At 71.9% G+C, this 113,650-nt stretch carries 103 protein-coding genes, 3 tRNA genes and 1 pseudogene (1 of these 107 running past the window's edge); 49 read left to right on the plus strand and 58 right to left on the minus strand.

What is annotated here, in order from left to right; translation table 11 throughout:
• The first annotated feature begins 653 nt into the window (after positions 1–653).
• Entirely contained in the window at positions 654–1,058 is a 405-nt protein-coding gene (locus ACO03V_RS01625) for a dehydrogenase (RefSeq protein WP_367732140.1), read from the plus strand.
• Between the two features lie 470 nt (positions 1,059–1,528).
• Here ACO03V_RS01625 and ACO03V_RS01630 read toward each other — a convergent pair whose 3' ends face one another.
• From ACO03V_RS01630 to ACO03V_RS01655, 6 genes are all read right to left on the minus strand, one after another.
• On the minus strand, positions 1,529–2,191 hold the full coding sequence (locus tag ACO03V_RS01630; RefSeq protein WP_423136367.1) for a hypothetical protein: 663 nt from the start codon (positions 2,189–2,191) through the stop codon (positions 1,529–1,531).
• Positions 2,192–2,237: 46 nt separating this feature from the next.
• On the minus strand, positions 2,238–2,747 hold the full coding sequence (locus ACO03V_RS01635) for an amino-acid N-acetyltransferase (protein ID WP_423136368.1): 510 nt from the start codon (positions 2,745–2,747) through the stop codon (positions 2,238–2,240).
• A 71-nt stretch (positions 2,748–2,818) separates the two neighbouring features.
• Entirely contained in the window at positions 2,819–5,344 is a 2,526-nt protein-coding gene (locus ACO03V_RS01640; RefSeq protein WP_367732134.1) for an ATP-dependent Clp protease ATP-binding subunit, read from the minus strand.
• 178 nt (positions 5,345–5,522) lie between these two features.
• Positions 5,523–6,233, minus strand: a complete 711-nt coding sequence (locus ACO03V_RS01645) for a hypothetical protein (RefSeq protein ID WP_423136369.1) — start codon at positions 6,231–6,233, stop codon at positions 5,523–5,525.
• Positions 6,234–6,305: 72 nt separating this feature from the next.
• On the minus strand, positions 6,306–7,772 hold the full coding sequence (gene cls / locus ACO03V_RS01650; protein WP_423136370.1) for a cardiolipin synthase: 1,467 nt from the start codon (positions 7,770–7,772) through the stop codon (positions 6,306–6,308).
• 63 nt (positions 7,773–7,835) lie between these two features.
• Positions 7,836–8,033 carry a hypothetical protein gene (locus tag ACO03V_RS01655; RefSeq protein ID WP_367732127.1) on the minus strand — a complete coding sequence of 66 codons (198 nt, stop codon included), beginning with the start codon at positions 8,031–8,033 and terminating at the stop codon, positions 7,836–7,838.
• 131 nt (positions 8,034–8,164) lie between these two features.
• On the opposite strand from ACO03V_RS01655, the gene ACO03V_RS01660 reads away from it, so the two are divergent.
• Entirely contained in the window at positions 8,165–8,713 is a 549-nt protein-coding gene (locus ACO03V_RS01660) for a DUF4192 family protein (protein ID WP_423136371.1), read from the plus strand.
• A gap of 44 nt (positions 8,714–8,757) precedes the next feature.
• The gene (locus ACO03V_RS01665; protein ID WP_423136372.1) at positions 8,758–9,297 is read left to right on the plus strand and encodes a hypothetical protein; all 540 of its coding nucleotides are present in this window, start codon (positions 8,758–8,760) and stop codon (positions 9,295–9,297) included.
• On the opposite strand, the gene lysS is transcribed toward ACO03V_RS01665, so the two are convergent.
• The 13 genes from lysS to tilS form a co-directional block, all read right to left on the minus strand.
• Complete coding sequence (gene lysS, locus ACO03V_RS01670; protein ID WP_423136373.1) at positions 9,248–10,768, minus strand: lysine--tRNA ligase; 1,521 nt, start codon at positions 10,766–10,768, stop codon at positions 9,248–9,250. The genes ACO03V_RS01665 and lysS overlap by 50 nt on opposite strands.
• Before the next feature lie 114 nt (positions 10,769–10,882).
• Entirely contained in the window at positions 10,883–11,737 is an 855-nt protein-coding gene (panC, locus tag ACO03V_RS01675; RefSeq protein WP_423136374.1) for a pantoate--beta-alanine ligase, read from the minus strand.
• Positions 11,734–12,453, minus strand: a complete 720-nt coding sequence (locus tag ACO03V_RS01680) for a DUF2520 domain-containing protein (RefSeq protein WP_367732066.1) — start codon at positions 12,451–12,453, stop codon at positions 11,734–11,736. The genes panC and ACO03V_RS01680 overlap by 4 nt, the downstream gene beginning before the upstream one ends.
• Complete coding sequence (locus tag ACO03V_RS01685) at positions 12,450–14,096, minus strand: PH domain-containing protein (protein ID WP_423136375.1); 1,647 nt, start codon at positions 14,094–14,096, stop codon at positions 12,450–12,452. Before ACO03V_RS01685 ends, ACO03V_RS01680 begins: the two co-directional genes overlap by 4 nt.
• Positions 14,097–14,185: 89 nt before the next feature.
• On the minus strand, positions 14,186–14,770 hold the full coding sequence (locus ACO03V_RS01690; RefSeq protein WP_367732062.1) for a PH domain-containing protein: 585 nt from the start codon (positions 14,768–14,770) through the stop codon (positions 14,186–14,188).
• Positions 14,771–14,849: 79 nt separating this feature from the next.
• Positions 14,850–15,347, minus strand: a complete 498-nt coding sequence (locus ACO03V_RS01695) for a DUF3180 domain-containing protein (RefSeq protein ID WP_387056206.1) — start codon at positions 15,345–15,347, stop codon at positions 14,850–14,852.
• Positions 15,344–15,871: a 2-amino-4-hydroxy-6-hydroxymethyldihydropteridine diphosphokinase gene (folK, locus tag ACO03V_RS01700; protein ID WP_423136376.1), complete on the minus strand. Its 528-nt coding sequence runs from the start codon at positions 15,869–15,871 to the stop codon at positions 15,344–15,346. Before folK ends, ACO03V_RS01695 begins: the two co-directional genes overlap by 4 nt.
• Positions 15,868–16,236, minus strand: a complete 369-nt coding sequence (gene folB, locus ACO03V_RS01705; RefSeq protein ID WP_367732055.1) for a dihydroneopterin aldolase — start codon at positions 16,234–16,236, stop codon at positions 15,868–15,870. Before folB ends, folK begins: the two co-directional genes overlap by 4 nt.
• Positions 16,236–17,036, minus strand: a complete 801-nt coding sequence (gene folP, locus ACO03V_RS01710) for a dihydropteroate synthase (RefSeq protein WP_423136377.1) — start codon at positions 17,034–17,036, stop codon at positions 16,236–16,238. The genes folB and folP overlap by 1 nt, the downstream gene beginning before the upstream one ends.
• Positions 17,033–17,620: a GTP cyclohydrolase I gene (gene folE / locus ACO03V_RS01715; protein ID WP_367732050.1), complete on the minus strand. Its 588-nt coding sequence runs from the start codon at positions 17,618–17,620 to the stop codon at positions 17,033–17,035. The genes folP and folE overlap by 4 nt, the downstream gene beginning before the upstream one ends.
• Before the next feature lie 6 nt (positions 17,621–17,626).
• The gene (gene ftsH, locus ACO03V_RS01720; protein WP_367732048.1) at positions 17,627–19,630 is read right to left on the minus strand and encodes an ATP-dependent zinc metalloprotease FtsH; all 2,004 of its coding nucleotides are present in this window, start codon (positions 19,628–19,630) and stop codon (positions 17,627–17,629) included.
• A 187-nt stretch (positions 19,631–19,817) separates the two neighbouring features.
• Positions 19,818–20,369 carry a hypoxanthine phosphoribosyltransferase gene (gene hpt / locus ACO03V_RS01725; protein ID WP_367732046.1) on the minus strand — a complete coding sequence of 184 codons (552 nt, stop codon included), beginning with the start codon at positions 20,367–20,369 and terminating at the stop codon, positions 19,818–19,820.
• A 9-nt stretch (positions 20,370–20,378) separates the two neighbouring features.
• Positions 20,379–21,401 carry a tRNA lysidine(34) synthetase TilS gene (gene tilS / locus ACO03V_RS01730; RefSeq protein ID WP_423136378.1) on the minus strand — a complete coding sequence of 341 codons (1,023 nt, stop codon included), beginning with the start codon at positions 21,399–21,401 and terminating at the stop codon, positions 20,379–20,381.
• A gap of 77 nt (positions 21,402–21,478) precedes the next feature.
• Here tilS and ACO03V_RS01735 point away from each other — a divergent pair, with 77 nt between their 5' ends.
• Positions 21,479–22,012, plus strand: a complete 534-nt coding sequence (locus ACO03V_RS01735) for an inorganic diphosphatase (protein WP_387056200.1) — start codon at positions 21,479–21,481, stop codon at positions 22,010–22,012.
• Positions 22,013–22,073: 61 nt separating this feature from the next.
• On the opposite strand, the gene ACO03V_RS01740 is transcribed toward ACO03V_RS01735, so the two are convergent.
• The gene (locus ACO03V_RS01740; RefSeq protein WP_423136379.1) at positions 22,074–23,552 is read right to left on the minus strand and encodes a M23 family metallopeptidase; all 1,479 of its coding nucleotides are present in this window, start codon (positions 23,550–23,552) and stop codon (positions 22,074–22,076) included.
• Positions 23,553–23,765: 213 nt separating this feature from the next.
• Between ACO03V_RS01740 and ACO03V_RS01745 the strand changes: the two genes are divergently transcribed.
• The 3 genes from ACO03V_RS01745 (at position 23,766) to ACO03V_RS01755 (ending at position 24,076) form a co-directional block, all read left to right on the plus strand.
• Positions 23,766–23,838: transfer RNA gene (locus ACO03V_RS01745), tRNA-Glu, on the plus strand.
• A 27-nt stretch (positions 23,839–23,865) separates the two neighbouring features.
• A tRNA-Asp gene (locus tag ACO03V_RS01750) sits at positions 23,866–23,939 on the plus strand.
• 64 nt (positions 23,940–24,003) lie between these two features.
• A tRNA-Phe gene (locus ACO03V_RS01755) sits at positions 24,004–24,076 on the plus strand.
• A gap of 165 nt (positions 24,077–24,241) precedes the next feature.
• Here the strand turns inward: ACO03V_RS01755 and ACO03V_RS01760 are convergent.
• From ACO03V_RS01760 to ACO03V_RS01770, 3 genes are all read right to left on the minus strand, one after another.
• The gene (locus ACO03V_RS01760; protein ID WP_423136380.1) at positions 24,242–25,828 is read right to left on the minus strand and encodes an AMP-binding protein; all 1,587 of its coding nucleotides are present in this window, start codon (positions 25,826–25,828) and stop codon (positions 24,242–24,244) included.
• Positions 25,829–25,978: 150 nt separating this feature from the next.
• Positions 25,979–27,163 (minus strand): chromate efflux transporter, encoded by a 1,185-nt coding sequence (chrA, locus tag ACO03V_RS01765; RefSeq protein ID WP_423136667.1) that lies wholly within the window; start codon positions 27,161–27,163, stop codon positions 25,979–25,981.
• Between the two features lie 51 nt (positions 27,164–27,214).
• Positions 27,215–28,171 (minus strand): Gfo/Idh/MocA family protein, encoded by a 957-nt coding sequence (locus ACO03V_RS01770; protein WP_423136381.1) that lies wholly within the window; start codon positions 28,169–28,171, stop codon positions 27,215–27,217.
• Between the two features lie 185 nt (positions 28,172–28,356).
• Between ACO03V_RS01770 and ACO03V_RS01775 the strand changes: the two genes are divergently transcribed.
• The 5 genes from ACO03V_RS01775 (at position 28,357) to ACO03V_RS01795 (ending at position 33,308) form a co-directional block, all read left to right on the plus strand.
• Positions 28,357–29,499 (plus strand): xylanase, encoded by a 1,143-nt coding sequence (locus ACO03V_RS01775; protein WP_423136382.1) that lies wholly within the window; start codon positions 28,357–28,359, stop codon positions 29,497–29,499.
• A 163-nt stretch (positions 29,500–29,662) separates the two neighbouring features.
• Positions 29,663–30,790, plus strand: coding sequence for a glycosyltransferase (locus ACO03V_RS01780; RefSeq protein ID WP_423136383.1), 1,128 nt, complete (start codon positions 29,663–29,665; stop codon positions 30,788–30,790).
• Between the two features lie 74 nt (positions 30,791–30,864).
• A complete protein-coding gene (locus tag ACO03V_RS01785; RefSeq protein ID WP_367731956.1) occupies positions 30,865–31,122 on the plus strand; it encodes a glutaredoxin family protein in 258 nt (85 codons plus the stop codon).
• Between the two features lie 13 nt (positions 31,123–31,135).
• Positions 31,136–32,071, plus strand: coding sequence for a hypothetical protein (locus tag ACO03V_RS01790; RefSeq protein ID WP_423136384.1), 936 nt, complete (start codon positions 31,136–31,138; stop codon positions 32,069–32,071).
• Positions 32,061–33,308, plus strand: a complete 1,248-nt coding sequence (locus ACO03V_RS01795) for a kynureninase (RefSeq protein ID WP_423136385.1) — start codon at positions 32,061–32,063, stop codon at positions 33,306–33,308. The genes ACO03V_RS01790 and ACO03V_RS01795 overlap by 11 nt, the downstream gene beginning before the upstream one ends.
• 27 nt (positions 33,309–33,335) lie before the next feature.
• On the opposite strand, the gene pip is transcribed toward ACO03V_RS01795, so the two are convergent.
• A complete protein-coding gene (gene pip, locus ACO03V_RS01800; RefSeq protein WP_367731950.1) occupies positions 33,336–34,316 on the minus strand; it encodes a prolyl aminopeptidase in 981 nt (326 codons plus the stop codon).
• Between the two features lie 110 nt (positions 34,317–34,426).
• Between pip and ACO03V_RS01805 the strand changes: the two genes are divergently transcribed.
• From ACO03V_RS01805 to ACO03V_RS01815, 3 genes are all read left to right on the plus strand, one after another.
• Positions 34,427–36,172 (plus strand): cation:proton antiporter, encoded by a 1,746-nt coding sequence (locus tag ACO03V_RS01805; protein ID WP_367731947.1) that lies wholly within the window; start codon positions 34,427–34,429, stop codon positions 36,170–36,172.
• Between the two features lie 213 nt (positions 36,173–36,385).
• Positions 36,386–37,138, plus strand: coding sequence for an SDR family NAD(P)-dependent oxidoreductase (locus ACO03V_RS01810; protein ID WP_367731944.1), 753 nt, complete (start codon positions 36,386–36,388; stop codon positions 37,136–37,138).
• 218 nt (positions 37,139–37,356) lie between these two features.
• Positions 37,357–37,827, plus strand: a complete 471-nt coding sequence (locus tag ACO03V_RS01815) for a dehydrogenase (protein WP_387056339.1) — start codon at positions 37,357–37,359, stop codon at positions 37,825–37,827.
• Positions 37,828–37,878: 51 nt separating this feature from the next.
• On the opposite strand, the gene ACO03V_RS01820 is transcribed toward ACO03V_RS01815, so the two are convergent.
• Positions 37,879–40,230, minus strand: coding sequence for an ATP-binding cassette domain-containing protein (locus ACO03V_RS01820; RefSeq protein WP_423136386.1), 2,352 nt, complete (start codon positions 40,228–40,230; stop codon positions 37,879–37,881).
• A 321-nt stretch (positions 40,231–40,551) separates the two neighbouring features.
• Positions 40,552–42,120: a DEAD/DEAH box helicase gene (locus ACO03V_RS01825; protein ID WP_423136387.1), complete on the minus strand. Its 1,569-nt coding sequence runs from the start codon at positions 42,118–42,120 to the stop codon at positions 40,552–40,554.
• 239 nt (positions 42,121–42,359) lie between these two features.
• Between ACO03V_RS01825 and ACO03V_RS01830 the strand changes: the two genes are divergently transcribed.
• Positions 42,360–42,485, plus strand: a complete 126-nt coding sequence (locus ACO03V_RS01830; protein ID WP_367731832.1) for a hypothetical protein — start codon at positions 42,360–42,362, stop codon at positions 42,483–42,485.
• Positions 42,486–42,505: 20 nt separating this feature from the next.
• Here ACO03V_RS01830 and ACO03V_RS01835 read toward each other — a convergent pair whose 3' ends face one another.
• The 3 genes from ACO03V_RS01835 to recQ all read right to left on the minus strand — a co-directional run bounded on the left by ACO03V_RS01835 (position 42,506) and on the right by recQ (position 47,530).
• A complete protein-coding gene (locus ACO03V_RS01835) occupies positions 42,506–43,078 on the minus strand; it encodes a DNA-3-methyladenine glycosylase I (protein WP_423136388.1) in 573 nt (190 codons plus the stop codon).
• Positions 43,079–43,200: 122 nt separating this feature from the next.
• Positions 43,201–45,303 carry an acyl-CoA dehydrogenase gene (locus tag ACO03V_RS01840; protein WP_423136389.1) on the minus strand — a complete coding sequence of 701 codons (2,103 nt, stop codon included), beginning with the start codon at positions 45,301–45,303 and terminating at the stop codon, positions 43,201–43,203.
• Positions 45,304–45,487: 184 nt separating this feature from the next.
• Positions 45,488–47,530 carry a DNA helicase RecQ gene (gene recQ / locus ACO03V_RS01845; protein ID WP_423136391.1) on the minus strand — a complete coding sequence of 681 codons (2,043 nt, stop codon included), beginning with the start codon at positions 47,528–47,530 and terminating at the stop codon, positions 45,488–45,490.
• 256 nt (positions 47,531–47,786) lie between these two features.
• Between recQ and ACO03V_RS01850 the strand changes: the two genes are divergently transcribed.
• The 6 genes from ACO03V_RS01850 (at position 47,787) to add (ACO03V_RS01875) (ending at position 53,575) form a co-directional block, all read left to right on the plus strand.
• Positions 47,787–48,860, plus strand: coding sequence for an ABC transporter substrate-binding protein (locus tag ACO03V_RS01850; RefSeq protein WP_367731824.1), 1,074 nt, complete (start codon positions 47,787–47,789; stop codon positions 48,858–48,860).
• Between the two features lie 22 nt (positions 48,861–48,882).
• Positions 48,883–49,707, plus strand: a complete 825-nt coding sequence (locus ACO03V_RS01855; RefSeq protein ID WP_423136392.1) for an ABC transporter ATP-binding protein — start codon at positions 48,883–48,885, stop codon at positions 49,705–49,707.
• Positions 49,697–50,530 (plus strand): ABC transporter permease, encoded by an 834-nt coding sequence (locus tag ACO03V_RS01860; RefSeq protein WP_423136393.1) that lies wholly within the window; start codon positions 49,697–49,699, stop codon positions 50,528–50,530. Before ACO03V_RS01855 ends, ACO03V_RS01860 begins: the two co-directional genes overlap by 11 nt.
• On the plus strand, positions 50,530–51,417 hold the full coding sequence (locus ACO03V_RS01865) for an ABC transporter permease (protein WP_423136394.1): 888 nt from the start codon (positions 50,530–50,532) through the stop codon (positions 51,415–51,417). The genes ACO03V_RS01860 and ACO03V_RS01865 overlap by 1 nt, the downstream gene beginning before the upstream one ends.
• A 69-nt stretch (positions 51,418–51,486) precedes the next feature.
• Positions 51,487–52,518: an adenosine deaminase gene (add, locus tag ACO03V_RS01870; RefSeq protein WP_423136395.1), complete on the plus strand. Its 1,032-nt coding sequence runs from the start codon at positions 51,487–51,489 to the stop codon at positions 52,516–52,518.
• A 10-nt stretch (positions 52,519–52,528) separates the two neighbouring features.
• Positions 52,529–53,575, plus strand: coding sequence for an adenosine deaminase (gene add / locus ACO03V_RS01875; protein ID WP_423136396.1), 1,047 nt, complete (start codon positions 52,529–52,531; stop codon positions 53,573–53,575).
• Positions 53,576–53,680: 105 nt separating this feature from the next.
• Here the strand turns inward: add (ACO03V_RS01875) and ACO03V_RS01880 are convergent, their stop codons facing one another.
• The 10 genes from ACO03V_RS01880 to ACO03V_RS01925 all read right to left on the minus strand — a co-directional run bounded on the left by ACO03V_RS01880 (position 53,681) and on the right by ACO03V_RS01925 (position 63,655).
• Positions 53,681–55,294 (minus strand): GMC family oxidoreductase, encoded by a 1,614-nt coding sequence (locus tag ACO03V_RS01880; RefSeq protein ID WP_423136397.1) that lies wholly within the window; start codon positions 55,292–55,294, stop codon positions 53,681–53,683.
• The gene (locus ACO03V_RS01885; protein ID WP_423136398.1) at positions 55,294–55,908 is read right to left on the minus strand and encodes a thiamine pyrophosphate-dependent enzyme; all 615 of its coding nucleotides are present in this window, start codon (positions 55,906–55,908) and stop codon (positions 55,294–55,296) included. The genes ACO03V_RS01880 and ACO03V_RS01885 overlap by 1 nt, the downstream gene beginning before the upstream one ends.
• Positions 55,905–56,405 carry a thiamine pyrophosphate-binding protein gene (locus tag ACO03V_RS01890; protein WP_367731807.1) on the minus strand — a complete coding sequence of 167 codons (501 nt, stop codon included), beginning with the start codon at positions 56,403–56,405 and terminating at the stop codon, positions 55,905–55,907. The genes ACO03V_RS01885 and ACO03V_RS01890 overlap by 4 nt, the downstream gene beginning before the upstream one ends.
• Positions 56,406–56,501: 96 nt before the next feature.
• A complete protein-coding gene (locus ACO03V_RS01895) occupies positions 56,502–57,878 on the minus strand; it encodes an NtaA/DmoA family FMN-dependent monooxygenase (protein ID WP_423136399.1) in 1,377 nt (458 codons plus the stop codon).
• A complete protein-coding gene (locus ACO03V_RS01900; RefSeq protein ID WP_423136400.1) occupies positions 57,878–59,386 on the minus strand; it encodes an aldehyde dehydrogenase family protein in 1,509 nt (502 codons plus the stop codon). The genes ACO03V_RS01895 and ACO03V_RS01900 overlap by 1 nt, the downstream gene beginning before the upstream one ends.
• Positions 59,387–59,396: 10 nt before the next feature.
• On the minus strand, positions 59,397–60,770 hold the full coding sequence (locus ACO03V_RS01905) for an amidohydrolase (RefSeq protein ID WP_423136401.1): 1,374 nt from the start codon (positions 60,768–60,770) through the stop codon (positions 59,397–59,399).
• A gap of 51 nt (positions 60,771–60,821) precedes the next feature.
• On the minus strand, positions 60,822–61,412 hold the full coding sequence (locus ACO03V_RS01910) for a helix-turn-helix domain-containing protein (protein ID WP_367731794.1): 591 nt from the start codon (positions 61,410–61,412) through the stop codon (positions 60,822–60,824).
• A 102-nt stretch (positions 61,413–61,514) separates the two neighbouring features.
• Complete coding sequence (locus tag ACO03V_RS01915; RefSeq protein WP_423136402.1) at positions 61,515–63,002, minus strand: cation acetate symporter; 1,488 nt, start codon at positions 63,000–63,002, stop codon at positions 61,515–61,517.
• Complete coding sequence (locus ACO03V_RS01920) at positions 62,999–63,391, minus strand: heavy metal transporter (protein WP_423136403.1); 393 nt, start codon at positions 63,389–63,391, stop codon at positions 62,999–63,001. The genes ACO03V_RS01915 and ACO03V_RS01920 overlap by 4 nt, the downstream gene beginning before the upstream one ends.
• A 63-nt stretch (positions 63,392–63,454) precedes the next feature.
• Positions 63,455–63,655, minus strand: a complete 201-nt coding sequence (locus ACO03V_RS01925) for a hypothetical protein (RefSeq protein ID WP_367731782.1) — start codon at positions 63,653–63,655, stop codon at positions 63,455–63,457.
• Positions 63,656–63,680: 25 nt separating this feature from the next.
• Between ACO03V_RS01925 and ACO03V_RS01930 the strand changes: the two genes are divergently transcribed.
• Positions 63,681–64,220, plus strand: coding sequence for a CGNR zinc finger domain-containing protein (locus ACO03V_RS01930; protein WP_423136404.1), 540 nt, complete (start codon positions 63,681–63,683; stop codon positions 64,218–64,220).
• A 221-nt stretch (positions 64,221–64,441) separates the two neighbouring features.
• On the opposite strand, the gene ACO03V_RS01935 is transcribed toward ACO03V_RS01930, so the two are convergent.
• From ACO03V_RS01935 to ACO03V_RS01950, 4 genes are all read right to left on the minus strand, one after another.
• Positions 64,442–65,143 (minus strand): LytR/AlgR family response regulator transcription factor, encoded by a 702-nt coding sequence (locus ACO03V_RS01935; protein ID WP_423136405.1) that lies wholly within the window; start codon positions 65,141–65,143, stop codon positions 64,442–64,444.
• A 94-nt stretch (positions 65,144–65,237) separates the two neighbouring features.
• Positions 65,238–66,410: a sensor histidine kinase gene (locus tag ACO03V_RS01940; RefSeq protein ID WP_367731764.1), complete on the minus strand. Its 1,173-nt coding sequence runs from the start codon at positions 66,408–66,410 to the stop codon at positions 65,238–65,240.
• A gap of 13 nt (positions 66,411–66,423) precedes the next feature.
• Entirely contained in the window at positions 66,424–66,660 is a 237-nt protein-coding gene (locus ACO03V_RS01945; RefSeq protein WP_367731762.1) for a YbdD/YjiX family protein, read from the minus strand.
• 10 nt (positions 66,661–66,670) lie between these two features.
• Entirely contained in the window at positions 66,671–68,935 is a 2,265-nt protein-coding gene (locus ACO03V_RS01950; RefSeq protein ID WP_423136406.1) for a carbon starvation CstA family protein, read from the minus strand.
• A gap of 493 nt (positions 68,936–69,428) precedes the next feature.
• Between ACO03V_RS01950 and ACO03V_RS01955 the strand changes: the two genes are divergently transcribed.
• Both ACO03V_RS01955 and ACO03V_RS01960 read left to right on the plus strand, forming a co-directional pair.
• Positions 69,429–69,737, plus strand: a complete 309-nt coding sequence (locus ACO03V_RS01955; RefSeq protein ID WP_423136407.1) for a GNAT family N-acetyltransferase — start codon at positions 69,429–69,431, stop codon at positions 69,735–69,737.
• Positions 69,734–70,759 carry a pirin family protein gene (locus ACO03V_RS01960; RefSeq protein ID WP_423136408.1) on the plus strand — a complete coding sequence of 342 codons (1,026 nt, stop codon included), beginning with the start codon at positions 69,734–69,736 and terminating at the stop codon, positions 70,757–70,759. Before ACO03V_RS01955 ends, ACO03V_RS01960 begins: the two co-directional genes overlap by 4 nt.
• A 227-nt stretch (positions 70,760–70,986) precedes the next feature.
• On the opposite strand, the gene ACO03V_RS01965 is transcribed toward ACO03V_RS01960, so the two are convergent.
• On the minus strand, positions 70,987–74,556 hold the full coding sequence (locus ACO03V_RS01965) for a S8 family serine peptidase (RefSeq protein WP_423136409.1): 3,570 nt from the start codon (positions 74,554–74,556) through the stop codon (positions 70,987–70,989).
• 319 nt (positions 74,557–74,875) lie between these two features.
• Here ACO03V_RS01965 and ACO03V_RS01970 point away from each other — a divergent pair, with 319 nt between their 5' ends.
• The 5 genes from ACO03V_RS01970 (at position 74,876) to ACO03V_RS01990 (ending at position 80,113) form a co-directional block, all read left to right on the plus strand.
• Entirely contained in the window at positions 74,876–75,451 is a 576-nt protein-coding gene (locus ACO03V_RS01970; protein WP_423136410.1) for a dihydrofolate reductase family protein, read from the plus strand.
• Between the two features lie 129 nt (positions 75,452–75,580).
• A complete protein-coding gene (locus ACO03V_RS01975; protein WP_367731742.1) occupies positions 75,581–76,138 on the plus strand; it encodes an ECF transporter S component in 558 nt (185 codons plus the stop codon).
• Positions 76,139–76,251: 113 nt separating this feature from the next.
• Positions 76,252–78,006 carry an ABC transporter ATP-binding protein gene (locus ACO03V_RS01980; RefSeq protein ID WP_423136411.1) on the plus strand — a complete coding sequence of 585 codons (1,755 nt, stop codon included), beginning with the start codon at positions 76,252–76,254 and terminating at the stop codon, positions 78,004–78,006.
• The gene (locus ACO03V_RS01985) at positions 78,003–78,773 is read left to right on the plus strand and encodes an energy-coupling factor transporter transmembrane component T family protein (RefSeq protein WP_423136412.1); all 771 of its coding nucleotides are present in this window, start codon (positions 78,003–78,005) and stop codon (positions 78,771–78,773) included. The genes ACO03V_RS01980 and ACO03V_RS01985 overlap by 4 nt, the downstream gene beginning before the upstream one ends.
• Before the next feature lie 68 nt (positions 78,774–78,841).
• Complete coding sequence (locus ACO03V_RS01990; RefSeq protein ID WP_423136413.1) at positions 78,842–80,113, plus strand: LCP family protein; 1,272 nt, start codon at positions 78,842–78,844, stop codon at positions 80,111–80,113.
• 164 nt (positions 80,114–80,277) lie between these two features.
• Here the strand turns inward: ACO03V_RS01990 and ACO03V_RS01995 are convergent, their stop codons facing one another.
• Together ACO03V_RS01995 and ACO03V_RS02000 are read right to left on the minus strand one after the other, a co-directional pair.
• A complete protein-coding gene (locus ACO03V_RS01995) occupies positions 80,278–80,712 on the minus strand; it encodes a hypothetical protein (protein ID WP_423136414.1) in 435 nt (144 codons plus the stop codon).
• 104 nt (positions 80,713–80,816) lie between these two features.
• Positions 80,817–81,968: a M15 family metallopeptidase gene (locus ACO03V_RS02000; RefSeq protein WP_423136415.1), complete on the minus strand. Its 1,152-nt coding sequence runs from the start codon at positions 81,966–81,968 to the stop codon at positions 80,817–80,819.
• Between the two features lie 106 nt (positions 81,969–82,074).
• Here ACO03V_RS02000 and ACO03V_RS02005 point away from each other — a divergent pair, with 106 nt between their 5' ends.
• Positions 82,075–83,187, plus strand: coding sequence for an Rv2578c family radical SAM protein (locus ACO03V_RS02005; protein WP_423136416.1), 1,113 nt, complete (start codon positions 82,075–82,077; stop codon positions 83,185–83,187).
• Positions 83,188–83,236: 49 nt separating this feature from the next.
• Here ACO03V_RS02005 and ACO03V_RS02010 read toward each other — a convergent pair whose 3' ends face one another.
• Positions 83,237–85,582, minus strand: coding sequence for a DEAD/DEAH box helicase (locus ACO03V_RS02010; protein WP_423136417.1), 2,346 nt, complete (start codon positions 85,580–85,582; stop codon positions 83,237–83,239).
• A gap of 334 nt (positions 85,583–85,916) precedes the next feature.
• Between ACO03V_RS02010 and ACO03V_RS02015 the strand changes: the two genes are divergently transcribed.
• Both ACO03V_RS02015 and ACO03V_RS02020 read left to right on the plus strand, forming a co-directional pair.
• Positions 85,917–86,540, plus strand: a complete 624-nt coding sequence (locus ACO03V_RS02015) for an antibiotic biosynthesis monooxygenase (protein ID WP_423136418.1) — start codon at positions 85,917–85,919, stop codon at positions 86,538–86,540.
• Positions 86,537–87,442 (plus strand): aldose 1-epimerase family protein, encoded by a 906-nt coding sequence (locus tag ACO03V_RS02020; RefSeq protein ID WP_367731695.1) that lies wholly within the window; start codon positions 86,537–86,539, stop codon positions 87,440–87,442. Before ACO03V_RS02015 ends, ACO03V_RS02020 begins: the two co-directional genes overlap by 4 nt.
• Before the next feature lie 89 nt (positions 87,443–87,531).
• Here the strand turns inward: ACO03V_RS02020 and ACO03V_RS02025 are convergent, their stop codons facing one another.
• Both ACO03V_RS02025 and kduI (ACO03V_RS02030) read right to left on the minus strand, forming a co-directional pair.
• On the minus strand, positions 87,532–88,314 hold the full coding sequence (locus ACO03V_RS02025; protein WP_423136419.1) for an SDR family oxidoreductase: 783 nt from the start codon (positions 88,312–88,314) through the stop codon (positions 87,532–87,534).
• The gene (kduI, locus tag ACO03V_RS02030) at positions 88,311–89,129 is read right to left on the minus strand and encodes a 5-dehydro-4-deoxy-D-glucuronate isomerase (protein WP_423136420.1); all 819 of its coding nucleotides are present in this window, start codon (positions 89,127–89,129) and stop codon (positions 88,311–88,313) included. The genes ACO03V_RS02025 and kduI (ACO03V_RS02030) overlap by 4 nt, the downstream gene beginning before the upstream one ends.
• A 133-nt stretch (positions 89,130–89,262) precedes the next feature.
• On the opposite strand from kduI (ACO03V_RS02030), the gene ACO03V_RS02035 reads away from it, so the two are divergent.
• The 10 genes and pseudogenes from ACO03V_RS02035 to ACO03V_RS02080 all read left to right on the plus strand — a co-directional run.
• Entirely contained in the window at positions 89,263–90,561 is a 1,299-nt protein-coding gene (locus tag ACO03V_RS02035; RefSeq protein ID WP_423136668.1) for an ABC transporter substrate-binding protein, read from the plus strand.
• Positions 90,558–91,481 (plus strand): carbohydrate ABC transporter permease, encoded by a 924-nt coding sequence (locus ACO03V_RS02040; RefSeq protein ID WP_367731689.1) that lies wholly within the window; start codon positions 90,558–90,560, stop codon positions 91,479–91,481. Before ACO03V_RS02035 ends, ACO03V_RS02040 begins: the two co-directional genes overlap by 4 nt.
• Positions 91,478–92,362: a carbohydrate ABC transporter permease gene (locus ACO03V_RS02045; RefSeq protein ID WP_423136421.1), complete on the plus strand. Its 885-nt coding sequence runs from the start codon at positions 91,478–91,480 to the stop codon at positions 92,360–92,362. Before ACO03V_RS02040 ends, ACO03V_RS02045 begins: the two co-directional genes overlap by 4 nt.
• Before the next feature lie 16 nt (positions 92,363–92,378).
• Complete coding sequence (locus tag ACO03V_RS02050) at positions 92,379–95,144, plus strand: hypothetical protein (protein WP_423136422.1); 2,766 nt, start codon at positions 92,379–92,381, stop codon at positions 95,142–95,144.
• Complete coding sequence (locus ACO03V_RS02055; protein ID WP_367731633.1) at positions 95,134–96,231, plus strand: glycoside hydrolase family 88 protein; 1,098 nt, start codon at positions 95,134–95,136, stop codon at positions 96,229–96,231. Before ACO03V_RS02050 ends, ACO03V_RS02055 begins: the two co-directional genes overlap by 11 nt.
• Positions 96,228–97,061: a 5-dehydro-4-deoxy-D-glucuronate isomerase gene (gene kduI / locus ACO03V_RS02060; protein WP_423136423.1), complete on the plus strand. Its 834-nt coding sequence runs from the start codon at positions 96,228–96,230 to the stop codon at positions 97,059–97,061. Before ACO03V_RS02055 ends, kduI (ACO03V_RS02060) begins: the two co-directional genes overlap by 4 nt.
• Before the next feature lie 16 nt (positions 97,062–97,077).
• Positions 97,078–97,845, plus strand: a complete 768-nt coding sequence (locus tag ACO03V_RS02065) for an IclR family transcriptional regulator (protein WP_367731629.1) — start codon at positions 97,078–97,080, stop codon at positions 97,843–97,845.
• Entirely contained in the window at positions 97,842–98,765 is a 924-nt protein-coding gene (locus ACO03V_RS02070) for a sugar kinase (RefSeq protein WP_423136424.1), read from the plus strand. The genes ACO03V_RS02065 and ACO03V_RS02070 overlap by 4 nt, the downstream gene beginning before the upstream one ends.
• A 10-nt stretch (positions 98,766–98,775) precedes the next feature.
• A complete protein-coding gene (locus ACO03V_RS02075) occupies positions 98,776–99,381 on the plus strand; it encodes a bifunctional 4-hydroxy-2-oxoglutarate aldolase/2-dehydro-3-deoxy-phosphogluconate aldolase (RefSeq protein WP_423136425.1) in 606 nt (201 codons plus the stop codon).
• A 421-nt stretch (positions 99,382–99,802) separates the two neighbouring features.
• A pseudogene (locus tag ACO03V_RS02080) lies at positions 99,803–100,336 on the plus strand (DUF998 domain-containing protein); the annotation flags it as partial.
• Positions 100,337–100,781: 445 nt separating this feature from the next.
• Here ACO03V_RS02080 and ACO03V_RS02085 read toward each other — a convergent pair.
• The 3 genes from ACO03V_RS02085 to ACO03V_RS02095 all read right to left on the minus strand — a co-directional run bounded on the left by ACO03V_RS02085 (position 100,782) and on the right by ACO03V_RS02095 (position 104,924).
• A complete protein-coding gene (locus ACO03V_RS02085; protein WP_423136426.1) occupies positions 100,782–103,961 on the minus strand; it encodes an efflux RND transporter permease subunit in 3,180 nt (1,059 codons plus the stop codon).
• Between the two features lie 223 nt (positions 103,962–104,184).
• Entirely contained in the window at positions 104,185–104,559 is a 375-nt protein-coding gene (locus tag ACO03V_RS02090; RefSeq protein WP_423136427.1) for a fluoride efflux transporter FluC, read from the minus strand.
• Positions 104,556–104,924 carry a fluoride efflux transporter FluC gene (locus ACO03V_RS02095; protein ID WP_423136428.1) on the minus strand — a complete coding sequence of 123 codons (369 nt, stop codon included), beginning with the start codon at positions 104,922–104,924 and terminating at the stop codon, positions 104,556–104,558. The genes ACO03V_RS02090 and ACO03V_RS02095 overlap by 4 nt, the downstream gene beginning before the upstream one ends.
• A 188-nt stretch (positions 104,925–105,112) precedes the next feature.
• On the opposite strand from ACO03V_RS02095, the gene ACO03V_RS02100 reads away from it, so the two are divergent.
• From ACO03V_RS02100 to ACO03V_RS02110, 3 genes are read left to right on the plus strand one after another with little or no spacing between them, the layout of a single operon-like run.
• On the plus strand, positions 105,113–105,235 hold the full coding sequence (locus ACO03V_RS02100; RefSeq protein ID WP_423136429.1) for a hypothetical protein: 123 nt from the start codon (positions 105,113–105,115) through the stop codon (positions 105,233–105,235).
• Positions 105,236–105,592 (plus strand): transporter substrate-binding domain-containing protein, encoded by a 357-nt coding sequence (locus tag ACO03V_RS02105; protein ID WP_423136669.1) that lies wholly within the window; start codon positions 105,236–105,238, stop codon positions 105,590–105,592.
• Positions 105,589–106,569 (plus strand): cation diffusion facilitator family transporter, encoded by a 981-nt coding sequence (locus ACO03V_RS02110; RefSeq protein ID WP_423136430.1) that lies wholly within the window; start codon positions 105,589–105,591, stop codon positions 106,567–106,569. Before ACO03V_RS02105 ends, ACO03V_RS02110 begins: the two co-directional genes overlap by 4 nt.
• Positions 106,570–106,682: 113 nt before the next feature.
• Here ACO03V_RS02110 and ACO03V_RS02115 read toward each other — a convergent pair whose 3' ends face one another.
• Positions 106,683–107,648 (minus strand): DNA topoisomerase IB, encoded by a 966-nt coding sequence (locus ACO03V_RS02115; protein WP_367731610.1) that lies wholly within the window; start codon positions 107,646–107,648, stop codon positions 106,683–106,685.
• A 2-nt stretch (positions 107,649–107,650) separates the two neighbouring features.
• Positions 107,651–107,920 carry a DUF7218 family protein gene (locus ACO03V_RS02120; RefSeq protein WP_387056440.1) on the minus strand — a complete coding sequence of 90 codons (270 nt, stop codon included), beginning with the start codon at positions 107,918–107,920 and terminating at the stop codon, positions 107,651–107,653.
• Positions 107,921–108,087: 167 nt separating this feature from the next.
• Between ACO03V_RS02120 and ACO03V_RS02125 the strand changes: the two genes are divergently transcribed.
• On the plus strand, positions 108,088–108,939 hold the full coding sequence (locus ACO03V_RS02125) for a DUF4097 family beta strand repeat-containing protein (protein WP_387056439.1): 852 nt from the start codon (positions 108,088–108,090) through the stop codon (positions 108,937–108,939).
• Positions 108,939–109,541: a PadR family transcriptional regulator gene (locus ACO03V_RS02130; protein WP_423136431.1), complete on the plus strand. Its 603-nt coding sequence runs from the start codon at positions 108,939–108,941 to the stop codon at positions 109,539–109,541. Before ACO03V_RS02125 ends, ACO03V_RS02130 begins: the two co-directional genes overlap by 1 nt.
• 34 nt (positions 109,542–109,575) lie before the next feature.
• Here the strand turns inward: ACO03V_RS02130 and ACO03V_RS02135 are convergent, their stop codons facing one another.
• A complete protein-coding gene (locus tag ACO03V_RS02135; RefSeq protein WP_423136432.1) occupies positions 109,576–110,079 on the minus strand; it encodes a universal stress protein in 504 nt (167 codons plus the stop codon).
• A 141-nt stretch (positions 110,080–110,220) separates the two neighbouring features.
• Here ACO03V_RS02135 and ACO03V_RS02140 point away from each other — a divergent pair, with 141 nt between their 5' ends.
• Entirely contained in the window at positions 110,221–110,403 is a 183-nt protein-coding gene (locus tag ACO03V_RS02140) for a DUF3073 domain-containing protein (protein ID WP_367731564.1), read from the plus strand.
• Positions 110,404–110,512: 109 nt separating this feature from the next.
• Here ACO03V_RS02140 and ACO03V_RS02145 read toward each other — a convergent pair whose 3' ends face one another.
• The 3 genes in view from ACO03V_RS02145 to purM are tightly spaced (at most 6 nt apart) and all read right to left on the minus strand, a layout consistent with a single transcriptional unit that may run on beyond the window.
• Positions 110,513–111,730, minus strand: coding sequence for a CynX/NimT family MFS transporter (locus tag ACO03V_RS02145; RefSeq protein ID WP_423136433.1), 1,218 nt, complete (start codon positions 111,728–111,730; stop codon positions 110,513–110,515).
• Positions 111,727–113,202, minus strand: coding sequence for an amidophosphoribosyltransferase (gene purF, locus ACO03V_RS02150; protein ID WP_367731486.1), 1,476 nt, complete (start codon positions 113,200–113,202; stop codon positions 111,727–111,729). The genes ACO03V_RS02145 and purF overlap by 4 nt, the downstream gene beginning before the upstream one ends.
• Positions 113,203–113,208: 6 nt before the next feature.
• Positions 113,209–113,650, minus strand: the final stretch of a protein-coding gene (gene purM / locus ACO03V_RS02155; protein ID WP_423136434.1) for a phosphoribosylformylglycinamidine cyclo-ligase. 701 nt of this gene lie beyond the right edge of the window; 442 of the gene's 1,143 nt are visible here — the last part of the coding sequence; its start codon lies off the right edge, out of view — the gene reads right to left on this strand; the stop codon is at positions 113,209–113,211.

Consider the following 113,650-nt stretch of genomic DNA (forward strand, 5'->3'; position numbering starts at 1 on the left):
CGGCGAAGAGATGGCAGCGAAGGGAGGAGATGTCGCGAAGGGAGGACCCCTGCGGCATCCATCCCCCTCCGCCGCCCGCATCTCCTCCGCTCCCCGCGAGACGTCGCGGCGGGACGCGGCGCCGGCGGCGCCGGCGAAGTGATGGCGGCGACGGGAGGAGATGTTGCGAAGGGAGGACCCCTGCGGCATCCATCCCCCTCCGCCGCCCACATCTCCTCCGCTCCCCGTGGACGTCGCGGCGGGACGCGGCGCCCGCGAGCTCTACCGGCGAAGAGATGGCAGCGAAAGGAGGGGATGTCGCGAAGGGAGGACCCCCGAGGCATGAATCGACCTCGGCGAGTCTCCTCCGCTCGGCGACGGTCAGCGCCCGGGCGGGGCGGTCCGACGACGGCGGTGAGGCGAGGTGTAGCCGAGCACCGCGGGGATCACGAGTCCGGCGGCGCACACGGCGCCGGCGATCAGGAACTCCATGCCGTCGAGTCTGTCACGCGACCATCGTGGGCGCGAGTCGCCCCCGCGCCCCGCCCGAGCCGCGCGGCTCGCGCCCTCCCGACGGCCGTGGGCCGTGGCATCCCTTCGCCGAGATCGCGCCATCTCGCGCGAGCGGGACGCTCCGCGCGGGGCGGCCGCGGCGACCCGGCTAGGCTCGGAGGATGGCCGGCGGAAAGAAGCGCAAGGGACCGAGCGTGGAGTTCAAGAACACCGCCCTCACGGACGCCCTCCAGACGCAGGACATGGCCGCGATCGCGTTCGCGCTGCGTCACGGCCCGACCGTCGTGCCGCTCATGCGGGCCGGCGACCCGGACAACCCGCTCGACACCGGCGAGGTGTGGACCTACCGCGACCCGAACACGGGCCAGGTCGCCCTGCTGCTCTTCAGCGACGCCGCGCACAAGCCCGAGACCCTTCCGCCGCACGTCGCCCTGCAGTCCCCGCAGTGGCTGCGCGCGTTCCTCGGTGCGCACGAGGCCGAGATCACGACGGTGTTCATCGACATCGCCGGGCCGCACCCCATCCAGGCCTCGCCGACCGACGTCATCGCCGCGCTCGACGCCTGACCGGCGGCGCACCCAAGCGCTCCAGGCCCGCCCGCCCGGCGCACCCGCCCGGCGCACCCGCGGCGACCGCACCGCGGCGGTCACCGCGATAGGCAGTGCGCCCGCACCATGCGGAATGGCCGCGAGACAGCCTGTCCTCACACCGTCGCCTGCCCCGACGTCGCCCACCCCGCACCGCCCCACGCCCGGACATGACAAAGGCCCTCTCGAGAACTCCAGTTGGGGGCTGGGGATCTCGAGAGGGCCCACATCCTCGAGGCCGCATGCCTTCTGTGCTTGGGGAACACTCCGGCACGTCGCTGGGGACGACGCTTGCGACCTTTCTTCGAGGACATCTCCAGGCTACGTGCCCGCCCTCGAACCGTCTGTCCTCTCTTCGGGGGACATTCTCCCGGTCACAGCCGATTCCTTGGACATGTCCGACGGCGCGGAGGACTCGCGGAGCGTCCGCATCGCGCGGACACGGACCCTCACTGCAGGATGAACGTCGCCGTTCCGGCCGACGGGATGCCGCCGATCGAGACGCTCAGGTGGTACGTCGCTCCCCCACCGGGCGCGAACGGACGCTCGCCGTCGCAGGAGTCGACCGAGGAACGCGTCCGGTCCCACGTCAGCGGCGCCGCACTCGTGACCTCCTGCCCCGCGGTCAGGACGACCTCCATGTCGCTCGGCTCGGTCTGGCAGTCGGTCGACCGCCACCACACGTCGGACCCGCTCGTGACGGTGAAGGACTGGGCGCTCGTGCCGACGTTCATCCGGCAGTCGCTGGTCCCGGTGTTGGCGAGACGGATGGACAGCTGCGGGTTCTGCCCCTGCGCGTACTCTGCCTGGTCGGACAGCGCCTCGACGCGGATGTCCGCGGGCGAGCACTCGACGGGCCCGGCGTCGGCGGCGGCGGAGGGCGTCTCGGACGGTACGGGTGCCGAAGTGGACGCGGACGGCGACGGGGCGCCGGGGGTGCTCGAGGAGGCGGGGGCCGGCGTCGTCGCATCGGCGGTCGGGGCGGCACGCCACGGCGGCGCGGCCACGAGCCAGACGACGAGGCCGATCACCGCGAGCGCGAGCAGCACGGCGACGAGGCGGCGCCGGCGGTAGACCGCCGGAGAGTGCCGCCTGCGGGGGGCATCGGTCATACGTCCAGGGTAGGCGGCGCGCCTGTGCACGCCCTCCGCGGCGCGCTCAGAGGTGCTTGAGCATGCGGGTGTTGCCCAGGGTGTTGGGCTTCACGTGCGCGAGGTCCAGGAACTCGGCGACGCCCTCGTCGGGACTGCGCAGCAGCTGCGAGTAGACGTCGGGGTCGACCACCTGCTCGCCGATCGGCGCGAAGCCGCGGCGCGTGAAGAACTCGACCTCGAACGTCAGGCAGAACAGACGATGGATGCCGAGATCTCGCGCCTGCTGCTCCAGTACCTCGACGATGGCGCGACCGATGCCATGGTGCAGCCATTCATCGTGGACGATGAGCGTCCGGATCTCGCCGAGGTCCTCCCACATCACATGCAGGGCACCGCATCCGATGATCTGGCCGTCCACCTCGGCCACGACGAACTGCTGGACCGACCCGAACAGCACGGCGAGATCCTTGCCGAGCAGGATGCGCTTCTGCACGTACGGCTCCAGCAGCGCGTGGATGCGTCGCACGTCCGCGGTGGTCGCGGGTCGGACGACGAACGGCGCGGGATCGGTCATCGTCCCAGCGTACGCCGGGGACGCGGAAGGGCCCGGATGCCGTAGCATCCGGGCCCCTCAGGCGTCGGCGGTCAGTTGCCGGCGACGATGTCCGGCGTCGCGGTGATCTCCCCCGCGGTGCCGACACCGATCGCGACCTTCTCACCGCGCGGGCTGGTCTCGAACGAGAACTGGCCGTTCTCGACGCCGACCTTGACGTGGTCGCCCGACTCGAGCTCGCCGTGCAGGATCTTCTCGCTGAGACGGTCCTCCACCTCGCGCTGCATGGCGCGACGCAGGGGGCGAGCACCGAGCGTCGGGTCGAAGCCGATCTCGATGAGCTTGTCCTTCGCGTCGTCCGAGAGCTCCACCGTCATGTCGCGGTCGAGCAGGCGGTCGGCGAGGCGCTTCACGAAGAGGCCCACGATCTGGCGGAGCTCCTCCTTGTTCAGCTGCGGGAAGACGATGACGTCGTCGACGCGGTTGAGGAACTCGGGCTTGAAGTGACGCTTGAGCTCCTCGTCGACCTTGCCCTTCATCCGCTCGTACGAGGTCTGCGCGCTGCCCTCGACCTGGAAGCCGACCGGACCACCGGCGATCGCCGACGAACCGAGGTTCGTCGTCATGATGATCACGGTGTTCTTGAAGTCGATGACACGACCCTGACCGTCGGTCAGGCGGCCTTCCTCGAGGATCTGCAGCAGCGAGTTGAAGATGTCGGGGTGGGCCTTCTCGATCTCGTCGAAGAGCACGACCGAGAACGGCTTGCGGCGCACCTTCTCGGTGAGCTGGCCGCCCTCTTCGAACCCGACGAACCCGGGAGGGGCACCGAACAGACGCGAGACGGTGTGCTTCTCACCGAACTCCGACATGTCGAGGGAGATCAGCGCACCCTCGTCGTCGAAGAGGAACTCGGCGAGAGCCTTGGCCAGCTCGGTCTTTCCGACACCGGTGGGACCGGCGAAGATGAACGAGCCCGAGGGGCGCTTGGGGTCCTTCAGGCCCGCGCGCTGACGACGGATCGTGCGCGACAGGGCGGCGATCGCCTCTTCCTGGCCGATGACCCGCTGGTGCAGGGCCTTCTCCATGAACATGAGGCGGCTGGACTCCTCCTCGGTGAGCTTGAACACCGGGATGCCGGTCGCCTGGGCGAGCACCTCGGCGATCAGGCCCTCGTCCACGACCGCGTGCGACGCGACGTCACCCGAGCGCCACTGCTTCTCGAGGCGCAGACGCTCGGCGAGCAGGGACTTCTCCTCGTCGCGGAGCGACGCGGCCTTCTCGAAGTCCTGCTCCTCGGAGGCCTGCTCCTTCTGCTCGCGGACCTTGGCGATCTTCTCGTCGAACTCGCGCAGCTCCGGCGGGCTCGACAGGATCGACAGGCGCAGGCGGGCGCCGGCCTCGTCGATCAGGTCGATGGCCTTGTCCGGCAGGAAGCGATCGCTGATGTAGCGGTCGGCGAGGTTGGCCGCGGCCACGATGGCGCCGTCGGTGATCTGCACCTTGTGGTGCGCCTCGTAACGGTCGCGCAGCCCCTTCAGGATGTTGATCGCGTGGGGCAGGCTCGGCTCGGCCACCTGGATCGGCTGGAAGCGGCGCTCGAGCGCGGCGTCCTTCTCGAAGTGCTTGCGGTACTCGTCCAGCGTGGTGGCGCCGATGGTCTGGAGCTCGCCACGCGCGAGGAGGGGCTTGAGGATGGATGCCGCGTCGATCGCACCCTCGGCGGCACCCGCACCCACGAGGGTGTGGATCTCGTCGATGAAGACGATGATGTCGCCGCGCGTGCGGATCTCCTTGGTGACCTTCTTCAGGCGCTCCTCGAAGTCGCCGCGGTAGCGGGAACCGGCGATGAGCGAGCCGAGGTCGAGCGAGTAGACCTGCTTGTCCTTGAGCGTCTCGGGCACATCGCCCTTGACGATGGCCTGGGCGAGGCCTTCGACGACCGCCGTCTTTCCGACACCGGGCTCGCCGATGAGGACGGGGTTGTTCTTCGAGCGGCGCGACAGGATCTGCATCACGCGCTCGATCTCCTTCTCGCGCCCGATGACGGGGTCGAGCTTGTTGTCGCGCGCGGCCTGCGTGAGGTTGCGGCCGAACTGGTCGAGCACGGCAGACCCGCCCTGCGCACCCTGCGAGGTCTGCTCGCCGGCACCGGAGGCGACGCCCGCGGGCTCCTTGCCCTGGTAGCCCGAGAGCAGCTGGATGACCTGCTGGCGCACCTTGTTCAGGTCGGCGCCGAGCTTGACGAGCACCTGGGCGGCGACGCCCTCGCCCTCACGGATGAGGCCGAGCAGGATGTGCTCGGTGCCGATGTAGTTGTGACCGAGCTGCAGCGCTTCGCGCAGCGACAGCTCGAGGACCTTCTTCGCACGGGGCGTGAAGGGGATGTGGCCGGTCGGCTGCTGCTGCCCCTGGCCGATGATGTCCTGCACCTGCTCGCGCACGGCGTCGAGCGAGATGCCGAGCGACTCCAGCGCCTTGGCAGCTACACCCTCGCCCTCGTGGATGAGGCCCAGGAGGATGTGCTCGGTGCCGATGTAGTTGTGGTTCAGCATCTTCGCCTCTTCTTGGGCGAGCACCACGACACGACGGGCACGATCGGTGAATCTCTCGAACATCCTCAGTCCCTCCAAAAATGGGCTGACAGGCACGCCTCCGCGCGCCGTACATCGAGAGTAACCAGCGCCCGGATGCCACGGCCCCGTGTTCGCCGTGGGCATACGGACGTCCATGCGCGAGCCGGCCACCGCCTCGGGAGCGACCCGGCGAGCCGCTTCCGCCGGCTCCCGACGCGGGTCAGCGGACGCCGAGCACCGGCACGGGGCCGTCGGCGGCGACGTTCCCGCCCGACAGCGTGAGGCTCACCTCGCCGGAGCCGGCGACGCCGCCCACCTCGGCCAGGGTGACCCGCGGGGCGATGTCCATGGTGCAGACCTGGTCGGCCGGCGGCGCGGCGAAGGTCAGGGCGATGGACTCCCCCTCCGCGGCGACGGTCTCGACCGCGGGACGGCAGCTCGAGCTGCCCCACGTCAGGACCGCGACGTGGGTGCTGTCGACCCACCCGGCGCTGGGGGCGAACTCGGCCACGGTCTCGGGCGCGGCGGGCAGTCCGGCGAGGATCGCCTGCCCGGTCACGGCGCCCTCGACCGAGATCTCGAGCCCCTGCGTCGGGTCGACGCCGGCGGGGAGCATGACGGCGGTCGCCCGCGGGGCCATGTCGCGCGTGCACGCGGTGTCGGCGCTGTCCGCCAGCGTCACCGTGAGCACTCGTCCGTCGAGGGTGGGCTCGCCCGCCGCCGTCGGCACGCAGGACGAGCTCCCGTACGTGACGAGCGCGACCATGCGGCCCCCGTCGAGCCACCCGGCCGTGGTGTCCGACGCGGGCGCCGAGGAGGCGGCATCCAGAGTCTCAGGGGACGTCGCGGCACCGGACGCGCAGCCGGTCAGCGCACCCGCGGCCAGCAGACCGGCACCGAGCAGACCGAGGAGCGTGTATCGACGGGACATGGGGGGACCTCCAGGGGACGACGGGCTTCCATCCTGGCGAAGAATCCTGGATGCCACCGGCGAGCGGCCGCCTTACTGGAGGGCGGAGGTCAGCCGGGCGAGGTTGTCGAGGATCGTGGAGCGCAGCGGCTGGCGGCGCCACTCCTCGATGGTGAGCTCACGGCTGAGGCCGCGGTACATGTCCTCGACCGCGCGCATGTCGCGGACGAACTCCTCGCCGCGCACGAGCATCGACACCTCGAGGTTGAGACCGAACGAGCGCATGTCCATGTTGCTGGAGCCGATGACCGCGACCTCGTCGTCGATCGTGAGGCTCTTGGAGTGGAGGATGAACGGCTTGCGGTACATCCAGATGATGACGCCCGCGTTCAACAACGCTTCGTAGTAGCTGCGCTGGGCGTGGTAGACCATCGCCTGGTCGCCCTCTTCGGAGACGAAGAGCTCGACGTGGACGCCGCGCTGACACGCCGTGGTGATGGCCAGGAGCAGCGCCTCGTCCGGGACGAAGTAGGGGCTGACGATGATGATGCGCTCGCGGGCGGCGAAGAGCAGGCCGAGGAACAGCTTGAGGTTGTTCTGGAAGTCGAAGCCCGGACCGGACGGAACGATCTGGCAGTCGAGGTCGCCCGGCCCCGAGCTCACGTTGAACAGGTCGATCTCGTCGCTCAGCGTCTCGTCCGTCTCGCTGTACCAGTCGCTGAGGAAGACCGCGTTGATGCTCGCGACCACGGGCCCCTCGACCCGCACCATCATGTCGACCCAGTGCAGACCGCGGCGGATGTTGCGGCGCAGGTTGTAGGACGAGTCCGTGACGTTCTGGGAGCCCATGAACGCGACGTCGCCGTCGATCACGAGGAGCTTGCGGTGGTTGCGGAGGTCCGGGCGCTGCCACCGCCCGCGCAGCGGCTGCACGGGGAGGAGGAGGTGCCAGTGCGCCCCCATCGCGTCGAGGCGGCGGAGGGTCTGCTTGTAGAACGGCTTGCCGCGATTGGCCCAGTGGTCCAGCAGCACGCGGACGACCACGCCTCGGGCGGCGGCCTCCTCCAGCGCGCGGAAGAAGTTGTCGGTCGAGTCGTCGGTCTGCAGGATGTAGAACTCGACGTGCACGTAGCGTTTCGCCTGGCGGATGGCGTCCGCCATGGCATCCAGGCTCTCCTGGTAGTCCGCGATGAGCGTGGCGGCGTTGTCGCCCGCGATCGGCATGGCCCCGAGGTTGCGGTTCAGCCGGACGAGGGCCCGGAACCAGTCGGGGGCGTGCGGGCGCAACGTCCCGAAGTCGAGCGAGGCGCTGGTGTCGTGGATGTAGTGGTTGATCGCGGTCTGCTTGCGCCGGCGCACACGTGGGAGGCGTGGGTTGCCGATGAGCAGGAAGAGGAACACCCCGACGAACGGGATGAAGTAGATCGCGAGCAGCCAGGCCATCGCGGCGGTGGGCCGACGGTTGCGCGGAACGATGATGATCGCGGCGATGCGCACGACCAGGTCGACCACGAAGAGCGTGATGACGAGCCAACTCGCTTCGAAGGTGGCGTCGAACACGGGTCCTCCTGGGCGGTCGGTCCCCCCAGCGTAGTGAGTGGGTCCGACGGAGCCCGACGCGGGCTAGCGGCTTGACGTCTCGGTGGTCGGTGCTACCGGGGGCAGACCGCGCTTCGCCCGCTCCTGCGCCTCGACGCGCGCGTACGCCTTGCGCTCCGTGCGGTCCATGCGCAGGACGCCGCGGAGGATCAGGTAGAACGTCAGCGACACCACGATGGTGGGCAGGATCGCCCAGAGGACTGCGACCCAGTAGTTATCCACCCCGCAAGGATACCCGCGGCGCCTGAGCGAAGGACGGGAAGTCTCCTCCACACGCAGCGGATCTCCCGATCCGTCCCCGGACGAGCCGATCGGGCCGACGGGCGACGGCCCCGCCGGAGCAGGGTGCTGGCATGTCCACCATCATCCGTGCCGCCACATCGGCGGAGTTCCTCTCCCTCGTCCCCCATCTGCTCGGCTGCACCCCCGTCCGCAGCCTCGTCCTCGTGCCGTTCGTCGGCTCCCGGACCCTCGGCGCCCTGCGCGCCGATCTGCCCGTCGAGGCCGACACCGACGACCTCGACCGGATCGCGTCCACGCTCATCGGACTCGTGTGCAAGGTGTCGCACGTCGACGCGCTCGCCCTCGTCGTCTACACCGACGACCCGGTCGGGACGACGCCGCGTCCGCACGCGACCCTCATCGACGCGCTCCTGTCCCGCGCGGACATCTGCGGGCTCGAGCTCCGCGACGCGCTCGCCGTCGGACCCGACGGGTGGACGTCGTACCTCGATGACGCGGGTGCCCGACCGCACGCGGAGCCGGCCCCCGTCGGAGGCCTTGATCACCCGCTCGACGCCGACCAGTTCGTCCGGGCGGAGCTCCCGGAGCTGGGGCTCCTCCGCACGGAGCATCTCGCGCGGCTCGGGCTGGAGCTGGAGAACGGGCTGGCGGACACCTGAGCGCCTCCGCGGCCACCGCCGCGCTGCACCTGTCCGACCCCTGCGTGCTCTTCGAGGACCTGGTGGACGCGGAGCCCGACCCGGACGACGTCCCGCGCCTGGCCGGGATGCTGTGGGCGCTGCAGCGCCCGGCCCTCCGCGACGTCGCCCTCACCCAATGGGCCACCGACCTGCCCACCGGCGACCGCGCCCTGGACGCGCAGCTCGCCTTCCTCGACGGTGATCCGATCGACGAGGATCTGGCCGAGACCCTCCTCGGCGAGGGCGAGGTGCCGGACGTCCGTCGCCTGACCCGCGGCCTCGACGTCTGCCGACACGTGGCGGCCGCCGCGCCGCCCGCGCTGCGACCGGGGCCGCTGGCCGCCGCCGCCTGGCTGTCCTGGGCCCTCGGCCGGTCCACGCACGCGGGGACCTATGCGGCTCACGCCCGGGCGATCGACGACGAGCACGGGCTCGCCGGCATCGTCCTCGCCCTCGTCGCGGGTCAACGACTGCCCGAGTGGGCGTTCCGGCGCGAACCGCCGGTCGCGGCGGCTACTTCACCAGCGGGAACAGGATGGTCTCGCGGATGCCCAGGCCGGTGATGGCCATGAGCAGCCGGTCGATGCCCATCCCCATACCCCCGGTCGGCGGCATGCCGTGCTCGAGCGCGCGCAGGAACTCCTCGTCGATCGGCATCGCCTCGACGTCGCCGCGGGCGGCGAGCTTGGCCTGCTCGGTGAAGCGCTCGCGCTGGATGACCGGGTCGATGAGCTCCGAGTACCCCGTCGCCAGTTCGAAACCGCGGACGTACAGGTCCCATTTCTCCACGACGCCGGGGATCGACCGGTGCTCGCGGACCAGCGGGCTCGTGTCCACGGGGAAGTCCATGACGAAGGTCGGCCGCGTCAGCCCGCCCTTGACGAAGTGCTCCCACAGCTCCTCGACCCACTTGCCAAGGGTCTCCTGCGGCGGGGCGTCGACGCCGGCCTCGGCACCCAGGGCGCGCAGCTCGTCCAGGGACGTCTGCGGGGTGATGGCGTGACCCGAGGCCTCCGACAGCGAGTCGTACATCGAGATGCGGTCCCAGTCCCCGCCCAGGTCGTACTCGGTTCCGTCCGCCCAGGTGACGGTCGTCGAACCGGCGACCGCGACCGCGGCGTCCTGGATGAGGGCCTGGGTGAGGTCGGCGATCCCGTTGTAGTCGGTGTACGACTGGTACGCCTCGAGCATCGCGAACTCGGGGCTGTGCGTGGAGTCGGCACCCTCGTTGCGGAAGTTGCGGTTGATCTCGAAGACGCGGTCGATACCGCCGACCACCGCGCGCTTCAGGTAGAGCTCCGGGGCGATACGCAGGAAGAGCTCGGCGTCGAACGCGTTCGAGTGGGTGACGAAGGGACGCGCGCTGGCGCCGCCGTGCTGAACCTGCAGCATCGGCGTCTCGACCTCGACGAAGTCCCGCTCCGCGAACGTGCGACGCAGGCTCGCGTTCACCTTGGCGCGGGCCAGGACGGTCTCGCGGGCGCGATCGCGCACGATGAGGTCGAGGAAGCGGCTGCGGACGCGGCTCTCCTCGCTCAGCTCCGTGTAGAGGTTGGGCAGGGGCAGCACGGCCTTGGCGGCGATGGCCCAGTCCGACACCATGATCGACAGCTCGCCGCGGCGGCTGGAGATGACCTCGCCCGAGACGAACACGTGGTCGCCGAGATCGACCAGGTCCTTCCACTGCTGCAGCGACTCGTCGCCCACGTTCGCGAGCGACACCATCGCCTGGATGCGACTGCCGTCACCGGCCTGCAGGGACGCGAAGCACAGCTTGCCCGTGTTGCGGCTGAACACCACGCGACCGGCGACCCCGGCGGTCGTCCCGGTCTCCGCGCCGGCCTCGAGGTCGCCGTAGCGCTCGCGCAGGGCGGGGATGGTGTCCGTCACCGGGACCGTCACCGGATAGGGACCGCCCGCGGCGTCGGCGCGCTCGGCGAGCAGGCGCTCGCGCTTGGCGAGGCGGACCGCCTTCTGCTCGAAGACGTCGTCTTCGGGGGAATCGGCGGCGTCGTTCGCGGGCGCGTCGGTCATCGTGGAGGCTCCTCGGGGTCGGCATCCAGTCTATTCGCCCGGCCCCTCGGCCCCCGCGCCGCGGACGTCGTCGCCCCACCGCCGCCGGACGGCCGGGGCGAGGCGGATCCCGGGTCAGCGCAGGGCGATCTCCGCGTTGTCGATGAACCGGTGACCGCCGACGGTCGCCGCGATCAGGGTGAGGGCGCGGCCGGTGTGGTCCTCGTCCACCGAGAGGAACGTCTCGGGGTCGACGACCGAGAGGTACTCGAGACGGATGCGCGGCTCGCCCATCAGCGCCGACTGCGCGGCGGCGATGCAGGCGTCCACGCCACGGTCGGCATTGGATGCCGCCGCCTCGAGGGCCTGCGGAAGCTTCGACGCGGCACGACGATCGGCCTCGTCGAGGAGCGCGACCCGGCTCGAGACCGGCAGGCCGTCCTCCGTCCGCACCGTCGGGACCGTGATCACGTCGATGCCGAAGTCGAGATCGCGCACCATGCGCTGCACGAGGAAGGCGCGCTGAAGGTCGCGCTCCCCGTAGACGGCGACGTCCGGGCGCACGAGGTGGAACAGCTTGGCCTCGACGGTGAGCACGCCGTCGAAGTAGAAGGGACGCAGGCGCCCCTCGTACCGGAGCCCGACGTCTCCGGCGGCGACGCGCATGCTCCCCGTGCCCGCGGGCAGGAACTCCGCGGCCGTGGGGGCGAAGACGATGTCGACCTCCAGATCCCGCAGGATCTCGGCGTCGCCCAGCGGCGAGCGCGGATAGGCCGCCGTCTCCTCCGCTGTCCGGAAGCGCAGCGGATTGACGAAGGTCGAGACGACGACGACGTCGGCCGCGTCGCGCGCCGCGCGGATCAGGTCGACGTGACCGTCGTGCAGGGCGCCGAGTGTCGAGACCAGGGCGACGCGCGGCCCTCGTTCCAGCTGGTCTGCGCCTCGGATCTCGCCGAGTCGGGTGCGCAGATCCCGGGTGGTGCGGATCATTGGTCGATCGTAGCGTCGCGATCGTCGCGCGGCCGACCGGCGCCATCCGCGAGCGCCTGGTCCACGCTCGAGCGCACGAGCGCCGACAGGTATCCGCCGGGATTGTCGACGCCGACGTCCGACAGGAGCGCGCTCGCCTGCCGCACGATGGACCGCGAGAACTCGGTCGCCGTGCCGATGGCCTCGGCGTACGCGACGCGGTCGGCTTCGGCGATCACGACGGGCTCGCAGCCCAGCTCGACGGCGAGGGCCTGCGCGATCGGCAGGACGGGGCCCGGTGCCGTCACCGCCGCGTACCCCTGCGCGAGCTGCCGCAGGTCGATCGAGGTCCCCGTGAAGGTGATCGCAGGATGGATCGCCAGGGGGATGGCCCCCGAGCGCAGGGCGGGAGTCAGCACGTCCGTGCCGTACGCAGGATCGGTGTGCAGGACCAGCTGTCCCGGCTGCCACGCACCCAGCTCCGCGAGACCGCCGACGAGCCCCGGCAGCTGGTCGTGCGGCACCGCCACGACGACGAGCTCGCTCCGACGCACGACCTCCTCCGCTGTCAGCACGGGCAACCCGGGGAGGACCGCCTCCACCCGGTCGTCGTCCGAGCCCGACGTGATGCCGACGAGCGCATGGCCCGCTCCTGCCAGGGCCGCTCCGACGACGGGGCCCACCTTGCCGGCGCCGATGATGCCGACGCCGAGGCGTCCGTCCCGCCCCGGGCTCATCCGGCCCACCGGTGGCTGCGGTCGCCCGCCGCCGCGGCGACGGCACTCGCAGACGTGTCGTCCAGGAGCCGCACGGCGTCATCTCGGTCCAGCACGCCCACCGACGTGGGGACCGAGCCCGGGATGACGTGGGCGGTCACCGTCGCGGTGCGCATCGCACGGGCGAGGGGGCCCTGACGGACGCCGACGGACTGGAGACGCGCGAGCGGGAAGACGGAGAGCGAACGCCAGAGCCACCCGCGACGCAGGAACAGGGCGTCATGGGTGAGCAGGAACCCGTTGCGCCGCCACGAGAACAGGCGCAGGAGACGGGCACGAGCCGGCGTCGTCGTGAACGGATCCGTCGGGCGGGGCCCGAGCACACCGTCCTCGAAGAGCGCGGCCCATTCCTCGGGTGGGAGTCCGGGCGCCAGCACGCCGAGCACGCGCTCGACGTCCGCCCGCGTCCCGACCGGCAGCACCGCCGCGAACTGGTCGGTGCTCGTGTCCGTGGCACCGCGCCCGGACAGGCGGTTGACGGACACGGCCCACCAGCCGAACGGCCGCCAGAGCAGCGGCTGACGCACCTCCAGGGCGTGGATGCGTCCGGGCGGCACGACCTCGCTCACCGTGGTGAACAGTCCGAAGGTGACCCGGACGCCGTCGGGGGTCGGCGCGATCGAGTACCGCAGGCCGCGCGCCAGCGAGCGCACGTAGTAGGCCGCGAAGCCGAGGAACGCCGGCACGACCGAGAACAGGACCCACAACGTCGACGTGGAGGCCGCGACCACGGTGACGACGACGAAGACGAGGAGGAGCACGGTGGAGCCGCCCAGCAGACGGGATGCCGCCAGCCGACCGACCGGGATGCGTACGACGCTCTCGGGCTCGGCGTCGGACAGGTCCTCGCCGACGACGATGCCCTGGACGCCGTCGCCGACGACGCCCGCGGCGCGCTGCGCGAGGGAGCCCGGGCCGGCCGCGGCGGGCGATGCGCCCCGCGTGGACGCGGCCGCGAGCCGTCGCCCCGACGCCAGCCGCAGGATGTCGCCGCGCACCGTGTCGGCGTCGCGCGTGCCGAGGTACTCGAGCTTGACGTTCGCGTCCAGCCCCGCGCCGACGACCTCGAGCTTCGCCATCCCCAGTAGCCGCGCGATCATCGGCCGGGTGAGGTTGACCCCCTGGACGCGGTCGAGCGGGGCACGGCGGTGCGTGCGGAACAGGACACCCGACCGCACCTCCACGTCGTCGGCGCCGATGCGGAAGGTGTGGAAGCGCCACGACAGTCGGAACGCGACCAGCAGGACGATCAGAACGGCCAGGACGACACCCCCGGCGATGAGCAGCAGGTTGTTGCCGAGGATGAAGTCGACCGGGTCCGGCGGGTACTCCCCCGGGGGGACCTCCGAGAACGCCGGGACGAAGAGCTCGAGCAGCCGCTCCCGTGCGTTCGCGATGAACACTCCGATGATCACGAGCAGGAACAGCCCGCCGCGGAGCAGGGGGGTGAGCGGGTGGAGGTGATGCCATTCCCCGTCGCTGAGGGGCGATCGGACGCCGGGGCGCTCGGGCCCGTTCGGCTGCGGTGCGCGGTCCTGCCCGTCCGGCTGCGGTGTCACCGGGGTCGGCACGTCCGCCCGCGACACCGGGGTCGGCACATCCACCGGCCCCGCCGGGGCCGATGCGTCCGGTTGCGGAGTCAGAGACGGCCCCACCGGCGCGGCCCACCCCGGCTCGGGCGGACGGGAGTCGGTCACAGTCCGGTCCGTCGGGTCTCGGCGACCTCTATCAGGGTGTCGCGCAGCTGCTCGGCCGCCCGCTGGGTGAGGCCCGGGATCGTGACGCCGGTCGAGGCGGCCGCGGTCACGAGCTTGAGCTGCGCGATCCCGAACCCGCGGTCGAGAGGGCCGTGCGTGATGTCGACGAGCTGCATGCGCCCGTAGGGCACGGCGACCACCCGCTGCCACAGGATGCCGCGGCGGAAGACCAGATCGTCCCGGCGCAGCTGATACCCGAAGGACCGCGCTTGCCGCGGGGTGATCGCGAGACCGAAGGCGGTGACGAGCAGCACGACCCCCGCGGGGATCCAGTGCCACGAGAAGCCGAAGACGACCTGGACGACGATGGCCGCCGCGAGCACCAGGAGGAGCACGGCGCCCTGCGAGATCACCTGGACGAGGACGTAGGCGCGTGCGAGCTGGTGCCAGGTGCCGTCGCCGAGCGGCAGTCGGCCCTCGCCGCGCGGTTCCGGGATCCGGGAGAACGTGCGATCGTCGAGCGCATCGACCTCGCCGGACGGCGCGACCACGACGGGCGCCTCCCCCGACGGCGGAACCATCGACGACGCTTCCGGCGCCTCCCCGGCAGAAGACTCCTCCGCAGACACGACACGCACCGGCGCCTCCCCCGGCGTCACGTCACCGGACGGGCGGAAGGGACTCGGGGCGCTCTCCGGAGGACCCGGGGTGTTCGTCATCATCGTCCTTCCGAAGGGTGCACAGCTGCTCGGCGACGAGCCCCGCGACGACGAGCAGTGCTCCGCACACGGCCGTCGCGATGATCGATCCCAACGAGCCTAGCGACGGGGTGACGGGACGGGTGAGAACGAAGGCGAGAAGACCGAGGGCGAAGCCCGTGGCCGCGGCGCCCAGGATCGAGGACGCCTTGGCGAGCACGGCGATGCGCAGCGCGCGGAACGGGTCCACCCGCCGCGTCGACCGTCCCCGGCTCCCGCGGAACACCGGAACGGCGAGCGCCACGACGATGCCGCCGAGCAGCACGAACAGGATGGGCAGGCTCACCGCGGGCGAGAACGTCGCCCGCCCCATCGAGGTCAGCATCATGTCGAGCAGGAACCCGGCCGCACCGCCCACGATGGCGGCCGCGACGAGGATGCTCGGTCCCGTGCGCCTCATCGCGTCTCCCCGCGCACCTGGGCCAACAGCGCCGCGACCCGTCCGCGACCCGGGATCGTGGCATCCGGATCCACCTCCGCCCACGGGGCGAGCACGAACTCGCGCTCGTGCGCCCTCGGATGGGGGACGGTGAGCTTCTCCGTCGTGACCTGCAGATCGCCGTAGGTGATGAGGTCCAGGTCGAGCGTGCGATCCCCCCAGCGCTCGCGGCGCACGCGTCCGTGACGCGCCTCGATGCCGTGCAGGTGGTCGAGGAGGGATGCCGCGCTCAATCTCGTCCGCACGAGGGCGACGGCGTTGAGGTAGCGGGGGGCGTCGACGTCCTCGCCGTGCAGCGTGACGGCGACGGTCTCCAGCGGGGCGGACACCCGCACGTCGGAGGTGAGCGGCAGGCGGCGCAGCTCGCCGACGGCGGCGTCGAGGGTCTCGGCGCGGTCGCCGAGGTTCGCGCCGAGGGCGATGACGGCGGGCACGGGTTCCGCGGCCGGCGGCTCGCCGACGCCGTGCGCCAGGCCGAGGCTCACGCGCGCCCCCGACGGATGGTCACGGACACGTCGCCGAAGGGGACGGCGATCGGCGCCTGCGGCTTGTGCACCGTGATCGCGGTGAGACGGACCCGGTCGTCGGCGAGGACGACGTCTGCAATCCGCTGGGCGAGGGTCTCGAGGAGGTCGACCGGGTCGCCCGTCACGACCGCCGCGATCCGCTCGGCCAGCTCGCCGTAGTGCACCGTGTCCGCCACGTCGTCGGTCTCGGCCGCGCGCTGCAACGACAGGAAGAGCGTGGCGTCGACGACGAACTCCTGTCCGTCGCGTCTCTCGTCCGGATAGACGCCGTGGTACCCGCGGGCGCGGATCCCCGTCAGCGTGATCTCGTCGGCGAAATCCATCAGCCCTCCCAGGCGCGGGCGACGGCGAGCGCGTCGCGAGTGGTCGGCACGTCGTGCACGCGGACGGCCCACACCCCGGCGCGAGCCGCGAGGACGCTCGTGACGGCGGTCGCGAGGTCGCGGCGCGGCAGCGTGAGCTCGTCGCCGTCGGCGTCCAGGACATCCGCGAGGAAGCGCTTGCGGCTGGTTCCCACGAGCAGTCGCGGGCCGAGGGCGCCGAGGGCCGGCAATGCCCGCAGCGTGCCCCAGTTCTGGTCGCCGCGCTTGCCGAACCCGATGCCCGGGTCGAGGACGACCCGCGACGGGGCGATGCCCGCGGCCGCGGCGGCCTGCAGACGGGCCGACAGCTCGGCGGCGACCTCGCGGCCGACGTCGCCGTACTCCGCGTGGGCGTACATCTCCGACGAGGGTCCGCGCCAGTGCCCGAGGGCGATGTCGGCGTCGGTCCCGGCGACGGCGACGAGCATGTCGGGGTCGGCGAGACCGCCCGACACGTCGTTGACGAGGCGCGCGCCCGCGCGCACCGCGGCCGTCGCGGTCGAGGCGTTCATCGTGTCGATGCTCACATACGCCCCCTCGGCCGCGAGGGCCTCCACGACGGGGAGCACCCGCTCCTGCTCGACCCGCGGGGCGACCCGCTCGGCGCCGGGGCGCGTCGACTCGCCGCCCACGTCGAGCAGGTCGGCGCCCTCCGCGCGCAGCCGACGCGCGTGGGCGATCGCCGCGTCCGGGTCGAGGTACCGGCCGCCGTCGCTGAAGGAGTCGGGCGTCACGTTGACGATGCCCATGATCAGGGTCACGCGCGCCCGCCGATCAGGGACACGAGCTCGGCGCGAGCGACCGGCTCGGTGTAGACGCCGCGCGCCGCGATCGTCACCGTCGAGGCATCCGGCTGGCGTCCTCCGCGCATCGTGACGCACTCGTGGACCGCGTCGAGGATGACGAGCACCCCGCGGGCGTCCAAGGCGGTCGCGATGGCGTCGGCGACCTGCTCGCCGAGACGCTCCTGCACCTGGGGCCGCGCGGCGAGGATGTCGATCACCCGCGGCAGCGCGCCGAGGCCGACGACCTCCTCCCCCGGCAGGTACGCCACGTGCGCGTGTCCGCGGAAGGGCAGCAGATGGTGCTCGCACATCGAGCGGAAGGAGATGTCGCGCACCATGACGGCCCCGGACGGGAGGGTGTCCGGAGCGGGACCCCGGCTCACCGAGATGGTGTGCGCGAGAGGCGCGCCCGCGTCCTCGCCGACACCGGAGAAGAACTCCGTCCACGAGTCGGCGACGCGATCGGGAGTCTGACGCAGCCCGGGGCGATCGGGGTCCTCCCCGATCGCCTCGAGCAGCTCGCGGACGAGGGCGGCGACGCGTGTGCGGTCGACGGCCACGGCGCCCTAGGCGGTCGCCGGACGCGTCTGCCCGCTCGGACGACGCTGACCCTGCGGCGAGGTCTGCGGCTCGGCCTCGACGGACGCGGCGACACCGGCCGGGGCCTGGCGACGCGGCACGTCCACGGGGGGCAGCGACGACACCGGACGGTCGCCCGACGACAGCCACTGGGGGCGCGGGGGCAGACGCTTGACGTCCGTGAAGATCTCGGCGAGCTCGAGGTGGTCGAGCGTCTCCTTCTCGAGCAGCGCGAGCGCCAGGCGGTCGAGCACCTCGCGGTTGTCGTTGATGACCTGGTACGCCTCGTTGTGCGCCTGCTCGATGAGGCCGCGCACCTGCGCGTCCACCCGCTCGGCGATGCGCTCCGAGAAGTCGCGCCCGTGGCCCATGTCGCGGCCCATGAACACCTCGCCCGAGGAGGAGCCGAGCTTCACGGGACCCACATCGGTGGTCATGCCGTACTCGGTGACCATCTTGCGGGCGATGCTCGTCGCCTTCTCGATGTCGTTCGACGCACCAGTGGTCGGGTCGTGGAACACGATCTCCTCGGCGACGCGACCGCCCATGGCGTAGGTGAGCTGGTCCTGCAGCTCGTTGCGGGTGACCGAGTACTTGTCGTCGAGCGGCAGCACCATCGTGTAGCCGAGCGCCTTGCCGCGCGGGAGGATCGTGACCTTCGTGACGGGGTCGGTGTGGTTCATCGCCGCAGCGGCGAGGGCGTGGCCGCCCTCGTGGTACGCGGTGATGAGCTTCTCCTTCTCGCGCATCACCCGGGTACGACGCTGCGGTCCGGCGATCACGCGGTCGATGGCCTCGTCCAGCGCGCGGTTGTCGATCAGCTGTGCGTTCGAGCGCGCCGTGAGCAGGGCCGCCTCGTTGAGGACGTTCGCCAGGTCGGCACCGGTGAAGCCGGGCGTCTTGCGGGCGACGACCTCGAGGTCGACGGAGTCCGACAGCGGCTTGCCGCGGCCGTGCACCTCGAGGATGCGCTGGCGACCCTTGAGGTCCGGCGCGTCCACGCCGATCTGGCGGTCGAAACGGCCCGGACGCAGCAGAGCCGGGTCGAGGATGTCGGGACGGTTCGTCGCCGCGATGACGATGACGTTGACCTTCGGGTCGAAGCCGTCCATCTCGACGAGCATCTGGTTCAGCGTCTGCTCGCGCTCGTCGTGGCCGCCGCCCATGCCGGCGCCGCGGTGGCGGCCGACGGCGTCGATCTCGTCGATGAAGATGATGGCCGGGGAGCTCTCCTTGGCCTGGTTGAACAGGTCGCGGACGCGGCTCGCACCGACACCCACGAACATCTCGACGAAGTCGGATCCCGAGATCGAGTAGAACGGCACCCCGGCCTCGCCGGCGACGGCGCGCGCGAGCAGGGTCTTGCCGGTCCCGGGAGGGCCGTACAGCAGCACGCCCTTGGGGATGCGCGCGCCGACCTCCTCGAACTTCTTCGGGTCCTTCAGGAACTCCTTGATCTCGTCGAGCTCCTCGATCGCCTCGTCCGACCCGGCGACGTCCTGGAAGGTGACCGTCGGGGTCTCCTTCGTGACGAGCTTGGCCCGCGACTTGCCGAACTGCATGACCTTGCTGCCGCCCCCCTGCGCGCTGGACAGCAGGAACCAGAACAGCAGGCCCAGCAGCACGAGCGGGAGGATGAGCGAGAGGAACCCGTCGAACCAGCTCGGACGCGGCACGACGTCGTTGAAGCCGTCGGACGGCGCCGCGGCGTTGATCGCGCTGACGACCTCGTCGGCGCGGGCCGTGCCGTAGTAGAACTGCACGTCGTTCGCGCCCTCGAACGGCTGCGAGAGCACGAGGTCCACGCGCTGATCCGTGTCGTTCGTCGTCGCCGAGGTGACCGTGTCGCCCTGGAGCAGCTGCAGGCCCTCCTGCGTGGAGATCTGACGCGCCCCGCTCAGGTTGGAGATGAGGGAGAACCCGATGACGAGGAGCAGCACGACCAGCAGCACGTAGACGATCGGATTACGCGTGATCTTCTTGAAGTCCATGGTGTGGGCGAGCCCAGCCCTTTCGTGAACCGCCCGGGGAAAGCGGTGGATTCAGGGTAACGCGGTCGGGCTATGCCGGGACTGTGCGTTCGTCATGGGCGTACGCGACCTCCCGCCGGGCGGGGCCGGAAGGGCGCGGCATCCCGCAATCATCGAGACGAATGGATGCCGCTCCCCCCTGCCGAGGTCAGGAGTACACGTGCGGGGCGAGGACGGCGACGTCCCGCAGGTTGCGGTACCGCTCGGCGTAGTCGAGGCCGTAGCCGATCACGAAGTCGTTGGGGATGTCGAAGCCGACGTAGCGGCAGTCGACCTGCACCTTCATCGCGTCGGGCTTGCGGAGGAGGGCGAGGACCTCGACGGAGGCCGCGCCGCGCGACGCGAAGTTCTCGAGCAGCCAGCTGAGGGTCAGGCCGGAGTCGATGATGTCCTCGACGATGAGGACGTGCTTGCCGGTGATGTCGGTGTCCAGGTCCTTTCGGATCTGGACGACGCCGCTGGACCGGGTGCTCGCACCGTAGGACGACACGGCCATCCAGTCCATCGAGACGTGCACCGGGAGGTGGCGGGCGAAGTCCGCCATGACCATGACGGCGCCCTTGAGCACGCCCACGAGGACGACCTCGCGGCCGGCGTAGTCGCTCACGACCTGCTCCGCGAGCTCGGCGAGCTTCGTGTGGATCTGCTCCTCGGTGAGGAGGACTTCGCTGATGTCGTCGGAGATGTCGGCCGCGCGCATCCCCCGAGTCTAAGCGTCGTCTCCCGCGCCGCCGACGGACGACGACCGCGCGACGATCTCCACCCGGGCGCCGATGCGGCGGGCGAGGCATCCGGGCAGGTCGATCGGGCCCTGTCCGCGCCAGTCCGTCGCCAGCCGCGCGACCTCGAGCGTCTGCGAACGGGTCAGCCCCACGCCGAACTCGCTCTCGACGACGAACCGGATGACGCGGTTGCGGATCGCGGCGGGGTTCGCGACGAGGGCGGCGACGGAGATCGAGATGCCGGCGTCGGCGTGCTCCACGATGTCCTCGATCGTCTCGTCGATCATGTCCTGGAACGCCTCGGCGTCCTCCCGCAGCTGCTCCGCCGTCCGGGCCAGGGCCTCGGCCACCCCGGGTCCGAGCTCGTCCTCCAGCACCGGCAGGACGCGGTCGCGCACCCGTACCCGGGCGAAGGACGGATCGGCGTTGTGCGGGTCGCTCCACGGGTCCAGACCTTCGGCCGCACAGGCCGCGACCGTCGTGCGACGCCGCACGGACAGGAGGGGACGCAGCCACCGCACCCCGGCGGCATCCCGTCGCTCGGCGGCCATGCCCGCCAGGCTCGCCGCCCCCGATCCGCGGGCGAGACCGAGCAGGACCGTCTCGGCCTGGTCGTCGAGCGTGTGCCCGAGCAGCACCGCCTCGGCGCCGACGTCGCGCGCCGCGCGGGCGAGCCCCGTGTAGCGCGCGTTCCGGGCGGCGGCCTCCGGCCCGTCTCCGCGGCCGACGTCGACCCTCACCACGCGCGCGGTCAGCCCCAGGGCGCGCGCGGTCTCGGCGGCCCGGGCGGCGACGGCATCCGAGCCCTCCTGCAGACCGTGATCGATCACGACGGCCTCGACCGGGATGCCACGGCGAGACGCCTCGAACGCCGTCGCGGCCGCGAGGGCCAGGGAGTCGGGGCCGCCCGACAGGGCCACGACGAGCGGGCCGTCCGCCTCGGCGATCGCCGCGCGCACCGCCCGTCGGACCTCGGCGACGGCAGGGTCCAGTCCAGGGCGACGCTCCACCGTTCCACGGTAGCGGGGAGGGCGGGACGCCCCGGCTAGGCTGGGCGGCGGTTATCCCTGATTGAAGGAGCAGACGTATGGGCGCCTACGACGCCGTTATCGAGATCCCGCGCGGCAGCCGCGTGAAGTACGAGGTCGACCACGGCACCGGCCGCGTCTACCTCGACCGCATCCTCTACACGGTGTTCGGCTACCCGGCGAACTACGGCTTCTTCGAGAACACCCTCGGCGAGGACGGCGACCCGCTCGACGTGCTCGTCCTCCTCGACCGCGAGATCCACCCCGGCGTGCTCGCCAAGGTGCGCCCCGTGGGCGTCCTGAAGATGAGCGACGAGGCCGGCGGCGACGACAAGGTCGTGGCCGTGCTGGCGAAGGATCCCCGCTGGGACCACATCCAGGACGTGAACGACATCGACGAGTGGACGAAGAAGGAGATCACCCACTTCTTCGAGCACTACAAGGACCTGGAGCCCAACAAGTGGGTCAAGGTCGACGACTGGGCGGATGCCGCCGAGGCCGAGCGTCTCGTCTCCGAGGCCTTCACCCGTTTCGAGGAGCACGACGAGCAGACCAAGACGCAGGGCTCCGGCGAGGCGCCGAACACGCTCTGACCTCTCTTCCCTCGACGAAAGCCCCCGGTCCGCGGACCGGGGGCTTTCGCGTGGACGAGCGTCAGACGGAGACGCCGCGGCTGCGCAGGAACGCCGCGGGGTCGGTGGTGCCGCCGCCGGCGGGGTAGACCTCGAAGTGGAGGTGGCATCCGAACGAGTTGCCGGTCTGGCCGGTCGCCGCGATCTGCTGGCCCGAGCTGACCCGCTGGCCGCTGGAGACGTAGATGCCGCCGCCGACGATGTGCGCGTAGCCGGTGGACGTGCCGTCGTCGTGCTGGATGCGGATGTAGTTGCCGTACCCGCCGTTGTAGCCGGCGTAGGTGACCCGGCCGTTGGCCGCGGCGTAGATGGGCGAGTAGCAGCCGGCGCCGAAGTCGAGGCCGAGGTGCCACGAGCTGGCGCAGTAGCTGGGGGTGCACTGGCTCGACCGCGGGCCGTAGCCGGAGGTCGTGCCCGCCGACGAGGGGCGCGCCCAGCCGGAGCCGACCACGGCACCGCCGTTGCCACCGCCGCCGCCGGAGCTGCTGCCCCCGCCGCCGCCGCCGCCGGAGCTGCTTCCGCCGCCACCGCCGCCGCCGTTGCTGGGGGCCGGACGGCTGGCCGCCGCCTGCGCGGCCGCACGGGCCGCCGCCTCGCGCTCGGCGCGGGCGCGGGCCTCGGCCTCTTCGCGCGCGCGGCGCTCGCGCTCCTCGCGGGCCTTGCGCTCGGCCTCGACACCGGCCTGGTACTCCGCGACCGTCTTGGCCGTGGTGTCCTGCAAGGCGGCCAGCTGGGCCTCGAGGGTCACCTGGTTCGCCTGCTGCGCGGCCAGAGCGGCCTGCGCGGCGTCCGCGGCCTGCTGGGCAGCGACCATCTTCTCCTCGGCGAGGGCCTTCAGCCGGTCGCGCTCGGTGCGCGCGTCGACGGCCTGGTCGCTCAGCAGCCGCGCGGAGTCGCGTGCGGTCACGGCCTGGGCGTAGACCGACTGGTTGCGCTCGAGGAGCTTGTCCATCGTGCCGAGTCGGGCGAGCAGGTCGTCGGCGGTCGCGGCGGAGTCGGAGAAGAAGAGTTCGAGGGAGGTGTCGTCACCGCCGGAGCGGTAGAGCTGGGCGGCGACCTTGCCGGCCTTCTGCGCCGCGTCCGTGGCCTTCGCGGCCTCCGCGTCGGCCTGGCTCTGCAGCTGCTGCGCCCGGTAGTCGGCCTCGAGGTAGGCCTGCTGCGCGGCGTAGTACTCGTCGGAGCGCGCGATGACCTCGGCCTGCGTGCGTTCGACGTCGGACTGCAGCCCGGCGATGAGGCCTTGGATGCGCGTGATCTCGCCGGCCTTCGCGGCCTCGTTCGCACGGGCGGCCTCGACGTCCGCCCACGACGGGTAGTCCGCCGCGAACGCCGCGGGGATGAGCGTCGTCGACGTCGTCGCGATGGCGCCGAAGGCGACGGCACCGATGGCGCCGTAAGTCAGCGCGGTGCGACGGTCGACGGACGGCCACAGGAGCTTCCGCTCCCGCGGGGTGGGGGCGCAGCCGCAATCGTCTGCATCATCGAGGCGCTCGAGCGTCACGGGAATACCTCATCTCACCGGATCGCAACTCGGAACACAGTAGCAACACGAGTCCCACGAACAACAGGGCGAGTTGGCGTATCGACGCTCATCCTGCCCCTCGACACGCCCGTGATGCAGAGGACGCGCCCTGGATTCGCAATCCCGCAGATCTTGAAGTAGGCTCGGCTGTCGGCAAGTGAGGGAGAAACCGCAAGGTTTTGATCTCGATCCGGCCCCATCGTTTAGCGGCCTAGGACGCCGCCCTTTCACGGCGGTAGCACGGGTTCGAATCCCGTTGGGGTCACTCACCGGCCGAAAATTAAACAAGCATGGCCCTGTAGCGCAGTTGGTTAGCGTGCCGCCCTGTCACGGCGGAGGTCGCGGGTTCAAGTCCCGTCAGGGTCGCTCCATAGCGACGGGCCTTCTTTCGAGGAGGCCTTTCGTCTAGGAAGCGGCAGACATGCCGCTCGGCTCTGTAGCTCAGTTGGTAGAGCGCACGACTGAAAATCGTGAGGTCACGGGATCGACGCCCGTCGGAGCCACACGGATCACCATTACAGTGATCCCAGAAACCCTCGCCTAGCTTCTACATGGCGGGGGTTTTGCTTTTCCCCGGCCCCGCGTATCCCCAGCGGTGCGGCCGAATTCGGGGCGGATTTCGTGCAGCGAACCCGCGAAGCCCCGAGCCCGCCGACGCGGCCCGCGACTCACACCTTCTCGCGCGCCCGCAGGTCCTTCCGGAGGATCTTGCCCGACGCCGACTTCGGCACCGCGTCGATGAACTCCACCCGCCGCACCTTCTTGTGCGGGGCGACCCCCGCGGCGACGAACGCCATGACCTCGTCCTCGTCCAGCTCGGACCCGGGCTGTCGCACGACGAACGCCTTGGGGATCTCCTGCTTGTCCTCGTCCTGGACGCCGATCACGGCGGCATCCATGATCCGGGGGTGCGAGAGCAGCAGGGCCTCGAGCTCGGCCGGGGCGATCTGGTAGCCCTTGTACTTGATCAGCTCCTTCAGCCGGTCGACGATCGTGAAATACCCGTCGACGTGGTGCACGGCGGTGTCGCCGGTGTGCAGGAAGCCGTCGTCATCGAGCGTCTCCGCGGTGGCGTCCGGCCGGTTGAGGTATCCGAGCATGACGTTCGGGCCGCGCACCCAGATCTCGCCCGGCGCCGTCAGGCCGTCGTCGCCGTGCTCCTCCAGCTCGGCACCTGTCTCGGGGTCGACGAGCTTCGCCTCGCAGTTGGCCACCAGCACGCCGACCGCGCTGACGGGCATGTCGGGACGCTCCGGCGGGATCGTGTGCGACACCGGGCTGAGCTCGCTCATGCCGTAGCCCTGGAAGATCCGGGCGTTCAGGCGCCGTCCCGCGGCCTCGGCCGTCTCGCCGTCCAGCGGGGCGGCCCCCGAGAAGACCGTGTGCACGCTGGAGATGTCGAAGTCGTCGACCACCGGGTGCTTCGCCAGCGCCACCGCGATCGGCGGCGCGATGAAGAGGAAGGTGCACTGGAAGGCCTGGATGCCGCGGAGGAACTCCACCAGATCGAACCGGGGCATCGTGACGAGGCTCGCGCGCTGCCGCAGGGCGAGGTTCAGCAGCACCGTCATGCCGTAGATGTGGAAGAACGGCAGGACCGCGAGGACGCGGTCGGTGTGGTCGAGCTTGATGCTGACGCGGCACTGCGCCACGTTCGCGACGAGGTTGCGGTGCGAGAGCATCACGCCCTTGGGGGTGCCGGTGGTCCCCGACGAGTAGGGCAGCACGGCGACGTGCGTCGCGGGGTCGATGTGCACCTCGGGCGGCGTGCGCCCCTCGCCGAGCAGCGAGCGGAGGTCGGGGTGGCCGTCGACGCCGTCCAGCACGATCACGTGGTCGTCGTCGATCCCGACGGCCTGCGCCGCGGCGGCGGCCTGCGGGAGCAGCGGCGACACGGTCACGAGCCACGTCGCCTCGGCGTCGCGCAGCTGCTTCTCGATCTCGTTGGCCGTGTAGAGCGAGTTCACCGTCGTCACCGCCGCTCCGAGCCGCAGGGCGCCGTGGAACACGGTGGCGAAGGCGGGGACGTTCGGACACAGCAGCGCGATGACCGTGCCCACCTCCACGCCGCGGGCGGCGAGCGCACCGGCGAAGGCATCCACCTGCGCCTTCAGTCCGCGGTACGTCGTCTCGTTCGAGGTCGCGGGGTCGATCAGGGCGACGCGATCCAGGTCGGCGTCGTCGAGCGAGCCGAACAGGTAGTCGTAGACGCTCTCGTCCGGGATCTCGATGTCGGGATAGGGGCTCTGGAACACGGTGCTCTCCTTCGAAACCGGTGCACACATCCTGGCACGCGTCCCGGCGGGGAGGGTCGCCGGTGTCGGGAGGAGGTGTCGGCACGGGAGGGCCGACCCGGGGCATTCGCTCCTCCGCTCCCGACATCTCCTCCCGCCACGGCGTCGCGCTCACACGAGTGCCAGCACGACTCCCCCCGCGGCGCCCGCGAGCACGACCGCCCAGGCCGGCGCCCGGAACGCCGTCAGCAGCACGAACCCCAGCAGGACCAGCACGAACGGGCCGGGGCCGGTCACCGCGGTCGTGAACACCGGCGTGTAGAGGGCGGCCCCCAGGATGCCGACCACGGCGGCGTTCGCGCCGCGCATCGCCGCGCGCACGCGGGGCCGGGTGCGCAGCGCGTCCCAGAACGGCAGCACCCCGACCAGCACGAGGAAGCCGGGCAGGAAGATCGCCGCGAGCGCCACCGCGGCGCCGAGCATCCCGCCCGGGCCGACGCCGGAGACCGCGCCGAGATAGGCGGCGAAGGTGAACAGCGGTCCGGGCACGGCCTGCGCGGCGCCGTAGCCCGCGAGGAACGCCTCGGGCGAGACCCATCCCGTCTGCACCACCTCGGCCTGCAGCAGCGGCAGGACCACGTGGCCGCCGCCGAAGACGAGCGCCCCGGACCGGAAGAACGCGTCAGCGAGGGTGAGCGCGCCGGAGCCGGTCACTGCGGCGAGCACCGGGAGGGCGACCAGTCCCGCGGCCAGGAGGGCGAGGCATCCGAGCCCCACTCCTCGGGGCACGCCGAACCCCGTCCGGGGCGGCGCGTCCACCGGAACCGCCTCGCGCGACAGCACCAGACCCGCGACGACACCCAGCACGATCGCGGCGATCTGCCCCACCGCGGACGGGGCGAGCAGCGCCACGGCTGCCGCGACGACGGCGATCCCCGCGCGGGCCGTGTCGGGCGTGAGGGTGCGGGCCATGCCCCACACCGCGTGCGCGACGATCGCGACCGCGATGATCTTCAACCCGTCGATCACCCCCTGACCCAAGGGACCGCCGAGGGCCACCGCGCCCGCGGCGAACGCCACCAGGAGCACCGCCGACGGCAGCGTGAAGGCGAGGAAGGCCGCGAGCGCTCCGATAGGTCCGGCCCGGCGCAGCCCGATCGCGAATCCCACCTGGCTCGAGGCCGGCCCCGGCAGGAACTGGCAGAGGGCGACGAGATCGGCGTACTCCCGGTCGTCCAGCCACCTCCGGCGCGCGACGAGGTCGTCGCGGAAATACCCGAGGTGGGCGATCGGTCCGCCGAACGAGGTGAGACCGAGGCGCAGGAACGCGACGAACACCTCGACCGCCCCCGTCATGCGCACCACCGTCCCGTTGTGTCAGCCCGGGTGAAACAGCAGGTGAATTCGTCAGTTCGCGGGCTCGGCGGCCACGGCATCCACGAGTCGGAGGGTCGCGGCGGTCCGATCCTGATCCGCGGAGACGTCGGCGCCCCGGACGGCGTCGCGGAACCGCTCGACCTCGCCCACCATCGTGTTCTCGGGCGCCTCCACCTCGATCACCTCGGCGGACCCGCCGTGCGGGGTGAGCACGAGACGGCGCGGCGCGTCGATCGCGTCGGTGCGGAGCGAGGCCTCCTCGCCCTGGATCTCGCTGGGGAGTGCGGTGTCCGTGATCTTCGACCAGGCCACGTCGGCGACGAACCCGTCGTACCGGGCGAGGGCGCTCCCCAGTCCGTCGGCCCCGGAGGCGATCCCGACACGGGCCCCCTGGATGCCGTTGGGCTCCCCGAAGAGCAGGACGAGCGCGTGCAGCGGGTAGACGCCGAGGTCGCGCAGCGCCCCGCCGCCCATCGCCGGGTCGAAGATGTTCGTCTGCTCGCCCGCCAGGACCAGGTCGTACCGGGCCGAGCGCTTCTCATACCGCACCGAGACGCGCCGGATCCGCCCGAGCCGCGGCAGCAGCGCCTGCACCCGCGCGATCCCCGGGTCGTAGGCGGTGCGCATCGCCTCGATCAGCACGACGTCGCGGGTCCGTGCGCGCGCGACGAGGGCGTCCCAGTCGGCGGCGGTGAGCGTCGCCGGCTTCTCCACGAGCACGGGGATCGAGGCGTCCAGCGCCCGCTCCACCTGGTCGACGTGCACGCTGTTCGGGCTGGCGAGGTAGACGGCGTCCACGTCGTCCGCCGCGAGGAGCTCGTCGAGGCCGACGGCCGTGCCGGGAGCACCGATCGTGTCGGCGAAGGCGCGGGCACGGTCGGCGTCGCGGGAGGCGACACGCGAGACGGCGACGCCGTCGACCTGCCGGACCGCGTCCGCCAGACGTTCCGAGATGCTGCTGGTTCCGACGATGCCGATGCGGATCATGTCCCCATCCTCCCGCGCCGGGAGGGGTGGATGTGCGGCGGATGTCGTCGGCGGGGGCGGGAGATCCGTTCCGGCCGCACGCGGCGGACGCCCGGTCTCACCCCGGGCGGAGGCGGGCCGCCGCGACGGACGGTCCGACGCCGGGCTGTCTACGGTGCGGGCACCCGACCCGGAGGAGCACTCGCATGAGCCGCCCTGTTCCCACGCGCCGTGACCGCCGCACCCGCCGGCGGATCCGGCGGAAGCGGGTCCTCGTCGCGCTCGGCGTGGTCGTGGCCGTCGTCGTCTCGGTCGCCGCGGCCTCCGTCCTCGCATCGACCCCCGCCCGGGAGGAGGCCGTCGCCCGCCCCGCGACGTCGTCCCCCGATCCCGTCGTCCCCGCGTCGGCGGCCGACCGGCTGCTCGCGACGACGACGGACCCGGACGCCTGCGCGGTCGAGTTCGCAGGCGACGGGGTCGCACTGGACCCGCAGCTGCAGGTCGGCGGCGTCCTCTACCGCGGTCTGCCGATCCCCCGCGCCGCGGGTCGCGTCTTCGCCGGCTGGTACCCGACCGCGGTCGACGCCGCGGCCGGCACGACGTCCGCGCGCATCAACGGCGCCGACCTCGTCGCCTGCACGGACCGCCGGGCGACGTTGCACGCCGCGTGGACGACGCCCGAGGAGAACCGGGCCGCGGCGACCCGGCTGCCGATCCTCATGTACCACCAGTTCACGACGCGTCCGGAGGGCGAGGACGGCTGGCTGCGACTCAACTACGCCTTCCTCGGGGACTTCGACGCGCAGATGGCCCACATCGAGCAGACCGGGTTCTACCTGCCGACGTGGGACGAGGTGGACGCCTTCATCGACGGCGCCCTGTTCCTGCCCGCGCGGTCGGTGGTCATCACCGACGACGACGCCGATCCCACCTGGCTGCAGCTCGCCGCGCCCGTCGTCGACCGCCGCCACCTGTTGACCACCTCGTTCGTGATCACGTCCGCCCGCACCGAGCCGTCGCCGAACGCCTTCGTGCTGCAGCGCTCGCACACGCACGACATGCACCGGGCAGGGCCGAACGGCAAGGGCCGGCTCGTCAACGACGACGTCGCCACCATCGTCGCCGACCTCGAGGAGTCCGCCCGGATCCTCGGCGCGAAGGACGTCGTCGCCTACCCCTTCGGCCACTACGACGACCGGACGAAGGAGGCGGTGCGGGCGGCGGGCTTCGCGCTCGGGCGCACGATCGAGCCCGGGTACGTCCGCATCGGGACGGACAAGCTCGCTCTCCCGGTCGTCCGGGTGAACTACGGGATGACCGTCGACGAGCTCGCCGCGGCCATCGGATGAGAGGCCAACCCCCGCCGAACGGCGGGGGTCTACGGGGTGTTTCCCTGGGAACCGACCGGTGAACGACCGATATCTCTCACAGAACTCATCCACAATCCCAGAAGACGCAGGGGGTGGCCCGTCTACGCTGGGAAGTCCGGCACCACCGAGAACGCGAGCACCCATGGATCTTTCCGTCATCGTTCCCACCTTCAACGAAGGTCCGAACGTCGCCGAGCTCGTGCGTCGCACCACCGCCGCGCTCCGAGGCCGTGCCGTCGAGATCGTCTTCGTCGACGACTCGACCGACGACACCCCCGACATCATCCGCACCGTCGCCGCGACGGCGGACGTCCCCGTCCGCCTGATCCATCGCGACGACCCCGTCGGCGGACTGGGCGGCGCCGTCGTCGAGGGCTTCCGGGCCGCGGCCTCCGACCGCTGCGTCGTCATGGACGGCGACCTGCAGCACCCGCCGGAGATCATCGCCGACCTCCTCGAGCGCGCCGAGATGGGCGACGCCGATGTGGTCGTGGCATCCCGCTACATCGCCGGCGGCACGTCGGACGGTCTCGCGAACGCCGTGCGCACCACGGTCTCACGCGCGTCGACGCTGCTGACCAAGGCGATGTTCCCGAAGAAGCTGCACAACTGCTCCGACCCCATGACCGGATTCTTCCTCGTCGACCTCCGCGCGCTCGACCTCGAGAGCCTGCGCCCCCGCGGCTTCAAGATCCTGCTGGAGATCCTCGCCCGCAAGCAGCTCCGCGTCGCCGAGGTGCCCTTCGCCTTCGCTCCCCGGTTCGCCGGCGAGTCGAAGGCGTCCCTCAGCCAGGGGATGCGCTTCCTCACCCAGCTGACGATGCTGCGCTTCGGCCGCATGTCGGCGTTCGCCGTCGTCGGCGGCATCGGCGCGCTGGCGAACCTGGCCATCATGTGGGCTCTCACCGAGTTCGGCATGGAGTACCTCTGGGCCGCCGTCGTCGCGAGCGTCATCACGATCATCGGCAACTTCCTGCTGCTCGAGTACCTGGTGTTCGCCGACATGCGCGCGGAGTCCGGCCAGATGTGGCACCGCTTCGCCAAGTCGTTCGCCTTCAACGGCATCGAGGCGATCGTGCGCATCCCCGTCATCGGCATCCTCGTCGAGCGCGCCCATCTGCCGAGCGTCCTCGCCGCCGCCCTGACGCTGGTCGCGGCGTTCGTCGTCCGCTTCGTCTTCCACGCCCTCGTGGTCTACGCCCCCAAGAAGAGCCGCGCCGCGCGCATCGCCGCGGTGGTCGAGCCCCTCGAGGACGAGCTCGCCGCCTGACGCTCGTCGCCCGGCCCGTCGCCGCAGAGCCGACGCCCAGGCCCGGGCTCGACTGTGCGGCGTACGCTGGAGGCATGTCCTCTGACGCATCGATCCGCATGTTCGGCGCCGACTGGTGCCGCGACTGCATCCGTACCAAGAAGCAGCTCGACGACCTCGGCGTCGCCTACGAATACGTCGACCTCGTGGCCGACCCGTCGGCCGCCGACGTGGCCAAGGAGATCTCGGGCCGCACGAACATCCCCGTCGTGGTCTACCCCGACGCCTCGCACCACGTCGAGCCGTCGAACGCCGACGTCGAGTCGAAGCTGCGCGAGCTCTCCCTCATCTGATCGCGGTCCCGCGATGCTCGCCGACGCCTGGGCCGTCCGTCGTACGTCGACGTCCGAGCGCGGCACCGCGCTGCCCCCGGCGGTCGATCATCACGTGCACGTGCACCTGATCGACGCGTCGGGGCTGCCGCGGCGCGGCATCGCGGGGGTCCTCGATCTGGGCGGCGACCCCGTCGCCCTCGCCCGGCGCTCCGCCGGTCTCCCGCGCACGACGTTCGCCGGCGCGTTCCTCACGGTCCCCGGCGGCTATCCCGAGGGGCGCTCCTGGGCACCGCCCGAGATCGTCCGGACGGTCACCGACGCCTCGCGGCATCCCGGGGTCCCGGGCGGAGCCCGCACCGCCGTCGACGCACAGGCCGACGCCGGCGCGCGCGTCATCAAGGTCGCCCTGCACGCGGACGCCGGTCCCGTCCTCTCGGACGACGCCCTGGAGTCGGTGGTGGCCGCGGCCGGCGGGCGCGGGCTGCCCGTCGTCGCGCACGCCCAGGGACCGGGACAGGTCGAGCGGGCCCTCGCCGCCGGCGTCGCGGCCCTCGCCCACACCCCCTTTGACGCGCCGCTCCCGCGGCGACTGGTGCGTCGCGCCGTGGACGCGGGGCAGATCTGGATCTCGACTCTCGACATCCAGCGCGGCGACGCGCGGGCGACGGCGATCGGGAATCTGCGGTCCTTCGCGGCCCACGGCGGCCGGGTCCTCTACGGCACCGACCTCGGCAACGGGGAGCTCCCCGTGGGGCTGAATCGTCGAGAGCTGCTCGCCCTGCAGGAGGCCGGTCTGCGGGGCGACGATCTGCTGGCATCCCTCACCGACCCGTGGCCGTCGGCGCACCGCGCGGACGGCGTCGCGACCTTCGTCGCCGGTCCCCCACCCACCGACCCCGACGACATCGCGACGTGGCTCAGCCGCGGCACCGTCGTCACCGCCGAGGAGCTCACCCGTGTCGACTGACCTCACCCTGGACCTGGATGCCGAGGCGATCGCCCTCGACGAGTCCGACCCGCTCCGGTCCCTGCGCGACGCGTTCGTCGGCAGCGAGACGCCGTTGGTGTACTTCGACGGCAACTCGCTCGGACGGCCGCCCCGGGCGACGGCGGACCGCCTGTCGTCCTTCGTGACGGACCAGTGGGGCGGGCGCCTCATCCGGGGCTGGGACGAGGCGTGGATGGACCTCCCGTTCGTCATCGGCGACCGCATCGGCGCCCTGGCGCTCGGGGCGGCGGCCGGGCAGACCGTCATCGGCGACTCCACCACCGTGCTCCTGTACAAGCTCCTGCGCGCCGCCCTCGATGCCCAGACCGCGGCCGATCCCGCCCGCGTCGAGATCGTCGTGGGCCGCGACGACTTCCCGACCGACCGGTACCTCGTCGAGGGGATCGCCGCCGAACGGGGCGCCCGGGTCGTGTGGGTCGACGTCGATCCGACCCGCGGTGTCGACGCGGACCTCCTTCGCGCCGCGGTCGGTCCGCGGACCGCGGTCGTCCTCCTCAGCCACGTGTCCTACCGCTCCGGCTTCCTGGCGGACGGCGCGACCCTCACCGCGGTCGCGCACGACGCGGGCGCGCTGGTGCTGTGGGACCTGTGCCACTCCGCCGGCTCGGTCCCCGTGACTCTGGACGCCTGGGGCGCGGACCTGGCCGTCGGCTGCACGTACAAGTACCTCAACGGCGGTCCCGGCTCCCCCGCCTTCGCGTACGTCGCCGCGCGGCACCAGGCGACGCTGGTCCAGCCGGTCCAGGGCTGGATGGGCGCCGCCGACGTCTTCGCGATGGGTCCCGAGTATCACCCCGCGGAGGGCATGCGCCGTTTCCTCTCGGGGACCCCGCCGGTGCTGGGCATGATCGCGATGCAGGACACCCTCGACCTGATCGCGCGGACCGGCATCGGGGCGATCCGGGAGAAGTCGCTGCAGCTCACGGGCTTCGCGCTCCGAGTGGCCGACGGCATCCTGGATCCGCTCGGCGTGCGCGTCGCCTCGCCGCGCGCGGAGGCGGAGCGCGGCGGGCACATCCTGCTCTCGCACCCCGCCATGCGCGCCGTGACCGCGCGGCTGTGGCGCGAGGACGTCATCCCCGACTACCGCGACCCCGCCGGGCTGCGCATCGGGCTGTCCCCGCTGTCGACGAGCTTCGCCGAGACCCTCGCCGGCATGCGGGCGGTCGCCGAGGCCGTGCGCGCGGAGGCGTAGCAGCCCGCCGCCCGCCCACGGCCCCGCTCAGGCGTCGGCGAAGCGGTCCGTCGCCGCCCGCAGCGCGCGGGCGATGCCGACCTCGCCGGCGGAGTGCGAGGCGTCGTCGACGACGACGAGCTCGGCCTCGGGCCAGGCGCGGTGCAGGTCCCACGCCGTCATCATCGGGGTGCAGACGTCGTACCGGCCCTGGACGATGACGCCGGGGATGTCCTTGAGCACCGGCGCGTCCTCGATCAGCTGGTTCGGCCGGAACCAGCCGTCGTTGACGAAGTAGTGGTTCTCGATGCGGGCGAAGGCCGTCGCCGCCACCGGGTCCGCCATCGACGACACGAGCGCCGGGTCCGGCAGGAGCGTGAGGGTGGAGGCCTCCCACGTCGTCCAGGCCACACCGGCGGGCACATGCACGGCCGGGTCGGGATCGGTGAGCCGGCGGTGGTACGCCTCGATGAGACGCGAGCGCTCGAGCACCGGGATGGGCTCCACGAATCCCTCCCACAGATCGGGGAACAGCGCCGCCGCCCCGCCCTCGTAGAACCACTCCAGCTCGTGACGCCGGAGGGTGAAGATCCCGCGCAGGACGAGCTCGCTCACCACGTCGCGGTGCGTCTCGGCGTAGGCGAGGGCCAGGGCGCTCCCCCAGGAGCCGCCGAAGACCATCCACCGCGAGATCCCCAGGTTGCGCCGGAGCATCTCGATGTCGCCGACGAGGTGCCATGTCGTGTTGAAGCGCAGATCGGCGTCGGGCGCGCTCGCGTGCGGCGTCGACCGGCCGCAGCCGCGCTGATCGAAGAGCACGATCCGGTACTTCTCGGGGTCGAAGAACCGGCGGTGCCAGTCGGAGCATCCGGATCCGGGCCCGCCGTGCAGGAAGACCACCGGCTTGCCGTCGGGGTTGCCGCTCTGCTCCCAGTACACGCGCTGACCGTCGCCGACGAGCAGCATCCCGGTCTCGTACGGCTCGATCGGGGGATACAGGATGCCGTCGAGGTGGGCGGGTCCGCTCATCATCGGACGGCGGCCGTCTCGGCGCGCTCGACGGGCTCGGTTCGCTGGGGGGTCATGGGTTCACGGTAGCGTCCCCGCGGCCGCCGCCGCGGCGGGACTAGCCTCGGAGGGTGATCGATCCGCTCATCGTCGTCGTGGCCGGCGTCGTGGTGGTCGCCCTCGTCACCGTCATCGCCCCCCGCTTCAACGTGGCCGGCCCCCTGGTGCTGCTGGCCATCGGTCTCGGCGTCAGCCTGCTGCCCTTCGTCCCGGCGATCGCCGTCGAGCCGGACGTCATCCTGGTGGGCGTCCTGCCCCCGCTGCTGTACTCGGCGGCGGTGCAGCTGCCCGCCATCGAGTTCCGACGGGACTTCCTGCCCATCGCGGGTCTGTCGGTCCTGCTCGTCGTGCTGAGCTCGCTCGTGCTCGGCCTGTTCTTCTGGGCCGTGATCCCGGGGCTCGGCATCGCCCTGGGCATCGCGCTCGGCGCGATCCTCAGCCCCACCGACGCGGTCGCGACGTCCATCGCGAAGCGCCTCGGGATCGCGCCGCGGGTGGTCACCCTGCTCGAGGGTGAGAGCCTTCTCAACGACGCCACCGCGCTCGTGCTGCTGCGGACGGCCGTCGCCGCCGTGGCATCCGGGTTCGCCTTCGGAGCGGGCATCGGCGCCTTCGCCTGGGGCGTCGGGGTCGCCCTCGTGCTCGGCGCGGTCGTCGGCTGGGTCAACCTGCGGGTGCGGGAGCGCGTGCCGAACCCCGCCGCCAACACCGCACTCAGCTTCACCGTGCCGTTCATCGCCTACCTGCCCACGGAACACCTCGGCGGTTCGGGCCTGGTCGCGGCGGTGGTCGCGGGCATCGTCACGGGCCAGGGCGCGGCGCGGCGCTTCACGCCCGAGCAGCGGATGAGCGACCAGCTGAACTGGCGCACGATCGAGCTCCTCCTCGAGGGCGGCGTGTTCCTCGTCTTCGGCCTCGAGCTGCAGGACATCGTCGACAACAACCTGCGTGAGCACGAGGGTCTCTGGCACGGCACGTGGCTCGCGCTCTCGGCGCTCGGCATCGCACTCGTCGTGCGGGCGCTGTACGTCTCGGGGCTGATCTGGCTGCAGAGCCGGCGCAGTCGCCGCTTCGCCCGCGGACGGGAACGCCTCGAGCAGGTGCGGGACCGCGTCGACCGCTTCGAGGAGGTCCTGCGCACCGACCCGGACAGCCTGTCGCGGCCCGTGACCGATCCCGAACGCACGGCACGACGCGTCGGTCGCATGCGCGGTCGCGTGACGCGGACGCTCGCCGACCTGGATTACTACCGGGACTCCCCGCTCGGCTGGCGGCACGGCACAGTGATCGTGTGGGCCGGCATGCGCGGCGTCGTCACCCTGGCCGCGGCGCAGACGCTGCCGCGCGACGACAGCGTGACCGATCGCCCGCTCCTCATCTTCGTGGCCTTCCTCGTGGCCCTCTTCAGCCTCGTGTTCCAGGGCCTGACCCTGTCGACGGTCGTGCGCGTCCTCGGCCTGCAAGGACAGGGCGGCGAGGGACCGACCCGCGACGAGCAGCGGAGCCTGGATGCCGAGCTGCGCGAGGCCGCGGTCGCCGCCGTGCGCGGCGGGGAGCTGCGCCGCCGCGATGGCGAACCGTTCGACAGCTCCGCGCTCGCCCGCGTCGGCGAGCGCTTCACACGTCCGCCGGACGAGGAGGCGACCGCGTCTCTTCACGGCGCCCTCGAGCTGCGGCTCGCCCTCATCGAGGTGATGCGGCGGCGGCTCGAGGACCTCTCCCGCGACGGCCGGTTCAGCACGGCGGCGCTGCGGCACGCCCTCGCCGAGCTGGACGCCGACCAGCTCAGCCTGGAGCTGCGCATCGACGAGGGCTGAGCGAGGACGTCGCTAGCCTGACGGCATGCCCCTGGCCCTCGTGACCGGCGCCGCCCGCGCCGGTGGGTGAGCGGTCAGCTGCTGTCGGCGGACGGCGGCTTCTCGATCCGCATCTGACGGAATAGCCGGGCCGGCCGACCGGTTGTTCCATTCGCGCGCATGCATGTCGCCGCGAGAGCCGTGGGGACGAGGCTGCGGGAGAGAAGTAACGACATGGCCAGGTTCGACAACAAGACAGCCCTCGTCACCGGAGGCGGCAGCGGCATCGGCGCGGCGATCGCCCGGGAGCTCGCCGCGGAGGGGGCGTCGGTCGTCGTCACGGACATCAACCTGGAGGCCGCCACGGCGGTGGTCGAGCAGATTACGAGCGCCGGCGGGACCGCCGCGCCCTTCGCCCAGAACACGGCGAAGTGGGAGGACTCCGAGGCGGCCGTCCGCTTCGCGCAGGAGACGTACGGCGCCCTGCACCTCGCCGTCAACAACGCCGGCATCGGTGCCGCCCCCCAGAACATCGGCGACTACGACATCGCCGCCTGGGACCGCGTGCGCTCCGTCGACCTCGACGGCGTCTTCTACGGGCTGCGCTTCCAGCTCCCCGCAATCGTCGAGGCCGGCGGCGGGGCTGTGGTCAACATGGCGTCCGTCCTCGGATCCGTCGGCATCGCGCAGAACGCCGCCTACGTCGCCAGCAAGCACGCGCTCGTGGGGCTGACCAAGGTCGCGGCCCTCGAATACACCGCGAAGGGCGTCCGCACGAACGCGGTCGGCCCCGGCTTCATCGACACCCCGCTCGTCCGCTCGAGCCTCTCGCCCGAGGCCCTCACGCACCTCGAGAACGAGCACGCCGCCGGACGCCTCGGCACCGACGCGGAGGTCGCGGCGCTGACACTGTTCCTGCTGAGCGACGCGGCGTCGTTCATCTCGGGCAGCTACCACCTCGTCGACGGCGGCTACTCCGCCCACTGAGGAAGGGACGGGGAGGGATGCCACCCCCTGGCATCCCTCCCCCTCGTCTGCCGCGGTGGCCGTTCCGCGGTGCCGGGGGCAGGCGACGCGTCGGGTACAGGCCTCTTCTGCGGGAATCGGCCTGTCGTCGCGCCATCTCCTGTGCGGGTCTGCCCGGACGGGTCCCCGAGGGGGGCGCGCTCAGGAACCGTGCGGCAGAATGGGACGCGGAGGTTTCCATGAGCGAATCGATCCCGACGATGCCGTCCCGCGCGGGCGACGCCGGGACCAGTCCGGTGCCTCTCCCCCACGCGGCGGCCGAGTGCCCGAAGTGCTTCACCGAGCTGCTCAGCGACCGCGACTTCTGGCGGGCGCGCCCCTCCGGTTCCCGTCTCGTCGGCCTGGTCGTCTCGCGGCCCGGCATGCCGTCCGTCGTGGAGCAGCGCGACGACCTGACGCGGTTCGGCGTGCCGATCGAGGGGTTCCGGCATCCCGCCCCCGAGACGCTCGAGGGATGGGCCGCACGACTTGCCCGCTTCTTCGGCACGCTCACCCGCGGCGACGTGCTCGTCGTGTCGAGCGTGCACGCGCTCGGGCTCACCCGTGAGGACGAGACGCGCGCCGTCGCCGAGCTGCGTCAGCGCGGGGTGATGGTGAAGGTGCTCTCGCACGGCGACCGCCACCTGCACGACGCGACGCTCCCCCACTGAGACGGGGTCGCGCCGGTTCGCGGACCGCCGGCCCGTCCACCGGGCCCGCGGTCAGGCGCCGACGTAGCGGGCCAGGTGCTCCCCCGTCAGCGTCGAGCGCCCGGCCACGAGGTCGGCGGGCGTCCCCTCGAACACCACGGTGCCGCCGTCGTGCCCCGCACCCGGGCCGAGGTCGATGATCCAGTCCGCGTGCGCCATGACCGCCTGGTGGTGCTCGATGACGACCACCGTGTTGCCCGCGTCGACGAGGCGATCGAGCAGACCGAGCAGGTTGTCCACGTCCGCCAGGTGCAGCCCGGTGGTCGGCTCGTCCAGGACGTAGACCGCGCCGCTCTTGGCCATCGAGATCGCGAGCTTGAGCCGCTGTCGCTCGCCGCCGGACAGCGTGTTCAGCGACTGGCCGAGCGTGATGTACCCGAGGCCGACGTCCTTCAGGCGGCCGAGCACCGCGACGGCAGGACCGGTGGTCAGGAAATCCGCCGCCTCGGCCACCGACATCGCCAGCACCTCGGAGATGTTCTTCCCGTTCAGCGTGTACTCCAGCACGTCGTCGTTGAAGCCCGTCCCCCCGCACAGCTCGCACACCGTCTCGACGGTCGACTGGAAGCCGAGCTCCGTCACGATGACGCCGAGGCCCTTGCAGGCGACGCACGCGCCCTCAGAGTTCGCGCTGAACAGCGCCGGCTTGACGCCGTTCGCCTTGGCGAAGGCGGAGCGGACCGCGTCGAGGATGCCCGTGTAGGTCGCCGGGCTGCTGCGCCGGGACCCCTTGATGACCGACTGGTCGACCACGACGACGTCGTCGAACGCGGGGAGGTTGCTGTGGATGAGCGACGACTTGCCCGAGCCGGCGACCCCCGTGACGACGGTGAGCACCCCGCGCGGGACATCGACGTCGACCCCGCGCAGGTTGTGCTGTCGCGCGTCGCGGATGGGCATGGCGCCGGAGGCCGCGCGGACCGCCGGCTTGAGCTGCGCCCGATGGTCGAGGAAGCGTCCCGTGAGCGTGTCGGACGCGCGGAGACCCGCGACGTCGCCCTCGTACTGCACGGTGCCGCCGTCTCGGCCCGCGCGCGGGCCGAGATCCACGACGTGATCGGCGATGTCGATCACCTCGGGCTTGTGCTCGACGACGAGGACGGTGTTCCCCTTGTCGCGCAGCTGCTCCAGCGTCTCGTTCATCCGCTGGATGTCGTGCGGGTGCAGCCCCGCCGTCGGCTCGTCGAAGACGTAGGTGATGTCGCTGAGGCTCGATCCGAGGTGGCGGATCATCTTGGTCCGCTGAGCCTCGCCGCCCGACAGTGTGCCGCTCGCCCGGTCGAGGGAGAGGTATCCGAGGCCGATGTGGACGAAGGCATCCAGGGTCTGGCTCAGCCCCTGCACGAGGGGGGCGACGGACGGGTCATCGACGGTGCGCACCCATGCCGCGAGGTCGGTGATCTGCATGGCGGCCGCGTCGGCGATGTTGACGCCGTCGATGCGCGACGAGCGCGCGCCCTCGTTCAGGCGGGTGCCCCCGCACGCGGGACACGCGACGAACGTCACCGCCCGGTCGACGAACGCGCGGACGTGCGGCTGCAGGGCGTCGCGGTCCTTCTGCAGCATGCTCTTGGTGATCTTGGGGACGAGACCCTCGTAGGTCATGTTGGTGCTGGCGATCCGCACCTTCGTCTGCTCCTTGTAGAGGAAGTCATGGCGTTCCTGGTCGGTGAAGTCCTGGATGGGCTTGTCGCCGTCGAAGAATCCGGACTCGCTGAAGACGCGCACCATCCACCCGTCGGCGGTGTACCCCGGCACCGAGATCGCGCCGGCGTTCAGCGACAGCGTCTTGTCGAACAGCTGGTCGAGGTCGATGTCGCTGACCTGGCCGAGCCCCTCGCAGTCGGGGCACATTCCACCGGTGATCTCGAACGACCGCCGCTCCTTCTGCCCCTTGCGCGCGCCGGTCTTGATCACGACGGCGCCCGCGCCGGAGATGGACGGGACGTTGAACGAGAACGCCTGGGACGAGCCGACGTGCGGCTGGCCGATGCGGCTGAAGAGCACCCGCAGCATCGCGTGGACGTCGGTGGCCGTCCCGACCGTCGATCGGGCGTTGGCAGCCATCCGCTCCTGGTCGACGCGGATGGTCGCGCTGAGGTTCTCGAGCGCATCCACGTCCGGCCGGGACAGCTGGCCCATGAACTGCTGCACGAACGTCGGGTACGTCTCGTTGATGAGGCGCTGGGACTCCGCGGCGATGGTGCCGAAGACGAGCGACGACTTGCCCGAGCCCGAGACGCCCGTGAAGACCGTCAGCCGCCGTTTCGGCACGTCGAGGTCGACGTCCTTCAGGTTGTTCTCGCGGGCGCCGCGGACGCGGATGACGTCGTGCGCGTCGGCAGCGGAATTCTCATCGACCATGGGGGCTCCTCGGGTGGACCGCCCCCAGTGTGGCCCAGACCCCCGACGTCCGCGATGCCCGTTCGCGCAGCGGCCGGCCGCTTCGCGACGCGGCCCGGCGGTCGCGAGGGCTGTTTCGCGACGCGGCCCGGCTCTCGCGCGGGCCGGCGGAGCACCGTCCGACCAGCCGCGGCCGCGACCGTCGTGCGGAGATGGCAGGCGACACGCCGCGTCGGGACGTCGCGGAACCGGCGTGTCGCCCTGGTCTCCGCACGACGGCCCCGCGGCCGGAGACGACGATGCCCCGCACCGGAGGGTGCGGGGCATCGAGGAGAGGAAGGGTCAGCCCTGGGCGCGACGGTTCGTGCGCGCGCTCCGCGCGGCGCCGACGACCATCCCGGTGGTGGGGGTCCCGGATGCCGTGCGGCCCGAGCCCTGCGACCGCGTCGAGCCGGCGCCGGCGCGCTGCGCGCCACCCGCGCCCTGTCCGCGACCGGCACCCGACCGCTGGCCACTGCGACCGCCGGCCGCCGTGGCGGCGGGACGCTGACCGGCCGACTCGCCCGCGGCACCGCCGCCGCGACCACCGCGACGGCGACGGCCGCCGCCCTCGGTCGCGGTTCCGCGCGCGGACGCGTCCGAGGCGCCCTCGCCGCGGGCGGCGCGCTTGCGCTGGGCGTTGGCGCCCTGCGAACGGCCGCCGCCCTGCTGCACGGCGACGACGGGCTCCGGCTTGACGTAGGGGGCGACCTCGCCGACGAGCGCGACGACCTCGGGCGAGGTCGGGGTCACGGGGGTCGGCGTCGCCGAGATCTTGGCCTTGCGCAGGATGTCGAGGGTGTCACGGCGCTGCTCGGGCAGCATGATCGTCACCACGTCGCCGGCCGAGCCCGCGCGGGCGGTGCGGCCGGAGCGGTGCAGGTACGCCTTGTGCTCGACGGGCGGGTCGACGTGGACGACCAGCTCGACGCCGTCGACGTGCACGCCGCGGGCGGCCACGTCGGTCGCGACGAGCACCTTGGCACGGCCGTCGCCGAAGGCGGCGAGGTTGCGGTCGCGCTGCGGCTGCGACAGGTTGCCGTGCAGATCCACGGACGGGATGCCGGCGGCGGTGAGCGACTTGGCCAGCTTCTTCGCCTGGTGCTTGGTGCGCATGAAGAGGATGCGACGGGCGGTGCCCGACGCCAGGGTCTGGACGAGCTGCTTCTTGGCATCCGCGTCGACGGGGACGAAGACGTGGTGCGTCATCGCCGCGACGTGGGAGTGCGCCTCGTCGACCGAGTGGAGCACCTCGTTGCGCAGGAAGCGCTTGACGAGCTTGTCCACACCGTTGTCGAGCGTCGCCGAGAAGAGCAGGCGCTGACCGTCGGCGGGCGTGCGGGCCAGCAGGCGGGTGACGCCGGGCAGGAAGCCCAGGTCCGCCATGTGGTCGGCCTCGTCCAGCACGGTGATCTCGACGTCGTCGAGGCTCGCGAAGCCCTGGCCGATGAGGTCCTCCAGGCGGCCGGGGCACGCGACGAGGATGTCGACGCCGGCGTTCAGCGCATCGACCTGACGCTTCTGGTTGACGCCGCCGTAGACGGTCGTGGTCGTCAGCGAGAAGGCGTCGGCGAGCGGCTGGATGACCGCGTCGATCTGGTTCGCCAGCTCGCGGGTCGGGGCCAGCACGAGGGCGCGGGGACGACGACCGCGACGACGGTCGGTCTTCGCCGCGAGGCGCGCGACGAGGGGGAGCGAGAACGCGAGGGTCTTGCCGGAGCCGGTCTTGCCGCGGCCGAGCACATCGCGCCCGGCGAGCGTGTCGGGAAGGGTGTCGGCCTGGATCGGGAACGGCGCGGGCTTGCCCTGCGCGGTGAGCACGTCGACCAGGGGCGCGGGCACGCCGAGGTCGGTGAAGGTCTGGGACGTCATGAAGTCTCCTGCCGCGCGCGTGGACGCGGCGGTTCGGGATGCCGCGATGCTGCGGCTGCAAGGGCGAAGGCGCCGGGCGGCGCATCCGTTCGCCGTGAAGGTCAAAGGCCCACGCAGAGGGGGCCGGTGCGTTCGACGACGCGAGGAGCGAAAGCTCCGTGGATCAGTCTAACGGGTGGGCGCCGGATTCATTCCCCCGGGGGAGGCGAGGGGAATCCTCCCGCTCGTAGCGTCGGGACATGGATGCCGCGTCGATGATCATGGGGGCCTCGATCGCCTCCGTCGCCTGGATCGGGTTCTGGCCGTGGGCGAAGCTGCAGCGTCTGCGGCAGCTCGAGGCGCAGGAGGCGACCCCGCCCGAGTGAGCCGGCCCGCGCGCGGCGGCTCAGGCGGCGGCGCGCCAGCATCCGGTGACGTGGTCGTCGACCATCCCGGAGGACTGCATCAGCGCGTACATGGTGGTCGGACCGACGAAGCGGAAGCCGCGGCGCCGCAGCTCCGTGCTCATCGCCGTGGACTCGGGGGTGACGGCCGGCACCTCGGCGAAGGTCGCCGGCGACCGGTGCGCGGCGGGCGCGAAGGACCACAGCAGCGCGTCGAGCTCCCCGTCGGCCATGCCCGCGACGATGGCGGCATTGGCGATCACGGCCTCGATCTTTCCGCGGTGGCGGATGATGCCGGCATCCTGGAGCATCCGCTCCACGTCGTCGGGACCGAAGGCGGCCACCGTCGCCGGCTCGAAGCCGCCGAAGACCTCGCGGAACCGTGGGCGCTTCCGCAGGATGGTGATCCAGGAGAGCCCGGCCTGGAAGCCCTCGAGGCTCATCTTCTCGAACAGCGGGCGGTCGCCGCGCAGCGTCGTGCCCCACTCCTCGTCGTGGTAGCGCTGGTACTCGGCGTCGTCGCCGGCCCAGGCGCAGCGGGCCGTGCCGTCGGAACCGATGCGGACGTCGCTCATCCGCCCAGGCTACGGCCCCCTTCTCCTCCGACGACGGAACAGGCGGTGCACCGAGAACAGGCCGATGCGCTGGGGATCGACCTGTTCCGGAGGCACCGCCTGTCCTCGCGGCGAAGGGGCGCTTACTTCGCGGGCTTCTTCTCCGGGACGGGGGCGGTTCCGGATGCCGCCAGCTCCGCGTAGTAGGAGGCGGCCTCGTTCTGCCGGTCGTCCTCGACCCCGGAGGCGATCGACGCACGGATGTGCTCGGGGCCGTAGCCGAAGGCATCCACGAGGTCCTGCGCGTGCGGGCGAAGCCGGGTGCAGAGACGGTCGATGTAGCTGGAGACCGCCGCCGCGCGCTGCGTCGACAGGCGTCCGTGGATGAGGTACCAGGCGAGGTGCTTCTCGATGAGCTGCAGGCCGAAGAGGTCGCGGACCCACGTCAGCACCCGCAGGGTGTCGCGGTCGGTGACGCGGTTGACGGCGTCGGTGAAGGCCTCCCACTGCAGCAGCTCGCCGTGCGCGCGGGCCGCCTCGATGAGCTCGGCCTGGTTCTCGTTGAACAGCGCGGCGGCGTCCTCGCGGGACAGCTTGGCGGCGGGGCGGAGGCGACCGGCGATGTCGGCGATCATCTGCTGGACGCGGCCGGCGAGGAGCTCGTGCTGCTGCTCGGCGCGGAGTCCGCGCTCGACGGAACGAGCGGTCGAGCCGAAGTCGGAGACCGCCTGGCCCAGCTGGCGCATGCCGGCACCGTGGAAGAGCTTGCCCGCGGTCTGACCGACGGCGAACGCGGCGAGCGCCTTCGCATCCTTGCCCTTGAACTGACGGGCGTAGTCGGCGAGCAGGCGCTTGCCGACCAGCTGCAGCAGCACGTTGTTGTCGCCCTCGAAGGTCACGAAGATGTCGAGGTCGGCGCGCAGGCCGACCAGGCGGTTCTCGAACAGGAAGCCCTGACCGCCGCAGGCCTCGCGGGCCTCCTGCAGGGTGTCGAGCGCGTGCCAGGTCGACAGCGGCTTGAGCGCCGCCGCGAGGGTCTCGAGGTCCTCGCGGTCCGCGTCGGTGTCGGCCGCGCCGCTGAAGACGCCGTCGAACTTCTGCAGGAACTCGTCGTGCGCGAAGATCTCCGCGTACGTCGTGGCCAGGCGGGGCAGGAGCCGGCGCTGGTGCTTGCCGTAGTCGAGGAGGGTGACCTCGGGCGTACCGCTGCCGGAGTCGAACTGGCGGCGCTGGTTGCCGTAGGTGACGGCGATCGTGAGGCCGATGGCCGAGGCCCAGGCCGCGGCTCCGTCGAGCGAGACGCGACCCTGCACGAGCGTGCCGAGCATCGTGAAGAAACGGCGGCCCGGGCTGGCGATCTCGCTCGAGTAGGTGCCGTCCGCGGCGACGTCGCCGTAGCGGTTCAGCAGGTTGGTGCGGGGGACGCGGACGTGGTCGAAGTGGAGCCGGCCGTTGTCGATGCCGTTCAGGCCGCCCTTGAGGCCGTCGTCCTCGCCGCCGATCCCGGGGAGGAATTTCCCCTCGTCGTCGCGCAGCGGCACGTAGAAGCAGTGCACGCCGTGGTTCACGCCGTTGGTGATGAGCTGCGCGAAGACGGTGGCCGCCTTCCCGTGCAGTGCGGCGTTGCCGAGGTAGTCCTTCCAGGCCCCGCGGAACGGGGTGTGGATGACGAACTCCTCGGTCTCGGCGTCGTAGGTGGCGGTGGTGCCGATCGCGGCGACGTCGGAGCCGTGACCGGTCTCGGTCATGGCGAAGGCGCCCGGGATCTCCAGGCTCATGATGCCCGGGAGCCACTTGTCGTGGTGCTCCGCGGTGCCGAGCTGCAGGACGGCGGAGCCGAAGAGCCCCCACTGCACGCCGGACTTGATCTGCAGGCTGGGGTCGGCCGCGACGAGCTCCTCGAACCCGGCGATGTTCGCGCCGTTGTTCTCCTCGCCGCCGAACCGCTTCGGAAACGCCCGGTGCACCGCCTTCTTCTGCACGAGCAGGTGGAGCTGGCTGAGGGTGCGCTCGCGGTGGTCGTCCATGCCGAGGCGGTCGTCACGCCAGAACGCCGGGTCCTTCAGCATGGCGCGCGCCTCGCGGCGCGTGTCGGCCCACGTGCCGAGCAGCAGGTCGGTGACGCGGTCCACGTCGATGCGGGACTCGTGCGCCTCGGCCGCGGAGTGGGCGGCGGTCGGCGCTCCCCCGACGGGGGTACGCGTGCTGGTGGCGGGCGTGGTGGGACGGACGGCGGCGTCGGTCATGAGAACACCTCTCGACGATGCAAAGGGATGCCACCACGGTAGGACTCCCACAACGTGGTGGGGACATTGTGCACGTTGCCCACAAAGAGGTCGGGGGACGTCATCCGGGGCCGTTGTGGGCTGTCGACATCGCCCACCGGCCACGACGGGTCGGCGCCGACCGCTGAGTCGGCGCCGGCCGTGGTCAGTGCTGGCCGACCACCGTCAGGATGCCGTCGCCGTACGCCTCGCGCTTCTTCGCGCCGATGCCCGTGATGCCGTCGAGATCGCCCATCGCCGACGGCCGCGCCGCGGCGATGGCCCGCAGGGTCGCGTCGCCGAAGACGATGTACGCCGGAACACCCTGCTCGCGGGCCTGCTCCGCGCGCCACGCACGCAGCGCCTCGAACAGGTCGCGGTCGCCCGGGGCGACGTCGTCGGCACTGGACTTGCGCGCTCGGCCGGCGCCCCCGCCGCCGCCGGTGCGGCCGAGCGCATCGCGGCGCAACGGCACGGGCGTCTCGCCGCGCAGGACCCCGCCGGACGCCTCGCTCAGCGCGAGGGTGCCGTACTCGCCGCGCGCGACGAGGATGCCGCGGGCGAGGAGCTGACGGATGACGCTCCGCCAGTCCTGGTCCGACAGGTCGGCGCCGAGTCCGTAGGTCGTCAGACGGTCGTGGCCCTGCTGCGAGATCCGCTCGGTCTTCGCCCCGCGCAGGATGTCGATGAGGTGGCCCGCGCCGAACGCCTGATTGCGCTCGCGCTGCAGGCGCACGATCGTCGACAGCAGCTTCTGCGCGGCGACGAGACCGTCCCACGTGTCGGGCGGGGTGAGGCACGTGTCGCAGTTGCCGCACGGCTCGGAGGGCTGCCCGAAGTACGCGAGGAGGTTCTGCCGGCGGCATCCCACCGTCTCGCAGAGGGCCAGCATGGCGTCGAGGTGCTGGCCGAGGCGCATCTTGTAGGAGCGGTCGCCGGGCGACTGGTCGATCATGCGGCGCTGCTGCACCACGTCGCCGAGCCCGTAGGCCATCCACACCGTCGACGGGTCGCCGTCGCGGCCGGCGCGGCCGGTCTCCTGGTAGTAGCCCTCGACGGACTTGGGCAGGTCGATGTGGGCGACGAAGCGGACGTCCGGCTTGTCGATGCCCATACCGAACGCGATCGTGGCGACCATGACCACGCCGTCGTCGCGGAGGAACCGCGACTGGTTGGCCGCGCGGACGGTGGCGTCCAGCCCGGCGTGGTAGGGCAGGGCGTCGAGCCCCTGGGCGCAGAGGTAGGCGGCGGTCTGCTCGACGCTCTTGCGGCTGAGCGCGTAGACGATGCCCGCGGAGCCCTCGGGCTGCGACCTGATGAACGACACCAGCTGACGCCGCGGGTCGACCTTGGCGTCGATGCGGTACTGGATGTTGGGGCGGTCGAAGCTCGCGACGAAGCCGCGGGCGTCACGCAGACGCAGGCGCTCGACGATCTCCTGCGCTGTGGCCGGCGTCGCCGTGGCGGTGAGGGCCATGCGGGGCACGTCGGGGAAGCGGTCGGCGAGGTCGCCCAGGGCGAGGTAATCGGGTCGGAAGTCGTGCCCCCACTGCGACACGCAGTGCGCCTCGTCGATCGCGATGACGCTCAGGCGTCCGCGCGAGAGCAGGCCGAGGGTCTGCGCGCCGTTGAGACGCTCGGGAGCGACGTAGAGCAGGTCGAGGTCGCCGGACAGGAACGCCTGCTCCACCGCCTGACGCTCGGCCGGTGCCTGCGTCGAGTTCAGGTACGCGGCGCGGACGCCGTTCGCGACGAGCGCGTCGACCTGATCGTGCATGAGCGCGATGAGCGGGCTGACGACCAGCCCCGTGCCGGGACGGACGAGGGCGGGCACCTGGTAGGTGACGCTCTTGCCGCCGCCGGTGGGCATCAGCACGACCGCGTCGCCGCCGTCGACGACGTGCTGGACGATGTCGGCCTGGTCGCCGCGGAAGGCGTCGTACCCGTAGACCTCCTGCAGGACGTCCCGCGGGTCGCGCCCGGTGAAGTCACGCGCCGACGGCAAGGTCTTCGCCGTGCCGGTCGCGACCGCGGCGCGGGCGAAGGGGGAGGTCGTGGCATCCATCGGGGGAGGCGGCGCGTCGGGGTCCTCGGGCGGGGCGAACAGGTCGGGGTCCCAGTCGGCACCCGCGTAGGGGTCGTCGTAGACGCCGTACGGCTCGGGGGGCGCGTCGGCGTACGGCTCGGGTGCGGCGCCGGGGAATGTCACCTGTCCACGGTAACCCGGGCCGCCGACACGGATGCGGCCCCGTGTCCCCCGGGCGCACAGCTCGGGCCTGGGGAGGAGAGGTCGTCGCGGGACGCCCCGTGCACGACAGCGGTGCCCGACACGGTGTAACGGCCGCGAAACACCCGAGCCAGTGTTCGTGTAATCAACATCTCGTATGTTTCGAACCAGCGCGCATCGATCTCCTGGTGCCGCCCCCCACCCGATGAAGCACCACCGGCTCTCTGGAGACACAGCGATGACGTTCCTCACCTCCCGACGCGCACAGCGCGTCGTCGCGGCCCTCGCCGGGGTCGCGCTCTCCGCTCTGACCCTCACCGCCTGCGGCGGCGGCGCCGCCTCGACCGGCGACTCCGCCGAGTCGTCGGCGGACGGCTACGGCGAGCTCACCCTCCAGCTCAGCTGGATCCTCAACGAGGAGTTCGCGGGCGAGTACTTCGCCGACACCAAGGGCTACTTCACCGACGCCGGCTTCTCGGGCGTCAACCTGGTGCCCGGCCCGTCGACCGGTGTCGCCGAGCTGCTCTCGGGGAGCGCCGACGCGGCTCTCACCGACGCCGTCTCCACCGGAGCGGCCATCGCGTCCGAGGGTGCGCCGATCAAGATCATCGGCACGACCTTCCAGCGCAACCCGTTCACCATCCTCTCGCTCGAGGACGGCGGCAACATCGCGACGGTCGACGACCTCAAGGGCAAGCGCATCGGCATCCAGGACTCGAACACCTCGCTGTTCAACGCGTTCCTGGCCGCCAACGACATCGACCCGAGCGAGATGACGATCGTGCCGGTGCAGTACGACCCGGCACCGCTGGTCAACGGCGAGGTCGACGGCTTCATGGCGTTCCTGACGAACGAGGCCGTCACCGTCGCCGCGCAGGGCCTGGCGACCACCAACCTGCCCTTCGCCGACAACGGTCTGCCGTTCATGGCCGAGGCCGTCGTCGTGACGGACGAGTCCATCGCCAACGACCGCGAGAAGCTCAAGGCGCTGCTGACGGCGGAGATCCGGGGCTGGACCGACGCGCTGAACGACCCCGAGGAGGGCTCGCGCCTGGCCGTCGAGGAGTACGGTGCCGACCTCGACCTGAACCCCGAGAACTCGCTCGCCGGCGCCATCGCCCAGAACGAGCTCGTCGTCTCCGACGAGACCGAGGAGAACGGCCTGTTCACCATCAGCGACGACCTGCAGCAGGCGACGCTGGAGAGCCTCGCCGACGCCGGCATCACGCTCGAGGCGTCGCAGCTGTTCGACCTCAGCCTCCTGCAGGAGGTCTACGAGGAGAACCCCGACCTGAAGAACTACGCGGGCTGACACTCCGCGGGAAGAAGCCATCGTGACCGATACGGCTCTCCAGACCGGTGCCCAGGGCAACACCCTGGGCACCGGCCTCCAGATCACCGACCTGAACAAGGTCTTCAGCGTGGGACGCAAGAGCGTCGTGGCGCTGCAAGACGCGAACCTCCACACCGACCAGGGCACGTTCCTCGCTCTGCTCGGCCCGTCCGGATGCGGAAAGTCCACGATCCTGCGCATCCTGGCCGGACTCGAGGACCCGACGAGCGGGACGACCCGTGTCGACGGGAAGAGCCCGAAGGAGCTGCGTCGCGGCAACGAGCTGGGCATCGCGTTCCAGGACTCCGCGCTGCTGCCGTGGCGCAGCGTGCAGTCGAACATCCAGCTGCCGTTCGAGGTCGCCGGCACTCCCGTCGACAAGGCCTACGTCGCCGAGATGATCGACCTCGTGGGGCTGAGGGGCTTCGAGAAGGCGAAGCCCGCCCAGCTGTCCGGCGGCATGCGTCAGCGCGTGTCGATCGCGCGCTCGCTCATCATGAAGCCGTCCGTCCTGTTGTTCGACGAGCCGTTCGGCGCCCTCGACGACATGACGCGGCAGAAGCTCAACCTGGAGCTCCTGCGCATCTGGACGGAGAAGCCGGCGACGACCCTGCTGGTCACGCACGGCATCTCGGAGGCCATCTTCCTCTCCGACCAGGTCGCGGTCATGAGCCCCCGTCCCGGACGGATCAAGGAGGTCATGCACATCGACCTCCCCCGCCCGCGGACGCCCGAGATGATGCGGACACCCGAGTTCCACGCCTACGTCGACCAGGCCTCCGAACTGCTCTTCGGCGTCGGAGGCGCCGCGGCCGATGACCACTGACGCCGCCAAGAGCCGCACCATCCAGTGGGAGGACGTGCGCCTGCCGGCGTGGGCCACGGGCCTGATCGGCGGGCTCGCGATCCTCCTGCTGTGGTGGATCCTCGCCGCGACGGTGTTCTCCAGCGTCGGTCCCGGCGGCGTGCAGGCCATCCCGACGCCGCTGCAGGTCGTCCTCGAGTTCGGCGCGACGGGGTGGGACTTCTACGTCCGCAACTTCAGCGTCACGCTCGCCGAGGCCGGCACCGGCTATCTCTGGGGCAACGGCCTCGCCCTCCTGCTGTCCGCGCTCGTCCTCATCGTGCCGCGCCTCGAGGGCGTCGTCATGCAGATCGCGATCATCACGTACTGCATCCCGATCGTCGCGCTGGGTCTGCTTCTGATCGTCATCGCGCCGCTCCCCCAGCCCGGCCAGCCGTCGACGACGGCGATCTTCCTGGCCGCCCTCAGCTGCTTCTTCACGACCGTCGTCGGCGCCCTCCTGGGCCTGAAGGCGGCGGATCGGGCGAGCCTGGACGTCATCACCGTCTACGGCGGCTCGCGGCTGACCCAGCTGCGGAAGGTCCGTCTGATCGCCGCGCTGCCCGCGATCCTCAACGCGCTGCAGGTCGCCGTGCCCGCCGCCTTCCTCGGCGCCGTGCTCGGCGAGTTCTTCGGCAAGATCTCCGTCGGCGTGGGTCCCGCGATGATCGCCGCACAGCAGGCGCTCAACGCGCCGCGCGTGTGGGACATCGCGCTCGTGTCCGGCGCCGTCGCCCTGGCCGGCTACGGCCTGCTGGGCCTGGTCTCGCGGGCCGTCGCGCCCTGGGCGAAGGGAACGAACTGATGACCGGTGTGCTCCCGGACAAGACGGCCGGCTCCGCGACGGCGGTGGAGCCCCCGCGTTCCGACCTGTCCGCCGACATCCGTCGCGAGTCTCGACGGGCGACGCTGCGGGCGCTGGGCCGCAGCCTCCTCACCTTCGTCCTGACGATCGTGGCCGTCCTGATCCTCTGGGTGGGCGCCCTCACGATCTTCGGCATCTCGCCGTACGTCGGCAAGGGACCGCTCGACGTGTGGAACTTCCTGTTCACCGTGCCGGCCGCCGCGACCAACCGGTCGCAGCTCTTCGGCCTGCTCGGGACCACCATCGGCCATTCCGTCGTCGGCTTCGGCGCGGGGCTATTCGTCGCGCTCGTCGTCGCGCTCGTGTTCCAGCTCAGCAAGGGCGTCGAGCACGCCCTCATGCCGCTCGCGATGTTGCTGCGCTCGGTGCCGCTGGTCGCGATGGCACCCGTGATCATCCTCATCTTCGGCCGCGACTTCGCGTCAGTCGCCGTCATCGGCGGCATCGTCGTGCTCTTCCCGGCGCTGGTCAACATCGTGTTCGGCCTCAAGGCCGCCTCGCCGCAGATGAACGACCTCGTCACCGTCTACGGCGGCGGTGCCTGGACGCGTCTGCGCAAGGTCGCCCTGCCGAACTCCCTGCCGGAGTTCTTCGCGGCGGTCCGCATCTCGGTGCCCGGCGCCATCACGGGAGCCCTGCTGGCCGAGTGGCTCGCGGTCGGCGGCGGGATCGGCGGATCGGTCGGCGGCTTCATCGCCGGTGCGCAGTTCTCCGCTGTGTGGACGGCGGTCGTCCTCGTCACGGGCACGGCGCTGCTGTTCTACAACGTCGTCCAGATCCTCGAGTCCGTCGTGCTGACGCGCATGGGGATGGCCTCGCGCACCTGACGCGCCTCTCGCACTGCTCTGCCACCCCGCTCGGCGTGGTGGCACCCGCCCTCGCCCGGAAGAAGCCCCATGACCGACATCACCGCTTTCGCCTTCGGCCTGCCCAAGGCCGAGCTGCACCTGCACCTCGAGGGGACACTCGAGCCCGAGCTCAAGTTCGCGCTCGCCGCTCGCAACGGCATCGAGCTCGCGGAGAAGACGGTGGAGGAGGTCAAGGCGACCTATGACTTCACCGACCTGACGAGCTTCCTCGCGGTGTACTACCCGGCGATGCAGGTGCTGCAGACGGCGGAGGACTTCCACGACCTCGCATGGGCGTACCTGCAGAAGGCGCGGGAGCAGGGCGTGGTCCACGTCGAGATGTTCTTCGATCCGCAGGCCCACACCAGCCGGGGCGTGCCGTTCGAGGCCGTCATCACCGGGTACCACCGCGCGGCGGTCCGCGCCTCGTCGGAGCTGGGCGTCTCGGCCGAGCTCATCCTCTGCTTCCTCCGCGACTTCCCGGCCGAGGACGCCATGGCCACGCTCGAGGCGGCGCTGCCCTACAAGGAGTGGATCATCGGCGTCGGGCTGGACTCGGACGAGCGAGACAACCCGCCGGCCAAGTTCGCCGACGTCTTCGCCCGGGCGAAGTCCGAGGGCTTCCTGCTGACGATGCACTGCGACATCGACCAGATCGGGTCGATCGACAACATCCGCGCCGTCATCGAGGACATCGGCGTGGACCGCATCGACCACGGGACCAACATCGTCGAGGACCCGGCGCTGATCGCCCTCGCCAAGGAGCGCGGGCTCGGCTTCACGACCTGTCCGGTGTCCAACTCCTTCGTCACCAGCCAGATGAAGTCCGATGAGATCGTCCGGCTGCTGCGCGACGGCGTCCGGGTGATGGTGAACTCCGACGACCCGGCCTACTTCGGCGCGTACGTGGCGGACAACTACGTGGCCCTCGCCGAGAAGGCGGGCCTGGATGCCGCGGACCTGGCCCGGCTCGCGATCAACTCGTTCACCGCGTCCTGGCTCCCCCACGCCCGCCGGGACGAGCACATCGCCGCCGTCCGCGCCTACGCGGCGTCCCACGACGTCGCCCTCGCCGACTGAGCGGACCGCGGTGATCTCGCTCGCCGACTACCTGCAGCTCCTCCCGAAGACCGAGCTGCACTGCCACCTGACCTCCACAATGCGGGCGACGACCCTGCAGGAGCTCGCCGCCCGCGACGGCGTCGCACTGTGGACGGAGGACGCCGAGCACCTGTTCGACTTCGCCGACCTGGTCGACTTCCTGCACGGGTGGCGGATCGCCCACGAGGTCCTGCGCACCGGCGACGACATCGCCCGCGTGGCGTGGGAAGGCGTCGAGGACGCGGTGCGCGCGGGAAATCTGCGCTACCGGGAGTACTACGTCAACCCGCAGTACTTCGCCCGACGATCGTCGCCGCTGTCGTACGCCGAGGTCGTCGACGCCGTGATCGCCGGGCTGCGGCGCGCCGAGCGGGACTTCGGCGTCGGCTTCCGCGTGGTCGTGGCCATCAACCGCCGCGAGTCGGGAGAGGCCGCCGTCGATCTCGTCCGCGAGATGATCGCGCACCCTCGGCCGGAGGTGGTCGGCATCGGACAGGACGACCTGACCCCCGAGAACACGGAGGACCCGCTGCGCTTCGTGGAGGCGTACGCGCTCGCCGGCGCCCACGGGCTGCGCCGGACGGCGCACGTCGGCGAGACGCCGTCGGCGGACCCGGAGAACGTCCGTGCCGCGATCGAGGTGCTCGGCTGCGACCGCATCGATCACGGCTATCGCGTCGTCGACGACCCGGCCGTCCTCGCCCTGGCCCGCCAGCGCGGCATCGGCTTCGCCACGACGCCGTGGTCGACCACGATCTGCTCGGGGTGGACGCTGGACGAGACCCATCGCATCCGGAGGATGGTGGACGCCGGACTCCCGGTCTCGGTCTCGACGGACGACGCGCTCTTCTTCCGGACGGACCTCGGACGCGAGTACCGCGAAGGGCTCACCGCGCTGGGCCTGGACGCCGCGGCCGCTCAGCGCATCGCGCTCGCCGGGATCGACATGGCGTTCTGCTCCGACGCCGAGAAGCAGCGCCTCCGGGCCGAGTTCCGCGCCGCCTTCCTCGCCCTGGACGCGCTGCTCGCCCCCTGACCCCGGCGAGGGTCATGGCATCCATGTCCCACTTCGTGCAAAAAACAGGACTCAGAACCTGCACAAAGGGGGACATGCCGGACCGGCCACCGAGCGGGGAGCGGCTCACCCGCCCGCGGCGCGCAGCAGGTCGGCCGCCCGTTCGGCGATCGCCACCGTGGGGGCCTGCGTGTTGCTCGTGGGGATGGCGGGCATGACGGACGCGTCGGCGACCCAGAGACCCTCGAGGCCGCGCACCCGCAGACCCGGGTCGACGACGGCGAGATCGTCGGTGCCGATGCGGGCCGTGCCCGAGCAGTGGAAGAACGTCCCGACGTTCTCGCGCACGAAACGCTCCTGCGCGGCGCGCGACAGGCCGGCGGCGGGCGTGATCGGCCCCTCCGCGAGATCGGCGTACGCGGGGGTGGCGACGAGGTCCTGTACGGCGTCGACGGCGTCGACCATCGCCGCCAGGTCGGCCGGGTCGGCGAGGTAGTTCGGCTGGATCTCCGGCGCGGCGTCCGGGTCGGCCGACCGCGCCCGCACCCACCCGACGCTGCGCGAGTGGTACAGACCGGGCACGACGGCGAAGACGCGCCCTCCGGACAGGTCGTTCGTCGCGTGCAGCCTCTCGTCGCCGCGGGATCCGTGCGCGATCACCGCGTGCAGGTCGGGACGCCCGCGGGCCTGGGAGCTCCGCCAGTTGAGCATCGTGCCGCCGCCGTTTCCGATCACCGGGCCGAGGTCGTCGCGGGCGCGGAAGTTCATCCCCAGGATGAGCGGGTGATCCTGGAGGTTCTCACCGACCCCGGGCAGGTCGTGGCGCGGTCGGATGCCGACGGCGGCCAGTCGCGCGGGATCGCCGATGCCCGACAGCTGCAGCAGGCGAGGGGTGTCGATGGCCCCGGCGGCGAGCACCGTCCGATCCGCGAGGGTCGTCACGACGGCTCCGTCCACGACGTGCCGGATGCCGCGGACCACGCTCCCCGCCGAGGTCGGGCCGTCGAGGACGACACCGTGCACGCGGCTGCCGACCAGGACGTCGAGGTTCGGGCGGGCGAGCGCCGGCTCGAGATAGGCGCGCACGACGGACCACCGCTCGAATGCGCCGTCGTCCCCCACGACCGCGTTGTAGTCGGCGTGAACGGCCCCCTCGGTGACGCCGGCGTTCGCGTCCTGCAGCGCGGGCAGACCCCGCTCGACCGCGGCGCCGAGGAGGGCGTGCGCGATGGGGTGCACCGCGGCGAGCGGTCCCACGCGCATGGGACCGTCGGTGCCGCGGTGGACGGGATCCCCGCCCGCGCGGGCCTCCGAGCGGCGGAAGAACGGGAGCAGGTCGCCGTACGACCAGCCGGTCGCCCCGGCCGCCGCCCAGGCGTCGTAGTCGTCGGGATGACCGCGGTACCAGAGCATCGCGTTCGTCGACGACGACCCTCCCAGCACCCGGCCCCGCGGCATGGCGAGCGACCGGCCGAGGACGGCCCGCGCGGGCGTTGAGCGGTAGCCGTAGTCGTACCTTCCGCCGAGGAGGGCGTCCCAGTGCGCGGCGTCGTCGATCGCGGCATCCATCCGCCCGTCGGGACCGGCCTCGACGAGGAGGACCCGCCTGTCCGGGTCCTCCGTCAGGCGCGCCGCGAGGACGCAGCCGGCGGCCCCCGCCCCGACGACGATCACGTCGTAGCGGGGCGCGCGGCCGTCCGGCCGGCGAGAAGGCCCGCGCAGCAACCGGGACGCGGGCATCAGTTGTGCTCGCTGGGTCCCATGATGGTGATGCCCTCGGACGCCTCGACGTGGCGGACGAAGATGTACTTGTCCTCGCGGCCGTCGGAGTGCTTGCGGCGGATCCCCGGCTCCAGGATGCCATCGGTCTTGGCGACGACGAGGTAGGGCTCCGTGGCGGCCAGTCCGGCCGCGCAGTGCCGGTCGAACTCCTCCAGCGTCTCGGCGGTGAAGGCGTTGGCGACGCCGGCGCCGCGCGCGATCGCCGCCAGGTCGACGCGCCCCGCGGCGGTGTGCGTGCGGGGTCCGCCGATGGACTGGTACTGCTCGTTGTCCCACACGACGATGAAGAGGTTGTGGGGGCGTTCGTTGCCCAGGGTGGCCAGGATGCCGAGGTTGAAGAGCAGTCCGCCGTCGGTGTCGAGCGAGACGATCCGACGGTGCGGGAGCCCGACGGCCAGGCCGAAGGCCTCGGGGGTGACGCAGCCGAGCTGCTGCTGGAAGAGCGACGCGTCGCGCATGTGCGGAGCGGCGTTGTACCACTCGTCGACGGCACCGCCGAGGGAGAGGATGACGAGCTCGTCCGTGAGACGGTCGCCCAGCAGGCGCATGGCGTGGAAGCGGGAGTAGCTCATCGGACCAGGTCTCCTCCGAGGACGATGGCGGCGTGATAGTACGACGCGTAGGCGGTGTCGTAGGCGCGGACGATGGCCGTCTCGATCTCCTCGACGGTGCGCACAATCGTGTACGGGGTGCGGAGCGCCTGCAGGAGAGGCTCCATCGTGATGCCGTGCGGGATGGCCCACCAGTTGTTCTCGCCCATCTCGCCGCGGTAGCTCATGATCATCACGACGGGGATGCCGGCACCGAGGCCCATCCGCGCGAGGTGCTCTGTCGCGGCGCGCAGCCCGGAGTTCTCCATCACAAGCACGGCGCGCTTGCCGGAGAGGAACACCCCTCCGGCGATCGCGGCCCCCTCTCCCTCGTTGGTGACCGGGATCGTGCGGATGTCGGCATCCGCGTCCAGGGCCGGGTAGAGCTCCTTCAGCAGCGAGTCGGGCAGGTATGTCGCCACGCTCACTCCCGCGCGTTTCAGGCCGCGCAGCACCGCCTCGACGGCATCCGTTCTCATCCGTGCTCTCCTTTCGATGTGCACCCGCCGGGACCGGGCTCGCGAACCTCGGGGGTCGCGCGCCCGTCGAGACGGGATGTGCCGCTGCGCCGGGGCTCAGCGGACCGGCTCTGCGGTGCGCAGGGTGTGTGCGCGGTGGGTGGGGGCCAGGCGGGCCGCCCCCGAGAGGTGCTCGCGCAGGGTCGTGCCGGACGGCCGGGAGACCCTCCCCCGCGCGGCGAGGATCGGCAGCACGAGCTCGATGAACGCGCGGTAGGCGTCGGGTCCGCCGAACGTGGGCTCGAGCATGACGCCGTCGATCCCGGACCCGTCGACGATCGCCTCGATCTCGTTGGCGACCTCCTCGGGCGATCCCGTGACCTGGAAGCCGCGGATCGCCTTCGTCCGGAACGCGTCGATGATCTCGCCGACCCTCATGTCGGGGTTCTGGCGCGCGTAGCGCTGGACGAGCGTCTGCCCCAGGTCGGTCCGCAGGTCGGCGACGCGGGTGTCGGGATCGAGGCCGGTCAGGTCCAGCCCCGTGATGCCCGCGAACATCACCGCGGCGTCGGCCCGCGTCAGCAGGGCCTCGTACTCGGCCCGCAGCGCGAGAGCCTCGGCACGGGTCGGCGCGACCGTCACGGTCATGCCCGTGACGACCTTGACGTCGTCGGGCCGTCGCCCCTGCCGGACGGCCTGCGCGCGGATGTCGGCCACGTGGGCCGCGGCGGATGCGATCGACTGCCCCTGGATGAAGACGGCCTCGGCGTTGCGCGCGGCGTACGCGCGGCCACGATCCGACGTGCCCGCCTGGAACAGCATGGGAGTGCGCTGCGGCGTGGGCGGGACGGCGAACACCCCGCGTGAGCGCTGGTAGGCGCCGTCGACCTCGACGCGGTGCAGTCCCGCCGGGTCCGCGTACACGCCCCTCGCGCGATCGCGCACCTCGGCCTCGTCGTCCCAGCTGTGCTCCCAGTGACGCAGGCACGTGTCCAGGAACTCGTCGGCTGCGTCGTAGCGTTCGTCGTGCGTGAGCTGGGCGGTGATCCCGAACAGCTCGTCGGTCGTGGCCTGCGAGCTCCCGGTCACGACGTTCCAGCCGATACGGCCGCCGGTCAGACGGTCGAGCGTCGCGAACCGCCGGGCGGTGCCGTACGGCTTCTCCACGGTCGTGGGCGAGGTCACGACGAAGCCGAGCGTCTCGGTCTCGCAGGCCAGCGCGGCGATCGCCAGCATGGGGTCCAGCGCGGGGAACTGGATGCCGTGAGCGGCCACCTCCTCCGGCATGGCCCCGTCGAGGGTCGCGTAGCCGTAGGTGTCGGCGAAGAAGAGGAAGTCGAAGCCGGCGGCATCCAGCATCCGTGCCAGGTCGACCCAGTACTCGAGCCGGTCCCAATCGTCGCCCCGGCCGCGAGGGTCCGTCCAGGTCGGCATCCCGTTGCTGGGGTTCATCATCTCGAAGACGCCCAGGGCGATGCGCGTGCGCTCGCTCATCAGATCACCATCACCACCGTCTTGGTCTCCAGGTAGTTCTCCAGGCCCTGCGGGCCGTTCTCGTATCCCCAGCCCGATTCCTTATGGCCGCCCTTGGGCAGCTCGGGGCCGAGGAACGAATGGCAGTTGACCCACACCGTCCCCGCCTGCAGGCGGGCGGCGGTGCGGTGCGCGTCGCTCAGGCCCCGCGTCCAGACGCTCGCCGCCAGCCCGTAGGGCGAGTCGTTCGCCCAGCCGACGACCTCGTCGACGTCGTCGTACGGCGTCACGACGGCGACCGGCCCGAAGATCTCCTCGCGCATGAGGCGCATGTCGGGACGGACGCCCGTGACCACGGTCGGGCTGTAGAACGTGCCCGCCGGGCCGCTGCGCTCGCCGCCGGTGACCACCTCGGCACCCTCGGCGCGCCCCTCGTCGATGTAGGCGGCGACGCGGGCGGCCTGCGTCTCGCTGACGAGCGGGCCGAGGTCCGCGGCGGCGTCGAGGCCGTGCCCGAGCCGGAGCCCGGCCCCGAACGCCGCCATGCCGTCGACGACCTCGCGGTACACGTCGCGGTGCGCGTACACGCGCGCGCTCGCGACGCACACCTGACCCCCGTTGTCGAAGATGCCGCGGGAGATCCCCTCGACGGCGACGTCCAAGTCGGCGTCGGGCAGCACGATCGCCGGCGACTTCCCCCCGAGCTCGAGCGTCAGGCGCGCGAGTCGACCGGATGCCGCGGCCACGAGCCGCTTGCCGACGGCGGTCGACCCGGTGAAGGCGATCTTGTCGACGCCGGGGCAGTCCGCGAGCGCCTGGCCGGCCTCGGCGCCATATCCCGTGACGACGTTGACGACGCCGTCGGGGAGACCGGCCGACGTCAGGAGCCGCGCCAGGTACAGAGCGCTGAGAGGGGTGTTCTCGGCCGGCTTCAGCACGACCGTGCAGCCGGCTGCCAGCGCGGGCGCGAGCTTCATCGCGGTCATGATCAGCGGCGAGTTCCACGGGACGATGGCCGCCACGACCCCGACCGGCTCCCGCCGCGTGTAGGCGAAGACCTCCTTGCCGGGAGGCGTCCGGCTGAGCGAGGTCGGGATCGTCTCGCCCAGGATCTTGGTCGGCCAGCCCGCGTAGTAGCGGAACTGGTTGATGGCCGCGGGGACCTCCCCGAATCGCGAGGTGCGCAGGTTCTTGCCCTGGTCGAGGGTCTCGAGCTCGGCGAGGTCGTCGAGGTGCTCCTGCATGAGGTCGGCGATCCGCCACAGCAACGCCCCGCGGTCGGCGGGACGCATCCGCCCCCATTCGCCCTCGAGCGCCGCGCGGGCGGCGGCGACGGCGGCGGAGACGTCGGCCTCTCGGCCGCGGGCGACGTCGGCGGTCTTCGTCCCGGTGGCGGGGTCGAGCGTCCCGAAGGTCTCGCCGCCCGCCGCGTCCGTCCAGCGCCCCCCGATGAGGAGCCGCCCGGGGTGGTCGCCGAGGAACGCCGTGACCCGTGCGCCGAGCGGCGCCGGAGCGAGCTGCATGGTCATGAGGGTCCTCTCACCCGTGGAACAGTCCGGCGGGATCGTCCTGCGCGTCGAGCCAGGCCGAGCGACGGGCGAAGAGATCCGGCACGAGCGCCCGGACGCGGTCGATGATCTCGGCGAGGTCCGCGTGGACGAGTCGCCCGTCCCGCACGACGATGTCGCCGTCGACCATCGTCAGGTCGACGTCGGAGCCGCGGACGGCGTGGACGAGGTTGTGGTGGATGTTGGCGTAGCCGCCCGCCGGCAGAAGGGGGGTCATGCGCGGGGTGTCGGTGCGGACTGCGACGAGGTCCGCCTTCCGCCCGACCGTGATGGCCCCGAGCTCCGCGCCCCGGCCGATCGCCGCCGCCCCGCCGCGCGTCGCCATGCGCAGCACGTCCCAGGAGTCCATCGCGGCGGCATCCATCGTCCGGAGCTTGCCGAGCAGCGACGCGACCTTCATCTCCTCGAACATGTCGAGGTTGTTGTTCTCCTTCTCGCCGTCCGTGCCGAGCCCGACGTTCACCCCGGCCGCGAGCATCTCGGCGACGGGCGCCATGCCGCTGGCGAGCTTCATGTTCGAGACGGGGTTGTGCGAGACGCCGACGCCCCGCGCGGCGACGAGGTCGACCTCGGCCTGGTCGAGCCACACGGCGTGGGCGATCATGGCGCGCGGCGCCTCGAAGAACCCGAGCTGCTCGAGGGCGAACATGGGGCGCGCCCCGTGCCGTTCCGCGAAGTCCGCCACCTCGAGCTCGGACTCGCTGCAGTGGGTGTAGAGCCCGGTGTCGTACTCGCGGGCGAGGGCGATCGCACGCCGCTGCCCGGCGGCGTCGGCGTAGAACGGGTGCTCCAGCCCCACCCAGGGCATGACGCGTCCGTTCGCCGCCCCGGTGTGCTCTCGCAGCATCCGCTCGTTATCGTCCAGGGTGTCGAAGTAGTCGAAGTCGGGGTGGGCGCCGACGTAGTTGACGGTGACGACCCGGTTGCCGAGCGCGGTCGCGGCGCGGACGGCGCCGTCCATGTACCGCCACATGTCGACCACCGTCGTGGTGCCCGACAGCAGCCCCTCGGCGTAGCAGAGCCACGCGGCCGCCTCGGCCTCCTCGGGACGGAGGACGCGGTGCATCGGGTCGATGTGCAGGCGCAGCCACTCCCACACCGGCAGGTGCTCGGCCGTGCCGCGCAGCATGCCCGAGTGGTGGTGGGAGTTCACCAGGCCCGGCATGAGGAGGCGTCCGGGGAGCTCGACCCGCGCGGCGTCCGGGGCGGCGGCGGAGAGCTCGGCGGCGGGACCGACGGCGGCGATCGCGTCACCGGTGACGAGCACCGCCGCATCCGTGAGGACGTCGAGGGCGTCGTTCATCGTCACGACGAGGTCGGGGACGAGCAGAGTGGAGCGGGGCACGCTCCGATCGTATGGAGCTAACTTCGATAACCTGTGGCTATCGCGTGACGATCATGTTTCGGTCCGCGCGGACGCGTAGACGAGCAGCACGGTCGCCGTCCCGTCGCCGCGGATCTCCCAGCGGTTGCGTAAGGCTCCGGGATGCCACAGCGCATCGCCCGGCCCGAGGTCCCACTCCCCGCGGCCCTCGATCGTCGCGGTGACGGCGCCGTCGACGACGTAGGACGTGATCTCGCCGTCGGACTCGAACCAGTCCCCGAGGTAGGGGCCGACGAGGTGGTACTCCTGCACGTTCGCTCCGCGCGCGCTGCCGGAGGACAGGACGCGACTGGTCGCACGCTCGTCCGACTCCATGACCCGCACCCGCACCGCATCGGCACCGCGGGTGAGGTAGATCGGCTCGGGGTCCGCCACGGAGGGGAGCAGCTCGGACGGGGAGATCCCGAGGCCCTTGGCGAGGCGGAACAGCGTGACCACGGAGGGCATCGTCTGACCGCTCTCGATCTGGCTCAGGAACGGCTGGCTGATCTCGGCCGCCGCGGCGAGCGCGCGCATCGACAGCCCGCGCTCGGTGCGCGCGGCGCGCACGACCCGCCCCAGCGCGGCGCCGATCGCGGACTCGGCCGGGGACGGGGTGGACACGTCCCCCACCCTAGGCCGTCGCGCGGTCCGGCCTCCTCCCCCGGGAGCCGTCACGTCGCGCGGTCCGGCACCCCCGTCACGTGGCGCGGTCCGGCGCCCCCGTCACGTCGCGCGGTCCGGCACCCCACGGCCGGGCCGGGTGTCCGGCGTGTGCAGGCGCGCCAGGTACCGATCGGCGCGGAACGGGATGCCACCGCGGTCGGCGAGCGAGACGACCACGACGACCGCCGTGGTGAGCGGAATGGTCCAGGCCGCCGGCTGAGCGAACAGCACGGCGACGGGACCGGCGTCCGCGACGAGCCGGGCGCCCAGCAGCGCGGCGCCGCACGCGACCGCACCGACGGTCATCCCCGCCACCGCCCCGCGGGCCGTCAGCCGGCGCCACCACACCCCCAGGAGGAGGACGGGCGACAGGGTGGACGCCGCGAACACGAACACGAGACCGACGCTCGACACGAGACCGGCCGGCTGCGTCAGCAGAGCCATCGCCAGGGGGACCGCCGTGCACAGGACGGCGGAGAGACGGAACGAGCGGACGCTGCCGCCGAAGACGTCCTGGCTGACGACGCCGGCGAGCGAGACGACGAGCCCGGAGGAGGTCGCGAGGAACGCGGCGAAGGCGCCGGCCACGATGAGCGCCGTGAGGAGCTCGCCGACGACACCGGGCAGGACGCGCGAGGGCAGGGCCAGCACGACGGTGTCCGCGAGTCCCGGCACCGCGAGGTCGGGCGCGACGACGCGGGCGATCAGCGCCATGGTCGAGGACACCGCATAGAACGCCCCGACGAGCACGATGACGATGACGGTCGTCCGACGGGCGGACGCGCCGTCGGGGCTCGTGTAGAAGCGCACGAGGACGTGCGGCAGACCGATCGTCCCGAGCAGGAGCGCGAGAAGGAGGGAGCCGGTGAGGTAGGCGTCCGCCCCGGCGGGGCCGCGTTCGGCGGGGAACACCGCGGCCGGGTCCACGTCGGCACCTCCGCCCGAGAGCGCCACGAGCAGGAACACCGCGGGGACGAGGAGCGCCGTCAGCTTCAGCCAGTACTGGAACGCCTGCACCGCCGTGATGGCCCGCATCCCTCCCGCCGCGACGATCCCGGCCACGAGCACCGCGACGAGCACCGCGCCCACCCACGGCGGCACCGGGGCGACGACGCCGAGCGCGAGGGCGGCGCCGTGCAGCTGCGGCACGATGTAGAGCCAGCCGATCACGAGCACGACGACGCTGGTCACACGGCGGGCCGCCCGGGACTCCAGGCGCGCCTCGACGAAGTCCGGGATCGTGTACGCCCCGCTGCGGCGGAGCGGCGCCGCGACGAAGAGCAGCACGAGCAGGTACCCGGCCGCGTAGCCGATGGGGAACCAGAACCCCTCGGCACCCGACAGCAGGACGAGGCCGGCGAGGCCGAGGAAGGTTCCGGCGGAGAGGTACTCCCCGCTGATCGCGGAGGCGTTCCAGACGCTGCGGACGCTGCGCGACGCGACGAAGAAGTCGCTCGTCGTCCGCGACAGGCGCACCCCGGCGAAGCCCAGCACCGCGGTGACGACCACGAGCAGCCCGACGGCCGCGAGGTCGAACACCGGGTTCACGCGCCCTCCTCGGGATCGGCGAGCGCCCGGTAGCGACGCTCGTTGCGCGCGGCCGCGCGGACGTACACGAGCGCGAAGGCGAGGATCAGCGGGTAGAAGCCGTAGGCGTGCAGCAGCCACGACGCGGGGACGCCGAAGACGACAGGATCACCCAGGACGGGGAGCGCGAACACGACCCCGGCGAGGGTCGCGGCCACGGCCAGGAACGCGGCCACGCACCCGACTGCGAGCCGGAGCTGCGTCCGGACGAGACCGCGCGAGAAGACGGTCTCGGCGTCGTCGGGCGTCTGCCCGGGGAGTGCGAAGCCCCGGGTCGCCGCCCGCGGGCCGCGCCGCGCGTCGGACGCCGTCACGCGCACGCGCGGCATCGGACGGCGCTCCTCGCTCATGGCATCCCATCGTGGCATCCGGATGCCGCCCCGTCGACGCCCCGGCACCGGGCGCCCCGGCGTTCAGCCGAGCGGTCGCGTGAGAGCCTCGGGCACGACGACGGCGCGGGGCTCGAGGTCCACCCGGTGGGCGCCGCAGTCGACGCACCTCACGTAGCGGATCCGGCCCTCGCTGGTGGCGTGCGACGACGACGTCACCCAGGCGTGCTCGTGCCGGGATGCCGGGGCGACGACGGGATGCGACAGGGTCTCGGGCGCGGTCATGAGCCCATCGTGTTGTAATGCTCTTATGCATCTCAACCCTTACGGCGAGTACGCGGTGCTGCTGGCCGCGTCGCTCGCGAACGACTGGCCGGCGGACCGCGCGGGCATCGAGGCGCGGACGCTCGCCGAGGGCATGACGATGACGTTCCCCGAGCTCCCCGACGATCATGCACGGACCCGCGCGGTCATCGACGACTGGCTCCGCGTCGTCGACGAGCCCGACCCCGACGCCCGGTCGGCGCTGCTGAACGCGCAGATGGCGGCCGTCACGGCCTACCCGCGGCTGACCAACCACGACGGGGAGGGCTGGCATCTGCACTACCGCGACCGCGACGAGGCGCTCCCCCAGGTGCTCGCGGCCGTCATCTCGGTGGGCACGTCCCTCCATCTGGTGACGCGCGGCATGAACCGGCTCGGGCGCTGCGCCGCGGACCCGTGCACGAAGGTGGTCGTGGACGTGACCCGCAACGGCCGCCAGCGCTACTGCTCCGTGCGTTGCGCCAACCGCGCCGCCGTGCGTCGGCACCGGGCCCGCGGCATCCCCTCCCCCGTCCCCCCGCGCTGACCTCCTCCCCCGCGCTACCGTGCGGTACCCCCGGCGCTGACTTGGCGCAGATGTACGCAAGAAGCGCCCCGCGGCGTACATCTGCGGCAACTCAGCGCACACCCAAGGCCGCGGTATCCCCGGCGCTGACTTGGCGCAGATGTACGCAAGAAGCGCCCCGCGGCGTACATCTGCGGCAAGTCAGCGCGGGGGTGGGGCAGGTCGACGCGGAAGGTGCGGGGTCAGCGGAGGAAGGCATCGCGGACCGCGGCGACCAGGCGACGGCTGACGGGCAGCTCGATCTCGGGCAGGACGACGGTCGGCGTCGCTCCCGACAGACGCACCTCGGCGACGGCGTCGCGGTGCACGAGATACGACCGGTGCACCCGGACGAAACCGGCGTCCGCCCAGCGGTCGGCCAGCTCCGACAACGGCGTGCGGATCAGATGATCGGATGCCGCGGTGTAGAGGCGGGAGTAGTCCCCCTGCGCCTGCACCCACCGCACGTCGCTGCGGCGGAGCAGCCGCGTGGCCGTCCCCGTCGTCACGGGGATGGTCTCGTCCGCGGCCGTCGCCCCGGGCGCGGAGCCCGCCTCGATCGCCCGTCCGAGCGCGCGGCGCAGACGCTCCACCCGCACCGGCTTCAAGACGTAGTCCACCGCCTCGAGGTCGAAGGCCCGGACCGCGCCCGCCTCGTCCGCGGTGACGAACACCACGGCCGGGCGCCGACGGAACCCCGCCAGCGCGCGGGCCAGGTCGAACCCGCCGAGCCCGGGCATGTGCACGTCGAGGAAGGCGACGGCCACCTCGCCGCGCTCGAGGACCCGCAGCGCCTCCGCACCGCTGCCCGCCGCGTGGACGACGCCCACCCGGGGATCGGCGGAGAGGAGCGACACGAGCTCCGCCAGCGCCGGCGCCTCGTCGTCGGCGACGAGCACGTCCACGCCCCCGCGCTCCGGCGTCGACCCTCCGCCGTGTCCTCGCGCCCCGGCCGCCGCACCCGCGGTCATCCGCGCGCCCCGGCCGCCGCGCCCGCGGTCATCCGAGCGCCGTCTCGTGCCGCGGCTGCGACTTCGGGACGCGCAGCCGCACGGACGTCCCCGCGCCGACGTTCGTCTCGACGACGAGACCGCCGCCCGGCCCGTACAGCTGCCGCAGACGCGTGTCGACGTTGCGCAGACCCACGTGCGTCGACGGGGCGTCCAGGTCGAGCAGCGCCGCCAGCTCGACGGGGTCCATGCCGACGCCGTCGTCGTCCACCACGACCTCGGTGTGCGTGCCGTCGTCGATCGAGGTGACGGTCAGGACGCCCCCGCGCTCGCCCGGTTCCAGTCCGTGCCGCACCGCGTTCTCCACCAGCGGCTGCACCGAGAGGAAGGGGATCACCGTCGCCAGCGTCTCCGGTGCGATGCGCAGCCGCACCGACAGCCGGTCGCCGAAGCGCGCGCGCTCGAGCTCGAGGTAGGAGTGCACGCTCCGGAGCTCCTCGGCCAGGGTCGTGAACTCGCCCTGGCGGCGGAAGGAGTAGCGCGTGAAGTCGGCGAACTCGAGCACGAGGTCGCGGGCGCGGGGCGGGTCCGTTGAGATGAACGACGCGATGGCCGTGAGCGCGTTGTAGATGAAGTGCGGGCTGATCTGGGCGCGGAGCGCGCGCAGCTCCGCCTCCGCCAGCGCGGCCCGCGACGCGTCGAGGTCCGCCAGCTCCAGCTGCGCGGCGCACCACTGCGCGACGTCGCCCGTCGCCCGCACGAGCGGTCCGCGGGCGGCGCCGGCGAAGGCGACGACCGCGCCCCACACCTGCCCGTCCACGACGATCGGCGCCCCCACGGCATCCCCCTCCGGCATCGAGAACACCTGCCGTCGACCCGACTCGCGCACCCGCGCGGCGATGCGGCGTGCCGACGACGCCAGCTCCTCCGGCCCGTCGAGCGACACCCGGTCGGCGCCGGCGTCGACGATGGCCACCGCGTCGGCCGACAGCAGCGCCCGCAGGTGCCGGGCCGCGCGCGCCGGGTCCGGCTCGTCCCGCCCCCCGCGGAGCGCCGCAGCCGCCGCCGCCGCGAGGTGCAGCGTCCGGTGCGTCGCGCGCTCGGCGTCGCTGCCGAGGTCACGCGAGGCGAGCGCGAAGCGGCGGGCGACGACGAGCGCGACGGTCAGGAGCGCGCCGACGACGACACCGAGGGCCGCCGCGAGGAGCGGTGCGTCGGGCATGGTCGCAGCCTAGTCAGCAGCAGCGCGCGCCGGGATTGCGCTCCTGCTCGTCCGTCCGCTGCCGCCAGAACTGCCGCTCGGTGAGCGGGGGCTCGTCCGGGTGGTGCGCCCGGTGGTGGGCGACGTAGACGTCGTAGGCGCGGTCGCCCATGAGCGTCGTCACGTACCACCGGAGACCCCGGCCCGCGGCCGCCGCACCCGCCGCGAGGCGGGCGAGAGGGCCGGGGGCCGTGGCATCCAGGTCGGTCATCCGTCCCGCCTCAGTGGTGCGCCGCCGTCGAGGGACGGTCGGGGTGATCGGCGGGGAGGGCCTGCCACTGCTTCTCGATCTCGCGCTCCGGGGCGCTGGCGCGCATGCCGGCGGGAGCGAAGCGACGGGATGCCACAGCGGGATCCTCCAGGTTGTCGCCGCCCCCGTTGCGCACGGCGCGCACCGTGACGACGAGCGCCATGGCGATCACGACGATCGCGAGGGTCACGAAGATGACCGACAGCACGCCCTGGACGAACGTGTTCCGGACGACCGCCTCCATCGCCGTCACCGACCGCGCCGTGCCGAACTCGGTCAGCCCCTCGGCGAGCGCGTTGCGGAAAGCGAAGTGGTTGGCCCAATATCCGACCGCCGGGACCGGCGAGAAGATCTTGTACATGGATGCCGTGATCGTCACGACCGCCGCGAAGGCCAGCGGCAGCGCGACGATCCACAGCCAGCGGAAGTACGCGCGGCCGCGCTTGGCGACGATCGCCAGGACCACGGCAAGCGCGATGGCCGCGAGCAGCTGGTTGGCGATGCCGAACAGCGGGAAGAAGGTGTTGATCCCACCGAGGGGGTCGGTCACGCCGAGGATGAGGATGGAGCCCCAGCCCGCGACCATGATCGCCGTGCAGACCCACACCCCGGGCCGCCACGACAGATCGCGGAACTTGGGGATCACCGTGCCGAGCGAGTCCTGCAGCATGAACCGGGCGACGCGCGTGCCGGCGTCGACGGCGGTGAGGATGAACAGCGCCTCGAACATGATCGCGAAGTGGTACCAGAACGCCATGAGCGCCTGACCGCCGAGCGCCGCCTGCATGATGTTGGCGAGCCCCAGGGCGAGGGTCGGTGCGCCGCCGGTGCGGGAGACGATCGAGCTCTCGCCGACGGCCGCGGCGGTCGAGGTCAGCATCTCGGGCGTGAGGTTCACCCCGGCCAGGCCCAACCCGTTCACGAACGCGACCGCCCCCTCGACGGTGCCGAGCGTGGCCGCCGGCGACGAGTTCATGGCGAAGTAGATGCCGCGGTCGATGGACAGCGCCGCCACGAGCGCCATGATGGCGACGAACGACTCCATGAGCATGCCGCCGTAGCCGATGAAGCGCGTCTGGCGCTCCTTCTCGACGAGCTTCGGCGTCGTCCCCGACGCGATGAGCGCGTGGAACCCGCTGAGGGCTCCGCAGGCGATCGTGACGAAGAGGAACGGGAAGATCGGTCCGGTGAAGACGGGACCGAGCTGGCCGCCGGCGAACTCGCTGAAGGCGGGGACGCTGATCTCGGGCCGGACGAGGACGATCGCCCCGGCGAGCATGACGATGACGCCGATCTTCATGAACGTCGAGAGGTAGTCGCGCGGCGCGAGCAGCAGCCACACCGGCAGGACCGCGGCGACGAAGCCGTAGACGATGATGCCCCAGGCGATGACGGTGCGGTCGAGGTGGAACAGGTCGTAGCCCCAGGCCGTCGACGACACCCAGCCGCCCGCGATGATCGCGCCGATGAGCAGCACGAAGCCGATGATCGAGATCTCGGTGATGCGACCCGGGCGGATGTACCGCAGGTAGAGGCCCATGAAGATCGCGATGGGGATCGTCATGGAGACGCTGAAGACGCCCCAGGGGCTCTCGCCGAGGGCGTTGACCACGACGAGCGCGAGGATCGCGACGATGATGAGCATGATGAGCAGGCTCGCGAGGATCGCCGCGGTGCCGCCGACCTTGCCGAGCTCGTCCCGGGCCATCTGACCGATGGTGCGGCCGCCGCGCCGCATGGAGAAGAAGAGGACGAGGTAGTCCTGCACGGCACCGGCGAGGATGACGCCGACGATGATCCAGATCGTGCCCGGCAGGTATCCCATCTGCGCGGCCAGGACGGGTCCGACCAGCGGACCGGCGCCCGCGATGGCGGCGAAGTGGTGCCCGTACAGCACGCGGCGGTCGGTGGGGACGAAGTCCTTGCCGTCCTGCTTGCGCTCGGCGGGCGTGGCCCGGCGGTCGTCGGGCCGGGCGATGTAGCGCTCGATGACCTTCGAGTAGAAGCGGTACCCGATCAGGTACGTGCACACCGCCGCGAAGACGAACCAGATCGCGTTGACGGTCTCGCCGCGGACGATGGCCAGCATCGTCCACCCCAGCCCGCCGAGCAGGGCGATCGCGACCCAGAGCGCGATCTTCGCCGGGGTCCAGCGGGTCTCGGTCCTCTCGGGCGGGACCGCCACCGGCGGAAGGTTCGGGTCGGTGACGATGTCGTCGTCGACGGAAGCGCTCATGTCTCTCCTCGTTCGCGGCTCTGCGGACTTTCGGAAGGCTAGAGGGATGCCGCGGCCTCCCACGGCCGTCGACGGAGACGGTGCGATGAGCGGCACGATCCGTGCGACGAACGGTGGGCACCGGCCGGCCGGGTCGCGGAGGGAGGGGATGCCGAGAACGGAGGACGTCCACGAGGCAGGGGATCCTCCCGCCGCCACATCACCTCCCCCCGCCCACAACCCGCACCCGGCAGGGAAGGGAGGGGATGCCGGGAAGGGACGACTTCCACGAGGCAGGGGACCCTCCCGCCGCCACATCACCTCCCCCGCCCACAACCCGCACCCGGCAGGGAAGGGAGGGGATGCCGAGAAGGGAGGACCTCTGAGGGGTGAAGCATCCTCCCGCCGCCACATCACCTCCCCCTGCTTGCAAAAAGACGTCGCCGACGCCAGGGAGGGCGGAACAGGACCGGCGCCTCGTACGTTGTCAGCAGACGCACGACCTGGAGGCGACATGAGCGACGACGTGACCGTGACCCGGAACGAGGAGACGCGGCAGTACGAGGTGCACCTGGGCGACGAGCTCGGCGGGTTCCTGAAGTTCCGCCCGGCGGGCGACGGCCGGGTCGAGCTGCCGCACACCGAGGTGGATCCCGCGTTCGAGGGGCACGGACTCGGTTCCGCGCTCGCCCGGGAGGCTCTCGCCGACCTGGCCCGCCGCGGCGACACGATCGTCCCCAGCTGCCCGTTCGTCGCGAGCTGGCTGAAGGGGCACGACGTCCCCGGTCTGAAGGTCGACTGGCCCGACGGCGCGTCGTCATGACCCGCCTCGACGTCGCTCCGCCCGCGTCCGAAGGACCGGTGGACTGCGACGGCCCCCGCGCGCTCGTGGTGGAGGCGCGCGAAGTCCCCCTCGGCGGCGTGCGCGGCATGGAGGTCCACCGGACGCTGCCGCACCGGGCGCTGCCGATGGTCGGCGCGTGGTGCTTCCTCGACCGCTTCGGCCCGCAGGAGACGCGCATGCGCGTCGAACCCCACCCGCACATCGGCCTGCAGACCGTCACCTGGCCCATCGTGGGCGAGGTGCGGCACCGCGACGCCGTCGGCAGCGACGTGATCGTGCGCCCCGGTGCGCTCAACCTCATGACGAGCGGTGCCGGCATCGCGCACTCGGAGTACTCGCTCGGAGACGGGCCCGTCGCCCTCGACGCCCTGCAGCTGTGGGTCGCCCTGCCGGAGCACCGCCGTCACGGCACGCCCGCGTTCGAGCGGCACGAGGATTTGCCCGTTCTTCCGCTGGGGCACGGCGCGGACGCCGTCGTCGTCATGGGCGAGCTCGGCGACGTCGTCTCCCCGGCGACCGTGCACACGCCGATCGTCGGGGCGGAGCTGCGGCTGGCCGCCGGCACCCGCACGCGCGTGCCGCTGCGCCCGGACTGGGAGTACGCGCTCGTCGGGATGGTCGGCGAGGTCGAGTTGGACACCGGCGTCCCCGTGGTCGACGCCGACGCCGCGCGGCGCGACGCCCCGCCGTCGTCCGACGGGGCGGCATCCGTGTCCGTCGATGCCACGCGCCTGGTCTACCTGGGCACGCGACGCGACCACGTGGAGATCTCGGCCGCGGCGGACGCCCGGGTGTTCCTGCTCGGAGGCGAGCCCTTCGAGGCCGACATCGTCATGTGGTGGAACTTCGTCGGGCGCTCGCACGACGAGATCGTCGACGCCCGCGAGGCGTGGGAGGCGCAGGCCCCGCGCTTCGGCGCCGTGGTCGATCACGGTCCGGAGCGGATCCCCGCTCCCCCGCTGCCGGGCGTCCGGCTCACCCCGCGCCGCCGCCGCGTCTGATCCCGGGGCCCGGGGGCGGTACTCCGCGTCGGGACCCTCGGGCACCCCGGCGGAACGCGGACGCCGGCGCCATGCCACCCGCGGGCCCCGGCGGAATGCGGACGCCGGCGCCACGGCACCCGCGGGCCTCGGTGGAACGCGGACGCGGCGCCATGCCACCCGCGGGCTTCGGTGGAACGCGGACGCGGCGCCCGAGCCGGAGCCCGGACGCCGCGTCGGCGGGTGGATCAGCGGCGCACGGTGAAGCTCGTGCGACCCTCCGAGTCCTCGATGGTCTCGGAGCCCGGGTAGGTCGCCGTCACGCGCTTGGTCCCGCGGGTCTGCGGGTCCGTCGTGATGGTCGCCGTGCCGTTCTCCAGAGTGGCCGTGTACTGCTTGCCGTCGACCGTGACCGTCACGTCGCCGGTGGCCGCGGGGCCGCCCGTCGGGCGCACCTGCACGGTCACGGCGAACGTGTCGCCGGCCGAGCCCGAGCGGGGCGTGACCGAGACGGTCGTCCGCGAGGCGACGACGACGGGCGTGCCCGCGCTGTCGGCCGTGCCGGTGAGCGCGTTGCCCTCGGCGGTGGCGGTGACGCGGACCGAGAGCACCGTCCCGAGGTCCGCGCGCTGGACGCGGTACGTCTTCGACGTCGCTCCGGCGATCGGCTCCCCGTTCCGCAGCCACTGGTAGGCGACGGTCACGTCGGCCGGGTCCCAGGTGCCGGGGGTGGCGGTGAGCGTCCGACCGAGCTTCGCCGTGCCCGAGACCGTCGGCGCCTCCACGATGGTCGGCGGGGCCTGGCCCGAGTCGACCGTCAGCACCGTCTGCACGCTCGAGGCGCCGTACTGCACCACGCCGAGGTAGCGCGTCTCGGGCGTGAGGCCCTGCCACGACAGCTCGTACGACACCGGAGTGCCCTGCGTGGCCGGCAGCGGGTTCGGCGTCGCGGTCAGCTGGCCCTCCCCACCGGGGGTGACGCTCGAGTAGGTCATGTCCCACGTGAACGGGTTCGTGAACGAGTAGATGTTCGCCTCGATCAGATACGTCCCGGGCGTCGGGTTCGCCAGCGAGACCCGCTCGTCCGCCGAGCCGGACGCCGAGGTCCACTGCTCGTAGTACCGCAGGTCGTCGGCGCTCACGACGCGCGACACGAACAGGTCGAGGTCGCTGCCGGTGTCGTCGGACGAGTCGAGGTCGAAGCGCGAGAGCGTGGCGCCCTCGGGGACCTCGACGATCCAGCGGACGTAGCCGTCCGCGTCGCCCGACTGCTCGTCGCCCGAGTGCCCCTCGACGGGGTTGTCGGCGTCGGTGAGCAGCTCGACGGCGGCCAGGCCGGACACGGTCAGCGGCAGGTCGCCGCTCACCCCGGGCAGGACCTCGACGCTCGTCGTGCCGGAGAGACCCTCGCCGGACACCTCGGCCGGGGCCTCGGCGGTCACGGACTGGATGGCGATCGGCGAACGCACCTGCGTGTCTCCGCCGGTCCAGGTGAGGAAGCCGGTGGTCCACTGCTCGGCCGGGGCCGTCGTGCGCGTGAAGGTGACCTCGAAGGTCTTCGTCTCACCCGCGGCGCCGAACGTCAGCGATGCCGGCTCCACGGTGGCATCCACGCCGGGGACGTCGATGGATGCCGTGAAGGTCCCGGCCTGCGTCGAGGTCACCGACCGCGTGACGGTCTGGGGCTTCGCGAGCGATCCGATGGAGATGGACGCGAGGTTGAGGTCACTGCCGTCGATCGGCTCGACGCCGAAGTCGTACAGGCCCTTGCCCTGCAGGAACGCGGCCCAGTCGCTCGGGCCGTTCAGGTACAGCAGTCCCGGCTCGAAGAAGCGCGTGGGGTCGACGTGGCCGGCTCCCTGCGCGAACGGGTCGGTGACGTCGTTGCCGTCCGCGTCGACCGTGTCGTACGCGGTGGTCATCATCGCGGACTTCACCTCGGCGGGCGTCGCGGTCGGCCGCTCGCCCAGGTAGAGCGCGGCGAGACCCGCGATGTGCGGCGACGACATGGACGTGCCGGAGAGGAACTCCCAGGTGGGAGCCGCACCCTCGGCGTTCGCGGCGGCGGCGAGGATCGCCACGCCCGGTGCCGAGATGTCCGGCTTGAGCACGTCGCTGCCGTCGGCGAGCATCGGTCCGCGGCTGGAGAAGCCGGCGACCTGCGGGGTCGGGGTCTCCGCGCCCGTGGTGTTCTCGCCGACCAGGGTCGCCGTCGGGTCGGATGCCTCGCGCACGAAGGTCAGCAGGGCGTCGCGGTAGCGCGCGTCGATGTGGACGGTCGGCACGCTGTGGAAGTCGTTGTCGACCGAGGCGGGGGTGACATTGACGAGGACCATGCCCACGCCTCCCGCCTCGTCCACGGCCTGCGACTTCTCGACGCGGGCGTTCTGACCGCGGTCGCAGACGACGATCTTGCCCGCGGCGGCCGCGGCGTCGATCGTGTCGAGCAGGCACAGCGCGGCGTTCGCCGGCGTCGCCCCCGCGGCGGGGATGTCACCCGCGTAGACGAGCTCACCGGTGAGGGGCTCGCGGACGGTGACGGACGCACCCGCGAAGCTCTGGCCGTCGCCGAGCTGGACGGTGCCCTCGTACGTGGGGATCGTCGACGCGGCGACGGTGGTGTACCAGGGCGACGCGTGGTCGGCGGTCGAGGCTCCGGGACCGGAGTTGCCGGCCGAGACGGAGACGAAGATGCCGGCCGCGGCGGCGTTGAAGAACGCCTCGTCCTCGAGGGCGAGGGTGGTCGTGGCCGCGCCGCCGCCGATGGAGTAGTTGATGACGTCGACGTTGTCCTCGACCGCGGCGTTGATTGCGCCGAGCAGGTCGCTCAGGGCGCAGATGTCATCGGTGGTCACGAGCGGATCCGGGCCGGAGTAGCACGCCTTGTACGCGGCGACCTTGGCCGCGGGTGCGACGCCCGAGATCTGCCCGAAGTCGATGCCCTCCACGGACGCGTCGACGCCGTTGTTGCCGGCGGCCGTGCTCGCGGTGTGCGAGCCGTGCGCGTCGCCGTCGCGGGGCGAACGGTAGTCGCCCTCGAAGGTGAAGCCGGTGCCGGCCGCGCCCTGGTCGAAGTAGCGGGCGCCGACGAGCTTCGTGGAGTAGTCGTCGAGCGACCAGCCGTCGCCGGCCTCCACGCGGGGCGACCGAAACTCGGTCCCGTCCGCCTTGTTGAACACGACGTCGTTGCCGTCGAGGTAGGGCTCGTCGCCCGGGGTCGTGCCGAGCGGCTCGCCCGCGAACGACGGGTTCTCGGGGGCGATGCCGGTGTCGATGACGCCGACGACGACGCCTTCGCCCGCGGCGCCGATCCCGCCGACCTGCTCCCACACGCCGCCGGGTCCCTCGAGGCCGAGGAACTCGGTGGAGGGCACTGCCACCGGGTGCCGGATCTCGTCGGGCACGACCCGGCTGACGCCCTTCGTCGAGGCGAGCTTGGCGGCCTGGTTCGGGTCCATCGCGGCGCTGAAGCCGTTGACGGCCAGCGTGTAGGAGTAGTCCGACTCGACGCCCGCCTCGGCGGCGACGTCCTCCTGGCGCTCTTCGAGGAAGGCGGAGTACTCGCGCACCTCCTCGCTCGTCGGATCGAGGCGGTCGCCCTCCTCCGGCTGCGTGGCTCGGAGACCTGCCTCACCGCCGTCGTACGTCGCGGCGGGGGCCTCGTCGAGGACGACGATGTAGCGACCCGTGGTCGACTCGATGGGAGTGGGGGATGACACCTCCCCGACGGACTCGACGGCGTGCGCGGATGTCAATCCGGCACCGGTGAACAGCCCGGCCAATGCGATGACCGCGGCCGAACGCAGGGTACGACCCATAGTGCGCTCCAAACGGGGGGATGAGTTGAGCGATGTGCGCGGCGTCTCCGGCGCGCGTTGCACAAACATAACTCACAGCCAATTCCTCACCAACGTTTTTCTTGGACGGGATACGAAAGCCCGGTCGGACGTCGCCACGGGCAATCCCTGAGGGTCGGCCCCGGTTGCGCATCGACTCGCGTTTCGCACCGGCGTTCGGCGCCGAGCTGATCCGCGAGGCGGGCCACCGTCGGTGCGAAACCGATCGGTCTCGCACCGCGCCGGGGGTCTGGAGACGAGCTGTCAGCCTGCGTATGGTCGACCCATGAGCCGGGTCATCGTGGAGCAGCTCATCACCGCGGACGGGTTCGTGCAGGACTCGGACGGCGGCATGGAATTCATGGACGTCGAGCCGATCGACGATACGGACCCCGAACAGCTGAAGATGTTGAGCCGGGTCGGCGGCATCGTCCTCGGCCGACGCACCTACGAGATGTTCTCCAGCTACTGGCCGACCGTCGACCCCGCCGACGAGCCGGTCGCCGAACGGATCAACTCGCTCCCCAAACACGTCATCAGCAACACTCTCGACGCCGCTCCGTGGGGCGACCTCACCCCGGCCATCATCGAGAAGGGCGACCCCGCGGAGACGGTCGCGCGACTTCGCTCGGAGGTGGAAGGCGACCTCATCGTGTGGGGAAGCCTGCAGCTCACCGATGCCCTGTTCCGCGAAGGGCTGGTGGACGTGTTGCGCCTCCGCGTTGTTCCCAGCCTCATCGGTGAAGGTCGCGGACCGACGCCCGCCGACATCGGCCACACGGTGATCAGACAGGTCGCGAGCCACGCAGGCCCCGGCTGGGTGACGATCGAATACCAGATCACGAACCGCGATGACGGCGTGACCTCGGGCGCATAAGCGCGTCGCCCGCGAGCGAGCCATGCCCGACACCCGCACATGCGGCTGAGCGGCCACGCCCCTTCTCCTCGACTCGACCCGAGACCCCCGCGCACACCGCCTGTCGGAGCCCGCCGATACGCTGGGCGGGTGTCCTCGGCATCCGGTCTCTCCACGCGCGTCCTGCTGGTCTGCGCCGCGATCGGGGTGGGCACCGGACTCCTCGGCGGCGCGGCCGGCTGGCTGACGCTCGTCGTCCTCGCCGGCGCCCCGTGGGCGTACGGCCTGGTGCTCGGCTCGCACGTGCTGCCCGGCATCGTCGCTCAGCAGGTCGTCCGTCGCCCGTGGGTCGCCCTGATCACCCACGTCCTCGCCGCGCTCGTCGCGAGCGCCACGGCCCCGCAGTGGACCTTCCGCTTCCTCGGGACGGCGCTGCTCTTCGGCGGCATCCAGGAGGCCGTCGCCGCCCTCACGCGGTACCGGTCCTGGGCTCCGGCCCGCTTCTTCGTCTCCGCCGTGATCATCGGTCTGGTCGTGGCCGTCGCGGTGTGGTTCGCCGCCGACATCGCGAGTCTCACCCCCGTGGCCCGCATCGCGTACCTCGTGATCGGGGTCGTCGGACCGGTCGCCTGGACAGCGGTCGGCCTGTCCGTCGGGGCGGGTCTGCGGCGGGCGGGCGTCGCCCGCGGGCTGTCGTCCTCGCGCTGAGCGGCACCGCTCGGACATCGCGGGACCGGACCGCTCCTTCGACGTCGAGGGTCCCGGCATCCATGTGAGGGCAGCCTAAGTAGCCTGGGAGCTCACCGATCGACAGGATCCCCGTGCCCGCGCTCCCGCATCCCTCCGAGACGCCCGCCGCCGCGGACGCCGGAGCGCTGCTGCACCTCCGCGACGTCGCGATCACCCATTTCGAGTCCGAGCGGCCGACGCCCGCCGGCGTCTCGTTCGACGTCCACCCGGGCGAGACCGTCCTGCTCCTCGGCCCCAGCGGCTCGGGCAAGTCCACGCTGGCCCTCGCGCTCAACGGCCTGCTCCCCCACGCCGTCCCCGGGACCGTCGCGGGCATCGTCCGGACGGGCGGAAGGGATGCCACCACCACCCCCGTCGCCCAGCTCGCCGCCACGCTGGCCATGGTCTTCCAAGACCCCGACGCCCAGCTCGTCACCGGCTCGCTGCTCGACGAGGTCGCCTTCGGCCCGGAGAACCTCCGCCTCCCGGTCGAGGTCGTCCTCTCCCGCGCCGAGGTCGCGCTGCGCCGCGTCGGCCTGTGGGAGCGCCGTCACGACACCCCGGACGTGCTCTCCGGCGGCGGCCGTCAGCGCCTCGCCGTCGCGTGCGCCCTCGCGATGGGGTCGCCGCTCCTCGTCCTCGACGAGCCGACGGCCAATCTCGACCCGCAGGGCGTCGACGACGTCTACGCCGCCCTGCGCGACATCGCGGACGACGGGGATCGCGCCATCCTCCTCATCGAACACAACCTGGATGCCGCCCTCCCCCTGATCCGCCGAGTGGTCGCCCTCGACGCGCGCGGTCGCGTCGTCGCGGACGGGACCGTCGACGAGGTGCTGCGCGACCGCGCCGAGGAGCTGCACACCTCGGGGGTGTGGCTGCCGACGGCGGCCCTCGCAGCGCTGCGGCTCCGGCGCGCGGGGTACGACTTCGCGCGGATGCCGCTCACACCGGCTGAGCTGCGGGAGGAGCTCGAGCGCAGTGCACCCGTCGCGGGGCGGTCGATCGAGGTGTCCTCGCGGCCGGAGGGGGCGGCATCCCTCCCTCCGATCCTGACCGTGCGCGGCCTCACCCTCTCGCGCGGGCGCACACCGGTGCTGCACGGGGTCGACCTGGACGTGCGGCGCGGCGAGTTCGTCGCGATCGTGGGGGCGAACGGCGCCGGAAAGACGACGCTCGTGCAGGCCGTCGCGGGGGTGCTGCGCCCGCCGCGGGGCGCGGTGCGCATCGCTGGCGACGACATCCGGCGCCTGTCGGCACGGGCGCGGGCGGAACGGGTCGGCTTCGTCTTCCAGAACCCCGAGCACCAGTTCGTCACGACCACGGTCTTCGACGAGATCGCCTACGGTCTGCGGCGGCGGCGCCTGCCCGACACTGAGGTCCGCGCGCGCACGTCCGCCCTGCTCGACCGCTTCGGGCTCGCCGATCGCGCGGACGCGCACCCCTTCCTGCTGTCGGGCGGGCAGAAGCGTCGGCTGTCCGTCGGGACCGCGCTCGTCGGCGGGGCCCAGGTGCTGATCCTCGACGAGCCGACCTTCGGGCAGGACCGCGCCCGCGCGGACGAGCTGCTCGGTCTGCTCGACGATCTGCGCGCCGAGGGGACGACCATCGTCGTCGTCACCCATGACATGCAGCTGGTGGCCGAGCACGCGGACCGCATGATCGTCGTCGCGGACGGGCGGATCGCGGCAGACGGTCCGACCGCCGCGGTGTTCGCGGACGACGCCGTGCTCGCGCGTGCAGGACTGCGCCCCCCGCCGCTGCGGGACGCCTTCACCGGGATGTCCCGGCATCCGGAGCTGCGCGGCACCGTGCGCCTGCGGGACCTCCCCGGAGGCGACGCGTGACCGCCGACCTCGCCGCCCCGCCCCGCCCGCGGCCCCTCCAGACGCTGAACCCGCTGGCGAAGCTCGCCGCGCCGCTCCCCGCGATGCTCGCGCTCGTCTTCGTCCGCGACCTCGTCGCGCCGTCGCTCTTCCTCGGCGCGGCCCTCGTCGTCCTGCTCTGCGGTGCACGGCTCACCCGCCGCACCCTGACCATGCTCTTCGTCGTCGTGCCCGCCGCGGTCGTCGTCGTCTCCCTCGGCTTCGCGATCTGGGTCGACACGGACGGCCTGGATGCCACCACCCCCCTCGTCCGGATCGGGGACGGGACCCTCACCGACGGAGCTCTCCTCATCGGCCTCGCGACCGGCCTCCGCCTCGCCGCCATCATGACGCTGGCCTTCATCGGCGGACTCACCACGACCGGCGCCGACCTCGTCCGCGCACTCGTGCAGCAGCTGCGCGTGCCGTACCGCATCGGCTACGCGGCTCTCGCCGCCATCCGGTTCGTCCCGCGGTTCGCCGTGGAGCTGCGGGTCATCCGTCAGGCCCATCGCGTCCGCGGCACCCGCGGCCCGCTGCGCGCCGCCGGCTACGTCGTGCCGCTCCTGGCGGGCGCCATCCGGCACGGCGAGCGCGTGGCGCTCGCGATGGACGCGCGCGCCTTCGGCGCGCACCGGGACCGCACCGAGCGGCACCTCGTCGCCGTCCGCCGGCGGGACGTCGTGTTCGTCCTCGCCTTCTGGGTGATCTCGGTGGTGATCCTGGCGCTGGCCGGCCTGGCCGGTTGACGCACGGCCCGTCGTTCTCGGCACACGCCCACGCCGCCCTAGACTGCGACGAAACCCGAGGAGGCGCCATGGCACGGCGACGTCGCACCCTGGCTCAGCATGCGCGCCTGCGCTCGCCGCACCCGTTCTCACAGCTGATGAAGCTCGTCGCGGTCGGGGTGGTGGTCGTCGTGGTGGCGACCCTGTCGACCGTCGCGTACGCGGCCTACGACCTCACCGCGAGCTTCACCCGGGAGGCGGTCGCGGTCGAGAACCCGATCGCGGTGCCGCCCGACATCGGCGAGATCGAGGGCGGCGTCAATCTCCTCGTCGTCGGCATCGACGAGTGCGAGGACGATCTGAAGGAGCTGCTGGGCGACCGCTGCGACGGCGCCGACTCGGACACGCAGCTGAACGACGTGACGATCCTCCTCCACATCTCCGAGGAACCGCGCCGGGTGACCGTCGTCTCCTTCCCGCGCGACCTCATGTTCACCGCCCCCGGGTGTGCGCGCACCGACGGCGGCCGCTGGGACGGCGGGTTCACGCAGATCAACGAGCTGTACTCGATCGGCGGTCTGTCGTGCGTCATGACCGCCGTGTCGGACATGAGCGGACAGCAGATCCCCTTCGGCGCCATGGTGACCTTCGGCGGCGTCATCGACGTCACCTCCGCCATCGGCGGCGTCGAGGTCTGCCTCGCCAACCCGATGGTCGACCGGAACACCGTCATCGACTGGCCCGCGGGTCCGCGCACCATCAAGGGCGTCGAGGCGCTGCAGTTCCTGCGCACCCGGTACGGGGTGGGCGGCAGCGACCTCGCCCGCGTCAGCAACCAGCAGCAGTACATGTCGCGCCTGGCTCGCACCCTCGTGAGCGAGGAGGTGCTCACGGACGCGGGCAAGCTCTACCGTCTGGCCTCGACGGGCCTGCGGAGCGTGACGCCCACCGAGACGCTGACCAACCCGATGACGCTCGTGCAGATCGCGCTCGCCGTCCGGGACGTGCCGTTCGAGGACATCGTCTTCGTGCAGTACCCGAGCGTCCCCGCCAGCTTCAACGCGAACCGGGTCGAGCCCGACGAGGACGCCGCGCAGGTGCTGTGGGACGCCCTCGCCGCGAACCAGCCGATCGAGGTCACCGGCGAGGTCGGCGCCGATGCGGGCGTGGTCGAGGTCGTACCCGACCCGGTGCCGGGCGCCGACCCGAGCGAAGCGCCGGTGCCGACCGACGACCCGTCCGCGGAGGAGCCCGTCGTCGAGGCCGGCGAGGTCGATCCCCGCACCGGCAAGGTCGCCCTGCCGACGTCCATCACCGGGTCGAGCGCGGCGCAGCAGACCTGCAGCGCCGGCACCGGCTGATGCCTCCTGCCGGTCCGACGCCCTGGGGTGAGCCGCGTTGCTCGCGGCGGCATGTCCCACTATGTGCAGCCGGGCCTGGGGGATGTCCCACTATGTGCAGCCGGCAGCCCTCCGACCTGCACAAAGTGGGACACGCTCACCAGGGACCGGCCGGTGGAAGCGCGTCAGGAGGCCTCTGCGGCGGGGGTCCAGGCGACGTACGCGTCGCCGGGGCCGGCGGCGACCGCCCACCGGCCGCAGACGAACACCTCGTCGACGTCGTAGACGTCCGGCGCATCGTCGATGGACATGGTCGGCGCGCTCACGCGTTCCGTCTCGGTGCAGCCCGTCGGAGCGGTGGCGCTGGTGAACAGGATCGACTCCACGCCGTCCTCCCGCGTGGATGCCACCCGGGAGATGCTGCGTGCGTCGGACGGCATCCAGTCGAGGGTCGTGCCCCTCTCCTGCGCGAGCTCGACCGGGTTGGCGTGGGTGGTCTGCTTCATGCCGTAGGCGACATCGTTGACGAGGGCGCACCCCGCGGTGGTGAGGAAGATGGCGGCGAGCCCGGCGACGGCGGCACCGGGGCGGGAGCGGTTGAGGAAGGTGGAGAGCGTCATGATTCGAGGCTCTCAATCAGGCGCGTGCGCGCGCGTCGGCTGAGAGGGTGAAGCCGGTCCGCCGAGCGGATGATCCCGCTTCGCCCGACGGGTGAGGTCGATTGTCAGTAGCTCGGCGCCGCCGGCAGCCCGAAGAACTCCTCGAGCGTCGTGTAGCCGCCGTCGTGGTACGCGGCGGCGAGCTCCGGGCCGATGTACCGCAGATGCCACGCCTCGGGCTCGTAGCCGGTGACGTCGGTGCGCCCCTCGACGTAGCGCGTGATGTACCCGTACTCCCAGGCGTGGTCGCGCACCCACGCGCCCTGCGGCGACCCGGCCACGTCGTCGAGAGTGCCGCACGAGCCGCTGCACGGCACGATGTCGACCGCGAGACCCGACTGGTGCTCGCTGAACCCGGGGCGTGCGCTTTCCAGGTCGGCCTGCGCCACACCGCCCACCGACACGCGGGCGGCGTACGTGGACTGCTGGGTCGTGTACGACCGGAACGCGCTCAGATAGGCAATCTCCCCCGCGCCGGCGTCCCGCGCGGCGCTCGCCAGGGCCGTCAGCGCCTCGGCCGCTGCGGTGCGCATGGCGGTGTCTTCGAGGGCGCGCATCCCGGCGGGCGCCACGAGGTCGCCCGGCCGCCAGTCGATGGGGTCGTACGGGCGCTGCTTGTTCACGACGGCCCACTCGCGGGTCGGGTCGCTCAGCGACACGCACGGGGCCAGCCCGGTGGCGACGGCACGGCGGAAGGACTCCCCGCCCCCGGCCGCGGCGATGGCGCCCCCGTCGTCGCCCGCGGAGAGCGCGTCGGTGAACGCCGGGTCGTCGCACGGCGAGGCGGTCGCCGGGACGGCCTGGACCGACGGCACGGGGAGCCCCTCGCTCGGCACCGTGTTCATCACGGCGGCAGGGGCCTGGTCGAGGGCGAGGTCGACGGCATCCCCTCCCCCGTTCGCGGAGGCGGCGCAGATCGCGATCCCCCCGGCGGCGACGACGGCGACGACGGCGACCACGACGGTCAGCCGGTGGCGGCGGGGAACGACGGACGGGGATGCCGCCCGCAACTGGCGTCGTGTGACGGCGGTCGCGTCCCGCGGTGACGCGGTCGGCGGCCCGGCGACAGGGCTCGGCGGTGCCGCGGTCGACGCCGATCGGGAGGACGGGAGGGATGCCGCCGCCGTCGGCGGGAGGGAGATCGCCGCGGTGGCGCGACGCTCGGCCTCCGCGCGCGCGGCGCGGCGGGGGGAGGTCTGCGGATCGGGCGACGTCATCCCCTCCATTGTCCCCGGTGACCCTGGGCGGCGGCGACTCCGGCCACCCTTCGAAAAAGCGGCCCGCACGGTTGCGGCACAATCGAATTTATGTTCCCCTGGAGCGATGAGATGGCAAGGACAGCAGCTGGGCGTGGACGACACATCCGCGCTCCCCGGCATGGAGCGCATGGACGGCCTCGTCCGCTCGGTCACGACCCCCGAGTTCGCGGGCATGACGTTCCACGAGGTCCTCGCCAAGAGCGCGCTCAACCGGGTGCCCGGCGTCTCGGCGATGCCGTTCGACTGGACGGTGAACCCCTACCGGGGCTGCACGCATGCATGTTCCTACTGCTTCGCTCGGAAGACGCACGAGTACCTCGACCTCGACTACGGGGCGGACTTCGACTCGCAGATCGTCGTGAAGGTGAACGTGGCCGAGGTGCTGCGGGGAGAGCTCCGCCGGGGTTCGTGGGCGCGCGAGCCCGTCATGCTCGGCACGAACACCGACCCGTACCAGCGCGCCGAAGGCCGCTACAAGCTCATGCCGCAGATCATCGGCGCGCTCACCGACAACGGCACCCCGTTCTCGATCCTGACCAAGGGCACGCTGCTGCGTCGCGATCTGCCGCTCCTGACGGACGCGGCGCAGCAGGTGCGCGTCTCGCTCGCGATGTCGATCGCGGTCTTCGACGACGCCCTGCAGCACTCGATCGAGCCCGGCACCCCCAGCGCCGACGCCCGGCTCGAGACCGTGCGCGCCGCCGCCGCGGCCGGGTTCCCGGTGACGGTGTTCCTCATGCCGATCCTGCCGCACCTGACCGACTCGATCCCGGCGCTCGACGACGCCCTCGCCCGCATCCGCGCCGCCGGCGCCGCGCGCGTGGTCTACGGGGCGCTGCACCTGCGTCCCGGCGCCAAGCAATGGTTCCTGCAGTGGCTCGAGCGCGAGCACCCGCACCTCGTGTCGTCGTACCGCGGCCTGTACCCCGGCGTCTCGACGCAGGCGCCGAAGGCGTACCGCACGTGGCTCGGCAAGCGGATGCGCCCGCTTCTGCGGATGCACCGCCTCGACGGCTGGGACGAGGACGACCACCCGCGCGGCCGCCCGCAGCCCGGACTCGCGTCGCGCGAACAGCCCACGCCCGACCGTCGCGGCCTGGGTCCGGTGCGGACGACCGGGGTGGCGGCATCCATCCGCCCCCGCGTCGTGCCGGCGAGCGAGCCCACCCTCTTCTGAACGCACGAGACCCCCGCCGCAGCAGCGACGGGGGTCTCGACAGGGGTGCTTACGCGGTGACGTCGCTCAGCTGACGGCCCGAGAGCTCCTCGAGCACGTCGTCGCCGAGCTGAGTCTCCTCGAACGGCGCCGCGATCTCGGCACGATCGAGCAGCTCGGTCATGCGGCGACGACGCTGGCGGGTGATCAGGGTGACCACGGTGCCGCTGCGCCCCGCACGACCGGTACGGCCGGAACGGTGCAGGTACGTCTTGTACTCGTCGGGAGCGTCGGCCTGGATCACGAGGTCGATGTCGTCGACGTGGATGCCACGGGCGGCGACATCCGTGGCCACGAGCACGTTCACGCGGCCCGAGGTGAGCTTCTCGAGGTTGCGCGTGCGCTTCTGCTGGTTGAGGTCGCCGTGCAGGGCGACCGCGGCGATGCCGGCGTCGTCGAACTGCTCGGCGAGCATCTCGGCGTAGGCACGCGTGCGGGCGAAGACGAGCGTCTTGCCCTCGCGGTCGACGAGCGAGTCGAGGATCTGCGCCTTGTCGCGGTGCTCGATGACGAGGACGCGGTGCTCGATGGTGCTCGAGTCCTGGTCCTCCCCGGCGACCTCGTAGACGGCGGGCTCGACGAGGAACTCGTCGACGAGGGCCGCGACCTCACGGTCGAGTGTGGCCGAGAACAGCAGCTTCTGGCTGCCCTTGGCGGTCGCGCGGAGGATGCGCTGCACGGGCTCGAGGAAGCCGAGCTCGCACATGTGGTCCGCCTCGTCGAGGACGGCGACCTGCACCTCCGAAAGGTCGAGCTTGCCCTGGTTGAGCAGGTCCTCGATGCGGCCGGGGGTGCCGATGATGATGTCGACGCCCTTCTTCAGCGCACCCACCTGGCGGGCCTGCGGCACACCGCCGTAGATCTGCGTGGTGAACAGTCCGACGCTGCGCGCGATGACCTGGACGGTGCGGTCGATCTGCAGGGCGAGCTCGCGCGTCGGGGCGAGGATCAGCGCCTTGGGAGAACGACCGAACTCGCGACGCTGGCCGGCCTGGGCGCGGAGGATGCTCTCGACGAGCGGGGCGCCGAAGGCGATCGTCTTGCCCGAGCCGGTGCGGCCGCGGGCGAGGACGTCGCGGCCCTCGAGGATCGGCGCGACGGTCGCCGCCTGGATCGGGAAGGGGTTCGCGGCACCGAGGCCCGCGAGCGCGCGGACGATGTTGTCGCCCAGACCCAGCTCGGCGAAGCCGGCACCGGTCACGGTCGCGGCGTCGACGGCCTCGGCCTGCAGGCGCTCGTGAACGACGTCGACGCGCTGCTCGTGCTCGGCGGAACGCTTCGGGGAGGCGTTCTCCCCACGCCCACTCCACCCGCCGCTATCGCGTCGGGCGGAGCCTCCGGGCGCGTGGGCCCAATCGCTGCGGCTCGGGCCGTCGTTCCGGCGCGGGCGGTCGTCGAACGAACGCGCGGGACGGTCACCCGCGTCGCGGCGGGGACGCTCGTCGCGGTCGAACGAACGGGCCGGACGGTCGGTCCGGTCGAACGAACGGGTCGGACGGTCGTTCCGGTCGAACGAGCGAGCCGGGCGGTCGGTCCGGTCGAAGGAGCGAGCCGGGCGGTCGGCGGCGTCCCGACGGGGACGCTCATCGCGGTCGAACGAGCGCGCGGGACGCTCGTTGCGGTCGAACGAACGGGCCGGACGGTCGGTCCGGTCGAACGAGCGAGCCGGACGGTCGGTCCGGTCGAACGAACGGGCCGGACGGTCGGTCCGGTCGAACGAGCGAGCCGGGCGGTCGGCGGCGTCACGACGGGGACGCTCATCGCGGTCGAACGAGCGCGCGGGACGCTCGTTCCGGTCGAACGAACGAGCGGGACGGTCGTTGCGATCGAACGAACGAGCCGGACGGTCGTCGAACGACCGAGCGGGACGCTCGTCGAACGAACGCGCCGGGCGGTCGTTGCGATCGAACGACCGAGCCGGACGCTCACCGGCGTCGCGACGGGGACGCTCATCGCGATCGAAGGACCGCGCGGGACGGTCGAACGAACGCGCGGGGCGCTCGTTGCGGTCGAAGGACCGAGCCGGACGGTCGTCGTAGGAACGGGCGGGGCGGTCGTCGCGGCGTCCGGCCGCGGCATCCCGATCCGGACGGCCGAAGCGGTCGTCGCGAGCCGACGTGCGGATGCTGCGGGCCTCGTCGCGACCGGCACGGTCCGACGCGCTCCAACGGCGCTTCTCGGGCGTGGCCTCGGCGGCGGGGCGGTAGCCGCGGTGGTGGGGGCTCTTGCTGCCGGGCTTGTCGGAGGCCTCGGCGTCGGGGCGACGCTTGCGGTCCTGGAACGAGGTCTTCGCGCCGTAGCGCGGCTCGAAGTTCTTGGCGGCGCGGCCGCCGGCCGGCTTCTTGTTCTTGGGCATGACGATGTCCTTCTGGGTTCTGTTTCGCGCGAGACAGCGGCACCGCGCGCAGCGGTGCGAAACCCGGACATCCGTCGGCCGGGGGCCATTCACTAGAGATGGTCGAGGCCGCGATCGCGTCCTGTCCATCGGCCCCTTGGACTCACAAACCCATCCGCGCCTCACGCGCGGTGTCCAGAGCCGACCGCACAACGTTACAGCCCGCGCCTGGGAATGGCATCCATGTCCCCCTATGTGCAGGTTCCCCGCCCCGAAGCTGCACGAAGTGGGACACGCCCCACCCCCACCCCGGCACCCCCACCGCGAGGCGCGGGGCCTGACGGAAGATAGACGCATGGCAGACACCGACGCCCACCCCATCACGGTGGCGATCGAGCGGCGCATCGACCCGACGCGCACCGCCGAAGCGACCTCCTGGATGCAGGCCGGCACCGACCTCGCGACCGCTTTCCCGGGCTTCCTCGGCTCGGGATGGGTGCGCGCGGGCGAGGACAGCGACCTCTGGTACATGCTGTACCGCTTCTCCGACCTCGCCACCCTGGAGGGGTGGGAGACGTCGTCTCAGCGCAGCTGGTGGCTCGAATCGGGCCGGCCGTTCGCCCGCGAGGAACGCGTGGAACGCCGCACCGGCATCGAGGGCTGGTTCGACGCGGCCTTCGGCTCGGTCCTCGAACGGACGGATGCCGCCACCTCTCCGATCCAGCAGCCCGTTCCGGTCGCGCCGCCGCGGTGGAAGCAGGCCGTGACGATCTGGGTCGGCTTCTTCCCGACGAACCTGCTGGCCTCGTTCCTGCTCGGATTCGTGCCCGGCTTCGCCGAGGTCCCGCTGGTGCTGCGCGTCCTGGCGACGACCCTGCTGCTCACCCCGATCATGACCTACGCCGTCCTGCCGTGGGTCACCCGCCTGCTGCGCCCCTGGCTGCAGCGTCCGCCCCGTACACGGAAGGCCACCTCATGACCGCCGATCCCACCGGCCAGCGCTTCCGACTGCGCGGACCCCGCTCCTCCGTCGAGGTCACCCAGGTCGGCGCCGCGCTGCGCTCGCTCGTCGTCGACGGCGTCGAGCTCGTTCCGCCCTACCCGGACGACGCGCCCACCCCCGCCGCCTGCGGCGTGGTCCTCGTGCCGTGGCCGAACCGCATCCGCGACGGCCGGTACACCTTCGACGGCACCGACCAGCAGCTGGCGATCAGCGAGCCGAAGTTCGGCAACGCCAGTCACGGCCTGCTGCGCTTCGGCGCCTACACGCCCGTCGAGGCGACCGAGGAGTACATCACCCTCGGCGCCGACGTCGTCCCGCAGACCGGGTACCCCTTCCACCTGCGCACCCGCGTCACGTACGAGCTGCAGCCGGAAGGACTCCGCGTCGCGCATCGCGTCGAGAACGTCGGTGCCCGGACGGCGCCGTTCGCCCTCGGCATCCATCCGTACCTTCAGATCGGGGGCGTCCCGACCGCCGATCTCACCGTCCGTTCGACGGGCACCACCACTCTCGTGATGGACGACCGCAACATCCCCGTCGACGAGGTGCCGGTCGACGGCGACGCCGATCTCCGCGGTGGTCGCCGGCTCGGCGACGTCTCGCTCGACAACGCGTATCGAGGTCTGGATCGGGATGCCACCGGCTTCGCCCGCCACACCCTGACGGCGCCGGACGGGCGCGCTGTCGAGCTGTGGCAGGACCGCTCGTTCGGCTGGGCGCAGGTGTTCACGACGGACCGCTTCCCGGAGCACCCGCTCGCGGTCGCGATCGAGCCGATGACGGCGCCGGCCAACGCCTTCGCCTCCGGCGTCGACCTGCGCACCCTCGCGCCCGGCGACGTGTTCGAGGCCCAGTGGGGCGTGACGTTCCGCGGCTGAAGACGTCTCTCGTCGAGATCGCACGTGCGGCGCGAGAGCACACGTTCGCGCCGGCCCGGAGCGCGTGATCTCGCGCCCCGAGACCTCGATCAGCGGGCGAGCCACCCCCCATCGACCACCAGCACGTGGCCGTTGACGTAGGCCGCATCCGGGCCGCAGAGGAACGCGGTCGGACCGGCGATGTCGGCGGCATCGGCCCACCGGCCGGCGGGGATGCGACCGCGGATCTCGCGCTCGCGGGAGGCGTCCTCGCGCAGGGCGGTGGTGTTGTCCGTGCGCACGTATCCGGGGGCGATCGCGTTGACGGTGACCCCCGCGGCGCCCCACTCGTTCGCGAGCGCCTTCGTCATGCCGACGACGGCATGCTTGCTCGCGGCGTACGACACCACGTTGATCCCCCCTTGGAACGACAGAAGGGACGCGATCGTCACGATCCGGCCGTAGCGCCTGTCGACCATCCCCCGCCCGACGGCCTGAGTGAGCAGCCAGACGGCGTTGAGGTCGACGTCGAGAACGCGGCCCCACGCGTCCGGCGCGTGATCGACCGCGGGCTCCCGGTGGATGATCCCCGCGTTGTTGACCAGGATGTCGATCGGCTCCCCCGCCGCGAGCTCCGCCCCGACGGCCGACGTCGCCGCGAGATCGGAGAGGTCGCAGGCGACCGTCGAGACCCGATGCCCCTCCGCCCGCAGCTCGTCCGCCCCGCGATGCACCGATTCGCGCCCCACCAGCAGCAGGTCGGCACCGCGCTCGGCGAGCGCCCGCGCGCAGGCGAGCCCGATCCCGCCTCCGGCGCCGGTGACGACGGCCCGCCTTCCCGCGAGCGGCAGCGCGGTGGATGACGGACGGAGGGATGCCGCCGCCCCGCTCACCGCAGTCCTCCCACGTCGACCGCCTCGACGTCGCTGTAGTCGACGTTCTCCCCCGCCATGGCCCAGATGAAGCTGTACGCCGCTGTCGCCGAGCCCGAGTGAATCGACCACGGCGGTGACACGACGGCATCCCGGTTCCGCAGGATGAGGTGACGGGTGTCGTCCGGGCGACCCATGAGGTGGACCAGCGGAGCATCGCCGAGGCCGTCGTAGAGGTAGATCTCGGTGCGCCGGGAATGCGTGTGCGCCGGCATGGTGTTCCACACCGACCCGGGTTCCAGGGTGGTGATGCCCAGCACGAGCTGGTCGGACCGGATGCCGTCGGCGTGGACGTACTTGCGGATCGTCCGATCGTTCGCGCCCTCCGCCGAGCCCAGGCGCACCGCCTCGACCTCGTCCCGCCGAGCGAGCGCCGCCGTCGTCGACCCGTGCGCCGGCGCGGAGACCAGGTACACCTCGCCGCGCCCGCCGAGTCGGATGCCGGTCGTCCCCCGGGGCAGATAGAGGACGTCGTGCGGACCGACGACGAACTCCCCGGCGGAGGAGAGCACGGCGACCTCGCCCGACAGCCCGACCAGTGCGGCTTCGCGCCGCTCGAGCAGGTGCGACGCCCGCAGCGCATCCGGAGCGGTGACGGCCAGCTCCTCACCCGCCGGGCTGATCCCCGCGATGAGCAGCCGATCGTCGTGGGTGTACGCGAACCTGACCTCGCCGGTCCGGAAGAGGTCGGAGACGACGAAGCGCTCCCGCAGCCTTCGCGAATCGAGCGCGCTCACGTCGTCCGGGTGTGTGCTCCACAGTTCGGAAATCGTCATCCCTGCTCCTTTGTATTCCGCTGAGCGGAAAAGGTTTCCTATCCAGCAGAACTCTATCCATAATGGGGTTCGTTGTCAGCAGGCGCCGGGAATGAGCCCGGCAGCGTGAATCAAGGAGGATCTCGTGGCACACATGCGAAGGCGCATCGGCGCGGCACTGGCGGTCGGTCTCGCCGTCTCCCTCGTCGCGGGCTGCGCGCCGGGCCCGATCGAGGACGACTCGCCGCAGGAGGTGCAGTCGATGGACCCGGCGGACTTCGCCGGGAAGACCCTGACGTACATGTACTTCACGGACGGCCCCGACGAGCAGGCGACGCGGGACCTCGTCGCCCAGTTCGAGCAGCAGTACGACGTGACCGTGGACCTCGAGATCCTGCCGTACGCCGACATGGTGACCTCGACGCTGAACCGCCTCTCAGGCGGCAACGCCCCCGACGTGGCCCGGCTCACCAGCCTCACCGACTTCCGCGACGACCTGCTCGAGCTCGACCCCTACCTCGGCGACGACTACGCGGACCAGTTCCTTCCCGGACCGCTCGAGGCCGTGCGCAGCGACGACGGCGCCCTGCTCGCGGTTCCGAGCGATCTGACGATGAACGGCCCCTTCGTGAACCTCGATCTGTTCGAGCGCGCAGGAGTGCCCGTTCCCGAGAAGTGGACCTGGGACGAGATGATCGCCGCCGCGACGAAGGTCAAGGAGGCGACCGGCACGCCCTACGCCTTCGCGATGGACAAGTCGGGGCACCGTCTGTCGACGGTGCTCAGCGAGTACGGCACCTATCTGCTCGGCCCCGACGGCAACGCCCTGGACGTCGACACGGCCGTCGAGGCCCTGCAGCCGCTCGTCGACATGATGGCCGACGACGACATGCCCGCCGACTTCTGGCTCGGCTCGGGATCGCGTTACGCCGGCGCGAACGAGATCTTCCTGTCGGGAGACGCCCCCGTGTACCTCTCCGGCAACTGGCAGGTCGCCCAGTTCGCCAAGAACGCCGGGTTCTCCTGGGCGGTCGCGCCCAACCCCTGCGCCGAGCAGTGCGGGGGCTTCCCGGGCGGGAAGTTCATGGCCGCCTTCCGCGAATCCGAGAACCCCGCCCTCGCCGCCGAGTTCCTGCGCTTCATGAACGACACGGAGCACCAGGAGACCTTCGTCGCCACGGCGGGCGCCCTCTCCACCCGCAAGGACCTGTCGGAGACCGGCGTGACCTACGCGGACCCCGTCACCCAGACGGCGATGGACACGTTCCGGGCCGATCTGCTCATCACCCCCGAGGCGGGCTTCGCCTCCAATGCCAACCCGGCCTTCGCCGCGGCGGCGACCGACCTCGTCGAAGCCGTCTCCCTGGTAGTCAGCGGACAGACCGATCTGCGTTCCGCTCTGACGACCCTCGACGGGCAGATCGACGACCTCGTGGCGGAACTCGACCGATGACCACCGTCACCATGACGACCTCCCGGCCGCCGCGGACGCGGTGGTCGGGGGGCCGGTGGGGCATGCGCCTCGCCCCCTACCTCTTCCTGCTGCCGAACATGGCGATCTTCGCCGTCTTCACGATCTACCCGGCGGCCAACGGCTTCAACATGTCGCTGTACGAGTCCAACAACGGCCGGACGTTCCGGCCCGTCGGCCTCGACAACTACTCGCGCATCCTCTCCGATGACGAGTTCTGGGGCGTGGCGCGCAACACGGTCGTCTACGCCCTGGCGTTCGTCGTGCTGGGCACGCTCATCGCGCTCACGATGTCGGTGCTGGTGAATGCGCAGCAGCGCGGAAAGACCTTCTTCCGCGCGGTGTTCTTCATCCCCGTCCTGGTCTCGCCCGTCGTCGTCGGCCTGATCTGGAACTGGATGCTGGAACGACAGAACGGCCTGGTCAACACCGCGCTCGGCTGGATCGGCATCCCCGCGGTCCCCTGGCTCGTCGAGGGCCCGGCCGCGATGGTCGCCATCGTCCTCGTCGGGATCTGGATGCAGATGGGGTTCTACCTCCTGATCCTTCTCGCCGGCCTCCAGTCGATCGACCCGAGCCTGTACGAGGCGGCTCGCATGGACGGCGCGAACTGGTGGCAGCAGTTCCGCTCGATCACCGTTCCGATGCTGCAGCCGAGCCTCGTCGTGGTCGTGGTCCTCGCCACGATCCACGGGTTCCAGTCCTTCGACTTCATCTACACGCTCACCGGCGGCGGGCCGGTGGGTGCCACCACCCTGATGGTCCAGTACATCTACGAGAACGGCTTCCAGTCGCCCATCCGCTACGGCATCGCCACCGCCGGGGGCGTGCTGCTGTTCCTCGTGGTCTTCACGCTCACCATCGTCAACTGGCTGATCAGCCGTAAGAGGGAAGCCGTATGAGCGCCACCCGCACACTCACCACGGCCGAGCGTCCCGCCCGGACGTGGACGTCGCTGAGCCCGAAGAGCCCGAAGGTGTCCGACGTGCTGCGCGTCGTCATCCTCGTGGGCGGCGCGCTGGCGTGCCTCATCCCCCTGCTGTGGATGTTCCTCGGGTCCTTCAAGTCGCAGAGCGAGCTCGCCGCCCGACCGCCGTCGTTCCTCCCCGACTCCTGGGGCCTCGACAACTACACGGAGGCACTGAGCAGGTTCAACTTCGCTCAGTACCTGACGAACAGCGTGATCGTGACGGTCGCCGCGACCGTCCTGACGGTCGTCATCAACGCGATGGCGGCCTACGCCCTGGCCAAGTACAACTTCCGCGGGAAGAACGTGCTGTTCCTGCTGACCCTGGCCACCATCATGATCCCGCTGCAGGTCATCCTGATCCCGGTGTATCAGGTCGTGGCATCCCTCGGTCTGGTCAACACCCTGTGGGGCATGATCATCCCGGCCGCGGCAACGCCCACCGGGGTGTTCCTGCTCCGCCAGTACATGCTGTCGATCCCCGACGAGCTCATCGAAGCGGCCCGCGTGGACGGTTCGGGCGAGTTCCGCACGTTCGTGCGCATCGTGCTGCCGCTGTGCACCCCGGCCTTGGCGGTGGTCGCCATCTTCTCGGTGATGTGGCGGTGGAGCGACTTCCTCTGGCCGCTCGTCGTCGCCCAGAGCGAGTCGGTCTACACCCTGCCCGTGGCCCTCGCCCGCTTCAACGCCGAGCTCACCGTGCCGTTCAACCTCATCCTCGCGATGGGCGTGGTCTCGACGATCCCGGTCCTGGTGATCTTCCTGATCTTCCAGCGCCAGATCGCCACCGGCATCGCGAACACCGGCATCAAGTAACGCCTCCGGAGAACACATGACTGACCCGACCGCGCCCACGGGGCGCACCGTCCACCTGACCGATGCGGACGGGACCGTCCGCGACTGGCTCGTCTCCCCGGCCTGGGCCCTCCCGTGCACGGACCTCGACCGGTTCCTGAACGCCTCGGGCGAGCCCTGGGGCGGCGGGCGCCGATACACCGACGGACTCCCGGATGCCGCCGACGGACGCTGGGTGCTGACCCAGGGCCCCGACGTGGCGATGCTGAAGGAGCGGATGCTCGACGCGCACGCGATCGACACGGACCAGCGCCTGCCGGACGTGACGGAGGGCGGACCCCTCTCATGGACGGCCTTCGACCGCACGTTCGACGGCACCTGGCGCCGCGTCCGCACCGGCTGGGACGGTCTCGTCGACTGGTCCGCGTTCTGCTTCACCCCGGAGTACCGGGCGTCCCTCGCGGCGACGGTGCTCGAGGTCGACCAGGCCGAGTGGCGCACCCTCGAGCTGCACACGACGGGGCCGTTCGTGCTGTGGGTCGACGGAGGGGTCGTCCTGTCGGGCGGGACGGTGTCGTACATGGAGCCCGAGGTGCACCGCGTCCGCGTGCGGCTGCACTCACGGACCACCGCGATCCACCTCGCGACGTGGCAGGTGGCGTTCCGCGAGGTGCGCCACATCGCGCGGCTGCGCGTGGTGGGACTCCCCGTCCGCGTCGTCATCCCCTCGCCCGGTGCCGATGAACACGCGGCGGCGCTCGCCGAGGGCGTGCTCGCGCGCGTCGGCTCGACGAGCTGGGCGCGCATGGGCGACACCGCCGACCTCGTCGCGCCGCGCGACGTCCGCCTCCGCGTGCGGGTGGGCGACGGCTCCTGGCAGCACGTGCAGGCCGACCCGCGGGGACGCGTGACGTACTCGCTCGCGGGCGCCGCCGAGGAGGAGGACGAGGGCGCCGACGTGGAACGCTCGGCCGGGGCCTCGATGCTCTCCAGCGGCGAGACGATCGTCGAGGTCGGACTCGACGACGACCGATGCCCGCAGACGGTGCGCCTCCGCGTCGCGCCGCTGCCCTCCGACAGCGTCGAGCGCAGCGCCGGCGACCCCGCCCGGTGGCGTGCGGACGTGCTCACCCACGTCGCAGTTGACGGCGACGACGTGCGCGAGGCGGGGGTGGCCGGGGTCCTCGCGCGGTTCGCGCTGGATCCGTCGACCCGGGTCACGGCCGACGACCTGTCGTCCGCCCGCCACCGCATCGTGACCCGCGGCGACTGCGCCGACTTCGAGGTCATCGCGTTGCTGTTCGCCTGGCATTGGATCCCCGAGGCCCAGTGGGCCGAGGGTCTGCGGGAACAGGTGCGGCGCGAGCTGACGGCGATGAAGTACTGGATCACGCAGCCCGGGCTGGATGCCATGTGCTACTTCACCGAGAACCACCAGTTCGTCTGGCACGTCGCCGAGACGCTGGCCGGTGAGGCGTTCCCCGACGACGTGTTCACGGTCGACGGCCGCAGGGGGCGGGACCACGCGGACGAGGCCCGTCGCCGCGCCGCGGGCTGGCTGCAGCGCAAGCTCCGCGGCGGGTACAGCGAGTTCGACTCCAACGCCTACCTCGCCATCGACGCCTACGCGATGACCGCGCTGATCGAGCTCGCCGCCGACCACCGGCTGACCCCGGCGGCGACGACCCTGCTGGACAAGACGCTCGTCACCCTCGCGAGCAACTCGTGGCGCGGCGTGCACGGCGCCGCGCACGGGCGGTCGTACGTGCACACGTTGCGCAGCAGCCGGTACGAGGAGACATCGCCGATCCTGCGCCTGATCGCGGGGGTCGGGACGCTGAACGACGCGGTTCTGCCCGTCACCGCCCTCGCCCTCGCCCGGGAGTACCGCATCCCCGAGGTGGTCCGGGAGCTCGCGCGCACCGAGCCGGAGCTGTGGGAGGGGCGGCAGGTCTACCGCGGCGAGCTCGCCTTCGAGCGCGACCTGCTCTCCCGCCCGTACCGCTCCGACCTCCGTGTGCATCGCACCCCCGACGTCATGCTGGCGAGCGTCCAGGACTACCGCGCGGGCCTGCCGGGGCTCCAGGAGCACCTGTGGGGCGCGACCCTCGGACGCGAGACCCAGGTCTTCGTCACGCACCCCGCCAACGCCGACACCGGGTCGGCCGCCCGCCCGAACGGCTGGGCGGGTCACCGCGTGCTCGGCCGCGTGCATCAGCACGCCGACGTCGTGGTCCACCTGCAACGCTTCACCACGACGGATCCCCGGGCCGCGACCCACCTGTGGTTCCCGACGGCGCAGTTCGACGAGATCCACCGGGACGGCGACTGGCTGTTCGGGCGCCGAGGCGACGGGTACGTCGCCATCGCGACCGACGGCGGTGTGCGCGCGGTCCGCGCCGGCGACACGGCGGACCAGGAATGGATGCCGCGACGTGGCGGATCCGCCTGGATCGCCGTCGTGGGACGCCGTGCCACGGGCGGCGAGTTCCCCGCGTGGTGCCGAGCGCTGGCCGAGAGCGCCGTGGAGTGGCATCCGGATCCCGAGAACCCGGGAGTGCGCTGGCAACCGGCCGGCCGCGCGGAGGTCGAGGTCGGCTGGGACGGCCCGTTCCTCGTCGACGGGACGCCCGCCGGGTTCGAGGACGGACGCATCGCGCCCGAGCCGCACCTGTCCAACCCCGCCGTCACGCTCCGTTTCGGCGACGACGCCGCCGACGTGGTCTGGGGCGGCGCGACCCTGCGTCTCGACATCGCCGCGGCGGTCGCCGCGACCGAGGAGGTGATCGTCGATGGCCGGTGAGGACCTGTCGTCGGCCGAGTCCGCCTCGGCGCCGCTCCCTCCGCTGACGGCCGACCGGTTCTCGGCGGAGCAGCGGCGCCTCGAAGACGACGTGCAGCGCGCGACGGCCGAGAGCGGACTGACCCGGTGGTTCTGGGGCGAGGGCGTGTGCCTGCTCGCCGCCGTCCGCCTGGCCGAGGCTCGGGGCGAACGCACCCCCGCCTGGGTGGAGCGGTTCTTCGCGGCCTACGCCGACGCGCCCCCGACGCTCGAACACGTGAACAACCTCGCCCCGGGCGCCGCGCTCGCCCATCTGCACCGGGCAGCACCGACGGCGGCGAGCGCGTCGCTGATCGCGGCGAGCCTGGAGTGGTACGCGGCGGCGCCGGAGGCGACGCGGACCGCCGAGGGCGCCCTGGAGCACTGGCCGGGCGGCGTGTGGGCCGACACGGTGTACATGGCGGGGCAGTTCCTGCTGCGCGCCGGCATCGCGCTGGACCGACCCGACCTGATCGCCGAAGCCGTGACGCAGTGGCTGCTGCACGCCGACCTGCTGCAGCATCCGGACTCGGCGCTGCTCGTCCACGGCACCAACGCCGGGGTGCGCATCGACTGCCACTGGGGCCGCGCCAACGCGTGGTTCGCGCTCGCGGGCGCGGACCTGCTGCGCACGACGGGCGACGAGCGGGTGCGCGCCCGTCTGGTGCCGCTGCTGCGGGCCGCCGTGGCATGCCAGCCCGATCACGGGGTCTGGGACGTGCTGCTCGACTCGCCGCCGGAGGTCCGCGGCATCCTGGAGACCTCCGCCGCCGCGGGCCTCGGGGCCGCGCTGCTGCGGACGGCGACCGCGCTGGGTCCCGGCGACCCGGTGTCGGCTGGACTCTTCCGTGCCGGAGAACGCGCGGTGCTGGGGGCGCTCGCCTACGTGCGCGACGGTCTGCTCACCCGCGTCAGCGCCGGCACCATCCTCCAGCTCATCCCGTTCGGTTACTCGGTCATCCGCGACGACCGTCCCCAGCCCTGGGGACAGGGTCTGGCGATGGAGGCCCTGGCCGCCTGGCGCGAGACGCACCCCGCCCCCACCGACCACGAGGAGAAGGCCCGATGACCGTCGAGACCCGTTTCGCCCACAGCCCGTCCGCCGTCGCGGCGATGTCGACGTCGCAGCTGCGCGACGCGTTCGTCGCCGACCTCTTCGCGCCCGGCGAGGTGCGCGGCGTCTATCTGCACCACGACCGCATCCTGGCGCTGGGCGTCAGCCCGCTCGCCGAGCCGCTGGACCTCCCCGTTCCCGATCAGGTGCGGGCGCGCACGCTGCTGCAGCGCCGCGAGGCCGGGGTGATCAACGTCGGCGGCCCCGGCCGTGTCGTCGCGGACGGCTCGGACCACCCCCTCGCCCACACCGAGGCGCTCTACCTCGGGCGCGGCACGGAACAGGTGCGCTTCGTCTCGGACGACGCGGCCGACCCGGCGGCGTTCTACGTGTTCACGGCCGCGGCGCACGTCGACCTTCCGACCACCCGGATCGCCCGCGAGCAGATGAACGTGGTGGAGATCGGGACTCCGGATGCCTCCAACCACCGCACCCTCCACCAGTGCATCATCGAGGGTCGTACGCGCAGCGCCAACATCGCGTTCGGCTTCACCACGGTGCATTCCGGGAGCGCGTGGAACACGATGCCCCCGCACACGCACGACCGCCGGACGGAGTGCTACCTCTACTTCGATCTCGCCGAGGCCGACCGCGTGTTCCACATCATGGGCGAGCCCGACGAGACGCGGCACGTCGTCCTGGCCGACCGGCAGCTCGTGGCATCCCCGAGCTGGTCCGTCCACTTCGGCGCGGGAACCGGCCCCTACAGCTTCGTGTGGGCGACGGCGGGAGAGAATGCGGCGTACGACGATATGGACGCCGTGGTGACGGCGGACATCCGATGACGTGTGAGGACGCCCCATGACCGATCCCGCTGCGCCGCGCTCCGCCCTCGCGAAGGGCCTGGACATGCTCGAGGCCGTGCTCACCACCGACCGCCTCTCCGAGCTCGCCCGCGCCACGGGGATGTCGCCGAGCACCGCTCACCGGGTGCTGAACGAGCTCGTCAGCGCGGGGTGGGTCTCGCAGGACGAGGACAAGCGTTACCTGCCCGGTCGCCACCTGCACTCGATCGCCGGCCTCCTCCGGGAGGACGGGGAGATCGGCCGCGCCGCCCGCCCGTACCTCGAGGAGCTGCGCCGCGCGAGCGGGATGACCGTGCACTTCGGGATCGTGAAGGGCGACAGCGTCATGTACGCCGACAAGCTCGACGGCCTGGGCTCGTACCGGATGAAGTCCCGCGTGGGCGGGATCGTCCCGTTGCACTCGACCTCGATCGGCAAGGCATACCTTGCGACCCTGCCGGACGTGCGCGTCGCCGAGATCGTCGACCGCACCGGGATGGAGAAGGTGACGGAGAACTCGCTGACGACCCGCGGCGCACTGCTCGAGGATCTTCTCACCACCCGTCAGCGCGGCTGGGCGCTCGACAACGGCGAGAACGAGCCCAGCCTGCGCTGCGTCGGGGCGGCGGTGTACGACGCGTCGGGCCGGGCCATCGGCGGAGCGAGCGTCTCGGCGCTGGAGTTCGAGCTGCCGCCGGGTCGCCTCGACAGCGTCGCCGTCGACGTCCAGCACGCCGCGTCGATGATCAGTCACGCGCTCGGACATCCGGGCCCGCGCACATGAGCGCGACCGAGGTGCTGTGTCTGGGCGAGGCGCTCGCGGTGATCACGGTCGCCGGCGACCTCTCGTCCGCGACTCCCCCACCCGTGCACGTCGGCGGCGCGGAGGCGAACGTGGCGCAGCACCTCGCCGCCCAGGGGATCGCTGCCGCATGGACGTCGCGCGTGGGGGACGATCCGTTCGGCCGACTCGTCCTGGCCACGCTCTCCCGGGCCGGTGTCGACGTCTCCGGCGTGACCGTCGACCCGACGCATCCCACCGGGATGTACGTCAAGGAGGCCCGACCCGACGGCACGAGCGTCATGCACTACTACCGGAGCGGCTCCGCCGCATCGGCGATGGACGCCTCCGATCTCGAGCGGCTCCCCCTCGACGGCATCCGGTGGGTCCACGTCTCGGGAATCACCCCGGCGATCTCGTCCGGAGCGGCGGATCTGGTCGACGCGCTGATCGACGCGGCCCACGCCCGCGGCGTCCGCGTGTCGTTCGACGTCAACCACCGGCCGAGACTCTGGGCCGACCTGGACACCGCCGCCGACCACCTCCTCGCGACGGCGCAGCGCGCCGACCTCGTCCTCGTCGGCCGCGACGAGGCCGAGTCGCTCTGGGGCACCACCACCGCCGACGACGTGTTCGCCGTGCTGGACCGTCCCCCTCTGGTCGTCGTCAAGGACGGCGAGATCGAGGCTGTCGAGCTCGACCGCGCGACAGGACGGCGGACCGCCGTGCCGACGCCGATCGCCGCGATGGTCGAGCCCGTGGGCGCGGGCGACGCCTTCGCCGGCGGCTACCTCGCCGGACTCCTCCGCGGCGAAGACGCATCCGCCCGCCTGGCCCGGGGGCACGCCTGCGCCGGCTGGACGATCGGCGGTCCGGAGGACGTCCGGCCCGGCCATCACCCACTCGCCTTCATCCCGTCCTGAGGAGCCAGCCATGACGACCGCCTACTTCGACATCGCCTTCGACCGTCAGCCGCTGATGGGCGTCTTCCGCAACCTCTCCGCCACCGCCGCTGTGGCGCGCGCCGAGAGGGCCTGGGATGCGGGCGTCCGCAACGTCGAGATCCCCGTGCAGTCGACGGACGCCCTGCCGACCCTGCGAGCCGTCGTCGCCGCCGGGCGCGAGCGGGGCCTCGATGTGGGGGCCGGGACGGTCGTGGACGTCGACCAGTTCGCGGAGGTCTCCGCCGCCGGTGCGGCCTACACCGTGTCTCCGGGACTGGATGCCGACATCGTGCGCGCCGCTCTCGAGCGCGGCATCCCGCACCTCCCCGGCGTGGCGACTCCGAGCGAGATCCTCACCGCGCGGCGACTGGGGCTGAGGTGGCTGAAGGCCTTTCCGGCATCCGTTCTGGGCGCCGACTGGATCCGGGCGATGCGCGGTCCGTTTCCCGACGTGCGTTTCGTCGCGACCGGCGGCATGGTCCTGGATGCGGCTCCCGCCTTCCTCGCCGCGGGTGTCGGGACCGTCGCCCTCGGCGACGCCTTCGACGACGACGAGGCCTGCGAACGCATCGCGACGATGATGCGCGACGCCTGACCGGCCGGCCCGCGGCCGCCGCCGCCCGCCGCCCGCCGCACCGGGTTGACGCGATCTCGCGCCTCGATTCGCCCCCGTCCACCCGCCGACACGCGCGCAGAACGCGCTTTTGTCCCCCAAATGGGGGACACGGGATTTCCCCTATGACCTGGGAGGATTTCGCTTCAAGCCCTTTATCCTTAGGGGAGGCGGAAGGCTACCATCACGGGACGGCTTGCGCCGCACACCGAGGAGATCGAGGTCCACATCCTCGGATCTCTACCCGATAGTGCCGACGGAGGCCGGGGTCTCGCGGTGCCGGGGGACGCCTGCACCGTCCTGATGGAAAGTGCCCGACATGAGCATCGCCGTCTCCTCCGCCCGCCCCCTCGGAGGCCTCACGGCGTCCCGCTTCTCGCAGCGCCTCGGCGCGGTCCCGACGATGCACGTGGCGGGGCTGGTGCTCGTGGTGCTCGTCGGCGGCATCCTCGCCTCCATCCTCACCACGAGCGACCCCCAGTGGTGGCAGCTGCACTTCAGTCAGCTCGGCACGTTCCACGACCTCTCCGGGGGGCTGTTCAACAACACCCTCAAGGTGGGCGGCATGATCGTCGTCGTCTTCGCGGTGCGCGTGCGCCGGGACCTCGTGCGTCTCGGACGGACCGCCGCGCGCCGCGGCGCCGCCACCATGGCGCAGATCTGCCTGACGACCGTCGGGGTGAACCTCGCGCTGGTCGGCTGCATCCCGCTCAACACCATCAAGAGCCTGCATGACAACGTCGCCGCCATGATGGTGCTCGGGTTCAGCGCGCTGCTGCTCACGTCACCGATCCTTCTGCACCGCATGCCGAAGCGCCTCCTGCTGACCACGGTGTCCGCCTTCGTGCTGCTCTTCGCCGGCGCGTGGCTGTTCGTGGACGAGACCATCAACCTCGCCCTGTTCGAGGTCATCGCTTTCGCGATCATGTTCGCGTGGTCGGGCGTCTTCACCCACTGCCTCGCCCTCCGCACCGCCCAGCTCGCCGCGGTCGGGACCATGGATGCCACGGCCCCGGCGTCCGCGCCGACCTCCGACGCGCGCCGGGTCGACGGCATCCCGTCCTCGCTGTCCGGTGGGACGCACGTCGTCCTGCGCCGGCGTCTCCGCACCTCGTCTGCGCTGCGGACCGCGGTGCTCGCGTCCCGGGGATCGGCGGACCGGACCGACACCCGCGGATGGGCGACGGGTCGTGATGGAAGCGACGGGCCCGGGTCGCGGCGCGGCGCCACCCGCGGCGCGACGTCGCCGAGCCGCGACGGCCGGCTCTCCGCGGGACCCCGCTCGACTCAGTGCGCGATCGCGCCGCGGGTCACCGCTCCCGACGAGCGGGGGTGGGCGACGGTCAGCACGGTCGCACCCGACGGCCGGAAGCGGGCGACGGTCAGCGGCGTCGCAGTGCCCGCCGGCTCGGCGCCGCGCCGGCGTCCGGCGCCGGAGCACCCCCGTCGCCGTCCCCCGCAGGAGCAGACGCGTCCGCAGCGCCGGAGCGCCGCGCCTCGCGCCGTTCCCGTGCTCCCTCGACGAGGTTGTACAGCGTCGGCAGCACGAGCAGCGTCAGCACGGTGGACGACACCAGACCGCCGATGACCACCACGGCCAGCGGCTGAGAGATGAAGCCGCCGTGCCCGGTGATGCCCAGGGCCATCGGGACGAGCGCGAAGATCGCCGCCAGCGCCGTCATGAGGATCGGGCGCAGTCGCCGCGCCCCGCCGACGATGACCGCGTCGTGCACGCTCAGTCCGCGGGTCCGGTACTGGTTCACCAGGTCGATGAGGACGATCGCGTTGGTCACGACGATGCCGACGAGCATCAGCGCGCCGATGAGACCCGCGACGCCGAGCGGCACACCGGTCGCCAGCAGCAGGAGGATCGCGCCGGTCGCCGCGAACGGCACCGAGATGAGCAGCAGAAGCGGCTGTCGGAGCGACTTGAAGGTCGCGACCATCACGACGTAGACGATCAGGATGGCCGCCAGCAGCGCCAGTCCCAGTTGACCGAACGCGTCCTGCTGGTCGGCGACGACGCCGCCCACCTCGGCGGTCGCCCCGGCCGGCAGCGCCGCCCCCGCCAGAGCGTCCCGAACCGAGGCCGACGAACTGGCGAGGTCGTCGGACGTCGGGGTGACGGTGACGCTCGCGGTGCGGAGTCCCCGCGCCGTCGTGATCGACGGCGGCGTCTCGCTCGTCTCGACCGTCGCGATCTGGTCGAGGCGGACGGGGCCGGTGGCCGTGGGGATCTCGAGCGCGCGGAGCTCGTCGATGGTCGCGGGTCGGTCGGCGGCGGCGATGTAGACGGTGACGCCGCGGCCGTCGAGCTCGACGGTGCCGGCCTGGCGCGGCTGTCCCGTGTTGGCGACGAGGGCGCCGACGGCGGTCTCGCTCAGTCCGGCCGCCGCGGCGGCGTCGCGGTCGACCCGCACGGACACGAACGGCAGCGACGCGGACAGGCTGCTGGTGACCTGCCCGATGCCCTCGCGCCCGTCGAGGGCGGCGACGACGGCGTCGGTCGCCTGCTGCAGCGCCTGCCCGTCGGGAGCGGTCACGTCCACGGAGATGTCGCTCGAGCCGAAGCCGCCGCCCGCCGCGGCGACCTCGATCTCCCCCGCGCCGTCGAGGGCGGACAGCTCCGTCCGCACCCGCTCGCGCAGGTCGACCTGGTCGGCGCCGGACTCGGTGGTGATCGAGTACGTGATCCCGGACCCGCCGCCCGAGAAGGCGTCGCGGAGGGCCGAACCGCTCGACCCGATGGAGGTCTGCACGGTCTCGACACCCGGGATGTCGAGCAGCACGTCCTCCACGCGCTGCGCCGCGGCGTTCTCGGCATCCAGGCTGGGGGCGGCCCCGATCTCCTGGGTGACGGTGAACGTGTTCTGGCCGGAGTCGCCGAGGAAGTCGGTCTTGAGCAGCGGATACGTCGCCACGGTGCCGCCGAGCACGAGAAGGGCGACGCCCAGCGTGGCCCACGAGTGCTTCAGCGTCCAGCTGAGGACCGGCACGTACGCCTTCTGCAGCCGGGAGGGCGGCGCGGAGGGAGACTCGGGGTCGACGGGTTCGCCGGCGGCATCCCGGACGACCTTTCCGGGCTTGAGGAACCAGGATGCCAGGACGGGCACGATCGTCAGCGACACGAGGAGCGAGGCGGTCATCGCCAGCGTCACCGTGAGCGAGAAGGGGCGGAACAGCTCCCCGGTCACGTCGCCGACGAACGCGATCGGAAGGAACACCGCGACGGAGGTGATCGTGGATGCCGTGATGGCGGCGGCCACCTCACGGACGGCGCGGATGATGGTCGGGATCTTCTCCGCGTCGCCGACGTAGTGCCGCTTGATGTTCTCGATGACGACGATGGAGTCGTCCACGACGCGGCCGATGGCGATGGTGAGCGCGCCCAGCGTGAGGATGTTCAGCGAGTACCCGAACGCCTGCAGGCCGATGAAGGTCGCGAGCACGCTGGTCGGGATGGAGATCGCCGTGACGAGCGTCGACCGCACCGACATCAGGAAGACGAGGATGACGACGACGGCGAAGGCGAGGCCGAGCAGGCCCTCCTGCGCGAGCGCCTCGATCGACTGCTGGACGAAGGGCGCCTGGTCGAACACGACGGTGAACTGCGCCCCGCCGAGAGCGTCCTCGAGGTCGGGCAGCACGGCCAGGACGCCGCGCGAGACGTCGACGGTGTTGGCGGCCGGCAGCTTGGTGACGGCGATGGTCAGGGCATCCTGACCGTCGACGCGCGACAGGGTCGTGACCGGGTCCTGCTCCTGGACGACCGCAGCGACGTCGCCGATCGTCGTGGCTCCGGCGGCGAACTGCTCCGCGTCGGTGGGGACGAGCGGCAGAGCACTGACGTCCTCGACGCTCGTGAGCTTGGCCCCGGTCTGGACGGTGAGCGTCTCGTCGCCCTCGGTCAGCTCACCGCCCGGGAAGAGCACGCCGTTCGCGTCGAGGGCGTCGGTGATGGCCTGCTGCGAGAAGCCGCGCTCGGCGAGCGCCGCAGTGTCGGGGGTGATGGTGACGCGCTGTCCAACTCCGCCGACGACCTGGGCGGCGTTGACGCCGTCGACGTCCTGCAGCTCGGGGATGACCGAGGACTCGAGCGTGGACTGGATCGTCTCGGCATCCGCGAACCCCGTCACCGCCAGCTGGATCACGGGGAAGTCGTCGATGCTGGCGGAGGCGACGGTCGTGTCGGCCGAGTCGGGCAGGTCGTCGTCGATGCGCCCGATCGCCGCGAGGATCTTCTGTTCCGCCGTGGCGAGGTCGGTGCCGTACGTGAAGGACGCGGACACGATCGACGCATTCGTCGTGCTGGTGGCCGTCGTCGACTCGAGTCCCTCCACGCCCTGGATCGCGCTCTCGATCGGGGTCGACACATCCGCCTCGACGACGTCCGGCGACGCGCCGGGGTACGTGGTCACGACGGCGAGCTGCGGGAACTCGATCGACGGGATCAGCTCCTGCTTGAGGCTCGTCAGCGCCAGACCGCCGAACAGGGCGGCGACGATGGTCACGAGCGCGATGAGCGCGCGGTTCCTCAGGCTCAGGACAGCCAGGTAGGACACGACGGAGGCCTCCGGGGGCGGATCGGATGCCGCAACGCGGCGTTTCGATACAAAGGTGTATCGAATGCGAGTATCGCATGCCGGCCCGCCAGGACGGCGGGGTTGCGCCCCGCGTCGAGACAGTCGGGCCGCGTCGCCGGCACGTTCCTCGCAGAAGGCGGCCGTTCTCGCAGGATTGTCGGCCGGAACGGCGAGATGCGCGTCGATGTGCGAGGGAGCCGTGTCAGCCGGCGGTCAGCGCGTGGCCGAGGGCCAGTCCGAGCGCGGCGAACGCGACCGAGCCGACGAACGACACCGCGGCGTAGACGACCGACGCGCGGGTGCGGCCCTCCTCGGCGAGGAGGACCGTCGTCACCGCGACGGCCGAGAACGTCGTGTAACCGCCGAGCAGGCCGGTGCCGAGGACGCTGCGCCATGTCGCGTCGGCGACGAGGGACGTCAGGATGCCGAGCGCCAGAGCCCCGGAGAGGTTGACCGCGAGCACGCCCCACGGGAAGCGGTCGCCCGCGACCCGCCGCACGGACGTGTCGACGAGGAAGCGCAGCGCCGCGCCGACGCCCCCGGCGACCGCGACCGCGACGAAGACGAGCGGCGTCATGCCGCACTCCGGCCGCGACGACCGAGGAGGAGGCCCGCCCATGCTGCTCCCGTGCCGAGCACGACCGTCGCGATCCCCCACCCCAGCAGGGCGGGGTCTGCCGCCTCGACGGCGAGGGCGCTGTAGGTCGTGAAGCCGCCCAGCACACCGGTGCCGACGAACAGCTGGGTGCGGCGCGAGCGTGGGGTCGGCGGCATCCGGGATCCGATCCCGAACAGGATGCCGATGAGGAACGCTCCCGCGACATTGATCAGCGGGACGAGGGCCGGACCGAGGTCGCCGGCGACGAGGCCCAGACCGGCGCGGGCGGCGGTGCCGAGCGTCCCGCCGAGGGCGACGAGTCCGACGTCGCGCCAGGTGGTCATCGCGCCAGCCTAGGCCCCGCCCTGGGCGCTGACTTGCCGCAGATGTACGCGCGAGGCCCCGCCGCGCGTACATCTGCGCCCAGTCACGGCACGCGGGGCAGGCAGCGGGAACGGGGGCGGCGGCGCAACCCCCGCGACGAGGGCGGGCCGCCCGGTCCAGGATCCGAGGACGACAGCGAGGAGGTCCCATGTCCTGGCGCAGATGGATCGCGACCGGAGCCGCCCTGATGCTCGCGGCGGGTCTCACGGGATGCGGCGTGCAGATCCCCCGCGACCCCGACGGCACCCTCGACCGCGTGACCGGCGGATAGCTGCACGCGGGCGTCACCCCCAACGGCACGTTCGTCCGGGTCGACGGCGGCGAGCCGACGGGCAGGGACGTCGAGGCGATCCGGGCGTTCGCCGACTCCCTCGACGCCGAGGTCGAGTGGACGGTCGGCGCAGAGGAGGCGCTGGTGCGCGGGCTCGAGAACGGCGATCTCGATGTCGTCGCCGGCGGTCTCACCGACAAGACGCCCTGGACGAACAAGGCCGGTATGACGCGGCCCTACGCCGAGGCGACGCTCGACGACGGCCGTACGGCGAAGCTCGTCATGCTCGTGCCGATCGGCGAGAACGCGTTCCTCTCGCGGCTCGAGACGTTCCTCGACGAGGAGATGGCCCGATGAGCCCCGAGACCACGAGCCCGGTGACCTTCGGCAGCACCACCCTCCCCGACCGGCAGGCCGAGGCCCTCCGCCGCGCGATCCGGCTCGAGTGGGTGACGATCGGCTGTCTCGTCGTGACCGCGACGCTCGTGCTCCTCGTCCTCGGCAACTCGCAGGCGATGAAGGCTGCGTGGGCGGAGGACCTGCTGTCGTTCATTCCGCCGCTGGCATTCCTCGCGGCCGTCCGGGTCAGCCGACGGCGCCCGACTCCGCGGCATCCCTACGGCTTCCATCGTTCCGTCGCCGTGGGCCATCTCGTCGCGGCGGTCGCGCTGACCGGTATGGGCGGCTTCCTCGTGGTCGACTCGGGGATCGGACTCCTGACCGCAGAACACCCGACCATCGGCACCGTCAACCTCTTCGGCGCGTCGATCTGGCTCGGCTGGCTCATGATCGCGGTGATGGCCGTGACGGCGGTGCCGCCCGTCATCCTCGGCCGGATGAAGATCGGTCTCGCCCGCGAGCTGCACGACAAGGTGCTGTATGCCGATGCAGACATGAACAAGGCCGACTGGATGACGGCGATCGGATCCATCGTCGGCGTGGCCGGGATCGGCATCGGATTGTGGTGGATGGATGCCGCCGCCGCCCTGTTCATCGCCGGCAGCATCGTCCACGACGGTCTGCGGAACCTGCGCTCCGCCGTCGTCGACCTGATGGACCGGCGCGCGACCACCTTCGACGGGCGCCACCCGCACCCGCTGGCCGAGCGCATCGACCAGTTCCTCGGAGAGCTGGACTGGGTCGACGCCGTCGGCAGCCGCGTCCGCGACGAGGGCCACGTCTTCCACGTCGAGTCGTTCGTCGTGCCCCGGGATGCCGCCGTGCCGCTCGAGGCGCTCGAGTTCGCGCGCGAGGCGTGCGTCGCCCTGGACTGGAAGGTGCAGGACATCGTCCTCGTCCCGGTGCGGGAGCTGCCGGAGGTCGTCCGCCCCTGAGACGCGGACGCGCGCGTCCGGCTGGCCCTGAGGTGTCGCAGATGTACTCGATGAGCCCCCGCGCGCGTGCATCTGCGACAGGTCACGGCAACGGCGCGGGACGGACCCGCGGGTCACTCCCCCAGGATGAGGCGACGGATCGCGGCATCCTTCGAGCCGCCGAGGTCCATCGTGCGACCGCGGCGGTAGAGCGAGAACACGCGCGGGTCGATGTAGCTGGAGCGCGCGACGGCCGGGGTGTTGCCGAGGGCCTCCGCGGTCGCTCGCACGGCGGCCACCTCCGCCTTCTTCCGCTCGTTCTTCCCGCCGGTGGTGCCCGACCTGGCGAGGGCCTCCGCCGCGAGGATGGTCCCGCGGAGCGTACGGAAGTCCTTGGCGCTGAACGGCCCCCCGGTGAGCGTCCGCACGTAGGCGTTGACGTCGCCCGGCGTGAGCGGGACGCGCCGCCGGCCGCGCTTGTAGCTCAGCAGCGCCGCGCGGGAACGGCCCACCGCCAGCTCGGAGATGAGTGCCGCGAGCTCCGCGTCGTGGAGCGACAGCTCGGCGCGCTTGCCGCTCTTGGCGGGGAACGAGAGCCGGATCAGGTCACCCTCCACGATCGCGTCGCGCCGCTGCAGCGTCGTCAGGCCCCGACTGCCGTTCGTCGCGAAGTAGCGGGCCGTGCCGACGCGCGGCGCCACCTGGTCCAGCAGACGGAAAGCGGCCGCGAGCACCCGTTCCCGGTCGGCCTCCGAGCGGCGCAACGACTGCGTGACCCGGGCCCGCGCACGCGGCATGGCCTCCGCCAGCTGCAGCGCGCGCGCGAACTTGCCCTTGTCCCGGCGCTTCGACCAGTCCGCGTGGTACGTGTACTGCCGGCGTCCGGCCTCGTCCGTCCCGACCGCCTGGATGTGGGCCCGCTCGTCCTGGGCGATCCACACCTCCCGCCACGCCGGCGGGATGACGAGCCCGCGGGCGCGTTCCGCGTCCCGCTCGGGCACGGCGGCGCCGGTGTGGTCGACGAATCGGAATCCCGTCCCCGACCGCACCCGGCGATAGCCCGGATCCTCGTACGGCCGGACGCGGATGAGTCGCGGCACCGTCAGTGGTTGCGGAGCATGTCGATCAGCTCCGCCTTCTTCTTGTCCGAGTACCCCGTGATGCCGAGCTCCTTGGCGCGCTTCTTCAGCTCGTCGACGGTGCGGTCCTCGTAGTCCTCGGCGTGCCCGCCGCGTTCGCCGACCTTGTCCCGCCCCTGTGCGGCGGCGGCGTTCGAGATGCGCGCGGCCTTCTCCTTCGAGTCGCCCTGCTCGCGCAGCTTCTCGTACAGGTCGGGGTCCTTCAGGCTGTTCGAGCCTCTCCCGTCGGGCATCGTCGTCTCCTCTCGATGGATGCCTCGACCGTAGGACCGTCGCCCGGGCCGCTCATCCGGGTTGACACGTCCCCGCTGTCCGTCGCTGTCGCCGCATCTCTTGACGGAGACGCGATATATCGCGATACTCGACAACAACGCGATATATCGCGAAAGGAGATGAAGGCATGAGTCTGGAGAAGTGGATCGTCCGACCGGGCGAGACGCGGGTCATCGACCTCGAGACGGTGCGCGAGATGAAGATCGGCCTCGTCGGAGGACAGGTCGACATCGTCGCGCACGACGACCCGGGCGCGCGCATCGAGGTGCACAACGTGACGGTCAAAGACCTGCGCATCGAGATGACCGGCGACAAGCTCGAGATCGACCACCCGCAGCTGCGGTGGGACAACTTCCTCGAGGTGTTCCGGAACTTCGGCTCCGGCGGACCCAAGGCCGAGATCAGCATCGCCGTCCCCCGCAGCGTGGTCCTCACGCTCGGCGTGGTCAGCGCGAGCGCCCTCGTCGCGGGACTGCGGTCCGACGCGAAGCTCAACACCGTCTCCGGCGACATCATCGTCGACGGGCTGGTCGGGGACGTCGGCCTGAACGCGGTCTCCGGCGACGTGCACGTGCGCGAGCTCGAGGGCGCCCTCAGTGCCAACAGCGTCTCGGGAGACGTGGCCGCCACGGGCGCTGTCACCAAGGCCTCCATCGACACCGTCTCGGGCGCGATGCTCGTCGACTCGACCGGGCCCGTCCAGTCCATCAGCCTCAACTCGGTCAGCGGCACCGCGACGATCCGTCTCGACCGGGAGCTCCCCGCCACCTACGTCGCCCGCTCCGTGAGCGGACGCGTGCAGATCGACGGGAACGTCCGGTCCGGCTCCGGGCCGACCAACTTCACCGGCTCGACCGGGACCCTGGCCGGCAGCTTCGTCGACGTCCGCGCCAACACCGTCTCGGCGGACATCACGGTGCTACGCCGCGGGGTGTCGGGCCTGCGTCCCGACGAGCTCGCCGGAGAGGAGGAGTGGTGATGAGCCCCGTCTTCTCGCACGGCGATCTCCGCCTGTACATCCTCAACCTGCTCGACGAGGCGCCCCGCCACGGGTACGACCTCATGCAGGCGCTCACCGACCGCACCGGCGGCACGTACTCCCCGTCCGCGGGCACGATCTATCCCCGGCTCGCCAAGCTCGAGGAAGAGGGTCTCGTCACCAAGACCGTCGATGGCCGCAAGACCGTCTACGCGATCACCGACGCCGGACGCGAGGAGGTGCGCTCCCGCGAGGGCGATCTCGAAGGCATCCAGGCCGGGCTCGCCGACAGTGTGCGGCTGATCGCCCAGGAGGTGCGCGGCAGCGTCAAGGACGCCATGCGCAGCCTGCGGGCGGACCTCGCCGCCGCCTCCCGGGAGGAACGCGAGCAGGCCTCGACCCCTATGGACGATGCCCGCGGCCGCAGCCGCGAGCAGCTGCACCGGGCGGATGCGGCGATCAATGAGTTCCGGGGGCGGACCCGCTCCGAGCTGCGATCGCACGTCGCCCGCGGCGGCGAGCTCACCGAGGCCGCCGTCGACGCCATCGAGACCGCGCTCGCGCGGGCGTCCGACGCGGTCGCCGAGGCGACCCGACGCTGAGCGTCCGGTCGCGGAGGCGACCCGGCGCTGAGCGTCACTCCCAGACGAGCTCCTCGTCCGGCGGCACCGTCTCGCCCAGCGGCACCACGAGCACGGGACGGTGCTGCCGATGGGTGAGGCGGGCCGCGACGGAGCCGGTCAGGAACTCGCGGATCGACTCGCCGAGCCCCCGCTTGCGGGTGCCGACGACGAGGAGCGACGCGTCGACCTTCTCGGCGAGGTCGATGATGGCCAAAGCCGGGTCGCCGATGAGCTGCCGCACGCTCCACGTGGCGTCGGAGCCGGACAGCGCCCGCGCCGATGCCGCTTCGACGTCGGCGAGGGCGGCGCGTGCGGCCGCCCCGGCGACGTCGACCGTCGCCGAGTGCACATAGCCGTCCGGGTCCTCGAACGACACGAAGCGAGTGGTGTCGACGTGCACCACCAGCAAGGGCACCCGCGACAGGACGGCGTAGCGCGCCGCCTCCTGGACCAGTCGGGGGGACTGTCCCGGCACGACGGCCGCGATCACCGCCCGGCTTCCCGCCTCTTCGCTCATCAGGACTCCTTCGACCTCGGCCGGCAGTCTTCGCCCGGGGGCACCGTGATATCCTGGATGCTACTCTTACCGGCTCGTTCCGGAACCGCAATACGCAGGGCCCGCAGTCGGCCCTCGACGTCGATCGTGAGGGGGTCTCGCATGGGGCGTGGCCGTCAGAAGGCGAAGAACACCAAGATCGCCCGTGAGCTGAAGTACGACACCTATTCGGTGAACTACTCGGCTCTCGAGCGCGAACTGGGTGCACCCGCGTCGGGTGAAGACGCGTACGTCGACAAGTGGGCCGACGACTACTCAGACGAGTACGAGGACGAGAAGGCCTGACCTCCTCCTCCCCCGCCGTGCAACGCCGCCCGGATGCTTCCTCGAAGCACCCCGGCGGCGTTTTCCTGTGCACGCTCGCCTCCGCGCGCGCTGACACACGGGGTCTCGTTCACCACTGTCGGCCGTTCCGTCGCTCCCACGCGGCCTCGATCGTCTCGGAGCGGGACGCGACGACCCCGGCCGGGACGGCCACGGCGATCACTCCGCTGAGCAGGATCAGACCGACCGTCCAGCCGCCCGTCAGCTCGTGCGTGACGCCGAGGGCGAGCGGCAGCAGGGCGGCGAGGCCGTAGCCGACGCTCTGCACGATCCCGCTGAGGGCCACCGCCGTCTCATGCGACCGGGTGCGCAACCCGAACAGTACCAGCAGCAGCGGGAAAAGCAGGGGCGGGATGCCGAGGAGCACCACCCACAGGGCGGTCGCCGTCCCGGGTGCCACGAGCAGACCGGCGACCCCGGCCAGTCCGCCGACGACGGCCACCGCGTAGAACGGCCAGATCCGACGCGCGCGCGCCACCAGGACCGGCACGACGAGCGACACCGGCAACCCCATGAACGAGAAGAGCGCGAGCAGACCGCCCGCGGCCGTGGCATCCATTCCGGCGATGTCGACGAGGATCGAGGGCAGCCAGGCGAACGCCGTGTAGGCCACCGACGCGTTCACACCGAAGCTCAGCACCAGCGCCCACGTCTGCGGAACGCGGACCACACGGGACAGCACCGACGTCCGCGCCTCCTCGATGCGGTCGGCGCGCGACGCGCGAGCACGGGCAGCCAAGGCGATCCACGGCAGCACTGCGGCGATCGCGACTCCCGCCCAGACGCCGAAGGACCCGCGCCAGCCGATCGCGGACGCGAGCGGCACCGCGACCAGTGGGGGCAGGAAGGTGGCGACCGCCATCGTCGTCGAGTAGACGGTCGTCATCAGTCCGATGCGGTCGGGGAAGTACTTCTTCACGACCGCGGGGATGAGCACGTTCGCGACGCCGACCGCGGCGAAGACGCCCGCCGTCGCGGCGAGCAGCGAGACCGCGTCGCCGGCGGACGCGCGCACCGTCAGCATGACCGCCGCCACGACGGCCGCAATCGTCACGAGCCGTTCGAGGCCGAGCCGGCGTTCGATCGCCGGGGTGAAGACCCCCGCGACCGCGAACGCGACGGGCGGCGCCATCCCGATCAGTCCGATCATCGCCGCGGGCAGGTCGAAGTCCTGACGGATCACGTCGACCAGCGGCGACAGCGAGGCGACGGCGATCCGGAGCGTCAGCCCCAGCAGGACGATGGATGCCGCGGCGAGCGCGACCAGACCCGCGCTGCGGCGGGTCAAGACTCCTGGCTGCCCTCGACCCAGGCCAGGTACTCCTCCGACACGGTGCCCGTCACGTAACGCCCGTCGAAGCAGCTCATGTCGAGGTCGACGAGGTCGGACCCCTCCATGATCGCCGCCTTCAGGTCGTCGACCTCCTGGTAGACGAGGTAGTCGCACCCGAGCTCCGCGGCGATCTCGGGGATCGTGCGGTCGTGGGCGACGAGCTCGTGACGCGACGGCATGTTGATGCCGTAGACGTGCGGGAAACGCACCGGCGGCGCGGCCGAGGCGAAGGTGACGCTCTTCGCACCGGCATCCCGAGCCATCTGGATGATCTCGCGGCTGGTGGTCCCGCGGACGATCGAGTCGTCGACGAGGAGGACGTTCTTGCCCTGGAACTCCGTCGACATGGCGTTGAGCTTCTGACGCACGCTCTTCTTGCGCACGGCCTGCCCGGGCATGATGAACGTCCGGCCGACGTAGCGGTTCTTGTAGAAGCCCTCGCGGTACTCGATCCCGAGCTTGCGCGCCACCTGCATCGCCGCCGGGCGCGCGGAGTCCGGGATGGGCATGACGACGTCGATCGCGCCGACCGGGGTGTACTTGGCGACCGTGTCGGCCAGGCGCTCCCCCATCCGCAGGCGGGTCTCGTACACCGAGACGCCGTTCATCACCGAGTCGGGACGGGCGAGGTAGACGTACTCGAACGAGCACGGCGCGAGGGTGGTGCTCGGCGCGCACTGCTCCGCGTGGAGGGTGCCGTCGAGGGAGATGAAGACCGCCTCGCCGGGCTCGACGTCGCGGACGACCTCGAAGCCGGCGTTCTCGAGGACGAGGGACTCGGATGCCACGATCCACTCGTCCCGCGGCTCGCCGCCCGGCACCTCGGTCGCGGGTCGCTTGCCGAGGATGAGCGGACGGATGCCGAAGGGGTCGCGGAACGCGAGGAGGCCGTACCCGGCGATCAGGGCGATCGACGCGTAGGACCCCTCGACGCGCTCGTGCACGCGGCCGACGGCGCGGAAGACCTGCGCCGGGTCGAGGTCGGGACCGGTGATCTCGGACTGCAGTTCGGAGCCGAGGATGTTCACGAGCAGCTCGGTGTCGCTGCTGGTGTTCAGGTGACGGCGGTCCTTGTGGAAGAGCTCCGTCGTCAGCTCGCGCGTGTTCGTCAGGTTGCCGTTGTGCACGAGGACGATGCCGTAGGGCGCGTTGACGTAGAAGGGCTGCGCCTCCTCCTCGTTCGACGCGGTGCCCTTCGTGGCGTACCGCACGTGACCGAGGCCGATGCTGCCCAGCAGTGCGCGCATGTCGCGGGTGCGGAACGCCTCGCGCACCTGGCCGCGCGCCTTGTGGATGTGGAACACGCCGCTGGACTCGGCGGTCGCGATTCCGGTGGAGTCCTGCCCCCGGTGCTGGAGGAGGAGGAGCGCGTCGTAGATCTCCTGGTTGACCGGGCCCTGCCCGGCCATGCCGACGATGCCGCACATGGGGTGTTATTCCGCTCCGTTCGCCGGTGCACCGGCATCCGCGTAGGTCCCGACCAGGCGCACCGCGCCGCCGTCGACGCCCTTCGCGCCCTGCTCGTACTCGCCCTCGGGGCGTGCGTCGTCGCGGACGACCCCGACCTGCCAGGTGCTGATGCCGTCGGCCTCGAGCGCCGCGATGGCGGCATCCGCGCTCTCCGGGGAGACGACGGCCAGGAACCCGATGCCGAGGTTCCAGGTGCCCTCGGTCGCGGTGAGGTCGAGACCGCCGATGTCGGCCAGCACCCGGAAGACCGGGGACGGGCTCCACGTCGACCGGTCGACGTCGACCCACGTGCCCTGCGGGAGCACGCGCGCAAGGTTCGCGGCGATGCCTCCGCCGGTGACGTGGCTGAGGGCATGGATGCCACCGCCCACGGATCCGTCGTCGATGAGGCGCAGAAGGGGCGAG

This window comes from Microbacterium sp. HMH0099 (assembly GCF_049384025.1).
GTDB lineage: Bacteria > Actinomycetota > Actinomycetes > Actinomycetales > Microbacteriaceae > Microbacterium.

Bases quoted from the DNA above. Each gene is read 5' to 3' on its own strand.
- ACO03V_RS01995 (WP_423136414.1), bottom strand. From the start codon at position 80,712: ATGACGCTCTCCACCTTCCTCAACCGCTCCCGCCCCGGTGCCGCCGTC.
- ACO03V_RS02125 (WP_387056439.1), top strand. From the start codon at position 108,088: ATGAGTCTGGAGAAGTGGATCGTCCGACCGGGCGAGACGCGGGTCATC.
- ACO03V_RS01880 (WP_423136397.1), bottom strand. From the start codon at position 55,294: ATGCCCGCGTCCCGGTTGCTGCGCGGGCCTTCTCGCCGGCCGGACGGC.
- ACO03V_RS01825 (WP_423136387.1), bottom strand. From the start codon at position 42,120: ATGACGTCCCAGACCTTCACCGACCTCGGCGTGCCCGCGCCCCTGGTC.
- ACO03V_RS01950 (WP_423136406.1), bottom strand. From the start codon at position 68,935: ATGAGCGCTTCCGTCGACGACGACATCGTCACCGACCCGAACCTTCCG.
- ACO03V_RS01775 (WP_423136382.1), top strand. From the start codon at position 28,357: ATGAGCCGCCCTGTTCCCACGCGCCGTGACCGCCGCACCCGCCGGCGG.
- ACO03V_RS02110 (WP_423136430.1), top strand. From the start codon at position 105,589: ATGAGCCCCGAGACCACGAGCCCGGTGACCTTCGGCAGCACCACCCTC.
- ACO03V_RS02120 (WP_387056440.1), bottom strand. From the start codon at position 107,920: ATGCCCGACGGGAGAGGCTCGAACAGCCTGAAGGACCCCGACCTGTAC.
- ACO03V_RS01850 (WP_367731824.1), top strand. From the start codon at position 47,787: ATGACGTTCCTCACCTCCCGACGCGCACAGCGCGTCGTCGCGGCCCTC.
- ACO03V_RS02095 (WP_423136428.1), bottom strand. From the start codon at position 104,924: ATGACCACCTGGCGCGACGTCGGACTCGTCGCCCTCGGCGGGACGCTC.
- add (WP_423136395.1), top strand. From the start codon at position 51,487: ATGACCGACATCACCGCTTTCGCCTTCGGCCTGCCCAAGGCCGAGCTG.
- hpt (WP_367732046.1), bottom strand. From the start codon at position 20,369: ATGCGCGCGGCCGACATCTCCGACGACATCAGCGAAGTCCTCCTCACC.
- ACO03V_RS01885 (WP_423136398.1), bottom strand. From the start codon at position 55,908: ATGAGCTACTCCCGCTTCCACGCCATGCGCCTGCTGGGCGACCGTCTC.
- ACO03V_RS02075 (WP_423136425.1), top strand. From the start codon at position 98,776: ATGACGACCGCCTACTTCGACATCGCCTTCGACCGTCAGCCGCTGATG.
- ACO03V_RS02015 (WP_423136418.1), top strand. From the start codon at position 85,917: ATGGCAGACACCGACGCCCACCCCATCACGGTGGCGATCGAGCGGCGC.
- ACO03V_RS02100 (WP_423136429.1), top strand. From the start codon at position 105,113: ATGTCCTGGCGCAGATGGATCGCGACCGGAGCCGCCCTGATGCTCGCG.
- ACO03V_RS01990 (WP_423136413.1), top strand. From the start codon at position 78,842: ATGGCACGGCGACGTCGCACCCTGGCTCAGCATGCGCGCCTGCGCTCG.
- kduI (WP_423136423.1), top strand. From the start codon at position 96,228: ATGACCGTCGAGACCCGTTTCGCCCACAGCCCGTCCGCCGTCGCGGCG.
- ACO03V_RS02035 (WP_423136668.1), top strand. From the start codon at position 89,263: ATGCGAAGGCGCATCGGCGCGGCACTGGCGGTCGGTCTCGCCGTCTCC.
- ACO03V_RS01830 (WP_367731832.1), top strand. From the start codon at position 42,360: ATGGATGCCGCGTCGATGATCATGGGGGCCTCGATCGCCTCCGTCGCC.
- ACO03V_RS01680 (WP_367732066.1), bottom strand. From the start codon at position 12,453: ATGAGCCCGGGGCGGGACGGACGCCTCGGCGTCGGCATCATCGGCGCC.
- ACO03V_RS01940 (WP_367731764.1), bottom strand. From the start codon at position 66,410: ATGCCCGACGCACCGCTCCTCGCGGCGGCCCTCGGTGTCGTCGTCGGC.
- ACO03V_RS01785 (WP_367731956.1), top strand. From the start codon at position 30,865: ATGTCCTCTGACGCATCGATCCGCATGTTCGGCGCCGACTGGTGCCGC.
- ACO03V_RS01790 (WP_423136384.1), top strand. From the start codon at position 31,136: ATGCTCGCCGACGCCTGGGCCGTCCGTCGTACGTCGACGTCCGAGCGC.
- ACO03V_RS01865 (WP_423136394.1), top strand. From the start codon at position 50,530: ATGACCGGTGTGCTCCCGGACAAGACGGCCGGCTCCGCGACGGCGGTG.
- chrA (WP_423136667.1), bottom strand. From the start codon at position 27,163: ATGACGGGGGCGGTCGAGGTGTTCGTCGCGTTCCTGCGCCTCGGTCTC.
- ACO03V_RS01895 (WP_423136399.1), bottom strand. From the start codon at position 57,878: ATGAGCGAGCGCACGCGCATCGCCCTGGGCGTCTTCGAGATGATGAAC.
- ACO03V_RS01965 (WP_423136409.1), bottom strand. From the start codon at position 74,556: ATGGGTCGTACCCTGCGTTCGGCCGCGGTCATCGCATTGGCCGGGCTG.
- ACO03V_RS01640 (WP_367732134.1), bottom strand. From the start codon at position 5,344: ATGTTCGAGAGATTCACCGATCGTGCCCGTCGTGTCGTGGTGCTCGCC.
- ACO03V_RS01835 (WP_423136388.1), bottom strand. From the start codon at position 43,078: ATGAGCGACGTCCGCATCGGTTCCGACGGCACGGCCCGCTGCGCCTGG.
- ACO03V_RS01635 (WP_423136368.1), bottom strand. From the start codon at position 2,747: ATGACCGATCCCGCGCCGTTCGTCGTCCGACCCGCGACCACCGCGGAC.
- ACO03V_RS01630 (WP_423136367.1), bottom strand. From the start codon at position 2,191: ATGACCGATGCCCCCCGCAGGCGGCACTCTCCGGCGGTCTACCGCCGG.
- ACO03V_RS01920 (WP_423136403.1), bottom strand. From the start codon at position 63,391: ATGAGCGAGGAGCGCCGTCCGATGCCGCGCGTGCGCGTGACGGCGTCC.
- ACO03V_RS01820 (WP_423136386.1), bottom strand. From the start codon at position 40,230: ATGGTCGATGAGAATTCCGCTGCCGACGCGCACGACGTCATCCGCGTC.
- ACO03V_RS01660 (WP_423136371.1), top strand. From the start codon at position 8,165: ATGTCCACCATCATCCGTGCCGCCACATCGGCGGAGTTCCTCTCCCTC.
- ACO03V_RS01900 (WP_423136400.1), bottom strand. From the start codon at position 59,386: ATGACCATGCAGCTCGCTCCGGCGCCGCTCGGCGCACGGGTCACGGCG.
- ACO03V_RS01625 (WP_367732140.1), top strand. From the start codon at position 654: ATGGCCGGCGGAAAGAAGCGCAAGGGACCGAGCGTGGAGTTCAAGAAC.
- ACO03V_RS01695 (WP_387056206.1), bottom strand. From the start codon at position 15,347: ATGAGGCGCACGGGACCGAGCATCCTCGTCGCGGCCGCCATCGTGGGC.
- ACO03V_RS02065 (WP_367731629.1), top strand. From the start codon at position 97,078: ATGACCGATCCCGCTGCGCCGCGCTCCGCCCTCGCGAAGGGCCTGGAC.
- ACO03V_RS01690 (WP_367732062.1), bottom strand. From the start codon at position 14,770: ATGGTTCCGCCGTCGGGGGAGGCGCCCGTCGTGGTCGCGCCGTCCGGC.
- ACO03V_RS02130 (WP_423136431.1), top strand. From the start codon at position 108,939: ATGAGCCCCGTCTTCTCGCACGGCGATCTCCGCCTGTACATCCTCAAC.
- ACO03V_RS01945 (WP_367731762.1), bottom strand. From the start codon at position 66,660: ATGACCGACCTGGATGCCACGGCCCCCGGCCCTCTCGCCCGCCTCGCG.
- ACO03V_RS01810 (WP_367731944.1), top strand. From the start codon at position 36,386: ATGGCCAGGTTCGACAACAAGACAGCCCTCGTCACCGGAGGCGGCAGC.
- kduI (WP_423136420.1), bottom strand. From the start codon at position 89,129: ATGACGATTTCCGAACTGTGGAGCACACACCCGGACGACGTGAGCGCG.
- ACO03V_RS02050 (WP_423136422.1), top strand. From the start codon at position 92,379: ATGACTGACCCGACCGCGCCCACGGGGCGCACCGTCCACCTGACCGAT.
- ACO03V_RS01840 (WP_423136389.1), bottom strand. From the start codon at position 45,303: ATGACCGACGCCGCCGTCCGTCCCACCACGCCCGCCACCAGCACGCGT.
- folB (WP_367732055.1), bottom strand. From the start codon at position 16,236: ATGGATTTCGCCGACGAGATCACGCTGACGGGGATCCGCGCCCGCGGG.
- ACO03V_RS02055 (WP_367731633.1), top strand. From the start codon at position 95,134: ATGGCCGGTGAGGACCTGTCGTCGGCCGAGTCCGCCTCGGCGCCGCTC.
- ACO03V_RS01815 (WP_387056339.1), top strand. From the start codon at position 37,357: ATGAGCGAATCGATCCCGACGATGCCGTCCCGCGCGGGCGACGCCGGG.
- ACO03V_RS02140 (WP_367731564.1), top strand. From the start codon at position 110,221: ATGGGGCGTGGCCGTCAGAAGGCGAAGAACACCAAGATCGCCCGTGAG.
- ACO03V_RS01960 (WP_423136408.1), top strand. From the start codon at position 69,734: ATGACCCGCCTCGACGTCGCTCCGCCCGCGTCCGAAGGACCGGTGGAC.
- ACO03V_RS01890 (WP_367731807.1), bottom strand. From the start codon at position 56,405: ATGAGAACGGATGCCGTCGAGGCGGTGCTGCGCGGCCTGAAACGCGCG.
- ACO03V_RS02020 (WP_367731695.1), top strand. From the start codon at position 86,537: ATGACCGCCGATCCCACCGGCCAGCGCTTCCGACTGCGCGGACCCCGC.
- ACO03V_RS01925 (WP_367731782.1), bottom strand. From the start codon at position 63,655: ATGACCGCGCCCGAGACCCTGTCGCATCCCGTCGTCGCCCCGGCATCC.
- ACO03V_RS01860 (WP_423136393.1), top strand. From the start codon at position 49,697: ATGACCACTGACGCCGCCAAGAGCCGCACCATCCAGTGGGAGGACGTG.
- ACO03V_RS02040 (WP_367731689.1), top strand. From the start codon at position 90,558: ATGACCACCGTCACCATGACGACCTCCCGGCCGCCGCGGACGCGGTGG.
- ACO03V_RS02135 (WP_423136432.1), bottom strand. From the start codon at position 110,079: ATGAGCGAAGAGGCGGGAAGCCGGGCGGTGATCGCGGCCGTCGTGCCG.
- panC (WP_423136374.1), bottom strand. From the start codon at position 11,737: ATGATCCGCACCACCCGGGATCTGCGCACCCGACTCGGCGAGATCCGA.
- ACO03V_RS02000 (WP_423136415.1), bottom strand. From the start codon at position 81,968: ATGACGTCGCCCGATCCGCAGACCTCCCCCCGCCGCGCCGCGCGCGCG.
- ACO03V_RS01735 (WP_387056200.1), top strand. From the start codon at position 21,479: ATGGGCGCCTACGACGCCGTTATCGAGATCCCGCGCGGCAGCCGCGTG.
- ACO03V_RS02045 (WP_423136421.1), top strand. From the start codon at position 91,478: ATGAGCGCCACCCGCACACTCACCACGGCCGAGCGTCCCGCCCGGACG.
- ACO03V_RS01930 (WP_423136404.1), top strand. From the start codon at position 63,681: ATGCATCTCAACCCTTACGGCGAGTACGCGGTGCTGCTGGCCGCGTCG.
- ACO03V_RS01645 (WP_423136369.1), bottom strand. From the start codon at position 6,233: ATGTCCCGTCGATACACGCTCCTCGGTCTGCTCGGTGCCGGTCTGCTG.
- pip (WP_367731950.1), bottom strand. From the start codon at position 34,316: ATGAGCGGACCCGCCCACCTCGACGGCATCCTGTATCCCCCGATCGAG.
- ftsH (WP_367732048.1), bottom strand. From the start codon at position 19,630: ATGGACTTCAAGAAGATCACGCGTAATCCGATCGTCTACGTGCTGCTG.
- ACO03V_RS01780 (WP_423136383.1), top strand. From the start codon at position 29,663: ATGGATCTTTCCGTCATCGTTCCCACCTTCAACGAAGGTCCGAACGTC.
- ACO03V_RS02070 (WP_423136424.1), top strand. From the start codon at position 97,842: ATGAGCGCGACCGAGGTGCTGTGTCTGGGCGAGGCGCTCGCGGTGATC.
- lysS (WP_423136373.1), bottom strand. From the start codon at position 10,768: ATGACCGACGCGCCCGCGAACGACGCCGCCGATTCCCCCGAAGACGAC.
- ACO03V_RS01955 (WP_423136407.1), top strand. From the start codon at position 69,429: ATGAGCGACGACGTGACCGTGACCCGGAACGAGGAGACGCGGCAGTAC.
- ACO03V_RS01770 (WP_423136381.1), bottom strand. From the start codon at position 28,171: ATGATCCGCATCGGCATCGTCGGAACCAGCAGCATCTCGGAACGTCTG.
- purF (WP_367731486.1), bottom strand. From the start codon at position 113,202: ATGTGCGGCATCGTCGGCATGGCCGGGCAGGGCCCGGTCAACCAGGAG.
- ACO03V_RS02010 (WP_423136417.1), bottom strand. From the start codon at position 85,582: ATGCCCAAGAACAAGAAGCCGGCCGGCGGCCGCGCCGCCAAGAACTTC.
- ACO03V_RS02005 (WP_423136416.1), top strand. From the start codon at position 82,075: ATGAGATGGCAAGGACAGCAGCTGGGCGTGGACGACACATCCGCGCTC.
- ACO03V_RS02090 (WP_423136427.1), bottom strand. From the start codon at position 104,559: ATGACGCCGCTCGTCTTCGTCGCGGTCGCGGTCGCCGGGGGCGTCGGC.